The 92,158-nt window shown below is 53.0% G+C and carries 98 protein-coding genes, 7 tRNA genes and 3 rRNA genes (2 of these 108 running past the window's edge); 25 read left to right on the top strand and 83 right to left on the bottom strand.

Features of this window, described 5'->3' with window-relative positions; genetic code table 11:
* The 3 genes in view from nrfF to K0H79_RS01245 are tightly spaced (at most 14 nt apart) and all read right to left on the bottom strand, a layout consistent with a single transcriptional unit that may run on beyond the window.
* Positions 1 to 12, bottom strand: the start of a protein-coding gene (gene nrfF, locus K0H79_RS01255; RefSeq protein WP_220066385.1) for a heme lyase NrfEFG subunit NrfF. It extends 495 nt beyond the left edge of the window; the window shows 12 of its 507 coding nt (coding positions 1–12); its start codon is at positions 10 to 12; its stop codon lies beyond the left edge, outside the window.
* Positions 9 to 596 carry a DsbE family thiol:disulfide interchange protein gene (locus K0H79_RS01250; RefSeq protein WP_220066384.1) on the bottom strand — a complete coding sequence of 196 codons (588 nt, stop codon included), beginning with the start codon at positions 594 to 596 and terminating at the stop codon, positions 9 to 11. The genes nrfF and K0H79_RS01250 overlap by 4 nt, the downstream gene beginning before the upstream one ends.
* Before the next feature lie 14 nt (positions 597 to 610).
* A complete protein-coding gene (locus K0H79_RS01245; protein WP_220077041.1) occupies positions 611 to 2,587 on the bottom strand; it encodes a heme lyase CcmF/NrfE family subunit in 1,977 nt (658 codons plus the stop codon).
* 388 nt (positions 2,588 to 2,975) lie between these two features.
* Here K0H79_RS01245 and ccmI point away from each other — a divergent pair, with 388 nt between their 5' ends.
* Positions 2,976 to 4,229, top strand: a complete 1,254-nt coding sequence (gene ccmI / locus K0H79_RS01240; protein WP_220077040.1) for a c-type cytochrome biogenesis protein CcmI — start codon at positions 2,976 to 2,978, stop codon at positions 4,227 to 4,229.
* A 156-nt stretch (positions 4,230 to 4,385) separates the two neighbouring features.
* On the opposite strand, the gene K0H79_RS01235 is transcribed toward ccmI, so the two are convergent.
* Positions 4,386 to 4,679: a cytochrome c5 family protein gene (locus tag K0H79_RS01235; protein ID WP_011758367.1), complete on the bottom strand. Its 294-nt coding sequence runs from the start codon at positions 4,677 to 4,679 to the stop codon at positions 4,386 to 4,388.
* Between the two features lie 310 nt (positions 4,680 to 4,989).
* On the opposite strand from K0H79_RS01235, the gene ccmA reads away from it, so the two are divergent.
* The 6 genes from ccmA (at position 4,990) to K0H79_RS01205 (ending at position 8,826) form a co-directional block, all read left to right on the top strand.
* Positions 4,990 to 5,643: a cytochrome c biogenesis heme-transporting ATPase CcmA gene (gene ccmA / locus K0H79_RS01230; RefSeq protein WP_220077039.1), complete on the top strand. Its 654-nt coding sequence runs from the start codon at positions 4,990 to 4,992 to the stop codon at positions 5,641 to 5,643.
* 11 nt (positions 5,644 to 5,654) lie between these two features.
* Positions 5,655 to 6,341, top strand: a complete 687-nt coding sequence (ccmB, locus tag K0H79_RS01225; RefSeq protein WP_011758365.1) for a heme exporter protein CcmB — start codon at positions 5,655 to 5,657, stop codon at positions 6,339 to 6,341.
* A 1-nt stretch (position 6,342) separates the two neighbouring features.
* A complete protein-coding gene (locus K0H79_RS01220) occupies positions 6,343 to 7,089 on the top strand; it encodes a heme ABC transporter permease (RefSeq protein WP_220066380.1) in 747 nt (248 codons plus the stop codon).
* The gene (ccmD, locus tag K0H79_RS01215) at positions 7,089 to 7,289 is read left to right on the top strand and encodes a heme exporter protein CcmD (RefSeq protein WP_220066379.1); all 201 of its coding nucleotides are present in this window, start codon (positions 7,089 to 7,091) and stop codon (positions 7,287 to 7,289) included. The genes K0H79_RS01220 and ccmD overlap by 1 nt, the downstream gene beginning before the upstream one ends.
* Positions 7,286 to 7,774, top strand: a complete 489-nt coding sequence (ccmE, locus tag K0H79_RS01210) for a cytochrome c maturation protein CcmE (RefSeq protein WP_220066378.1) — start codon at positions 7,286 to 7,288, stop codon at positions 7,772 to 7,774. Before ccmD ends, ccmE begins: the two co-directional genes overlap by 4 nt.
* A gap of 209 nt (positions 7,775 to 7,983) precedes the next feature.
* Positions 7,984 to 8,826: an ABC transporter substrate-binding protein gene (locus tag K0H79_RS01205; protein ID WP_220077038.1), complete on the top strand. Its 843-nt coding sequence runs from the start codon at positions 7,984 to 7,986 to the stop codon at positions 8,824 to 8,826.
* 55 nt (positions 8,827 to 8,881) lie between these two features.
* On the opposite strand, the gene rplQ is transcribed toward K0H79_RS01205, so the two are convergent.
* The 45 genes from rplQ to K0H79_RS00980 all read right to left on the bottom strand — a co-directional run bounded on the left by rplQ (position 8,882) and on the right by K0H79_RS00980 (position 41,247).
* Positions 8,882 to 9,277 (bottom strand): 50S ribosomal protein L17, encoded by a 396-nt coding sequence (rplQ, locus tag K0H79_RS01200; protein WP_220066375.1) that lies wholly within the window; start codon positions 9,275 to 9,277, stop codon positions 8,882 to 8,884.
* Between the two features lie 39 nt (positions 9,278 to 9,316).
* Positions 9,317 to 10,306: a DNA-directed RNA polymerase subunit alpha gene (locus tag K0H79_RS01195; RefSeq protein ID WP_011758359.1), complete on the bottom strand. Its 990-nt coding sequence runs from the start codon at positions 10,304 to 10,306 to the stop codon at positions 9,317 to 9,319.
* Between the two features lie 24 nt (positions 10,307 to 10,330).
* Positions 10,331 to 10,951: a 30S ribosomal protein S4 gene (gene rpsD / locus K0H79_RS01190; protein WP_011758358.1), complete on the bottom strand. Its 621-nt coding sequence runs from the start codon at positions 10,949 to 10,951 to the stop codon at positions 10,331 to 10,333.
* A gap of 31 nt (positions 10,952 to 10,982) precedes the next feature.
* Positions 10,983 to 11,375, bottom strand: coding sequence for a 30S ribosomal protein S11 (rpsK, locus tag K0H79_RS01185; RefSeq protein ID WP_011758357.1), 393 nt, complete (start codon positions 11,373 to 11,375; stop codon positions 10,983 to 10,985).
* Between the two features lie 14 nt (positions 11,376 to 11,389).
* Complete coding sequence (gene rpsM, locus K0H79_RS01180; RefSeq protein ID WP_126169095.1) at positions 11,390 to 11,746, bottom strand: 30S ribosomal protein S13; 357 nt, start codon at positions 11,744 to 11,746, stop codon at positions 11,390 to 11,392.
* Between the two features lie 114 nt (positions 11,747 to 11,860).
* Positions 11,861 to 11,974: a 50S ribosomal protein L36 gene (rpmJ, locus tag K0H79_RS01175; protein ID WP_011758355.1), complete on the bottom strand. Its 114-nt coding sequence runs from the start codon at positions 11,972 to 11,974 to the stop codon at positions 11,861 to 11,863.
* Between the two features lie 21 nt (positions 11,975 to 11,995).
* Positions 11,996 to 13,336: a preprotein translocase subunit SecY gene (secY, locus tag K0H79_RS01170; RefSeq protein WP_011758354.1), complete on the bottom strand. Its 1,341-nt coding sequence runs from the start codon at positions 13,334 to 13,336 to the stop codon at positions 11,996 to 11,998.
* A gap of 7 nt (positions 13,337 to 13,343) precedes the next feature.
* Positions 13,344 to 13,778 carry a 50S ribosomal protein L15 gene (rplO, locus tag K0H79_RS01165; RefSeq protein WP_011758353.1) on the bottom strand — a complete coding sequence of 145 codons (435 nt, stop codon included), beginning with the start codon at positions 13,776 to 13,778 and terminating at the stop codon, positions 13,344 to 13,346.
* Positions 13,779 to 13,780: 2 nt separating this feature from the next.
* Positions 13,781 to 13,960 carry a 50S ribosomal protein L30 gene (gene rpmD, locus K0H79_RS01160; RefSeq protein WP_011758352.1) on the bottom strand — a complete coding sequence of 60 codons (180 nt, stop codon included), beginning with the start codon at positions 13,958 to 13,960 and terminating at the stop codon, positions 13,781 to 13,783.
* Between the two features lie 6 nt (positions 13,961 to 13,966).
* On the bottom strand, positions 13,967 to 14,473 hold the full coding sequence (gene rpsE / locus K0H79_RS01155; RefSeq protein ID WP_203325704.1) for a 30S ribosomal protein S5: 507 nt from the start codon (positions 14,471 to 14,473) through the stop codon (positions 13,967 to 13,969).
* A 13-nt stretch (positions 14,474 to 14,486) separates the two neighbouring features.
* Entirely contained in the window at positions 14,487 to 14,837 is a 351-nt protein-coding gene (rplR, locus tag K0H79_RS01150) for a 50S ribosomal protein L18 (protein ID WP_220066374.1), read from the bottom strand.
* Positions 14,838 to 14,846: 9 nt separating this feature from the next.
* Positions 14,847 to 15,380: a 50S ribosomal protein L6 gene (gene rplF, locus K0H79_RS01145; RefSeq protein WP_011758349.1), complete on the bottom strand. Its 534-nt coding sequence runs from the start codon at positions 15,378 to 15,380 to the stop codon at positions 14,847 to 14,849.
* Between the two features lie 10 nt (positions 15,381 to 15,390).
* Positions 15,391 to 15,786: a 30S ribosomal protein S8 gene (gene rpsH, locus K0H79_RS01140; RefSeq protein ID WP_011758348.1), complete on the bottom strand. Its 396-nt coding sequence runs from the start codon at positions 15,784 to 15,786 to the stop codon at positions 15,391 to 15,393.
* A 24-nt stretch (positions 15,787 to 15,810) separates the two neighbouring features.
* Entirely contained in the window at positions 15,811 to 16,116 is a 306-nt protein-coding gene (gene rpsN, locus K0H79_RS01135; protein WP_011758347.1) for a 30S ribosomal protein S14, read from the bottom strand.
* Positions 16,117 to 16,127: 11 nt separating this feature from the next.
* Positions 16,128 to 16,667, bottom strand: a complete 540-nt coding sequence (gene rplE, locus K0H79_RS01130) for a 50S ribosomal protein L5 (RefSeq protein ID WP_011758346.1) — start codon at positions 16,665 to 16,667, stop codon at positions 16,128 to 16,130.
* A gap of 12 nt (positions 16,668 to 16,679) precedes the next feature.
* A complete protein-coding gene (gene rplX / locus K0H79_RS01125) occupies positions 16,680 to 16,994 on the bottom strand; it encodes a 50S ribosomal protein L24 (RefSeq protein ID WP_011758345.1) in 315 nt (104 codons plus the stop codon).
* An 11-nt stretch (positions 16,995 to 17,005) separates the two neighbouring features.
* On the bottom strand, positions 17,006 to 17,374 hold the full coding sequence (rplN, locus tag K0H79_RS01120; protein WP_011758344.1) for a 50S ribosomal protein L14: 369 nt from the start codon (positions 17,372 to 17,374) through the stop codon (positions 17,006 to 17,008).
* Positions 17,375 to 17,544: 170 nt separating this feature from the next.
* The gene (gene rpsQ / locus K0H79_RS01115; RefSeq protein ID WP_011758343.1) at positions 17,545 to 17,793 is read right to left on the bottom strand and encodes a 30S ribosomal protein S17; all 249 of its coding nucleotides are present in this window, start codon (positions 17,791 to 17,793) and stop codon (positions 17,545 to 17,547) included.
* Positions 17,793 to 17,984 (bottom strand): 50S ribosomal protein L29, encoded by a 192-nt coding sequence (gene rpmC, locus K0H79_RS01110; RefSeq protein WP_011758342.1) that lies wholly within the window; start codon positions 17,982 to 17,984, stop codon positions 17,793 to 17,795. The genes rpsQ and rpmC overlap by 1 nt, the downstream gene beginning before the upstream one ends.
* A complete protein-coding gene (gene rplP / locus K0H79_RS01105) occupies positions 17,984 to 18,394 on the bottom strand; it encodes a 50S ribosomal protein L16 (RefSeq protein WP_011758341.1) in 411 nt (136 codons plus the stop codon). Before rplP ends, rpmC begins: the two co-directional genes overlap by 1 nt.
* A gap of 11 nt (positions 18,395 to 18,405) precedes the next feature.
* A complete protein-coding gene (gene rpsC, locus K0H79_RS01100; protein WP_011758340.1) occupies positions 18,406 to 19,098 on the bottom strand; it encodes a 30S ribosomal protein S3 in 693 nt (230 codons plus the stop codon).
* Positions 19,099 to 19,111: 13 nt separating this feature from the next.
* Positions 19,112 to 19,444 (bottom strand): 50S ribosomal protein L22, encoded by a 333-nt coding sequence (gene rplV / locus K0H79_RS01095; RefSeq protein ID WP_011758339.1) that lies wholly within the window; start codon positions 19,442 to 19,444, stop codon positions 19,112 to 19,114.
* Positions 19,445 to 19,459: 15 nt separating this feature from the next.
* A complete protein-coding gene (gene rpsS / locus K0H79_RS01090) occupies positions 19,460 to 19,738 on the bottom strand; it encodes a 30S ribosomal protein S19 (RefSeq protein ID WP_011758338.1) in 279 nt (92 codons plus the stop codon).
* A 15-nt stretch (positions 19,739 to 19,753) separates the two neighbouring features.
* The gene (gene rplB / locus K0H79_RS01085; RefSeq protein ID WP_220066372.1) at positions 19,754 to 20,578 is read right to left on the bottom strand and encodes a 50S ribosomal protein L2; all 825 of its coding nucleotides are present in this window, start codon (positions 20,576 to 20,578) and stop codon (positions 19,754 to 19,756) included.
* Positions 20,579 to 20,589: 11 nt separating this feature from the next.
* Entirely contained in the window at positions 20,590 to 20,892 is a 303-nt protein-coding gene (gene rplW, locus K0H79_RS01080) for a 50S ribosomal protein L23 (RefSeq protein WP_011758336.1), read from the bottom strand.
* Positions 20,889 to 21,494 carry a 50S ribosomal protein L4 gene (gene rplD / locus K0H79_RS01075; RefSeq protein ID WP_011758335.1) on the bottom strand — a complete coding sequence of 202 codons (606 nt, stop codon included), beginning with the start codon at positions 21,492 to 21,494 and terminating at the stop codon, positions 20,889 to 20,891. Before rplD ends, rplW begins: the two co-directional genes overlap by 4 nt.
* Positions 21,495 to 21,511: 17 nt before the next feature.
* Positions 21,512 to 22,150 carry a 50S ribosomal protein L3 gene (gene rplC, locus K0H79_RS01070; protein ID WP_011758334.1) on the bottom strand — a complete coding sequence of 213 codons (639 nt, stop codon included), beginning with the start codon at positions 22,148 to 22,150 and terminating at the stop codon, positions 21,512 to 21,514.
* 28 nt (positions 22,151 to 22,178) lie between these two features.
* Positions 22,179 to 22,490: a 30S ribosomal protein S10 gene (gene rpsJ, locus K0H79_RS01065; protein ID WP_011758333.1), complete on the bottom strand. Its 312-nt coding sequence runs from the start codon at positions 22,488 to 22,490 to the stop codon at positions 22,179 to 22,181.
* A 363-nt stretch (positions 22,491 to 22,853) separates the two neighbouring features.
* A complete protein-coding gene (tuf, locus tag K0H79_RS01060) occupies positions 22,854 to 24,038 on the bottom strand; it encodes an elongation factor Tu (RefSeq protein ID WP_011758321.1) in 1,185 nt (394 codons plus the stop codon).
* Between the two features lie 83 nt (positions 24,039 to 24,121).
* Positions 24,122 to 26,218, bottom strand: coding sequence for an elongation factor G (gene fusA / locus K0H79_RS01055; RefSeq protein WP_011758332.1), 2,097 nt, complete (start codon positions 26,216 to 26,218; stop codon positions 24,122 to 24,124).
* Positions 26,219 to 26,299: 81 nt separating this feature from the next.
* Positions 26,300 to 26,770, bottom strand: coding sequence for a 30S ribosomal protein S7 (gene rpsG / locus K0H79_RS01050; RefSeq protein ID WP_220066371.1), 471 nt, complete (start codon positions 26,768 to 26,770; stop codon positions 26,300 to 26,302).
* A 79-nt stretch (positions 26,771 to 26,849) separates the two neighbouring features.
* Positions 26,850 to 27,224 (bottom strand): 30S ribosomal protein S12, encoded by a 375-nt coding sequence (rpsL, locus tag K0H79_RS01045; RefSeq protein WP_126169079.1) that lies wholly within the window; start codon positions 27,222 to 27,224, stop codon positions 26,850 to 26,852.
* A gap of 175 nt (positions 27,225 to 27,399) precedes the next feature.
* On the bottom strand, positions 27,400 to 31,614 hold the full coding sequence (gene rpoC, locus K0H79_RS01040) for a DNA-directed RNA polymerase subunit beta' (protein WP_220066370.1): 4,215 nt from the start codon (positions 31,612 to 31,614) through the stop codon (positions 27,400 to 27,402).
* An 85-nt stretch (positions 31,615 to 31,699) separates the two neighbouring features.
* Positions 31,700 to 35,728 carry a DNA-directed RNA polymerase subunit beta gene (gene rpoB / locus K0H79_RS01035; RefSeq protein ID WP_220077037.1) on the bottom strand — a complete coding sequence of 1,343 codons (4,029 nt, stop codon included), beginning with the start codon at positions 35,726 to 35,728 and terminating at the stop codon, positions 31,700 to 31,702.
* A gap of 241 nt (positions 35,729 to 35,969) precedes the next feature.
* Entirely contained in the window at positions 35,970 to 36,341 is a 372-nt protein-coding gene (gene rplL / locus K0H79_RS01030; protein WP_011758327.1) for a 50S ribosomal protein L7/L12, read from the bottom strand.
* Between the two features lie 54 nt (positions 36,342 to 36,395).
* On the bottom strand, positions 36,396 to 36,896 hold the full coding sequence (rplJ, locus tag K0H79_RS01025) for a 50S ribosomal protein L10 (RefSeq protein WP_203325696.1): 501 nt from the start codon (positions 36,894 to 36,896) through the stop codon (positions 36,396 to 36,398).
* A 254-nt stretch (positions 36,897 to 37,150) separates the two neighbouring features.
* On the bottom strand, positions 37,151 to 37,852 hold the full coding sequence (gene rplA, locus K0H79_RS01020) for a 50S ribosomal protein L1 (RefSeq protein WP_220066368.1): 702 nt from the start codon (positions 37,850 to 37,852) through the stop codon (positions 37,151 to 37,153).
* Between the two features lie 4 nt (positions 37,853 to 37,856).
* The gene (gene rplK / locus K0H79_RS01015; protein ID WP_011758324.1) at positions 37,857 to 38,285 is read right to left on the bottom strand and encodes a 50S ribosomal protein L11; all 429 of its coding nucleotides are present in this window, start codon (positions 38,283 to 38,285) and stop codon (positions 37,857 to 37,859) included.
* A gap of 123 nt (positions 38,286 to 38,408) precedes the next feature.
* A complete protein-coding gene (nusG, locus tag K0H79_RS01010; protein WP_011758323.1) occupies positions 38,409 to 38,960 on the bottom strand; it encodes a transcription termination/antitermination protein NusG in 552 nt (183 codons plus the stop codon).
* 4 nt (positions 38,961 to 38,964) lie between these two features.
* A complete protein-coding gene (secE, locus tag K0H79_RS01005) occupies positions 38,965 to 39,336 on the bottom strand; it encodes a preprotein translocase subunit SecE (RefSeq protein WP_011758322.1) in 372 nt (123 codons plus the stop codon).
* A gap of 244 nt (positions 39,337 to 39,580) precedes the next feature.
* Positions 39,581 to 40,765 (bottom strand): elongation factor Tu, encoded by a 1,185-nt coding sequence (gene tuf / locus K0H79_RS01000; RefSeq protein WP_011758321.1) that lies wholly within the window; start codon positions 40,763 to 40,765, stop codon positions 39,581 to 39,583.
* Positions 40,766 to 40,881: 116 nt separating this feature from the next.
* A tRNA-Thr gene (locus tag K0H79_RS00995) sits at positions 40,882 to 40,957 on the bottom strand.
* A 13-nt stretch (positions 40,958 to 40,970) separates the two neighbouring features.
* Positions 40,971 to 41,044, bottom strand: a tRNA-Gly gene (locus K0H79_RS00990).
* A gap of 35 nt (positions 41,045 to 41,079) precedes the next feature.
* Positions 41,080 to 41,164, bottom strand: a tRNA-Tyr gene (locus K0H79_RS00985).
* Between the two features lie 7 nt (positions 41,165 to 41,171).
* Positions 41,172 to 41,247 (bottom strand) — tRNA-Thr (locus K0H79_RS00980).
* Between the two features lie 212 nt (positions 41,248 to 41,459).
* Here K0H79_RS00980 and coaA point away from each other — a divergent pair.
* Entirely contained in the window at positions 41,460 to 42,407 is a 948-nt protein-coding gene (gene coaA, locus K0H79_RS00975; RefSeq protein ID WP_220077036.1) for a type I pantothenate kinase, read from the top strand.
* 64 nt (positions 42,408 to 42,471) lie between these two features.
* On the opposite strand, the gene birA is transcribed toward coaA, so the two are convergent.
* The 8 genes from birA to K0H79_RS00935 all read right to left on the bottom strand — a co-directional run bounded on the left by birA (position 42,472) and on the right by K0H79_RS00935 (position 50,021).
* Positions 42,472 to 43,425: a bifunctional biotin--[acetyl-CoA-carboxylase] ligase/biotin operon repressor BirA gene (gene birA / locus K0H79_RS00970; RefSeq protein ID WP_220077035.1), complete on the bottom strand. Its 954-nt coding sequence runs from the start codon at positions 43,423 to 43,425 to the stop codon at positions 42,472 to 42,474.
* Positions 43,426 to 43,445: 20 nt separating this feature from the next.
* Positions 43,446 to 44,459, bottom strand: a complete 1,014-nt coding sequence (gene murB, locus K0H79_RS00965) for a UDP-N-acetylmuramate dehydrogenase (protein ID WP_220077034.1) — start codon at positions 44,457 to 44,459, stop codon at positions 43,446 to 43,448.
* A gap of 176 nt (positions 44,460 to 44,635) precedes the next feature.
* A 5S ribosomal RNA gene (gene rrf, locus K0H79_RS00960) occupies positions 44,636 to 44,751 on the bottom strand.
* Positions 44,752 to 44,792: 41 nt separating this feature from the next.
* A tRNA-Val gene (locus tag K0H79_RS00955) sits at positions 44,793 to 44,868 on the bottom strand.
* A gap of 85 nt (positions 44,869 to 44,953) precedes the next feature.
* Positions 44,954 to 47,847, bottom strand: a 23S ribosomal RNA gene (locus K0H79_RS00950).
* Between the two features lie 286 nt (positions 47,848 to 48,133).
* A tRNA-Ala gene (locus K0H79_RS00945) sits at positions 48,134 to 48,209 on the bottom strand.
* A gap of 121 nt (positions 48,210 to 48,330) precedes the next feature.
* Positions 48,331 to 48,407 (bottom strand) — tRNA-Ile (locus tag K0H79_RS00940).
* 69 nt (positions 48,408 to 48,476) lie between these two features.
* A 16S ribosomal RNA gene (locus tag K0H79_RS00935) occupies positions 48,477 to 50,021 on the bottom strand.
* Together the 16S, 23S and 5S rRNA genes with 3 tRNA genes alongside form the textbook arrangement of a ribosomal RNA operon.
* A gap of 551 nt (positions 50,022 to 50,572) precedes the next feature.
* On the opposite strand from K0H79_RS00935, the gene K0H79_RS00930 reads away from it, so the two are divergent.
* Positions 50,573 to 51,028, top strand: coding sequence for an RNA-binding protein (locus K0H79_RS00930; protein ID WP_220066364.1), 456 nt, complete (start codon positions 50,573 to 50,575; stop codon positions 51,026 to 51,028).
* Here K0H79_RS00930 and murI read toward each other — a convergent pair.
* A complete protein-coding gene (gene murI, locus K0H79_RS00925) occupies positions 51,025 to 51,825 on the bottom strand; it encodes a glutamate racemase (RefSeq protein WP_220077033.1) in 801 nt (266 codons plus the stop codon). The two genes, K0H79_RS00930 and murI, sit on opposite strands and share 4 nt — an antisense overlap.
* A 134-nt stretch (positions 51,826 to 51,959) precedes the next feature.
* On the opposite strand from murI, the gene trmA reads away from it, so the two are divergent.
* Complete coding sequence (gene trmA, locus K0H79_RS00920) at positions 51,960 to 53,057, top strand: tRNA (uridine(54)-C5)-methyltransferase TrmA (RefSeq protein ID WP_220077032.1); 1,098 nt, start codon at positions 51,960 to 51,962, stop codon at positions 53,055 to 53,057.
* 49 nt (positions 53,058 to 53,106) lie between these two features.
* On the opposite strand, the gene fabR is transcribed toward trmA, so the two are convergent.
* Entirely contained in the window at positions 53,107 to 53,721 is a 615-nt protein-coding gene (gene fabR / locus K0H79_RS00915) for an HTH-type transcriptional repressor FabR (RefSeq protein ID WP_011758314.1), read from the bottom strand.
* Between the two features lie 142 nt (positions 53,722 to 53,863).
* Here fabR and K0H79_RS00910 point away from each other — a divergent pair, with 142 nt between their 5' ends.
* The 3 genes from K0H79_RS00910 (at position 53,864) to mnmH (ending at position 57,217) form a co-directional block, all read left to right on the top strand.
* On the top strand, positions 53,864 to 54,970 hold the full coding sequence (locus tag K0H79_RS00910) for a fatty acid desaturase (RefSeq protein ID WP_220077031.1): 1,107 nt from the start codon (positions 53,864 to 53,866) through the stop codon (positions 54,968 to 54,970).
* An 88-nt stretch (positions 54,971 to 55,058) separates the two neighbouring features.
* The gene (gene selD / locus K0H79_RS00905) at positions 55,059 to 56,117 is read left to right on the top strand and encodes a selenide, water dikinase SelD (protein ID WP_220077030.1); all 1,059 of its coding nucleotides are present in this window, start codon (positions 55,059 to 55,061) and stop codon (positions 56,115 to 56,117) included.
* Positions 56,114 to 57,217: a tRNA 2-selenouridine(34) synthase MnmH gene (mnmH, locus tag K0H79_RS00900; protein WP_220077029.1), complete on the top strand. Its 1,104-nt coding sequence runs from the start codon at positions 56,114 to 56,116 to the stop codon at positions 57,215 to 57,217. The genes selD and mnmH overlap by 4 nt, the downstream gene beginning before the upstream one ends.
* Positions 57,218 to 57,278: 61 nt before the next feature.
* Here the strand turns inward: mnmH and K0H79_RS00895 are convergent, their stop codons facing one another.
* The gene (locus tag K0H79_RS00895; RefSeq protein WP_220077028.1) at positions 57,279 to 57,833 is read right to left on the bottom strand and encodes a TetR/AcrR family transcriptional regulator; all 555 of its coding nucleotides are present in this window, start codon (positions 57,831 to 57,833) and stop codon (positions 57,279 to 57,281) included.
* A 127-nt stretch (positions 57,834 to 57,960) separates the two neighbouring features.
* Between K0H79_RS00895 and K0H79_RS00890 the strand changes: the two genes are divergently transcribed.
* Positions 57,961 to 58,491, top strand: coding sequence for an HPP family protein (locus tag K0H79_RS00890; protein WP_220077027.1), 531 nt, complete (start codon positions 57,961 to 57,963; stop codon positions 58,489 to 58,491).
* Positions 58,492 to 58,535: 44 nt separating this feature from the next.
* On the opposite strand, the gene K0H79_RS00885 is transcribed toward K0H79_RS00890, so the two are convergent.
* From K0H79_RS00885 to nudE, 5 genes are all read right to left on the bottom strand, one after another.
* On the bottom strand, positions 58,536 to 60,410 hold the full coding sequence (locus K0H79_RS00885) for an MFS transporter (protein WP_220077026.1): 1,875 nt from the start codon (positions 60,408 to 60,410) through the stop codon (positions 58,536 to 58,538).
* Positions 60,407 to 61,072, bottom strand: coding sequence for a TetR/AcrR family transcriptional regulator (locus K0H79_RS00880; RefSeq protein WP_220077025.1), 666 nt, complete (start codon positions 61,070 to 61,072; stop codon positions 60,407 to 60,409). The genes K0H79_RS00885 and K0H79_RS00880 overlap by 4 nt, the downstream gene beginning before the upstream one ends.
* Positions 61,073 to 61,193: 121 nt before the next feature.
* Complete coding sequence (locus K0H79_RS00875; protein WP_258405448.1) at positions 61,194 to 61,613, bottom strand: GNAT family N-acetyltransferase; 420 nt, start codon at positions 61,611 to 61,613, stop codon at positions 61,194 to 61,196.
* Positions 61,614 to 61,617: 4 nt separating this feature from the next.
* The gene (gene cysQ / locus K0H79_RS00870; protein WP_220066354.1) at positions 61,618 to 62,430 is read right to left on the bottom strand and encodes a 3'(2'),5'-bisphosphate nucleotidase CysQ; all 813 of its coding nucleotides are present in this window, start codon (positions 62,428 to 62,430) and stop codon (positions 61,618 to 61,620) included.
* Positions 62,431 to 62,474: 44 nt separating this feature from the next.
* Positions 62,475 to 63,026 carry an ADP compounds hydrolase NudE gene (gene nudE / locus K0H79_RS00865; protein ID WP_220066353.1) on the bottom strand — a complete coding sequence of 184 codons (552 nt, stop codon included), beginning with the start codon at positions 63,024 to 63,026 and terminating at the stop codon, positions 62,475 to 62,477.
* Positions 63,027 to 63,111: 85 nt separating this feature from the next.
* Here nudE and yrfG point away from each other — a divergent pair, with 85 nt between their 5' ends.
* Genes yrfG through K0H79_RS00850 form a run of 3 tightly spaced genes read left to right on the top strand, consistent with a single transcriptional unit; the run spans position 63,112 to position 65,404 of the window.
* Entirely contained in the window at positions 63,112 to 63,786 is a 675-nt protein-coding gene (gene yrfG, locus K0H79_RS00860; protein WP_220066352.1) for a GMP/IMP nucleotidase, read from the top strand.
* 56 nt (positions 63,787 to 63,842) lie between these two features.
* The gene (locus K0H79_RS00855; protein WP_220077024.1) at positions 63,843 to 64,622 is read left to right on the top strand and encodes a hypothetical protein; all 780 of its coding nucleotides are present in this window, start codon (positions 63,843 to 63,845) and stop codon (positions 64,620 to 64,622) included.
* A 59-nt stretch (positions 64,623 to 64,681) separates the two neighbouring features.
* On the top strand, positions 64,682 to 65,404 hold the full coding sequence (locus K0H79_RS00850) for a hypothetical protein (protein ID WP_220077023.1): 723 nt from the start codon (positions 64,682 to 64,684) through the stop codon (positions 65,402 to 65,404).
* 41 nt (positions 65,405 to 65,445) lie between these two features.
* On the opposite strand, the gene K0H79_RS00845 is transcribed toward K0H79_RS00850, so the two are convergent.
* From K0H79_RS00845 to gspC, 12 genes are read right to left on the bottom strand one after another with little or no spacing between them, the layout of a single operon-like run.
* A complete protein-coding gene (locus K0H79_RS00845; protein WP_220077022.1) occupies positions 65,446 to 66,201 on the bottom strand; it encodes a type II secretion system protein N in 756 nt (251 codons plus the stop codon).
* A 19-nt stretch (positions 66,202 to 66,220) separates the two neighbouring features.
* Positions 66,221 to 66,697 carry a type II secretion system protein M gene (locus tag K0H79_RS00840; RefSeq protein WP_220066349.1) on the bottom strand — a complete coding sequence of 159 codons (477 nt, stop codon included), beginning with the start codon at positions 66,695 to 66,697 and terminating at the stop codon, positions 66,221 to 66,223.
* A gap of 1 nt (position 66,698) precedes the next feature.
* On the bottom strand, positions 66,699 to 67,889 hold the full coding sequence (gspL, locus tag K0H79_RS00835; RefSeq protein WP_220078054.1) for a type II secretion system protein GspL: 1,191 nt from the start codon (positions 67,887 to 67,889) through the stop codon (positions 66,699 to 66,701).
* Between the two features lie 58 nt (positions 67,890 to 67,947).
* Positions 67,948 to 68,922, bottom strand: a complete 975-nt coding sequence (gene gspK / locus K0H79_RS00830) for a type II secretion system minor pseudopilin GspK (protein WP_220077021.1) — start codon at positions 68,920 to 68,922, stop codon at positions 67,948 to 67,950.
* Positions 68,922 to 69,692: a type II secretion system minor pseudopilin GspJ gene (gene gspJ, locus K0H79_RS00825; RefSeq protein ID WP_220077020.1), complete on the bottom strand. Its 771-nt coding sequence runs from the start codon at positions 69,690 to 69,692 to the stop codon at positions 68,922 to 68,924. Before gspJ ends, gspK begins: the two co-directional genes overlap by 1 nt.
* Complete coding sequence (gspI, locus tag K0H79_RS00820; protein WP_258405447.1) at positions 69,673 to 70,077, bottom strand: type II secretion system minor pseudopilin GspI; 405 nt, start codon at positions 70,075 to 70,077, stop codon at positions 69,673 to 69,675. The genes gspJ and gspI overlap by 20 nt, the downstream gene beginning before the upstream one ends.
* The gene (gene gspH, locus K0H79_RS00815; protein WP_220066345.1) at positions 70,061 to 70,630 is read right to left on the bottom strand and encodes a type II secretion system minor pseudopilin GspH; all 570 of its coding nucleotides are present in this window, start codon (positions 70,628 to 70,630) and stop codon (positions 70,061 to 70,063) included. The genes gspI and gspH overlap by 17 nt, the downstream gene beginning before the upstream one ends.
* A gap of 12 nt (positions 70,631 to 70,642) precedes the next feature.
* The gene (gspG, locus tag K0H79_RS00810; protein WP_203325672.1) at positions 70,643 to 71,074 is read right to left on the bottom strand and encodes a type II secretion system major pseudopilin GspG; all 432 of its coding nucleotides are present in this window, start codon (positions 71,072 to 71,074) and stop codon (positions 70,643 to 70,645) included.
* A gap of 37 nt (positions 71,075 to 71,111) precedes the next feature.
* On the bottom strand, positions 71,112 to 72,335 hold the full coding sequence (gene gspF, locus K0H79_RS00805; RefSeq protein ID WP_220066344.1) for a type II secretion system inner membrane protein GspF: 1,224 nt from the start codon (positions 72,333 to 72,335) through the stop codon (positions 71,112 to 71,114).
* A 3-nt stretch (positions 72,336 to 72,338) separates the two neighbouring features.
* Positions 72,339 to 73,901, bottom strand: coding sequence for a type II secretion system ATPase GspE (gene gspE / locus K0H79_RS00800; protein WP_258405446.1), 1,563 nt, complete (start codon positions 73,899 to 73,901; stop codon positions 72,339 to 72,341).
* Between the two features lie 11 nt (positions 73,902 to 73,912).
* On the bottom strand, positions 73,913 to 76,024 hold the full coding sequence (gene gspD / locus K0H79_RS00795; RefSeq protein ID WP_220066343.1) for a type II secretion system secretin GspD: 2,112 nt from the start codon (positions 76,022 to 76,024) through the stop codon (positions 73,913 to 73,915).
* Between the two features lie 26 nt (positions 76,025 to 76,050).
* Positions 76,051 to 76,974 carry a type II secretion system protein GspC gene (gene gspC, locus K0H79_RS00790; protein ID WP_220077019.1) on the bottom strand — a complete coding sequence of 308 codons (924 nt, stop codon included), beginning with the start codon at positions 76,972 to 76,974 and terminating at the stop codon, positions 76,051 to 76,053.
* A gap of 270 nt (positions 76,975 to 77,244) precedes the next feature.
* Here gspC and hslR point away from each other — a divergent pair, with 270 nt between their 5' ends.
* The 6 genes from hslR (at position 77,245) to K0H79_RS00760 (ending at position 81,920) form a co-directional block, all read left to right on the top strand.
* Complete coding sequence (gene hslR, locus K0H79_RS00785) at positions 77,245 to 77,649, top strand: ribosome-associated heat shock protein Hsp15 (RefSeq protein ID WP_220077018.1); 405 nt, start codon at positions 77,245 to 77,247, stop codon at positions 77,647 to 77,649.
* A gap of 30 nt (positions 77,650 to 77,679) precedes the next feature.
* Positions 77,680 to 78,549, top strand: a complete 870-nt coding sequence (hslO, locus tag K0H79_RS00780; RefSeq protein WP_220077017.1) for an Hsp33 family molecular chaperone HslO — start codon at positions 77,680 to 77,682, stop codon at positions 78,547 to 78,549.
* A gap of 200 nt (positions 78,550 to 78,749) precedes the next feature.
* Positions 78,750 to 80,291, top strand: coding sequence for a phosphoenolpyruvate carboxykinase (locus tag K0H79_RS00775; protein ID WP_011758287.1), 1,542 nt, complete (start codon positions 78,750 to 78,752; stop codon positions 80,289 to 80,291).
* A gap of 214 nt (positions 80,292 to 80,505) precedes the next feature.
* Positions 80,506 to 80,727, top strand: a complete 222-nt coding sequence (locus K0H79_RS00770; RefSeq protein WP_220077016.1) for a hypothetical protein — start codon at positions 80,506 to 80,508, stop codon at positions 80,725 to 80,727.
* A 67-nt stretch (positions 80,728 to 80,794) separates the two neighbouring features.
* Positions 80,795 to 81,202, top strand: a complete 408-nt coding sequence (locus K0H79_RS00765; protein ID WP_220077015.1) for a GFA family protein — start codon at positions 80,795 to 80,797, stop codon at positions 81,200 to 81,202.
* 313 nt (positions 81,203 to 81,515) lie between these two features.
* On the top strand, positions 81,516 to 81,920 hold the full coding sequence (locus K0H79_RS00760) for a biopolymer transporter ExbD (RefSeq protein WP_220077014.1): 405 nt from the start codon (positions 81,516 to 81,518) through the stop codon (positions 81,918 to 81,920).
* Between the two features lie 60 nt (positions 81,921 to 81,980).
* On the opposite strand, the gene K0H79_RS00755 is transcribed toward K0H79_RS00760, so the two are convergent.
* Both K0H79_RS00755 and K0H79_RS00750 read right to left on the bottom strand, forming a co-directional pair.
* Positions 81,981 to 83,144 (bottom strand): ABC transporter permease, encoded by a 1,164-nt coding sequence (locus K0H79_RS00755; protein WP_220077013.1) that lies wholly within the window; start codon positions 83,142 to 83,144, stop codon positions 81,981 to 81,983.
* On the bottom strand, positions 83,141 to 84,076 hold the full coding sequence (locus K0H79_RS00750) for an ABC transporter ATP-binding protein (RefSeq protein ID WP_220077012.1): 936 nt from the start codon (positions 84,074 to 84,076) through the stop codon (positions 83,141 to 83,143). Before K0H79_RS00750 ends, K0H79_RS00755 begins: the two co-directional genes overlap by 4 nt.
* A gap of 212 nt (positions 84,077 to 84,288) precedes the next feature.
* Between K0H79_RS00750 and K0H79_RS00745 the strand changes: the two genes are divergently transcribed.
* Positions 84,289 to 86,121 (top strand): M14 family metallopeptidase, encoded by a 1,833-nt coding sequence (locus tag K0H79_RS00745; RefSeq protein ID WP_220077011.1) that lies wholly within the window; start codon positions 84,289 to 84,291, stop codon positions 86,119 to 86,121.
* Positions 86,122 to 86,171: 50 nt separating this feature from the next.
* Here K0H79_RS00745 and K0H79_RS00740 read toward each other — a convergent pair whose 3' ends face one another.
* The 3 genes from K0H79_RS00740 to K0H79_RS00730 form a co-directional block, all read right to left on the bottom strand.
* Positions 86,172 to 87,818: an FMN-binding glutamate synthase family protein gene (locus K0H79_RS00740; RefSeq protein WP_220077010.1), complete on the bottom strand. Its 1,647-nt coding sequence runs from the start codon at positions 87,816 to 87,818 to the stop codon at positions 86,172 to 86,174.
* A 137-nt stretch (positions 87,819 to 87,955) separates the two neighbouring features.
* Positions 87,956 to 88,471, bottom strand: a complete 516-nt coding sequence (locus K0H79_RS00735) for a DUF2087 domain-containing protein (RefSeq protein ID WP_220077009.1) — start codon at positions 88,469 to 88,471, stop codon at positions 87,956 to 87,958.
* Between the two features lie 227 nt (positions 88,472 to 88,698).
* Entirely contained in the window at positions 88,699 to 89,607 is a 909-nt protein-coding gene (locus tag K0H79_RS00730; RefSeq protein WP_220077008.1) for a LysR family transcriptional regulator, read from the bottom strand.
* Positions 89,608 to 89,722: 115 nt separating this feature from the next.
* On the opposite strand from K0H79_RS00730, the gene K0H79_RS00725 reads away from it, so the two are divergent.
* Positions 89,723 to 90,661 (top strand): MBL fold metallo-hydrolase, encoded by a 939-nt coding sequence (locus K0H79_RS00725; protein ID WP_220077007.1) that lies wholly within the window; start codon positions 89,723 to 89,725, stop codon positions 90,659 to 90,661.
* An 83-nt stretch (positions 90,662 to 90,744) separates the two neighbouring features.
* Here the strand turns inward: K0H79_RS00725 and K0H79_RS00720 are convergent, their stop codons facing one another.
* A protein-coding gene (locus K0H79_RS00720) for an NPCBM/NEW2 domain-containing protein (RefSeq protein ID WP_220077006.1) crosses the window boundary here: on the bottom strand, positions 90,745 to 92,158 show its 3' end. The gene runs 1,913 nt beyond the window's last position; the window shows 1,414 of its 3,327 coding nt (coding positions 1,914–3,327); its start codon lies off the right edge, out of view — the gene reads right to left on this strand; its stop codon occupies positions 90,745 to 90,747.

The following is a 92,158-nucleotide window of genomic DNA, read 5'->3' as shown; positions in this document are numbered from 1 at the left end:
CAATGGCTTCATGAGGCAGCTCCTGTCGCATTGGTTTTACCGGAAGCGGCCGCTTCCGCGGCGGCCTCCTGCTGCAACTGCTTAACCATGGGATAGAGGGTCTCACTCCACACACGCTGATCAACCGGACCGGCAAAACGGAAGCGAATAATACCCTTATGATCAACCAGGAAAGTTTCCGGCGCACCATATACCCCCAGGTCCAACCCAAGACGACCATCTTTATCGAAGATGTTCAGTGCATAGGGGTCACCCTGATGGCGAAGTTCACGAATGGCTTCTGCACGCTCATCGCGATAATTGATACCGTAAATAGGCACCAGTTTCTGACGGGTCAGCGTCATCAAAAACGGATGCTCATACTTACAGGATGGACACCAGGTGGCCCAGACGTTCAACAGGGACACCTGACCTTTCAGGTCTTCCTGAGTGATCATCTCACCGGGTGTTTCCAGTTTCTCTAACTGGAATGCCGGAATAGGCTTACCTTCGAGTGCCGACTCCAGTTTCTGAGGATTCAGGAACAAGCCCTTGTAGAGGAATATTCCCATCCCCAGAAACAGTGCCAATGGAATGAATAAGACCAGCTTCTTCATCGTTTCTCCAATTTTCAGGCTGTAGCCAGGTTACCTTTGGTCGCTTCTTTGGCTTTGTCGGAAGCCGTTGCCTTTACGCGGTAACGTTTATCCGAGGCTGCAAAGAAACCACCTACCATCATAAAGATACCGCCGAACCATAACCAACGAACGAATGGCTTGTAGTTCAAACGCACCGCGTACTCGGTGGCACTGATAGGGTCACCCATGGTGACATACAGGTCGCGGAACAGGCCCCAGTCGATACCGGCTTCGGTCATATCCATGGTACGCACGTTGTACTGACGACGATCGGGCTTGAGCAGAGTCAGGAACTTGTCTCCCTTATACACCTCAATCTGACCTTGTTGTGCGGTGTAGTTGGGACCTACCACGTTTTTGGTTTCAGTAAACTTGAAGGTATAACCGGCCAGCTCATGGCTGATACCCGGGCCCATACGCACACTCTTCTCGATGGAGTAATTGGACACCATGGTGCCACCCACGACCGAGACCGCAATACCCAGGTGAGCGATGATCATGCCCAACTGACTGCGTCCCATACGCGCAAGACTCAGGCCTTCGTTGGTCTTGATGATGTTATAGCCTGCACGAAGTGTGGCCAGAGTGATCCACACGGCTGCGCCGATACCCAAAGCCACCCAGGCGTTGAATGCGCCACCAGCGATGAAAGGCACTGCAATACCCACCACGGCAGATACGATTGCCGGGATCAGCAGCTGACGTTTCACTTCACCGTCTTTCGCCTTCTTCCAACGGATAATGGGGCCAATACCCATGAACACAAACATCACCAGGATGATGGGCACAAACACGGCGTTGAAGTATGGTGGGCCAACAGAAATCTTACCCATGCCCAGCGCATCAATCAGCAGTGGGTACAGGGTACCCAGCAGCACTGTGCCACAGGCAACGGTCAGCAGCAGGTTACATACCAGCAGCATGGTTTCTTTTGACCAGAGTTCAAACTTGGCCGGGCTGCTCATTTCACTGGCACGGAACGCGAACAGTGTGAGTGAGCCACCAATGGCAAGGCCAAGCAGCAAGAGAATGAACATACCGCGGCTTGGATCGGCAGCGAATGAGTGCACCGATGTCAGAACGCCGGAACGCACAATAAAGGTACCGAGCAAACTGAGCGAGAAAGCGAAGATAGACAGCAGTACCGTCCAGTTACGGAAGGTGCCGCGCTTCTCGGTCACAATCAGTGAGTGCACCAGTGCGGTACCAATCAGCCATGGCATAAAGGAGGCGTTTTCGACCGGATCCCAGAACCACCAGCCACCCCAGCCGAGCTCGTAGTAAGCCCACCAGGAACCCAGCGCGATACCGCCGGTCAGGAAAATCCAAGCCGCCAGTGTCCACGGACGGCTCCAGCGAGCCCAGGCAGAGTCGAGACGACCACTGAGCAATGCAGCAATCGCGAAGGCAAAGCTGACAGAGAAGCCCACATACCCCAGATACAGCATGGGTGGGTGGAAGATAAGGCCTACGTCCTGCAGCATGGGGTTAAGGTCACGACCTTCCATCGGCGCAGGGAACAGGCGCTCGAACGGGCTTGAAGTCAGCAGCATAAACAGGGTGAAGCCTACGGTAATCATACCGAGCACCGCCAGTACCCGGGCGGTAAAAACTTCTTCCAGTCCTTTGCTGAACTTGGCTACGGCTGCAGCCCATACAGACAAAGAAAATACCCAAAACAGCAGGGAGCCTTCGTGACCACCCCAAACGGCGGCTATTTTGAAGAAGCTCGGCAGCTGAGAATTGGAATGGTGTGCCACGTAAGCAACAGAAAAATCATCGACCGCGAAGCTGTACGCCAGAGTCACAACAGACAGTGCAATGAACAGAAACATACCGTAAGCCAATGGCCAGGCATAACGCACCAGATACTGATCTTTGCGCGCTACCCCGATGAGCGGCACGCAGCTGAGCAGTAAGGCAAACGCCAGTCCTGTTATCAGCGCAAAGTGTCCAAGTTCCGGGATCATGGGTACTCCTCAGTCTTATTAGTCCGGGTCGACAGCCTGACAACTACTATCGACGCACAACATGAATCACACATTAGTTTTTGCGAATTTGCGCCATTTTAGTAGTTGCTATAGTTCCTGTCTGCCATTTTCGCGCAAATCTGGGTGGCCAGTCTCATTCTTACAACATTGACGAATTTCGCACCCAACCACCCTTGGGCGTACATTCTGACCCCATTTTTGCCAATTGGTTGCGGTTAAATCAGCTTTCTGTGAACCAGTGCCCAACTCTGGCGTTTCGGCTTCGGGCTTAAGCTTATATTACTGTTCAATGAATATGCTTATCGTATAATCTGACCCGCAAACCCGGCGGTATCGCCATTCAAGGCAACCAAGGTAATATAAGATAATGACCACATTCTGGATTTTGATTGCATTTGTTGTGCTGATCGGCCTTATGCTGATCTGGGTGCCCCACTTCCGGCAGCAGCGTCTGTTAGAGGCTGAAGAAGCTGGCGTGCGTAAGCAAACCAACCTTGAACTCTTTAATGAACGTTTGGCAATTCTCGAAAAAGAACTGGCTGAAGATCTGTTGGATAATCAGGAATTCGAGGCGCTGAAGAAAGAACTCGAAATTAGCCTGCTGCAAGACATCAAGCAGGGCAGTGATGAGTCACTGGTCAACACAGTGAAACCCAAAGGGTTGCTGTGGCCTGTGATTATGTCCGTTACGCTGCTTGGGATTTCCGGCTACATGTATCAGCACCTTGGCCAATACGAGAATGTGGCTAACCCTCCCCGCGCCGCCAATCCCCATGAAGGTATGACCGCCGAACAAATAATGTCGCAGCGGGTACAAATGATGGAAATGGCAGTACAGGCCGAACCCGACAACAGCCAGGCCTGGTTTAACCTGGGTCATGCCTATATTTCCGCGAACCGTTTTGATGAAGCCGTCAGCGCTTTCGATAAGGTAATGGAACTGGTAGGTACCCATGCCGAGTTGCTGGGCCCTAAAGCCACCGCAATGTACTACAAGAACAATCAGCAGATGTCGGCCGAGATCCAGGCGTTAATCGATCAGTCTCTGGCGCTCGATCCTCAGGATCCATCTACTCTGCTGTTGGTGGGTATGGATTCTTTCTTTACCGCCAACTACCAAAAGGCTATCGACGCCTGGCAGAGTATACTGGCCACCCAGCGTACCGATATCGATAGAACTGCACTGATGAACGCCATCGAAACCGCCCGTATGAAGATGGCGGCCGAGACAGGCGAGATGCCGCAAGACAGCGTGCACCAGCCTGTCGCCAAGGCCGTGCAAACGGTAACGGTTCAAATTTCGGTATCACCGGAGTTGGCTGCCAATGTCAGCGATTCCGACATGCTGTTTATCTTTGCCCGTGCGACCGAAGGCCCGAAAGTGCCACTGGCCGCCACCAAGATCAGCGCCAAAGCACTGCCTGCCACTATAACTCTGGACGACAGCACCAATATGGGCGGCGATGTAAAGCTCAGCAGCGCCAGACAGGTTGAGATCATCGCTGTATTATCGAAGCACGGCAGCGTGAAGCCTCAGTCAGGTGATCTTAAGGGCAGTCTCAATGAGGTTGCTGTGGGTGGCGAATCTGTGAACCTGGTGCTGGATACTCTGGTGCAATAAGCCCTGGACGACAGATACACATCTTCAATTAAGCCGGCTTAACGCCGGCTTTTTATTTGCCTGAGGTCAGCCTTGCAATCTGCATCGCGGTCAAATTACAAAAAACGAGCAATAAAAAAACCGGCCAGAGGGCCGGTTCTTCGAACTACATTCCAATTACTTGGACATGAACTCGATGGCGTTCTTGTAGTCTTCATCGGTACAGTCGGTGCACATACCGCCTGGAGGCATTGCGTTCAGACCGCCTTTAACGCTGGTCAGCAGCGCATCGATACCTTTGGCCAGACGAGGTTCCCACTGGGCAGCATCGTGAGCCTTAGGGGCACCGGCTACGCCCATGCTGTGACATACCTGGCAAGCCTTGTTATATACAGCTTCACCTTCTTGGGCAGATACGCTGGCAGCCATAGTCAGAGCAGCTACTGCAGTCATTGCTAACAGTTTTTTCATGTTCAATGTTCCTAATGCAAATACTTACATGCTCAACGCTGCCCTCGAAGGCAGACTGGTTTTAGCGAGCTTAGGGTACTACAAACTTCAAAAGATCTCACCTTTTTGTGAGTTCTCTCCCAGCTTGTTTTAGAGGATGAGATTTACACCACAAATTCGGCAATATATTAGCAAATATTGAAAAAGTTCCGGCATCATTGCACTTATTGGAACTGCATCAAATTGCTGATACTTAGTCCACTTCATCGGTAAACCCCGGATTTCAAGTATGTTAGTATCTGCACAGGATTACGCGGTATTAGAGGTCTCAGTGACACTACCAACAAAAACAGCCCACTCACTGGTATCCGCCGAAAAGCTAACTTGTATTCGTGAAGAAAGGATCCTCTTTGACGAACTGAGTTTCAGCGTTAACGAAGGCGATATCATCCAAATTGAAGGCCCCAATGGCGCAGGCAAAACCAGCTTGCTGCGCATCCTTGCAGGCCTCTCCCGCCCTTACGCAGGCAATGTGTTTTACCGCAACGAAGAAATTGGCCGTTGCCGCGATGAATTTAACGAAGACCTGCTCTATTTGGGCCATTTGGCTGGTGTCAAAAGCGAGCTGACAGCCGAAGAGAACCTTAACTTCAATTTAAGGCTCAGTGGCTATGATGATTTCGACACTGGCGATATCCTCGCCAAAGTCAATCTGAAGGGATTTGAAGAAGCGCTGGCCGGGCATTTATCTGCGGGGCAGCACAGACGCACCGCACTTGCAAGGCTTTGGCACAGTAACTGTAAAGTGTGGATCCTGGATGAGCCTTTTACTGCCATCGACAAACGCGGTGTTGCAGAGCTTGAACAACTGTTTCTCAAGCATGCCGATAACGGCGGCTGTGTGATCCTGACCACTCACCAGGATATGGGACTCATCAAAGATGAGCGGCTTCGCAAACTCAAGCTTGAGTACAGGTTCGTATAAGGTTGGCAGGCATGAAAAGAGGCATTAGTTTTACCCAGGCATTTGGCACTGTACTTAAGCGGGATTTAAAAATTGCCATCCGTCACCGCGGTGATATCTTCAACCCCTTGTTGTTTTTTGTGATGGTAGTGACCCTGTTCCCATTGGGAATTGGCCCTGAACCCCAGGTATTGACCCGCATTGCCCCCGGCATTATTTGGGTAGCCGCGCTGCTGGCGTCCATGTTATCGCTGGAGCGTTTATTCAAAGCCGACTTTGTAGACGGCTCGCTGGAGCAGATGCTGCTGAGTCCTCAGCCACTGTACATCACAGTACTGGCCAAGGTGCTGGCCCACTGGCTGTTAACCGGCGTGCCGCTGATTTTGGTGTCGCCGTTGCTGGCGGTATTGCTGCACCTGGAAGACAACAGCTATGGAGCTCTGATGTCGACCCTGGCGCTGGGTACGCCTGTGCTCAGTCTGCTTGGTGCCATAGGTGTGGCACTGACAGTAGGATTACGTAAAGGCGGCGTGCTACTGAGTCTGTTAATACTGCCGCTCTATATTCCGGTACTGATTTTTGCGACCAGTGCCATTGATGCAGCGGGAATGAATTTACCCTACGATGGCCAGCTCGCTATAATAGGAGCCATGCTGGTTGGGTCTTTAACACTGGCGCCTTTTGCCGTTGGCGCCTCTTTGAGAGTGAGTACTAACTAATATGTGGAAGTGGTTACATCCTTACGCCGATCCCGAGCGTGCTTACAAGTTATCAGACAAACTCTTACCCTGGTTTGCCTTCCTGGCGTTAGCCTTTATCGCCACCGGCACCACCTGGGGACTGCTGTTTGCGCCGACGGACTATCAACAGGGCGACAGCTATCGCATCATCTTTATTCACGTGCCGGCGGCATCCATGTCGATGGCAGCATACATGGGGATGGCCACCGCCGCCTTTATTGGTCTGGTATGGCAAATCAAAGCGGCTGATTGGACCGCTGCGGCTATTGCGCCAATCGGTGCCGTAGTGACCTTTATTGCCCTCTTCACCGGCGCTACCTGGGGTAAACCCATGTGGGGCACCTGGTGGGTGTGGGACGCTCGCCTGACCTCTGAGTTGGTGCTGCTGTTCCTGTATTTGGGTGTGATTGCGCTTTACGCGTCTTTCGAAGATAAGGTACTGGCCGCCCGGGCCGCTGGCATCCTGGCGATTGTAGGTGTGATTAACATCCCCATCATTAAGTATTCAGTGGAATGGTGGAGCTCACTGCATCAGCCGTCCACGATTCGAATCACCGAAAAGTCCACCATGTCCAGCGACATGTTGTACCCTCTGCTCATTAACATTGTGGGCTTTGGCTTGATGATCGGTGCGTTGACCCTGATTCGATTCAAGGCCGAGATCCTGGCACGCAATGCAATGCGTCCCTGGGTGCGCGAGATGGCCCTGGCTCAAGGAGTTAAATAATGCAGTTTGAATCCTTTACTGACTTTATCAACATGGGAGGCTACGCCTTCTATGTGTGGCTGGCTTATGGGGTTACCTTCACCAGCCTCGCGACCCTCATCATTCTTAGCACGCGCCAAAAAAGCAAGGTGCTCACGGAAATCGCTAAGAAAATCGCTCGGGAAGAGCGCCTGAAAGAAAGCCGGAGCAACAAAGCATGAATCCAAGACGTAAGAAAAGACTGGCCCTTGTCGTGGGTCTGATTGGTGGCGTTGCGGCCGTGGCTTCTTTGCTGCTGTATGCACTGAACACCAACCTTAACCTGTTCTACACCCCAACCGAAATCGTCCACGGTAAAGCAGACACTGGTATCAGACCTGAAGTGGGCCAGCGTATTCGCGTGGGTGGTATGGTGACTGTTGGCTCCATGATACGTGACCCCGACAGCCTGCACGTTGAGTTTGCCGTGCACGATGCCGGCGGCGGTGAAGTGATTGTGACTTATGATGATCTGCTGCCGGATCTCTTCCGTGAAGGCCAGGGTATTGTAGCCCAGGGCGTACTGACCGAAGACGGTAAACTGCAGGCCAGTGAAGTGCTCGCCAAACACGATGAGAATTACATGCCGCCTGAAGTCGCTGAAGCCATGGGTAAAAACCATGAGAAGCTGGAATATACAGAGACACAGAAAGGCGGTTCACGCTAATCTCTTCGAAAGCCTCCACCCGGAGGCTTTCCTTTTAGTGGCACGACTATACTAGGAAGAGTCATTCACGGAGATGACATCATGTGCCGCTTCTTCATATTGCTCTGCAGCATTTTGCTCTCCCCGGCCTTTGCCGCTCGCGTCGCTATCATCGAAAGCTACCACGCCGACTACGCCTGGGACCAGCATACGTTCACGGAATTCAAGATGTGCTGGCCGGCCATCAGCTGGAACGTTTCCAGCTCGATACCAAACGCATGCAACGGGAAGACTATGAGAGGGCAGCAGACAGGGTCTGGTACGAGCTAAAGGCCTATGACCCTGAACTCATACTGATTGGTGACGATAACGCTTTCAGACTGCTATCAGCGCGGCTAAGCAACCAGAAAGTCCCGCTGGTATTCCTGGGACTTAACGGTGCACCAAGAGACTATGGACTCGAACAGTTCAGTGCCATCACCGGGGTGTTTGAGAGACCGTTACTGAAGCGGTCAGTGCTGTTTTTGAGCGCCGTGCTCAACAAAGAAGCACCACGGATATTAGTGCTATTTGACGCGTCCACTACCTCGACGGTGTCACACGAACACCTCAGTCAGCTGGAGCCTTATGTTAAGGTCGGCAATATTCATATCGATATACGTCTCGATAACCGCAGCGAAGTGTGGCGGGAACGGGTAAGCCAAGCGAAGGTGCAAGGCTACGATGCCGTTACCGTTGGCCTCTACCATACGCTCTCAGAACATGATGGCAGTTATACCGAGCCGGATGAAATGCTTGGCTGGATCCACGACAATACCTCTGTACCATCGTTTGGCTTCTGGGATTTCTCTATCGGCCCGAGGGGTAATGTAGGCGGCTTTGTGCTGGATGGATATGCCCACGGTAAAACCGCGGCCAGAATGGCTGAGCGGATTCTAAATGGCGAACCTGCATCGAGTATCTATCCTGTGATAGATGACAGTGGCCGTTGGCTGTTCAGCCGCAGTGGGATGAAAAAGTGGCAACTCAAAGTGCCTGAAGGGCTGGATGGGAAAATTGATTGGTTAGACTAGTTTGCAGACATAAAAAAACCGGACCCTAGGGTCCGGCTTTTTCGGTAACGCTCAATTACTCAGCAGCTTCAACTTCAACAGCTTGAGCAGTTTCTGGGCGACCAACCAGCTCGATGTAAGCCATAGGGGCTTTATCACCGGCACGCAGACCGCACTTCAGAATACGGGTGTAACCACCAGGACGCTCCTGGTAACGTGGACCCAATTCATTGAACAGTTTACCAACGACTTCTTGATCGCGGGTGCGAGCAAATGCCAAACGGCGATTTGCAACGCTATCACTCTTAGCGAGTGTAATCAGGGGCTCAACTACGCGACGCAGTTCTTTCGCCTTCACAGCGGTAGTCTTGATGATCTCGTGACGTACCAGTGAAGAAGCCATGTTGCGGAACATAGCCTGACGGTGGCTGCTGTTGCGGTTAAGTTGACGACCACTCTTACGATGGCGCATGACCTAATCCTTATAAACTATCTCTGTACCAATCCGGTATTACAGGTCGTCTGCCAAGCTGGCTGGAGGCCAGTTTTCCAGACGCATACCCAACGACAGACCGCGAGAAGCCAACACGTCCTTGATCTCGGTAAGAGATTTCTTACCCAGGTTAGGAGTCTTGAGCAGCTCAACTTCTGTGCGTTGAACCAGATCACCGATGTAATGAATCGCTTCGGCCTTCAAGCAGTTGGCCGAACGTACAGTAAGCTCTAAATCGTCGACAGGACGCAGCAGGATTGGATCGAACTCTGGCTTCTCTTCCTTCTGCTCTGGAACAGACACATCACGCAGTTCCACAAACGCATCCAGCTGTTCAGCCAGAATAGTTGCAGAGCGACGGATAGCCTCTTCAGGATCGATAGTACCGTTAGTGGTCATATCGATTACCAGCTTATCCAGGTCAGTACGCTGCTCAACACGGGCCGCTTCTACATTGTAGGCAATACGGGCAACCGGTGAGAAAGAAGCGTCAACCAGCAGGCGGCCGATTGGGCGATCGTCGTCTTCGTTCTGTGCACGGGCAGAAGCCGGCACATAACCACGACCACGCTCAACGCGGATACGCATGCTGATGTCATGATTACCGGTCAGATGACAGATAACATGATCAGGGTTGGCGATAGTAACATCACCATCATGGGTGATGTCTGCTGCAGTAACAGGGCCTGCGCCGGACTTGCTCAGAGTGAGCATAGCCTCGTCTTTGCCCTCAAGAATCACTGCCAAACCTTTCAGGTTCAACAAGATCTCGAGGATGTCTTCCTGAACGCCTTCCTTGCTGCTGTATTCGTGCAGTACACCGTCGATTTCAACTTCGGTGACCGCGCAGCCAGGCATGGACGACAGAAGGATGCGACGCAACGCGTTACCTAAAGTATGACCGAAACCACGCTCAAGCGGTTCCAGGGTAACTTTGGCACGAGTTGGGCTAACCTGCTCGATGTCCACGAGACGCGGTTTAAGAAATTCTGTAACAGAACCCTGCATTGTGTCCTCTCTTGTTTGTTAGCCTTACTTAGAGTAAAGCTCGACGATCAGCTGTTCGTTAATATCCGCAGACAAATCGCTACGCTCTGGCAGACGCTTGAAAGCACCTTCCATCTTAGCGGCGTCTACTTCAACCCAAGTAGGCTTCTCACGCTGGGCAGCCACTTCCAAAGCCGCTTTGATACGGGCTTGAGTGCGTGACTTCTCACGGATGCTTACTACATCATTCGCAGACACTTTGAATGAAGGGATGTTAACAACACGACCGTTTACCATAACAGACTTATGGCTAACCAGCTGACGTGCTTCGGCACGAGTTGAGCCAAAGCCCATACGATAAACTACGTTATCCAGACGGGTTTCCAAAAGTTGCAACAGGTTTTCACCGGTGTTGCCTTTCAGACGTGCAGCTTCCTTATAGTAGTTACGGAACTGCTTTTCCAGCACACCGTAAATACGACGAACTTTTTGCTTCTCACGCAGCTGAGTACCGTATTCAGACAGACGTGGCTTGCGCGCACCGTGCTGACCTGGAGCGGTTTCCAGCTTACACTTCGAATCAATTGCTCTCACACCGCTTTTCAGGAAAAGGTCAGTACCTTCCCGGCGGCTGAGCTTGAGCTTGGGACCCAAGTATCTTGCCATGTTCTTTCTCCAACTATCCTAACTAACGGCGTTACACGCGGCGCTTCTTAGGAGGGCGACAACCGTTGTGTGGGATCGGTGTCACGTCAGTGATGTTGGTGATTTTGTAACCAACAGCGTTCAGCGCACGAATGGCTGATTCACGACCTGGACCTGGACCCTTCACAAACACTTCAAGGTTTTTCAGACCGTAGTCCTGAGCGGCAACACCTGCACGCTCTGCTGCTACCTGAGCTGCGAATGGAGTAGACTTACGTGAACCACGGAAGCCTGAACCACCTGCAGTTGCCCAAGAAAGAGCATTACCCTGACGATCGGTGATAGTCACGATTGTGTTATTGAAAGATGCATGGATGTGAGCCATGCCATCGGCAACCTGTTTACGTACGCGCTTGCGCGGAGAACGTGATGGAACTTTAGCCATTTCTCACCTTCCCGTTACTTCTTGATAGGTTTACGTGGACCTTTGCGAGTACGCGCATTGGTCTTGGTACGTTGCCCACGCAGGGGCAGGCTGCGACGATGACGGAGGCCACGATAACAACCAAGGTCCATCAGACGCTTGATGTTCATGGAAACCTCACGACGCAAGTCACCTTCTACTGTGTATTTGGCAACTTCTTCGCGCAGGGTATCGATTTGAGCTTCGCTCAATTCCTTGATCTTGGCATCTTCAGCAATGGCAGTAGCGGCGCAAATGGCTTTTGCGCGAGTACGACCAACACCGTAGATTGCAGTCAAAGCGATGACTGCGTGCTTATGATCAGGAATGTTAATGCCAGCTATACGGGCCACTATGCACTCCTTAAGTTAAAGGCCACCTGTGAAAAGCCCGAAAGGATACTCGACAGGTGACAGTTTTGCAAACATTTTTTGGCCAGCCCTGTTACCAGGGACTGGCCAGATTTTTTAGCCTTGACGCTGTTTGTGTTTTGGTTCAACACAGATAACGCGTACAACGCCGCTACGCTTGATGATCTTGCAGTTACGGCAGATCTTCTTCACGGAAGCTCGAACTTTCATTTCACAACTCCGTAAACTAACTTATCGGCCAAAGCGATCGAGATTCGCTTTGTTGATAAGGTTAGCTTTCTTCATTACAGACTCATATTGATGAGACATCATATGGGTCTGAACCTGAGCCATGAAGTCCATGATCACTACCACCATAATCAGCAGGGAAGTACCGCCAAAATAGAACTGTACTTTCCAGGCGATGAGCATGAACTCCGGAATCAAACAGATAAAGGTAATGTATAACGCGCCTGCCAGAGTCAGTCGGGTCATCACTTTATCAATGTAACGCGAGGTCTGTTCGCCAGGACGGATCCCGGGAATGAACGCACCACTCTTCTTCAGGTTGTCTGCTGTCTCGCGTGGGTTAAACACCAGCGCGGTATAGAAGAAGCAGAAGAAGATGATCGCTGCTGCATAAAGCAGTGAGTACAGCGGCTGCCCAGGGCTAACGGCCAGCGAAATGTCGCTGAGCCAAGACAGGGCTTCATTCTGACCGAACCACTGAGCCAGGGTTCCAGGGAACAGAATAATGCTGGACGCAAAGATTGGGGGAATTACACCCGCCATGTTCACCTTCAGCGGCAAGTGAGTGGATTGGGCAGCAAAGATTTTATTCCCTTGCTGACGCTTGGCGTAGTTCACAACGATACGACGCTGGCCACGCTCCACAAACACCACGAAATAGGTGACGGCGAATACTATCACGCCAATCAACAACAATACCAATACGTTCAAATCACCTTGACGCGCCTGTTCGGCCGTTTGGCCGATAGCTGATGGCAGGCCGGCAACGATACCTGCGAAAATCAGGATCGAAATACCGTTACCAATGCCACGCTCGGTAATCTGTTCACCCAGCCACATCAGGAACATAGTCCCGGTAACCAAGCTTACGATCGCAACGAAATAGAACCCAAAACCTGGATTCACCACCAGACCTGGAACCAGGTTTGGCAGACCGGTTGCGATACCGACCGACTGGAATGTACCCAACACCAGGGTACCCCAACGTGTGTACTGACTGATTTTGCGACGTCCAGACTCACCTTCCTTTTTCAGTTCGGCAAGTGCGGGGTGCACTACAGTCAATAACTGCATGATGATCGATGCCGAAATGTACGGCATGATACCCAATGCGAATATTGAGGCACGCTCAAGGGCACCACCCGAGAACATGTTAAACATGCCCAGGATGGTTCCCTTCTGTTGAGCAAACAGCTCTGCTAATACAGCTGCGTCAATACCAGGAATTGGTACAAATGAACCGGCACGAAACACGATAATTGCACCAATCACGAACAGGAGACGGGCTTTCAGTTCTGACAGACCGCCCTTCGCGCTTTTTAAATCAAGTCCTGGTTTTGCCATCGACGTATTATTCCTCGATCTTTCCGCCAGCAGCTTCAATAGCTGCGCGTGCACCTTTGGTTACCTTCAGACCTTTAACGGTCACTGGGCGCTCAATGGTACCTGAAAGAACGACTTTCGCAAACTGGATGTTGCGAGTTACTACGTTCGCATCTTTCAGTGCGTTCAGGTCGATAACATCACCGTTAACTTTTGCCAGTTCGCCGAGGCGAACTTCAGCAGTTACCATAGAAACACGAGAGGTAAAGCCGAACTTAGGCAGACGGATCTTAAGTGGCATTTGACCACCCTCGAAGCCAGGGCGTACACCGCCACCGCTACGAGATTTTTGACCCTTGTGACCGCGACCAGCGGTCTTGCCCAAGCCAGAACCAATACCACGGCCTACACGCTTAGGAGCAGACTTCGCGCCTACGGCAGGAGAAAGTGTGTTCAGACGCATTATCAGTCCTCCACCTTAACCATGTAGTAGACCTTATTGATCATACCGCGAACAGCTGGAGTATCTTCCAGTTCAACGGTGTGACCAATGCGACGCAGACCCAGGCCAGTCAGAGTGGCCTTGTGCTTTGGCAGACGGCCAATGGCACTTTTGGTCTGAGTTACTTTGATAGTTTTAGCCATGATGCATTACCCCCGAATTTCTTCGACGCTCAGACCACGCTTGGCAGCAACCTGCGCTGGTGACTTCATGTGCGTCAGAGCATCAACAGTCGCGCGAACGATGTTGATCGGGTTAGTGGAACCGTAGGCTTTAGACAGTACGTTATGAACGCCTGCTACTTCCAATACGGCGCGCATCGCACCACCGGCAATAATACCGGTACCCTGAGACGCTGGCTGCATGTAAACACGCGAACCGGTGTGACGTCCCTTAACTGGGTGGTGCAGAGTGCCTGCGTTCAGTTCTACAGTCACCATGTTACGGCGAGCCTTTTCCATTGCCTTTTGAATGGCAGCTGGAACTTCACGGGCTTTGCCGTAGCCGTAGCCAACACGACCGTTACCATCACCCACTACAGTCAATGCAGTGAAGCTGAAGATACGACCGCCCTTAACTACTTTAGAAACACGGTTTACTGCAATCAGTTTCTCTTGCAGATCGTCTTTCTGCTGCTGAGCTTCTACTTTAGCCATTGTAATAAACCCCTTAGAACTGGAGGCCAGCTTCACGAGCGGCGTCTGCCAAGGCAGCAACACGACCGTGATACTTGAAGCCAGAACGATCGAACGCAACTACAGTTACGCCCTTCTCGACGGCGCGCTCGGCGATGGCTTTACCCACGGCCTTGGCGGCATCCACGTTACCGGTAGCCTTCAGAGCTTCCTTGATTGATTTCTCAACAGTAGAAGCCGCTGCAACAACCTGAGCTTCAGGATTGATCACCTGAGCGTAGATGTGACGGGGGGTACGATGTACCACCAAACGGTGCACGCCCAGCTCTTGGATCTTCTTGCGAGCGCGAGTAGCGCGGCGCAAGCGAGATGATTTCTTGTCCATAGCGTTACCTTACTTCTTCTTAGCCTCTTTACGGCGTACTTCTTCGTTAGCGTAGCGAACACCTTTGCCCTTGTAAGGCTCTGGTGGACGATAGCCACGAATCTCAGCAGCCACTTGACCAACCAGTTCTTTGTCGATAGAACGCAGAACGATTTCGGTTTGGCTTGGGCATTCAGCAGTAACGCCAGCAGGAAGTTTGTGTACCAGTGGGTGAGAGAAACCCAGAGACAGGTCGACGTCGCTACCGGCCACTTTGGCACGATAACCTACACCAACCAGCTGCAGCTTCTTCTCAAAACCCTGAGATACACCAACAACCATGTTGTTGATAAGAGCGCGGGCAGTACCAGCTTGAGCCCAGGCGTTAACAACGCCTTCTACGGGGGCAAACTTGATAGCGCCATCTTCAACAGTCACTGCAACAGCGCTGTTGATTACGCGAGTCAGAGTACCTTTGCCGCCTTTAACGGTGATTTCCTGACCATTTAAGGTCACCTCTACGCCGGCAGGAATAGATACAGGTGCTTTTGCTACACGAGACATTCCTAGCTCCTTATGCTACGTAGCAGATAACCTCACCACCCATGCCAGCGAGGCGGGCGGCACGATCAGTCATCAGGCCTTTAGAAGTGGAAACGATTGCGATACCCAGGCCACCCATCACTTTTGGCAGTTCGTCTTTACCTTTGTAAATACGAAGACCAGGACGGCTTACGCGCTGGATAGTCTCAACAACTGGACGGCCCTGGAAGTACTTCAGAGTAACTTCCAGCTCGGCTTTATTGCCTTCAGACGCAACAGCGTAGTCGGTGATGTAACCTTCGTCTTTCAGCAGCTTAGCGATAGCTACTTTCAGTTTAGCGGAAGGCATCTTCACAGATACTTTGTTAGCAGCCTGGCCGTTACGGATACGGGTCAGCATATCCGCAATAGGATCTTGCATGCTCATATTAGCTTTCTCCGTGACAAGTGCTTACCAGCTGGCCTTACGCAGACCAGGAACTTCACCACGCATGGTAGCTTCACGCAGCTTGATACGGCTCAGGCCGAACTTGCGCAGGAAACCATGTGGGCGACCAGTTTGATTACAACGGTTACGCTGACGCGCGGCGCTGGAATCACGTGGTAAAGCTTGCAGCTTCAGAACAGCGTCCCAACGAGCATCGTCGGAAGACTCTGGGCTGTTGATGATAGCTTTCAGAGCAGCACGCTTTTCAGCATACTTAGCCACGAGAGCTGCACGCTTGGCTTCGCGTGCCTTCATTGAAGTTTTTGCCATTACGCTACCCCTTATTTCTTGAATGGGAAGTTAAAAGCGTCCAGAAGAGCACGACCTTCCTCATCGTTCTTGGCGGTTGTGGTGATCACAATGTCCATACCACGAACGCGATCGATCTTGTCATAGTCGATCTCAGGGAAGATGATTTGCTCACGCACACCCATCGCGTAGTTACCACGGCCGTCGAACGACTTAGCGCTCAGACCACGGAAGTCACGGATACGAGGGATTGCGATATCCAGCAGACGCTCAAAGAATTCCCACATACGCTCACCGCGCAGGGTTACTTTGCAGCCAATAGGGTAGCCTTCACGGATTTTGAAACCAGCAACTGATTTGCGAGCAACAGTTACCACTGGCTTCTGACCAGCAATTGCAGTCATATCACGGACAGCATTTTCCATGATTTTTTTGTCTGCAACAGCTTCGCCAACACCCATGTTCAGGGTGATTTTCTCAATCCGAGGGACTTGCATGACACTGGTATAACCGAACTTTTTAGACAGTTCAGCGATAACAGTCTCTTTGTATTTATCATGCAGTTTCGCCATCGTTTACTCCAGTTACTTAACGAGTTCACCATTCGATTTGAAGAAACGTACTTTCTTACCGTCTTCAAATCGGAAACCTACACGATCCGCCTTGCCAGTAGCAGGGTTAAAGATCGCCACATTTGATACTTGAATCGCAGCTTCTTTCTCTACGATGCCACCAGTGATACCCAGTTGTGGGTTCGGCTTGGTGTGCTTCTTAACGAGATTGATGCCTTCAACAACTACCTTGCCGGTAACCAGTACGCGAGTCACTTTGCCACGCTTACCTTTGTCTTTACCGGTCAGTACAATCACTTCGTCTTCACGACGGATTTTTGCTGCCATTTTGAAGCTCCTTACAGTACTTCTGGTGCCAGCGACACAATCTTCATGAATTGCTCAGTACGCAGTTCACGTGTCACAGGTCCAAAGATACGAGTACCAATCGGCTGCAGGTTGTTGTTCAGAAGAACAGCTGCATTCCGATCGAAGCGAATGACAGAACCGTCTGGACGACGTACGCCTTTCTTAGTACGGACTACCACCGCGTTATACACATCACCTTTCTTCGCTTTAGCGCGAGGAATGGCTTCTTTAACAGAAACCTTGATGATGTCGCCGATACCGGCATAACGACGATGAGAGCCACCCAAGACCTTAATACACTGAACTCTGCGAGCGCCACTGTTACATGCGACGTCCAGAGTCGATTGCATTTGGATCATTTTAAGTGCTCCGCTATCGTTACTTCACAAACCCCTGTTCGGGGCATTAACTAACCATTTCGATCCGAAAACAGACAAAAATGGCGCGCAAGTATAACACCGTTAAATTTGAAAGAACAGTGCTAAAAACAAACGGCCCCGAAAAGGGGCCGTTTTTCTCCAGGCTAAAATTAAGCCTTAGAAACTACGTCTACCAGGGTCCAGGACTTGGTCTTGGACAGAGGACGACATTCGCGAATGGTCACGATATCGCCTTCGTTGCACTGGTTCAGCTCGTCGTGGGCGTGGATCTTGGTTGTACGCTTGATGAACTTACCATAGATTGGGTGTTTCACCAGACGCTCAACAGCCACAGTAATGGACTTGTCCATCTTGTTGCTGGTCACACGACCCTGCAAAGTACGGATTTTGTCAGACATTATGCACCCGCCTTAGAAGTAATAATGGTCTTAACACGCGCAATGTTACGGCGCACTTGCTTCAGCTGGTGAGTTTGAGCCAGCTGGCCAGTGGCGTGTTGCATACGCAGGTTAAACTGCTCACGCAGCAGACCAAGTAATTCAGCGTTCAGTTCTTCAACGCTTTTTTCTCTCAGTTCGCTCGCTTTCATTACATCACCGTCTTAATTACAAAGGTAGTCTTGATAGGCAGTTTGGCAGCGGCCAGACCGAAGGCCTCACGGGCCAACTCTTCGGACACGCCATCCATCTCATAGAGCACCTTACCAGGCTGAATCTGGCATACCCAGTATTCAACGTTACCTTTACCTTTACCCATACGCACTTCGAGAGGCTTAGCGGTAATTGGCTTGTCAGGGAAGACACGGATCCAGATCTTACCTTGACGCTTAACATGACGTGTCATTGCACGACGCGCAGACTCGATCTGACGGGCTGTCAGGCGACCACGGCCAACAGCTTTCAGACCAAAAGTACCGAAACTTACTTCAGTACCTGCAGCCAGACCACGGTTGCGGCCTTTGTGCATCTTGCGGAACTTCATACGTTTTGGTTGCAGCATTGCCGGCTCTCCTATTTACCACGAGGCTTGCGCTTAGGTTGCTGCTGTTTCGGCTCTTCTACCTGAGGCAGCATGCCGTCCAGAACTTCACCTTTGAAGACCCAAACTTTAATGCCGATCACACCGTAGGTGGTGTGACTCTCAGAAGTAGCGTAGTCGATATCAGCACGCAGTGTGTGCAGAGGCACACGACCTTCACGGTACCATTCGGTACGCGCAATCTCAGCGCCGCCGAGACGGCCACTAACTTCAACTTTGATACCTTGTGCACCGATGCGCATGGCGTTCTGTACAGCGCGCTTCATAGCACGACGGAACATTACGCGACGCTCCAGCTGTTGGGCGATAGAATCGGCAACCAGCTTAGCGTCCAGCTCAGGCTTACGGATCTCAGCGATGTTAATTTGGGCAGGAGTGCCAGAAATCTTGGCAACTTCAGCGCGCAGTACTTCAACATCTTCACCCTTCTTACCGATCACAACGCCTGGACGGGCAGTGTGGATGGTAACGCGGATGCTTTTCGCTGGGCGTTCAATCACGATCTTGGAAACTGATGCGGCTTCCAGTTTCTTTTCCAGAAACTTACGCACTTCCCAGTCGCTGTGCAGGTTATTTGCATAATCTGACTTATCGGCGTACCAGGTAGAGATCCAAGGCTTGGTGATACCCAGACGGATACCATTAGGATGTACTTTCTGTCCCATTGCTCTCTATCTCCTAGCGATCTGATACAACCACAGTGATGTGGCTGGTACGCTTGATGATACGATCAGCACGGCCTTTGGCACGTGGCATGATGCGCTTCATAGTTGGGCCTTCGTCAACGAAAACCTTGGCGATTTTCAGATCGTCAATGTCAGCGCCTTCGTTGTGCTCGGCGTTGGCGATAGCAGAATCAACGACTTTCTTAACCAGTACGGCGGCCTTTTTAGGGCTGAAAGTCAGAATCTCCAGGGCCTTGGCAACAGGCAGACCGCGGATCTGATCAGCGACCAGGCGAGCCTTCTGAGGCGACGTACGGGCAAAACGATGTTTAGCTAAAACTTCCATCTTAAGTCTCCCGTATTAGCGCTTCTTCGCTTTCTTATCAGCAGCGTGGCCGCGATAAGTGCGAGTTGGTGAAAACTCACCAAGCTTGTGACCAATCATTTCGTCAGTAACGAACACAGGTACGTGCTGACGCCCATTATGGACAGCGATGGTCAACCCAATCATTTGTGGGATGATCATAGAGCGGCGAGACCAAGTCTTGATAGGCTTTTTGTCACCGGCTTCCACCGCTTTCTCTACCTTCTTCAGCAAGTGCAGGTCGATAAATGGACCTTTCTTGAGAGAACGTGGCATGGCGAATCCTCTTAATTACTTAGTACGACGACGTACAATGTACTTGTCGGTGCGTTTGTTGCTGCGAGTCTTGTAACCCTTGGTTGGAACACCCCAAGGAGTTACTGGGTGACGGCCACCAGAAGTACGGCCTTCACCACCACCGTGTGGGTGATCTACTGGGTTCATGGCAACACCACGAACTGTTGGGCGTACACCTCTCCAACGCTTGGCACCAGCTTTACCCAGCTGACGCAGCATGTGTTCGGCATTACCCACTTCGCCCAGAGTAGCGCGGCAGTCTACAGGCACTTTACGCATTTCGCCGGAGCGCAGACGCAGAGTGGCGTATTCGCCGTCACGAGCTACTACCTGAACGTAAGCACCAGCAGAACGAGCGATCTGGGCGCCTTTGCCAGGCTTCATTTCCACAGCGTGAACAACAGAACCCACAGGGATGTTGCGCAGTGGCAGAGCGTTACCGGTCTTGATGTCTGCATCAACGCCAGAAACGACTTTGTCGCCAGCCTGCATGCCTTTGGCAGCCAGGATGTAACGGCGCTCACCGTCGGCATACAGCACCAGAGCGATGTTGGCGGTACGGTTTGGATCGTACTCCAGACGCTCAATCTTACCTGGGATACCGTCTTTGTTACGCTTGAAATCGATCAGACGGTAGTGTTGCTTGTGACCACCACCAACGTGACGGGTAGTGATACGACCAGTGTTGTTACGACCACCGCTCTTGGACTTCTTGGCCAGCAGGCCAGCGAAAGGCTTGCCCTTGTGCAGATCGCTGTTAACGATCTTAACAACGCCACGACGACCTGGAGAAGTAGGCTTACACTTAACAATTGCCATGGGTGTTCTCCTTACGCTTCAGCGCCAACGAAGTCGATGTCAGCACCGGCAGCCAGAGTCACATAGGCTTTTTTCCAATCGCTACGACGGCCTACACGGGCACCGTGACGCTTGGTTTTGCCTTTGTTGATCAGGGTGCGCACACCAGCAACTTCAACTTCGAACAGTTTCTCAACGGCAGCTTTGATTTCACTCTTGGTGGCATCGATAGCTACACGGAAAACTACAGTGTTGGTCTTCTCAGCAACCACGGTGCTCTTTTCAGAGATGTGTGGTGCCAGGATAACTTTCAGTAAACGCTCTTCGCGGATCATGCCAGCATCTCCTCGATTTGCTTCACAGCGTCAGCAGTTACCAGAACCTTGTTGAACGCGATCAGGCTTACTGGATCCAGACCTGCTACGTCACGCACGTCAACCTTGTACAGGTTGCGGGCAGCCAGGAACAGGTTCTCATCAACTTCTGCAGTCACAATCAGCACGTCTTCCAGGTCCATAGCTTTCAGCTTGGCCTTCAGCTCTTTAGTTTTAGGAGCTTCAACGGCGAACTGTTCAACTACAACCAGACGCTCTTGACGTACCAGCTCGGACAGAATGCTCATCAGAGCGCCGCGGTACATCTTCTTGTTTACTTTTTGGCTGTGATCTTGGGTTTTAGCAGCGAATGTTACGCCACCACCACGCCACAGTGGACCTTTGATACCGCCGGCACGAGCGCGACCGGTACCTTTCTGGCGCCATGGCTTTTTGCCAGTGCCAGTGATTTCAGCGCGAGTCTTCTGAGCACGAGTGCCCTGACGCGCGTTCGCAGCGTAAGCTACAACTACCTGATGAACCAGTGCTTCGTTAAAGTCACGGCCGAAGGTAGTCTCGGAAACTTCAAGAGCGCGAGAGGCGTCTTTCAATACCAATTCCATTACTATCTCCTCAGACCTTATGCTTTAACAGCTGGCTTGATGATCAGGTCGCCGTTAGTAGCGCCTGGAACGGCACCCTTAACCAGCAGCAGGTTACGCTCAACATCTACACGTACTACGTCCAGATTTTGAGTGGTAACGCGCTCAGCGCCCATATGACCTGACATCTTTTTGCCTTTGAATACACGACCTGGCGTCTGGTTCTGACCGATAGAACCGTTAGCGCGGTGTGACAAAGAGTTACCGTGAGTCATGTCCTGAGTACGGAAGTTCCAGCGCTTAACACCGCCCTGGAAGCCTTTACCTTTGGATTGACCAGTCACGTCAACTTTCTGAACGTCAGCGAAGATCTCTACATTCAGCTCAGCACCAACTTCAATGCCTTCGCCTTCACCTTCGCCCAGACGCATTTCCCACAGACCACGGCCGGCTTCAACGCCTGCCTTGGCAAAGTGGCCAGCTTCTGGCTTAGTAACGCGATGGGCTTTTTTGGCACCAGTTGTAACTTGAAGTGCGCGATAACCGTCGTTTTCCAGAGTCTTCACCTGGGTTACGCGGTTGGCTTCTACTTCGATTACAGTAACAGGGATAGACACGCCATCTTCGGTGAAGATGCGGGTCATGCCCACTTTACGACCAATAAGACCGATAGCCATCTCTACAAACCTCTTATAAGGATCTCTGTTAACCCAAGCTAATCTGGACATCAACGCCAGCAGCGAGATCCAGACGCATCAGTGCGTCAACGGTTTTCTCAGTTGGCTCAACGATGTCAACCAGACGCTTGTGAGTACGCAGTTCGTACTGGTCACGAGCATCTTTATTAACGTGCGGAGAGATCAAAACGGTGAAACGCTCTTTGCGAGTAGGCAGTGGGATAGGACCACGAACCTGAGCGCCAGTGCGCTTAGCAGTTTCAACGATTTCCGCAGTGGACTGATCGATCAAACGATGATCAAATCCTTTCAAGCGGATACGGATTCTTTGGTTCTGCATTGACCAGAGCTCCTAAAATGAACACATAAAAAATCACCCTCTAGCCATTTCCCATCCGGGAAAGACAGAGCGAGATGATTTAACCGTTCGACCCCCAATCGGGGTCGCTGTAGTAGTTACCATGGCTTAAAGCCCGGTCAACTATGTCGCTAACCTGAGTTTGCGAGCGGCTTATTATACACGGCCGGCAGGCAGGATCAAGTCAGTTGCGCAATTCGTCGACAGTTTTCTGTCGTAACGTAAGTAGCGGGGCATTATACGGACTTTTGCACAAATTACCAGCCTTTTATGCACAGCGCCAAACTCTGCTGAATCCCAATAAAAAAGGCGACCCTGAGGTCGCCTTCTTCCAAGTCTACGAGATTACTCGTGGATCTTGGCTACTACACCAGCACCTACTGTGCGGCCGCCTTCACGGATAGCGAAGCGCAGGCCTTCGTCCATCGCGATTGGGCAAATCAGGGTGACAACCATCTTGATGTTGTCGCCTGGCATTACCATCTCTACGCCTTCTGGCAGTTCGATGGTACCGGTCACGTCAGTTGTACGGAAGTAGAACTGTGGACGGTAGCCTTTGAAGAATGGAGTGTGACGACCACCTTCTTCTTTAGACAGTACGTATACTTCTGATTCGAACTTGGTGTGTGGCTTGATGGTGCCTGGCTTGGACAGAACCTGACCACGCTCAACTTCATCACGCTTGGTACCACGCAGCAGGATACCGCAGTTCTCACCGGCACGACCTTCGTCCAGCAGCTTACGGAACATCTCAACGCCGGTACAGGTAGTCTTGGTGGTATCTTTGATACCTACGATTTCTACTTCTTCACCAACTTTGATGATACCGCGCTCTACACGACCTGTTACTACAGTACCACGGCCAGAGATAGAGAATACGTCTTCGATTGGCATCAGGAATGCTTTGTCGATAGCACGCTCTGGCTCAGGGATGTAAGAATCCAGGGCCTCGGCCAGCTCGATGATCTTGCCTTCCCATGCAGCGTCGCCTTCCAGCGCTTTCAGAGCAGAACCCTGAATTACTGGCAGGTCATCACCTGGGAAGTCGTATTCAGACAGCAGTTCACGAACTTCCATCTCTACCAGTTCCAGCAGCTCTTCGTCATCTACCATGTCACACTTGTTCATGAACACGATGATGAAAGGTACACCTACCTGACGAGACAGCAGGATGTGCTCACGAGTCTGTGGCATTGGGCCGTCAGTCGCAGCTACTACCAGGATAGCGCCGTCCATCTGGGCAGCACCGGTGATCATGTTTTTAACATAGTCAGCGTGGCCTGGGCAGTCTACGTGGGCGTAGTGACGAGTAGGAGTGTCGTACTCGATGTGAGAGGTGTTGATGGTAATACCACGCTCACGCTCTTCTGGGGCGTTGTCGATCTGAGAGAAGTCCTTCGCCTCACCACCGTAGGTCTTAGCCAGTACGTGAGAGATAGCAGCGGTCAGAGTGGTTTTACCATGGTCAACGTGACCGATGGTGCCCACGTTTACGTGGGGTTTAGTACGTTCGAATTTAGCTTTAGCCACGATATATTCCTTTCTTTTCAGAAATACCCGTCAATACGAGCGGGCAATATCAGTTAATATAACAGTTACACCCTTGCTGGACATCAGCTGCGGGCTTCAATAACTGCCTTTGCTATGTTCTGCGGCGCGTCGGCGTACTTAAAGAACTCCATGGAGTATGACGCACGACCCTGAGTTGCAGAGCGCAAATCAGTCGCATAACCAAACATTTCAGACAGAGGCACAACGGCATGGACTATCTTAACGCCACCGACGCCATCGTCCATACCTTCAATCAGACCACGACGACGGTTCAGATCACCTACTACGTCACCCATGTAGTCTTCAGGGGTAGTTACCTCTACCTTCATGCAAGGCTCGAGCAACACAGGGTTCGCCTCGAGCGCGCCCTTTTTGAAGCCCATTGAACCTGCAACTTTGAAGGCCATTTCGTTCGAGTCCACATCGTGGTAGGAGCCATCGAACAGGGTGACCTTCACGTCCAGCACAGGGAAGCCGGCGAGTACACCGTTCTTCATCTGCTCCTGGATACCCTTGTCAACGGCAGGGATGTATTCCTTGGGAACCACACCACCCACGATTTCGTTGACAAATTCATAGCCGGCGCCATCTTCGTTGGGCTCGATACGCAACCAGACATGACCAAACTGGCCACGACCACCGGATTGACGTACGAACTTACCTTCGGCTTCGACTTTGGCACGGATAGTTTCGCGGTAGGCCACCTGAGGCTTACCCACGTTACACTCGACGTTAAATTCGCGACGCATACGGTCAACGATAATGTCCAAGTGTAGCTCACCCATACCAGAAATCAGAGTTTGACCAGACTCAGCGTCAGTCTCAACCCGGAAAGACGGATCTTCAGCAGCCAGCTTTTGCAGCGCGATACCCATCTTGTCCTGGTCGGCCTTGGAGCGCGGCTCCACGGCAATCGTGATCACAGGCTCTGGAAACTCCATACGTTCCAGGACCACCTTATTGTCTGAATCACACAGGGTATCACCCGTAGTAACTTCTTTCAGACCAATAGCGGCGGCAATATCACCGGCACGTACTTCTTTGAGTTCAGTACGATCGTTGGCGTGCATCTGCACGATACGACCAATACGCTCACGCTTTTGCTTGACCGAGTTGTACACGGAAGCGCCGGATTCCAGCACACCGGAGTACACACGGATAAAGGTCAAGGTACCCACGAATGGGTCAGTAGCAATCTTGAATGCCAGCGCGGAGAAAGGCGCGTTGTCGTCAGCGTGACGCTCAACTTCTTTCTCGTAATCATCGATACCCTTAATGGCGGGCACATCGACAGGAGCTGGCAAGTACTCAACAACGGCATCCAGCACTGCTTGCACGCCTTTATTCTTGAAGGCACTGCCACAGGTGGCCAGAACGATTTCGTTGTTGATAGTACGCTGGCGCAGTGCGGCCTTGATTTCAGCTTCGGTCAGCTCGCCTGTTTCCAGGTACTTTTCCATCAGCTCTTCAGTCGCTTCGGCGGCACTCTCTACCAGGTACTCGCGCATCTCAGTGGCTTTATCCAGGAGATCCGCAGGAATATCTTCATAGGTGAAGGTCATCCCCTGGTCCGCTTCGTTCCAGTTGATGGCTTTCATCTTGATAAGGTCAATCACGCCTTTAAAGTGTTCTTCCGCACCAATGTTCAATTGGATAGGGACACAGGTCGCCCCCAGACGCTTACGGATCTGGTTGCATACGCGATCGAAATCAGCACCGGCACGGTCCATCTTGTTAACGAACACCATGCGTGGCACGCCGTACTTGTTGGCCTGACGCCATACAGTCTCTGACTGAGGCTCAACGCCTGAGGCGCCACAGAAAACCACGACGGCACCGTCGAGTACGCGCAAAGAGCGCTCTACTTCAATGGTGAAGTCAACGTGTCCGGGGGTGTCGATGATGTTGATGCGGTGTTCGGTGAACTGAGCGTCCATACCGCGCCAGAAGGTGGTTACGGCAGCCGAGGTAATGGTAATACCACGTTCCTGCTCCTGAACCATCCAGTCAGTGGTCGCGGCACCATCGTGTACTTCACCGATTTTATGAGACAGGCCAGTGTAAAACAGCACACGCTCGGTGGTGGTAGTTTTGCCTGCATCAACATGAGCACAAATACCGATGTTACGGTAACGCTCAATGGGAGTTGTACGAGCCACGATAATAATCCTCTATACCGGAAAGACTTCCGGCAAAATCCGTAGTGGCGAGGACAGCCGAGGCTGTCCTCGCCATTTTTATTACCAGCGGTAATGAGCGAACGCTTTGTTCGCTTCGGCCATGCGGTGAACGTCTTCACGTTTCTTCACTGCAGTGCCTTTGTTGTCGGATGCATCCAGCATTTCGCCGGCCAGACGCAGAGCCATAGATTTTTCACCACGCTTACGAGCAGCTTCAACCAACCAGCGCATCGCCAGAGCGTTGCGACGTACTGGACGGACTTCACAAGGAACCTGGTAAGTAGAACCACCAACACGGCGGGACTTAACTTCAACAGAAGGACGAACGTTGTCCAGAGCAGCTTCCAGGATCACCAGGTGATCGGCGCCTTTCTTCTCGGCAACTACATCCAGAGCCTTGTAAATGATTTTTTCAGCGACGGACTTCTTACCGTCTTGCATAATGACGTTGATGAACTTAGCCAGCAACTCACTATTGAACTTTGGATCAGGCAGGATCTTGCGCTGACCTACTACGCGACGTCTTGGCATAACAATTCTCCGTATGCTTCAGGTATTTCCAAAACTGGAAGTATTAAAAAAAAGCTTGGCCTTACTTAACGGATAACCATTAAGACTTAGGACGCTTGGCACCGTACTTAGAACGAGCCTGGCGGCGAGCGTTCACACCAGCACAGTCCAGAGCGCCACGAATGGTGTGATAGCGAACACCTGGCAGGTCTTTAACACGACCGCCACGGATCAGGATCACACTGTGCTCCTGCAGGTTGTGGCCTTCACCGCCGATGTATGAAGTAACTTCAAAACCGTTGGTCAAACGCACACGAGCTACTTTACGCAGTGCAGAGTTTGGTTTCTTAGGGGTGGTGGTGTACACACGAGTACAAACACCACGCTTCTGTGGGCACGCTTCCAGCGCTGGCACGTTAGTCTTGTCGACTTTAGGTGCACGTGGCTTACGTACCAACTGATTTACAGTTGCCATTTATTGCTCCGTTTAGTTGAAAAAGCTCAACGTAAGGGTGTAAAAATCTAATCCCACAGTAGTGGGACGCGGAATTTTAGAAAGGTCGAGGCAAACTGTCAAGAAATAGCCAACTATTGAGGCCTTATGGACACAAAAAAGGCGCCCGAGGGCGCCTTTTTTACAGAGTGGTAACTTACTCCTGGCTTCCGGCCAGATTCAGCAGGTCCGCCAGGTTCTGCTCAGCTTCGCTGGCAGTAATGGTCGGAGCCGCAGTTTCTTCACCGGCAGCACGCGCCTTGGCGCGATTCTTGTGGTAAGCGAAACCGGTACCGGCTGGGATCAGACGGCCTACAATCACGTTCTCTTTCAGACCACGCAGGTTGTCAGACTTGCCGCCAACAGCTGCTTCGGTCAGAACGCGGGTGGTTTCCTGGAACGAGGCCGCAGAGATGAAGGACTCAGTCGCCAGAGACGCTTTGGTAATACCCAGCAGTTCGCGTTCGAACTTGGCTGGCAGCTTACCGGCAGCTTCCAGATCGCGGTTGGCAATCTTCACGCGGGCCACTTCTACCTGTTCACCTTCCAGGAACTCGGAATCACCGGCCTGGGTGATGATGCACTTACGCAGCATCTGGCGAATGATCACCTCGATGTGCTTGTCGTTGATCTTTACACCCTGCAGACGGTAAACGTCCTGTACTTCGTTCACGATGTAGTTGGCCACGTTGTGGATGCCACGCAGACGCAGAATATCATGGGCTGACTCTGGGCCGTCGGCGATAACTTCACCACGCTCAACCTTTTCACCTTCGAACACGTTCAGGTTACGCCACTTAGGAATCATTTCCTCGTAAGCATCGCCACCGTCATTCGGGGTGATAACCAGACGGCGCTTACCCTTGGTTTCTTTACCGAAGGAGATAGTACCGCTGATTTCGGCCAGGATCGCAGGCTCTTTCGGACGACGGGCTTCGAACAGGTCAGCAACCCGTGGCAGACCACCGGTGATGTCGCGGGTCTTGGACGATTCCTGAGGAATACGTGCCAGGGCGTCACCCACGCTGATCTTGGCGTTGTCGTCCAGGTTCACGATCGCGTTGCCAGGCAGGAAGTACTGCGCAGGAACGTCTGTGCCTGGGATAGTCAGGTCGTTGCCGTTGTCATCTACCAGACGAACTGCTGGACGCATTTCTTTACCGGCAGAGGTACGCTGACCCACGTCCAGTACCACGATTGAAGACAGACCGGTCAGTTCGTCGGTCTGACGGGTAATGGTTACACCGTCAATCATGTCTACGAACTTAATGCTACCCGCCACTTCAGTGATGATTGGGTGAGTGTGCGGATCCCAGTTCGCAATGATCTGGCCGGCATTCACCTCAGCACCTTCTTTGGTGTCGAGCACGGTACCGTATGGTACCTTGTAGCGCTCTTTCTCACGACCCAGCTCATCAATGATGGCCAGCTCAGAAGAGCGAGACACGATAACCAGTTTGCCGTCGCTGTTGGTAACGTACTTGGCGTTGTGCAGCTTCAGGGTACCGGCGTTCTTCACCTGTACGCTGTTTTCGGCAGACGCTCGAGACGCCGCACCACCGATGTGGAACGTACGCATCGTCAGCTGTGTACCTGGTTCACCAATTGACTGGGCGGCAACCACACCGATGGCCTCACCCATGTTGATGATGTGGCCACGGGCCAGGTCACGGCCGTAACACTTGGCACACACACCAAAGTCGGTTTCACAGGTAATTACAGAGCGAACCTGTACTTCGTCAACACTGTGCTGTTCGAGCTTGTCACACCAGGCTTCGTCCAGCAGGGTGTTGCGAGGTGCCAGCACTTCGTCAGTACCTGGGTACATCACGTCTTCGGCAACCACACGGCCCAGCACGCGCTCACGCAGCGGCTCAACCACGTCACCACCTTCAATCAGCGGCTTCATGGACAGACCTTCGGTCGCGCCACAGTCGTCTTCGATGATCACCAGATCCTGAGCCACGTCTACCAGACGACGAGTCAGGTAACCAGAGTTCGCTGTCTTCAGTGCGGTATCCGCCAGACCCTTACGGGCACCGTGGGTAGAGATAAAGTACTGGAGTACGTTCAGACCTTCACGGAAGTTCGCCACGATGGGCGTTTCGATGATGGAGCCGTCTGGCTTGGCCATCAGACCACGCATACCCGCCAACTGACGGATCTGAGCGGCACTACCCCGTGCGCCTGAGTCGGCCATCATATAGATGCTGTTGAACGACTTCTGCTTTTCTTCTTCGCCATGACGGTTGATCACTGTCTCGGAAGACAGGTTTTCCATCATCGCCTTGGACACCTTCTCGTTGGCACTTGCCCAGATGTCGATGACCTTGTTGTAACGCTCACCGGCGGTTACCAGACCAGACTGGAACTGCTCCTGGATCTCGATAACTTCGGCTTCGGCATCGGCCACCAGAGAGTATTTCTCTTCTGGGATCACCATGTCGTTGATACCCACAGAGGCACCGGAGATGGTGGCGTACTGGAAACCGGTGTACATCAGTTGGTCAGCGAAGATAACGGTATCTTTCAGACCCAGCTGACGGTAACAGGTGTTCAGCAGCTTGGAGATCTGCTTCTTGCCCATGTCCTGGTTAACCAGGTCGAAAGACAGACCGGCTGGCAGGATTTGAGACAGGATGGCACGACCGACAGTGGTGTCCACGATACGACGCTGCTTGGTACGCTCACCGTTTTCACCAATGATGGTTTCGGTAATACGTACTTTCACGCGGGCGTGCAGCTCGGCAGCACCTACGCGGTAAGCTTTTTCAGCTTCAGCAACAGACTCGAACGCCATGGCTTCACCGCGACCGTTTACACGCTCACGGCTGATGTAGTAGAGACCCAGTACCACGTCCTGAGAAGGAACGATGATTGGCTCACCGTTGGCTGGCGACAGGATGTTGTTGGTAGACATCATCAGCGCACGGGCTTCCAGCTGAGCTTCCAGAGTCAGAGGTACGTGTACCGCCATCTGGTCACCGTCGAAGTCGGCGTTGTATGCCGCACACACCAGTGGGTGCAGTTGGATTGCCTTACCTTCAATCAGTACAGGTTCGAACGCCTGAATACCCAGACGGTGCAGTGTTGGTGCACGGTTGAGCATCACTGGGTGTTCGCGGATCACTTCATCCAGTACGTCCCAAACCTCGGCAACTTCGCGCTCTACCATCTTCTTGGCGGCTTTGATGGTGGTGGCCAGGCCACGACCTTCCAGCTTGCCGTAGATGAAGGGCTTGAACAGCTCGAGAGCCATTTTCTTTGGCAGACCGCACTGATGCAGACGCAGAGTAGGACCTACGGTAATTACCGAACGGCCTGAGTAGTCAACGCGTTTACCCAGCAGGTTCTGACGGAAACGACCTTGCTTACCCTTGATCATGTCGGCCAGGGACTTCAGAGGACGCTTGTTAGAGCCGGTGATAGCACGGCCACGACGGCCGTTGTCCAGCAGCGCATCCACAGATTCCTGCAGCATACGCTTTTCGTTGCGTACGATGATGTCTGGCGCAGCGAGATCCAGCAGACGCTTCAGACGGTTGTTACGGTTGATCACGCGGCGATACAGATCGTTCAGATCCGAAGTCGCAAAACGACCGCCGTCCAGCGGAACCAACGGACGCAGATCCGGTGGCAGAACTGGCAGCACTTTCAGGATCATCCACTCTGGCTTGTTGCCAGAGGTGTAGAAAGCTTCAATCAGCTTCAGACGCTTGGTCACTTTCTTGCGACGGGTCTCTGAGTTGATAGAAGGCAGCTCTTCGCGCATCTGCTCGATTTCTTTCTCGAGGTCGATGGCACGCAGCAGATCCAGTACGGCTTCGGCGCCCATCTTGGCTTCGAATTCGTCACCGTATTCTTCCAGCGCATCCAGGTAGTTTTCTTCGGTCAGCATCTGACCGCGCTCCAGGCTGGTCATGCCTGGCTCGATTACTACGTAAGATTCAAAATACAGCACGCGCTCGATGTCACGCAGCGTCATATCCAGCATCAGACCGATACGGGACGGAAGTGACTTCAAGAACCAGATGTGGGCAACTGGGCTGGCCAGTTCGATGTGACCCATGCGCTCACGACGCACCTTGGTCTGGGTAACTTCAACGCCGCACTTCTCACAGATAACACCGCGGTGCTTCAGACGCTTGTACTTACCGCACAGACACTCGTAGTCCTTCACAGGACCAAAGATACGGGCACAGAACAGACCTTCACGCTCAGGCTTGAAGGTACGGTAGTTGATGGTTTCTGGCTTTTTCACTTCACCAAAAGACCATGAACGGATCAGGTCAGGCGAAGCCAGACCAATCTTGATACCTTCAAACTCTTCGGTCTTACCCTGCTGTTTCAGAAACTTTAATAAGTCTTTCACGTTTCTCTCCTGAAGGAGTTAAACCAGGTGCCCCGTCCCTGCAGACGGGACACCGTGTTAATTGCCAAACGCGCTTGGCGCCCTGTTACTCTTGATCCAGCTCGATGTTGATACCGAGCGAACGGATCTCCTTCAGCAGTACGTTGAAGGACTCAGGCATACCAGGTTGCATCTGGTGGTTTCCGTCCACGATGTTCTTATACATCTGTGTACGGCCGTTCACGTCATCGGACTTAACAGTGAGCATTTCCTGGAGGGTGTACGCAGCACCGTATGCTTCCAGGGCCCACACTTCCATCTCACCGAAACGCTGACCACCAAACTGGGCCTTACCGCCGAGTGGCTGCTGGGTAACCAGACTGTAAGAACCGGTAGAACGGGCGTGCATCTTGTCGTCGACCAAGTGGTTCAGCTTGAGCATGTACATGTAACCTACGGTTACTTCACGCTCGAAGGCATTACCGGTACGACCATCAAACAGACGCAGCTGACCAGAAGTCGGCAGGCCTGCGAGTTCGAGCATCTGCTTGATCTCTTTCTCTTTGGCGCCGTCGAACGCTGGAGTCGCAGTTGGCAGACCATCTTTCAGGTGCTTGGCCAGGCGGATAACTTCTTCGTCGGTAAAGGACTCGATATCCACTTTCTGCTGGGTTTCACCCAGATCGTAAGCCTGCTTGATATAGCCACGCAGCTCAGCCACTTCACGCTGCTCTTCGAGCATGGCTTGAATGCGGTTACCGATACCCTTGGCAGCAGCGCCCATGTGAACTTCCAGAACCTGACCGATGTTCATACGAGATGGTACACCGAGTGGGTTCAGTACGATGTCCACAGGGTTACCCTGCTCGTCGTATGGCATATCTTCGATAGGACAGATCTTGGAGATCACACCCTTGTTACCGTGACGACCGGCCATCTTGTCACCAGGCTGGATGGTACGCTTAACCGCCAGGTAAACCTTAACGATCTTCAGTACGCCTGGAGCCAGGTCATCGCCCTGGGTGATCTTGCGACGCTTGTGCTCAAACTTCTTGTCGAAGTCGGCTTTCAGCTCTTCATGCTGTTCGGCCAGTTGCTCAAGTTCAGTCTGCTTGGTCTCGTCATCGATAACCTGAGTCAGCAGTTCCTTGCGTGGAATGGCATCCAGCTGGGCCTGAGTGTAACCACCGGCAAGCAGCAGGTTACGGGCACGGCTCAGAACGCCTTCTTCGAGGATCTTGAACTCTTCGGACAGGTCCTTACGGGCCTGGGCGATGTGCATCTCTTCGATTTCGATGGCACGCTTGTCTTTCTCAACGCCGTCACGGGTAAATACCTGAACGTCGATTACGGTACCGGTCACTGAGTTAGGCACGCGCAGAGAGCTGTCCTTAACATCAGAGGCCTTTTCACCGAAGATGGCGCGCAGCAGTTTCTCTTCCGGCGTCAGCTGGGTTTCGCCTTTTGGCGTTACCTTACCAACCAGAATGTCGCCACCTTTAACTTCAGCACCGATGTAAACGATACCGGACTCATCGAGCTTAGACAGCGCAGACTCACCCACGTTTGGAATGTCAGCGGTGATCTCTTCGCTACCGAGCTTGGTATCACGGGCGATACAGGACAGTTCCTGAATGTGAATGGTGGTGAAACGGTCGTCTTGAACTACACGCTCAGAGATGAGGATGGAGTCTTCGAAGTTGTAACCGTTCCATGGCATGAACGCCACGCGCATGTTCTGACCCAGAGCCAGGTCGCCAAGGTCAGTAGAAGGACCGTCAGCCAGTACGTCACCACGTACGATTGGGTCGCCTACCTGACAGCATGGACGCTGGTTGATACAGGTGTTCTGGTTAGAACGGGTGTATTTGGTCAGGTTGTAGATGTCGATACCGGCTTCGCCTGGGCGCAGCTCGTCTTCGTTAACCTTCACCACGATGCGGCTGGCATCAACGTAGTCAATCACACCGCCACGCTTGGCAGCGACTACTACGCCTGAGTCCACAGCCAGAGCACGTTCAATACCTGTACCTACCAGCGGCTTTTCAGCGCGCAGGGTTGGAACGGCCTGACGTTGCATGTTCGCGCCCATGAGTGCGCGGTTGGCGTCGTCGTGTTCAAGGAACGGGATCAGAGACGCTGCAACAGAGATGATCTGTTGTGGCGATACGTCCATGTACTGGATGTCAGAGGCGCGCATAAAGGTAGATTCGCCCTTATGACGACAGGCAACCTGTTCTTCCAGGATGCGACCTTCGCCGTCCAGCTCGATGTTGGCCTGTGCAATCACATAGCGGCCTTCTTCGATGGCTGACAGGTATTCAACGTCGTCGGTTACAACGCCATCAACCACTTTACGGTATGGAGTTTCCAGGAAGCCGTAAGAGTTGGTGCGGGCGAAGGTAGCCAGCGAGTTAATCAGACCAATGTTTGGACCTTCAGGGGTCTCAATTGGACACAGACGACCGTAGTGAGTTGGGTGTACGTCACGGACTTCGAAGCCGGCGCGCTCACGGGTCAGACCGCCTGGACCCAGGGCCGAAATACGGCGCTTGTGGGTTACTTCAGACAGCGGGTTGTTCTGGTCCATAAACTGAGACAGCTGAGAAGAACCGAAGAACTCTTTCACTGCAGCAGAAATTGGCTTGGCGTTGATGAGGTCCTGAGGCATCAGCTCGTTCAGGTCGCCCAGCGACAGACGCTCACGTACAGCGCGCTCAACACGTACCAGACCTACACGGAACTGGTTCTCAGCCATTTCGCCCACAGAGCGGATACGACGGTTACCCAGGTGGTCGATATCATCCACTTCGTCGTTACCGTTACGGATTTCGATGATCTTCTTCATCACCGCAACGATATCGTCGTTAGACAGTACGCCGGTGCCCACGTCATCGGCAATTTCCAGACGACGGTTGAACTTCATACGACCTACTTTGGACAGGTCATAACGTTCTTCGCTGAAGAACAGGTTCTGGAACAGGGCTTCGGCAGCATCCTTGGTTGGTGGCTCGCCAGGACGCATCATGCGATAGATTTCAACCAATGCCTCGAGGCGGTTGGTGGTGGAATCGATACGCAGGGTGTCGGAGATGTAGGCACCGTGGTCCAGCTCGTTGATATAGAGCGTGGAGATATCCTTGATACCGGCCAGCGACAGCTGAGCCAGATCTTCCAGACGGATTTCGTTGTTGGCAGTCACCAACACTTCACCGGTATCCGGATCGATATAGTCCTGGGCAGCAATCTTACCAACGATGTACTCAACCGGTACTTCCAGTTCAGTGGTGTTGGTTTTTTCCAGCTGGCGGATATGACGGGCAGTGATACGACGGCCCTTTTCAACCACGATGTTGCCTTCGGCATCTTTGATGTCGTAGCTGGCGGTTTCACCGCGCAGACGCTCAGGCAGCAGCTTCATCACCAAAGAATCTTTCTTGATGGTGAAGTCTACGCGCTCAAAGAAGAGATCCAGGATGTCCTGGGTAGAAAACTCCAGGGCACGCAGGATAATGGTTGCCGGCAGTTTACGACGACGGTCGATACGAACGAACAAAGCATCCTTCGGATCGAATTCGAAGTCCAGCCAAGAACCACGGTAAGGGATAATACGCGCGTTATACAGCACCTTGCCTGAAGAGTGAGTCTTACCACGGTCGTGGTCGAAGAACACACCAGGAGAGCGGTGCAGCTGAGAAACGATAACACGCTCGGTACCGTTGATAACGAAAGTACCGTTTTCAGTCATCAGAGGGATATCCCCCATGTAGACTTCTTGTTCTTTAATGTCTTTAACCGTGCCGGGAGCGGCTTCACGGTCAAACAATACCATGCGCAGTTTTACGCGCAGGGGGGCAGAATAAGTAACGCCACGGATCTGGCATTCTTTCACATCAAATACAGGCTCACCCAGCTTATAGCTGACATATTGCAGCTCGGAGTTACCGGAAAAGCTCTTGATGGGGAAAACGCTGCGGAAGGCGGCTTCCAAACCGCGCTCACCGGTAGGATCTTGATCGGTGAACTTCTTGAAAGAATCTAACTGAATAGACAACAGGTAAGGAATGTCCAGTACTTGCGGACGCTTACCAAAGTCTTTGCGAATACGCTTCTTTTCAGAATAGGAGTAAACCATGGGTTTCCTCTTGCTTGCGAGATGTGACCAAGACTGAATTAACTCTTTGTTAATCCAGCACGTTTGCCCATCACCGTTGAAGGCAAGAACCTAACCAATAATCACTGCTAGGGACTGCAGACTTTGGCGATAAACGGTGAAAAAAAATCGCCGGCGCTTACAGCGCAAAAAAGGCCGACGGCTAAAAAACCGTCAGCCTCCATCCGGGGACTAACCCGAATGTTGTAAGCTAAAGAATAGCTTACTTGATCTCTACTTGAGCGCCAGCTTCTTCCAGCTCTTTCTTCAGAGCTTCGGCTTCTTCTTTAGAAACAGCTTCTTTAACGGCTACTGGAGCAGCTTCAGCCATAGCTTTGGCTTCTTTCAGACCCAGACCGGTAGCGCCACGGATGGCCTTGATCACGCCAACTTTGTTGTCGCCGTGAGAGGTCAGAACTACGTCGAACTCGGTCTTCTCTTCAGCAGCAGCGCCAGCATCAGCAGCACCACCGGCAACTACGGCAGCAGCGGCAGAAACACCGAACTTCTCTTCCATAGCTTCGATCAGTTCAACAACTTCCATTACAGACATAGCTGCAAAGGCTTCGAGGATTTGGTCTTTAGTGATAGACATAACAAAAATTTCCTAATGTTCTGAATTCAATTAATTCAAGCAACCAGCTTAAAATTAAGCGGCTTCTTGTTTTTGATCGCGCAGTGCAGCCAGTGTACGAACGAACTTGCCAGCAGATGCTTCCTTCATAGTCATCATCAGCTGTGCCAGTGCTTCTTCGTAAGTTGGCAGTTTTGCCAAACGATCAATGTCAGCTGCAGGGATGAAGTTCCCTTCGAAAGCTGCACCTTTAACTTCGAATTTGGCTTGCTCTTTCGCGAAGTCTTTCAGCAGACGTGCGGCGGCACCTGGGTGCTCGTTAGAGAAAGCAATCAAAGTTGGGCCAGTGAACACTTCGCTCAGGCACTCAAAAGCAGTACCTTCAACTGCGCGACGAGCCAGAGTGTTACGTACTACACGTACGTACACGCCGTTGGCGCGAGCAGTTTTACGCAGAGTGGTCATGGCGCCTACAGTAACACCGCGAGAATCGGCAACTACTGCAGACAGTGCACCTTTGGCAGCTTCGTTGACTTCAGCAACAATCGCTTTTTTGTCTTCGAGTCTTAATGCCATTGGCTATACTCCTGGATTCTACCCGGGAAAACCCGGAATTTACCTACCCACCCGAAGGTGAGTGACTTACGGTGCAGAGTATCCAGCAGAAAAAATCTAAACTGGGGACTGTCACCGTCTACGCAGGAAATTAAGTGAATCTAATGATTTACACCTGCGGTCTTGGACGGAAACCCGCGTTTGTCAGGGACGAAAAACGGGCTTCAACCCACAAAAGTGCGCGCATTATAGATTAATGCGCGCCCCTTGTAAAATTAAGCAGTGGCTTCCAGGGTGTTCTGGTCAACAGAAACACCGGCACCCATAGTGGTGGAAATGCTCACTTTCTTAACGTACTGGCCCTTGGCAGCAGCTGGCTTTTGCTTCTTCAGAGCAACCAGCAGAGCTTCCAGGTTTTCTTTCAGCTTAACAGAATCGAAATCAACCTTACCGATAGTGGTGTGGATAATACCGTTCTTGTCGTTGCGATAGCGAACCTGACCAGCTTTGGCATTCTTAACGGCTTCAGCAACGTTAGGAGTTACAGTGCCAGTCTTAGGGTTAGGCATCAGACCACGTGGGCCGAGGATTTGACCCAGCATACCAACAACGCGCATTGCATCTGGAGAAGCAATAACTACGTCGAAGTTCATTTCGCCGGCTTTCACCTGCTCAGCCAGATCTTCCATACCAACCAGCTCAGCACCAGCTTCTTTAGCGGCTTCAGCGTTGGCACCCTGGGTGAACACGGCTACACGTACGTCACGACCAGTACCGTGTGGCAGAACGATGGCGCCACGAACGTTTTGGTCAGATTTACGTGGGTCTACGCCCAGGTTTACAGCAACGTCTACGCTCTCAACGAACTTGGCAGTAGCCAGTTCTTTCAGCAGAGTGATAGCTTCGTTGATGTCGTAAGCTTTGGTAGCGTCCACTTTCTCGCGGATTACGCGCATGCGTTTAGTCAGCTTAGCCATTCTATTAGTCCTCTACTACCAAGCCCATTGAACGTGCAGTACCTTCGATTGAGCGAGTCATCGCTTCAACGTCAGCACCAGTCATGTCAGCTGCTTTCAGTTCAGCGATTTCCTGAACTTTTGCACGCTTGATAGTACCCACTTTCTGGGTGTTAGGACGGCTAGAACCTGATTTCAGGCCAGCAGCCTGCTTGAGCAGGAATGAAGCTGGAGGCGTCTTGGTTTCGAAAGTGAATGAGCGATCGCTGTACACAGTGATCACTACAGGGATAGGCATGCCCTTTTCCATTTTTTCTGTACGGGCGTTAAACGCTTTACAGAATTCCATGATGTTCACACCTTTTTGACCCAGAGCTGGACCAACTGGTGGTGAAGGGTTTGCAGATCCGGATTTTACTTGCAGCTTAATATAAGCTTCAATTTTCTTTGCCATCTGATTTTCCTCAGTTTGGGTTCAAACGCTCCAAGCAACATGCGAGGGGCTCCCCGAAAACAACGGGTGCGGATTATATAGAAATCCGCACCCGTTGCCAAACGGATTTTGTATTTTATTTAATCAGCTTTTTTCAACCTGATTAAAGTCCAATTCAACCGGTGTAGAACGACCGAAGATCATAACCGACACTTTTACGCGGCTCTTGTCATAATCCACTTCTTCTACGGTACCGTTGAAGTCAGCGAATGGGCCATCGACCACACGCACCACTTCACCGGGTTCGTACATAACGCGATGAGTCGGAGACTCGGTGGTTTCCTGCAGACGACGCAGGATGGCATCGGCTTCACGGTCAGTGATAGGCGCAGGACGGTCTGAAGTACCGCCGATAAAGCCCATCACACGTGGGATGCTCTTCACCAGATGCCAGGAATCATCGTTCATTTCCATTTGCACCAGTACGTAGCCGGGGAAAAACTTACGCTCGCTCTTGCGACGCTGACCGGCACGCATTTCAACTACTTCTTCGGTCGGCACCAGCACTTCACCGAAATATTGCTCCATGCCGTGCATCTTGATGTGCTCGACCAGAGACTTGGCTACACGCCCCTCATAACCAGAGAAAGCCTGTACCACATACCATCTTTTCTTTGCTTCTTTAGCTTCAGTCATCGAGTTATACACCGGTGATCAAATTAACGATTTTCAGCAGCAACGCATCCAGACCCCAAAGGATCAGTGCCAGTACGGCGGTTGCGGCCAGCACGATGAAGGTGGTGTTCAAGGCTTCCTGACGGGTAGGCCAAACCACTTTTTTCACTTCGATGTGAGACTCACGGGCAAATGCCAGTGCCTGCTTTCCTTTCACGGTTTGCAGAGCAATAAATCCGGCAATAGCAAAGGCCACGATCACACCCAGAGCACGTACGACCACGCTGGCCTCGCTGTACATCTGGTTACCCACTACGGCAGCTGCCAGCAGCAGTATGGCTATGCCCCACTTTACGATATCCAGAGAACTGCCCTGGTTTTCAGTATTTGTCGTCATCGGTTAATTCCGTTACTCACTACGGCCTGAGCTAGGTATCCCCTTTCGGGATCCGCCTGTCCGAATTTCCCCTTAAAAATACCTTTTCATCGGCTCGGGGCTCAAAAATCGGCCATAGATTGTATTCTTATTCAGCTTGCTTAGCAAGGCCACAACTCCCGGTTAAGCCGCTGTGAATCAAGTTTATTGTACTTTGAAAAAACAAAAGGCGACCCTGAGGTCGCCTTCTTCCAAGTCTACGAGATTACTCGTGGATCTTGGCTACTACACCAGCACCTACTGTGCGGCCGCCTTCACGGATAGCGAAGCGCAGGCCTTCGTCCATCGCGATTGGGCAAATCAGGGTGACAACCATCTTGATGTTGTCGCCTGGCATTACCATCTCTACGCCTTCTGGCAGTTCGATGGTACCGGTCACGTCAGTTGTACGGAAGTAGAACTGTGGACGGTAGCCTTTGAAGAATGGAGTGTGACGACCACCTTCTTCTTTAGACAGTACGTATACTTCTGATTCGAACTTGGTGTGTGGCTTGATGGTGCCTGGCTTGGACAGAACCTGACCACGCTCAACTTCATCACGCTTGGTACCACGCAGCAGGATACCGCAGTTCTCACCGGCACGACCTTCGTCCAGCAGCTTACGGAACATCTCAACGCCGGTACAGGTAGTCTTGGTGGTATCTTTGATACCTACGATTTCTACTTCTTCACCAACTTTGATGATACCGCGCTCTACACGACCTGTTACTACAGTACCACGGCCAGAGATAGAGAATACGTCTTCGATTGGCATCAGGAATGCTTTGTCGATAGCACGCTCTGGCTCAGGGATGTAAGAATCCAGGGCCTCGGCCAGCTCGATGATCTTGCCTTCCCATGCAGCGTCGCCTTCCAGCGCTTTCAGAGCAGAACCCTGAATTACTGGCAGGTCATCACCTGGGAAGTCGTATTCAGACAGCAGTTCACGAACTTCCATCTCTACCAGTTCCAGCAGCTCTTCGTCATCTACCATGTCACACTTGTTCATGAACACGATGATGAAAGGTACACCTACCTGACGAGACAGCAGGATGTGCTCACGAGTCTGTGGCATTGGGCCGTCAGTCGCAGCTACTACCAGGATAGCGCCGTCCATCTGGGCAGCACCGGTGATCATGTTTTTAACATAGTCAGCGTGGCCTGGGCAGTCTACGTGGGCGTAGTGACGAGTAGGAGTGTCGTACTCGATGTGAGAGGTGTTGATGGTAATACCACGCTCACGCTCTTCTGGGGCGTTGTCGATCTGAGAGAAGTCCTTCGCCTCACCACCGTAGGTCTTAGCCAGTACGTGAGAGATAGCAGCGGTCAGAGTGGTTTTACCATGGTCAACGTGACCGATGGTGCCCACGTTTACGTGGGGTTTAGTACGTTCGAATTTAGCTTTAGCCATGGTATTGCCTCAATCCAAGAGTCTTGGTGATGAAAACCTGCATATAGAAAAAATCCGATGCCATCAAATGACATCGAACCGTTTGTTTAGATAAAAGGCAGCATGTTAAGAGAGGCTGGTGCTGATAGGCAGAATCGAACTGCCGACCTCATCCTTACCAAGGATGCGCTCTACCGACTGAGCTATATCAGCATCTCTTACATTTTGGAGCGGGCAGCGGGAATCGAACCCGCGTTATCAGCTTGGAAGGCTGGAGTAATACCATTATACGATGCCCGCGCAACCTAACTGTAGGCTACCTAGTACCTAGAAAATGGTGGAGGGAGAAGGATTCGAACCTTCGAAGGCGGAGCCGTCAGATTTACAGTCTGATCCCTTTGGCCACTCGGGAACCCCTCCAAGAAAATGGTGCCGGCACCAAGAGTCGAACTCGGGACCTACTGATTACAAGTCAGTTGCTCTACCAACTGAGCTATGCCGGCATGTCATTTCGGTAGCGGATATTAGGTAAATGTGGCTTGGGTTGCAATAGAAAAATCGAATTTCAACCAAAAAAAATGCCAAGCGGCGCTTTTTTGCACGCCAATTTACACTGCCTATGACAAATTGCTTCTGTCAGGGCACAAAAGCCGTTGAACTATTGTTAAAGCACCATAGCTGTTGTACTGTGCGCAGCCTAAGGCGAGGAATTTGAATGATTAATAACCAGACGCAAGAAGCGCTTTATCTCGACTTCGACCGAGCGCGCTGGGCAGAGTTGAGAAACTCCGTTCCCCTGACACTGAGCGAAGCCGATCTGACACGGTTACGCGGTATTAACGAACGCATTTCTCTGTCTGAAGTAACCGACATCTATCTGCCCCTTAGCAGACTGCTTAATCTCATCGTCGGTGCGCGTCAGCAGCGCGGCCTGGTATTGAATCAGTTCCTGGGTAACAAGCAACCCGATAGCCCTTACGTCATCAGTATCGCCGGCAGTGTGGCCGTGGGTAAAAGCACCACCGCCCGTATTTTGCAGGCCTTGTTGAAGCAATGGCCCGAACATCCCAAAGTGGACCTGGTCACCACCGACGGTTTTCTGTATCCATTGACCGAGCTTAAGCGAAAGGGATTGCTGCAGCGTAAAGGTTTTCCCGAAAGCTATGACACCAAGATGCTGATTGACTTCGTGTCCGCGGTAAAATCCGGCGCGGAGCGTGTTGAAGTACCACTTTATTCTCACATCATCTATGACCGCCTGCCCTATGAGCGCCAAGTCATCCAAAAGCCAGATATCCTGATCCTCGAGGGCTTGAACGTACTGCAAACCGGGCTCGATTCGCCAGTGGATATCCGCAGGCCCTTTGTGTCCGACTTTGTCGACTTCTCTATTTATGTGGATGCCGATGAGTCTTTACTGAAGTCCTGGTATATCGAACGCTTCCTGCAATTCAGAAGCAGTGCCTTCGCCGATGAAAATTCTTACTTCCGCCATTACGCCAGTTTGAATGACATGCAAGCCACCGAAACGGCATCGCAAATTTGGGACGGTATCAACGGTCCTAACTTGCGCATGAATATCCAGCCTACCCGAGAACGTGCACACTTAATCCTGCGTAAGGGTGCCGATCATTTGATGAATCAGGTACTGCTGCGTAAATGAGCCTTAAAAAAATGCCGACCAATCTGTGTACAGACATGGTCGGCATTATGGGTCTGATTGCGGGTTATGCAGGCCGTAAACTGATTTCCCCACCGATATAGCTTTTCATCTCACCGGCGACCTCCAGCAGCAAGGCCCCCTGCTCATCAATACCCCGGCAAATACCGGCTTCCACCTTATCGGCCATCATCAAATTAACCGGCTTACCGATAAAGCTATCTGATGCTTGCCAACGTTCGACGAAGGCGTTGAGTCCTTCCCGCTCGAACAGGGAAAGGTCGGCCTGAAGTTGCCGTTGTAAGCGTACCGCAAACTCGGTTTTATCCGGCATGGCAAGACCCTGCAAGTCGGCCCAGGGCTGATCGATGGTTTCACCCTGTGCATCCGGCATGGCCATGTTCACGCCCATGCCAATAATCAGCTCACAATTGCTATCGGCCTGCCCTTTCATCTCCACCAGAATACCCGCAAGTTTGCGGCCATCCAGATAGACGTCATTGGGCCATTTAAGTCCAATACCCTCTACACCGAGGTCGCCAAGTACTTTGGCAAGAGAGCAACCAACAACCAGGCTCAACCCCATGGCTTTACTCATGCCATCGCTTAAACGCCAAAACAGGGAAAAGTACAAATGGCTCCCATAGGGAGACACCCAACGGCGTCCACGGCGCCCACGTCCAGCAGATTGGTATTCGGCAATGCATACATCCCCGCTCTCCAGCTCTTCTGAGTGGGACAACATAAAGGCATTGGTGCTGGGGATGTCATCAAAGTAAAAACACCTACGCTCGATACCTTGCTTGAGTCTGCTTTCATCAATCAGGGACACAGGTGTAGCCAACTTATAGCCACGGCCCTTCACGCTGTAGATACTCAGCCCCAAGGTCTCAAGCACATCGATATGCTTGCTGATAGCCGCGCGGGAGATACCAAGTCGTTCGGCAAGGGCCTCGCCGGAGACAAACTCCTGCGTAGACAGCATCGCAATGATGTCGCGTTTACGTTGCCACTGTTCCATTTGCAGCTCCCTGTTTAGCGTTATTCGTTTAAGAGTGAAAATCGGCCCACCACATTGGGCTCAGCTTCAAGCTGCACACCAAAGCGGTGATGCACCTCATCGATGACATGTTTCGCGAGGTTAAGGATATCTTCACCGCTGGCGCTGCCGAAATTAACCAGCACAAGCGCCTGTTTATCATGTACCCCAGCGTCTCCAAGGCGAAAGCCTTTTAAGCCAGCCTTATCAATCAGCCAGCCGGCCGCCAGTTTCATCCGGCCATCTTCCAGGGCATAAGCCACAGCGTCCGGATACTGTTTTACTATGTTCGCAAAGGTTACGGCATCCACAATAGGATTTTTGAAAAAGCTGCCGGCGTTACCTAATTTAGCCGGGTCGGGCAGCTTCTCTGAACGCACAGCAATCACGCGCTCGAAGATCATCTCCGGCGTCACCGTGTCTGTATTAAATTCTGCCAAGGGGCCGTAATTGAGCTTAGGCTGCCACATCTTGGGTAATTTTAAACCCACCCGGGTAATAATCGCCTTACCCTTAAGATCGTGTTTAAAAATGGAATCACGGTAGTCGAAGCGGCACTCGGAGGCCATCAGCCTGACAGTCACGCAATCTGGCAGCGACAAATACTCAACCCAATCGCAGACATCCATCAGCTCAACACCATAGGCGCCTATGTTCTGGATGGGCGCCGCACCAACAGTGCCCGGAATAAGCGCCAGATTCTCAAGTCCCGGCATCTGCTTTTCAAAGGTCCAGCTCACCAGCTGATGCCAGTTTTCTCCTGCGGCCACACTCAAATACCAGGCAACATCGTCCTCAAATACCTCAATTCCCTTATTTGCCATCTTAAGCACTGTGATATCTATATCCGATGTCAGAACCACGTTGCTGCCACCACCGAGAATAAAGTAAGACTGGTCGCGCTCATCCAGACTACGGATAAGAGCTGGCAACTCGGCTGCATCAGTTATTTCGATTAGCTCAGCGCACTGATGATCGATACCAAAGGTGTTGTAGGACTTGAGAGAAACAGGCATACCGCTTTCCGCCACGAATAAAAAGCCATTGTAACCAAGGGTGGTATTCAACGCATCAGCGAGAAACAGAAACTGCCAAACCCGAGGTAACTTCGGTTGAACCAGCAAACCGCAATGATGAAAAGCTGAAAAGCAAAAAGGCCACCCCATAGGGTGGCCTTTTCGACTTATTAGTCGTCTGGCAATGACCTACTCTCACATGGGGAGACCCCACACTACCATCGGCGCTGCTCCGTTTCACTACTGAGTTCGGAATGGGATCAGGTGGGACCAGAGCGCTATTGTCACCAGACAAATTTGTTAATTCGGAAAGCTGCATTACGCAGAAAATGATGGTGGTCGCTACTGGGATCGAACCAGTGACCCCCTCCTTGTAAGGGAGGTGCTCTCCCGGCTGAGCTAAGCGACCGGTATTCTGTGCTATTGAGTTATCACTTCAATCAAGTCTGGTTTCTTCAAGACTATCTACACCATCTGAAACCCATCTGGGTTGTATGGTTAAGCCGCACGAGTCATTAGTACAGGTTAGCTCAACGCCTCACAACGCTTACACACCCTGCCTATCAACGTCCTGGTCTCGGACGGCTCTTCAGTGGACTCAAGGTCCAAGGGAAGACTCATCTTGGGGCTCGCTTCCCGCTTAGATGCTTTCAGCGGTTATCGATTCCGAACGTAGCTACCGGGCAATGCCATTGGCATGACAACCCGAACACCAGCGGTTCGTTCACTCCGGTCCTCTCGTACTAGGAGCAACCCCCCTCAATCTTCCAACGCCCACGGCAGATAGGGACCGAACTGTCTCACGACGTTCTGAACCCAGCTCGCGTACCACTTTAAATGGCGAACAGCCATACCCTTGGGACCGACTTCAGCCCCAGGATGTGATGAGCCGACATCGAGGTGCCAAACACCGCCGTCGATATGAACTCTTGGGCGGTATCAGCCTGTTATCCCCGGAGTACCTTTTATCCGTTGAGCGATGGCCCTTCCATGCAGAACCACCGGATCACTATGACCTACTTTCGTACCTGCTCGACGTGTCTGTCTCGCAGTTAAGCTGGCTTGTGCCATTACACTAACCACACGATGTCCGACCGTGTTTAGCCAACCTTCGTGCTCCTCCGTTACTCTTTGGGAGGAGACCGCCCCAGTCAAACTACCCACCAGGCACTGTCCCTAGTCCAGATTCATGGACCGAGGTTAGAACACCAACACTACAAGGGTGGTATTTCAAGGTTGACTCCACGAGAACTGGCGTTCCCGCTTCAAAGTCTCCCACCTATCCTACACATGTAGGGTCAATGTTCAGTGCCAAGCTATAGTAAAGGTTCACGGGGTCTTTCCGTCTAGCCGCGGGTATACGGCATCTTCACCGCAATTTCAACTTCACTGAGTCTCGGCTGGAGACAGCGTGGCCATCATTACGCCATTCGTGCAGGTCGGAACTTACCCGACAAGGAATTTCGCTACCTTAGGACCGTTATAGTTACGGCCGCCGTTTACCGGGGCTTCGATCATGAGCTTCTCTTGCGATAACCCAATCAATTAACCTTCCGGCACCGGGCAGGCGTCACACCGTATACTTCCTCTTGCGAGTTTGCACAGTGCTGTGTTTTTGATAAACAGTTGCAGCCACCTGGTATCTGCGACTGCCGTCAGCTCGGGGAGCAAGTCCCGTCACCAACAGCAGCGTACCTTCTCCCGAAGTTACGGTACCATTTTGCCTAGTTCCTTCAGCCGAGTTCTCTCAAGCGCCTTGGTATTCTCTACCCGACCACCTGTGTCGGTTTGGGGTACGATTCCTGCTAACCTGAAGCTTAGAAGATTTTCCTGGAAGCATGGCATCAACCACTTCGTCACCGTAGTGACTCGTCATCAGCTCTCGGTATATATGTGCCCGGATTTGCCTAAGCACACTACCTACCACCTTAAACACGGACAACCAACGCCGTGCTGGCCTAGCCTTCTCCGTCTCTCCATCGCAGTTAGCAGAAGTACGGGAATATTAACCCGTTTCCCATCGACTACGCCTTTCGGCCTCGCCTTAGGGGTCGACTCACCCTGCCCCGATTAACGTTGGACAGGAACCCTTGGTCTTTCGGCGAGGGGGTTTTTCACCCCCTTTATCGTTACTCATGTCAGCATTCGCACTTCTGATACCTCCAGTGTGGGTTACCCCTTCACCTTCAACGGCTTACAGAACGCTCCTCTACCGCGTACACGTTATCGTGTACACCCGTAGCTTCGGTGAATTGCTTAGCCCCGTTACATCTTCCGCGCAGGCCGACTCGACTAGTGAGCTATTACGCTTTCTTTAAATGATGGCTGCTTCTAAGCCAACATCCTAGCTGTCTAAGCCTTCCCACATCGTTTCCCACTTAGCAATTACTTTGGGACCTTAGCTGACGGTCTGGGTTGTTTCCCTTTTGACGACGGACGTTAGCACCCGCCGTCTGTCTCCCGGATAGCACTCTTTGGTATTCGGAGTTTGCAAAGGGTTGGTAAGTCGGGATGACCCCCTAGCCTTAACAGTGCTCTACCCCCAAAGGTGTTCGTCCGAGGCGCTACCTAAATAGCTTTCGAGGAGAACCAGATATCTCCCGGTTTGATTGGCCTTTCACCCCCAGCCACAAGTCATCCGCTAATTTTTCAACATTAGTCGGTTCGGTCCTCCAGTTGATGTTACTCAACCTTCAACCTGCCCATGGCTAGATCACCGGGTTTCGGGTCTACGCCTTGCAACTAAACGCGCAGTTAACACTCGGTTTCCCTACGGCTCCGCTATTCGCTTAACCTCGCTACAAAACGTAAGTCGCTGACCCATTATACAAAAGGTACGCAGTCACGGTCTCAAGAACCGCTCCCACTGCTTGTACGTATACGGTTTCAGGTTCTATTTCACTCCCCTCACAGGGGTTCTTTTCGCCTTTCCCTCACGGTACTGGTTCACTATCGGTCAGTCAGGAGTATTTAGCCTTGGAGGATGGTCCCCCCATATTCAGACAACATATCACGTGTGCCGCCTTACTCGATTTCATCTTTGGTTAGTTGTCGTGTACGGGACTATCACCCTGTACCGTTGGACTTTCCAGACCATTCCACTAACACCCCGAAGACTTAAGGGCTAATCCCCGTTCGCTCGCCGCTACTGAGGGAATCTCGGTTGATTTCTTTTCCTGAGGGTACTTAGATGTTTCAGTTCCCCTCGTTCGCCTCACTAAGCTATGTATTCACTTAGTGATGACACCTTATGGTGCCGGGTTTCCCCATTCGGACATCGCTGGCTATAACGGTTGTTACTACCTCACCAACGCTTTTCGCAAGTTACTACGTCCTTCATCGCCTCTGACTGCCAAGGCATCCACCGTATACGCTTAGTCGCTTAACCATACAACCCGGATGAGTTTCCTCACCGTGCTGTATTGCAACCAGCTGGTTTTCGATAGTTCATTTTACTGAACTCGCCTTGAAGAATTTCCAAAACACTTGATTGAAGTGTTTGAGAACTCAATTTTTGTATTAACTGAATCCCATCTCAAAGAGAGGGTTCAGTTTCTACTATCAGCTTTCCAAATTGTTAAAGAGCGGGCTTAAAAAAGCCAAAGATAAATTCATCACTTATCTTTGGCGTCTCTATCCTTGGGACTTACGTCCTGAGACTCACATATTTACAGTGGTGGAGCTATGCGGGATCGAACCGCAGACCTCCTGCGTGCAAAGCAGGCGCTCTCCCAGCTGAGCTATAGCCCCGTTTCTGCAATATGCAGTCTGACACAAATGCATTGATTAAAAATCTCATTCAGGCGAGGCGGAAGCGGAGGACGTTTACTGGTGTAAACGACGACCTTTACAACGACGCATCAATGAGATTTGGTGGGTCTGAGTAGACTCGAACTACCGACCTTACGCTTATCAGGCGTACGCTCTAACCACCTGAGCTACAGACCCATCGCATTTGTCTCTATCGTCTATCAAGTAATCTGTGTGAACACTCAGCAGGATAATGTGTCGCTTAGGTAAGGAGGTGATCCAGCCCCAGGTTCCCCTAGGGCTACCTTGTTACGACTTCACCCCAGTCATGAACCACACCGTGGTAAACGCCCTCCCGAAGGTTAAGCTATCTACTTCTGGTGCAGCCCACTCCCATGGTGTGACGGGCGGTGTGTACAAGGCCCGGGAACGTATTCACCGTGGCATTCTGATCCACGATTACTAGCGATTCCGACTTCATGGAGTCGAGTTGCAGACTCCAATCCGGACTACGACCGGCTTTTTGGGATTAGCTTCACCTCGCGGCTTCGCAACCCTCTGTACCGACCATTGTAGCACGTGTGTAGCCCTACTCGTAAGGGCCATGATGACTTGACGTCGTCCCCACCTTCCTCCGGTTTATCACCGGCAGTCTCCCTAAAGTTCCCGGCATTACCCGCTGGCAAGTAAGGATAAGGGTTGCGCTCGTTGCGGGACTTAACCCAACATTTCACAACACGAGCTGACGACAGCCATGCAGCACCTGTCTCAGAGTTCCCGAAGGCACCAATCCATCTCTGGAAAGTTCTCTGGATGTCAAGAGTAGGTAAGGTTCTTCGCGTTGCATCGAATTAAACCACATGCTCCACCGCTTGTGCGGGCCCCCGTCAATTCATTTGAGTTTTAACCTTGCGGCCGTACTCCCCAGGCGGTCTACTTAATGCGTTAGCTTGAGAGCCCAGTGTTCAAGACACCAAACTCCGAGTAGACATCGTTTACGGCGTGGACTACCAGGGTATCTAATCCTGTTTGCTCCCCACGCTTTCGTGCCTGAGCGTCAGTCTTTGTCCAGGGGGCCGCCTTCGCCACCGGTATTCCTCCAGATCTCTACGCATTTCACCGCTACACCTGGAATTCTACCCCCCTCTACAAGACTCTAGTCTGCCAGTTCGAAATGCAGTTCCCAGGTTGAGCCCGGGGCTTTCACATCTCGCTTAACAGACCGCCTGCGCACGCTTTACGCCCAGTAATTCCGATTAACGCTTGCACCCTCCGTATTACCGCGGCTGCTGGCACGGAGTTAGCCGGTGCTTCTTCTGTGGGTAACGTCACAGCTGATGGGTATTAACCATCAACCTTTCCTCCCCACTGAAAGTGCTTTACAACCCGAAGGCCTTCTTCACACACGCGGCATGGCTGGATCAGGGTTTCCCCCATTGTCCAATATTCCCCACTGCTGCCTCCCGTAGGAGTCTGGGCCGTGTCTCAGTCCCAGTGTGGCTGTCCATCCTCTCAGAACAGCTAGGGATCGTCGCCTAGGTGAGCCATTACCTCACCTACTAGCTAATCCCGCCTGGGTTCATCCAATCGCGGAAGGTCCGAAGAGCCCCTCCTTTCCCCCGTAGGGCGTATGCGGTATTAGCAGTCGTTTCCAACTGTTATCCCCCTCGATTGGGCAGATCCCCAGGTATTACTCACCCGTCCGCCGCTCGCCGGCAAAGATAGCAAGCTATCTTCCCGCTGCCGCTCGACTTGCATGTGTTAGGCCTGCCGCCAGCGTTCAATCTGAGCCATGATCAAACTCTTCAATTAAAGTTTTGGTCTCAATGAATTTCTGCTGTCATGCTTCTGCATGAAAACTCTTTCATTGATAAAATCGTTTTGTCGACTTCATCAACCTGTGAGTATCCACACAGATTACTTGATAAATTTTTAAAGAGCGGGACCGACTTTCATCTGGTCAGGGCTGCGTATTCTACGCCATCCCTCTTTGACGTCAAGCGCTTTTTCAAGGCTTTTCATCGAGTGCCTATTTTTTGTTTAGACACTATTCTCAACCGGCTGAATCATCATGTCCGGCGGGAATGGGGCGCATTATAGGGAGCAGCCAGACATTCACAAGATCTTTTCGACACTCTTGCGATCGTTCGTCTGTAATTCAATCAATAAGGGCAAATACCCATCGCTTTTGGTACTTTGGGCGCACCTTGGCGGCGAAAACACCTTATTACCTGTGTTTCAAAGTGGCTTTTACGGTCATTTTTTCTACAGCGATCTGGTTTAATCTCAGATAATTCATTACTATATACCTGCTGTTAACAGTTATTTATCATTTCCTTATTTTCATCAGAGTACATTTGCTTATGCAGAAATCATTTCTTATTGCGCTGATAGCCGCCGCAGTGGGTGCCTTGGTCATTTTTCAGTTTCTGCCCACCTTCCCTGCTTATCTTGCCTTTATTCTCGGTGCTGTGCTGGCCATCGGTATTTTCGCCATTACGCCGTCCGGTAATGACGCTGCCACCGTAGAAACAGAATATACCGGCCCAACCATGACGCTTTATGTGGGTAACCTGCCATACCGGGTGCATGAAGGTGACGTAAAGTCGCTGTTTGCCGAGTATGGACCGGTCAATTCAGTGCGCCTGGTTCGCGATCGTAAGACCGGCAGACGCAAAGGCTTCGGTTTCGTTGAGATGTCTGAGAGTGGTGCCCAGAAGGCGATGGTCAAACTGAATGACTACACCTTCCAGGAAAGAACATTAAAAGTAAGAGAAGCCAAGAATCAGGACAATGAGTCAGAGAAGTCTGACGACTAAACCCGGGTTCTAGGGGTAAAGGGCGATATTTCGCTGAATCCATAGTCTGTCAGACTCTGGATTAGACCCTGTGTCAGTGAAGGCGTGGTATACCACGCCTTCATGCTATTTGGCGCAGGATGCTCGTGCTCACCCAAGCCCTCCAGTAAATGCTGCACCCGGCTGGCAATGGCAAAGCCCGAATCGAGCAGTTTAATCCCCTGCCCCAATACCTGGGATAATTCGTCCGCCAACATGGGGAAATGAGTACATCCCAATACCAGCACATCCACTGGCGTTGCCTGAATGGGCGCAAGAATTCCGGTTAACTTCTCCATGTCCACAGGCACTCCCGCCACCTTTTGCTCCGCCATCATCACCAGTTCAGAACTGCCGAACATATGCACCTGACAATGGCTGGCAAATTTAGCGACCAGCTCATGGGTATAAGAGCGCTTCACCGTGGCTGGGGTAGCCAAGAGACCGATATGGCCGGAGAGGGTGTCGCTTGCGGCGGGTTTGATCGCAGGAACGACCCCCACGACGGGTATCGTCAACTTACTCCGTAATACCGGCAGCACCAGCGTACTGGCCGTATTACAGGCGATAACCACCAGCGCGGCGTTGATTTTGGTAGCGGCTGACACAACAAGCTCAACACAGCCCTCCACCAGCACCTGTTCGGTAAGTTCTCCGTATGGCAGGCGTGCATTATCAAACAGGTAATAGAAGTCATGGGATGGCAATAGCTGCCGTATCTCAGACAACACCGACAAACCACCTATACCTGAATCGAAAACCAGAATGGGACGTGCCAAGCCAAACTCCACCTGAAAATGAAAACCCGTGAATTTTCCCACAGCCTAAAATAAAGGGCAAAGCCAGAAAGCTGGACATACGGTTTCGCTGGGGTAAAATTTGCGACCATTTTTTAAGCCGGACGAGATTGCAAATGAACGCACAAGCCATGGACCCTCAACAGTACGAGCTGCAGCTTGAACAAAAGTGCCAGGCACTGACTGAGGCATTTGCCCACTATAATCCCCCGGCTCTGGAAGTATTCCCATCTGCCCCAGCCCATTATCGGATGCGCTGTGAATTCCGCGTGTGGCACGACGGCGACGATCTCTACTACTGTATGTTCGACAATGTGGCCAAAGAAAAAGTGCGTACCGATCAGTTTTTGCCAGCCAGCGAACTCATCAACCGCATGATGCCTGCCCTTCTGGACGAACTTCGCCCCAATCGCGCCCTGCGCCATAAGCTGTTCCAGGTAGACTTCTTATCTACCCTGAGCGGTGAAATACTGGTCAGCCTCCTGTATCACCGCCAACTGGACGATCAATGGCTCACTGAAGCCCGTGCGCTCAAGGCTCGTTTGGGTGAGCACTTTAAGGTCGACATTATTGGCCGTGCCCGCAAACAAAAATTTGTGCTCGACCGCGACTTTGTCGTTGAGTCACTCAATGTGGGCGACAAGACCCTGCACTATAAGCAGGTAGAAAACAGCTTTACTCAGCCCAATGCAGGTGTGGCGGTTAAGATGTTGGAATGGGCACTGGATGCCACCAGGCAAAGCAGCGGTGACTTGCTGGAGCTGTACTGTGGTAACGGCAACTTTTCCATCGCCTTGGCGCCAAACTTTGGCAAGGTACTGGCGACTGAACTGGCCAAACCCTCGGTAGAGGCCGCTCAGTACAACATTCAAATCAATAAGGTGGCTAATCTCGACATCATCCGTATGTCGGCGGAAGAATTCACCGAAGCCATGAAGGGTGAAAAGCGTTTCAACCGCCTCGGCGACATCGATTTACAAAGCTACCAGTGCAACACCATCTTTGTGGATCCGCCCAGAGCGGGCCTGGATGATGAGACCGTTAAGCTGGTTCAGGGTTACGAGAACATCCTCTATATCTCCTGCAATCCCGATACCCTGAACGACAACCTCAAGGTACTCAGCGAAACTCATGATGTAGTACGCTTTGCGCTGTTCGATCAGTTCCCTTACACCCATCACACCGAAGCCGGCGTGATGCTTAAACGCCGCTGATACAGGCTGTTGTCACCCCATAAAAAACGGAGCCTTAGGCTCCGTTTTTTTATTTTGCATCGACCTTTTGCTGCAAAAACTCAGCACCCTTGGCCACCATCCGCAGCTGCAACACCAGCTGATCCGCCAGAATCTTGCGCTCAGACTTTTTCATATCCAGCGCCGCAGCACCTGCGTTAAACACCAGAGTGACCATGGATTCGGCCTGGGCTCGGGCCAATTCCGGACTGCGTTTGGCCTTTTCCTCGGTGTAATGGGCAAGCTCAGAAATGAAGTGCTCTATCTCTCTGGCCACAGCGGCACGGAACGGAGCAGAAGTGCCGGAACGCTCGTGCAGCAGAATACGGAACACGTTGGGGTTGGAGTCGAGCACTTCCATAAAGGTATCGACGGAAATGCGAATTACGCTGCCACCCGCTTCGGCACGCTGACGCCCTTTACGCATCATCTGCCGCAGCGCTAAGCCGCCTTCATCCACCATGGTAAGCCCCAACTCATTCATATCCTTGAAATGGCGGTAGAAAGAAGTGGGCGCAATGCTGGCCTCCCGGGCAACTTCCCGCAGGCTCAAGCTGGAAAAACTGCGCTCGGCACTGAGCTGATTGAAGGCCGCGTCCACCAAGGCGCGACGGGTCTTCTCTTTCTGCTGTGCTCTAACTCCCATGTGATATTCCGTTCATCTTACTGATTCACGGGATAATAACCCTTTTGCCCCTAAAACACAGCCCCGCCTTCCTTGACCTTGGTCATCAGCTCGTCTAAATTAGCTTACAGCTGTACGCTTAAAGCGATATATGGAAACAATAATGAATAAACCCCCCATCATTTGGCTTAACCTCTCTCTGTTCGTTTTAACCCTAGGCGGTGCTATCACTCTGGTTCCCTGGCGAGCCATCACCCATGGGTTTGATGCCGTTGAATGGGTTGCCTTTGTCGTGCTGGTGTTTTATAGCGGCCTCTCTATTACTGCGGGCTATCACAGGCTTTGGTCACATAAGGCATACAAGGCCAATGCCGTGGTGCGCTTCTTTTATGCACTCGGTGGCGCTCTGGCGTTGCAAAACAGCGCCTTACACTGGTCATCGGATCACAGGGTGCATCACAAGCATGTCGACAATAACGACAAAGACCCCTATTCAGCGAACATGGGTTTCTGGTACAGCCATATCGGCTGGATGCTGAGGGAATATCAGGCCCACAGATATCACGATTACAACAACGTACGCGATCTGCAAAACGACCCTATCGTGATGTGGCAACACAAGCACTATTTGTTGCTGACCATTTTGATGAATGTGGGTCTGCCGGCGCTGCTTGGCTGGATCCATGGTGATGTGCTGTCGATGTTACTGCTGGCAGGATTGGCGCGTTTGGTGCTGGTTCATCACTGCACCTTCTTTATCAACTCCCTGGCACACATCTGGGGCTCGCAGCCTTACACAGACAAAAACACCGCCCGTGATAATCCGCTGCTGGCGTTTTTGACCTACGGTGAGGGCTACCACAACTTCCACCATATTTTCGAAAACGACTACCGCAATGGCATCCATTGGTGGGACTACGACCCGACCAAGTGGCTTATCAAGGGCTTGTCCTGGTGTGGTATGGCGGGTGACTTACGTAAAGTACCGCAGGAGCGCATCGAAAGCGCCAAACTGCAGATGCAGCTCAAACGCAGCCAACACCGCATTGCCGGCCGTAAAGATGCCGATGAACTGCTGGAATCTCTGCAGCTGGAATACGAGCGTCTGAAGCAACAGTTAATGGCCTACTACGAGGCCAAAAAGGAACTGTTGGAAGCCCGTCGTGCCGAGCTTTGTGTAAAAGACCTCTTACCCAAGGTAGCGGAGCTTAAGGACCGCCTGCGTCTGGCGCAGCAAAACTGGGCGTCACTCACAGCCGCCTGCCGCTGATCCCGTTACAAGAATCAACACGGCCTCCTTGCATGGAGGCCGTATCTGACTATCATGGTTGCCATTCCATTCAGGCAGGCAAATCCGTATGTCATCGCAACTTTCACAGCTCATAAAACTGACCGAATACAGCCACGGAGCCGGTTGTGGCTGCAAAATCTCGCCCAAGGTACTGGGCACCATTCTCGAATCGCAGCTGCCGAGCTTTGTCGACCCCAATCTGCTGGTTGGCAATGCCAGCCGTGATGATGCCGCCGTTTACAAGCTGAATGAAACCACTGGCATTATCAGTACCACCGACTTTTTCATGCCCATTGTGGACGACCCCTTCACCTTCGGCCGTATCGCTGCCACCAATGCCATCAGCGATATCTACGCCATGGGCGGCACGCCGATCATGGCGATTGCCATTCTGGGGTGGCCTGTGAACAAGCTGCCCGCCGAAGTGGCTCAGCAGGTGGTGGATGGTGGCCGTCAGGCCTGTATGGATGCCGGTATTATGCTTGCCGGTGGCCACAGTATTGACGCGCCCGAGCCTATTTTCGGTTTGGCCGTGACTGGTCAGCTGCCGCTGGAGCGTCTGAAACAAAACAATACGGCCAAGGCGGGTGACAAGCTCTACCTCACCAAGCCCATTGGTATTGGTATTCTCACTACAGCGCAAAAGCAGAAAAAGCTTGAAGACGCCGATGCCCACATTGCCCCCGAAGCCATGTGCACCCTCAATAAAATTGGCGCCGATATAGCAACTCTGCCCGGCGTAAGTGCCATGACAGACGTAACAGGTTTTGGTTTGGCCGGGCATCTGTTGGAGATGTGTCAGGGCGCCACTGTGGATGCCGAACTGAATCTGGATGCAGTGCCGCTGCTGGAGCGCGCCGAGCATTATCTGAATCTTGGTTGCATCCCCGGTGGCACCCACAGAAATTTCGACAGCTACGGCGAGCACCTGCCAAGCGTCAGCGAGCGTGAAAAAGCACTGCTGTGCGACCCTCAAACCAGCGGCGGCCTCCTGGTGGCCGTTGGCACTGACGCCGAAGCGGCCTTATGCGAGCTCCTCAGCAGCCATGGTATAGCGCCTGTGTGCATTGGCGAGCTGAAGGCCGGCCCCGGCAAATTGCTGCTCAAATCCGGTGGTTTGGCATGAGCACGAATACCGTCCCCGCCAACCAATATCGGGAGATCTTCTTAAAAGGTCATCCCATTATGGATGTGCGCGCTCCCATCGAGTTCACCAAGGGGGCGTTTCCCAACGCGGTGAATCTGCCCCTGATGACCGACAGCGAACGGCAAAAGGTGGGCACCTGCTACAAAGAGCATGGCCAGGAAGCGGCGATTGAACTTGGCCACCAGCTGGTCTCTGGTAAGGTCAAAGCCAGCCGCATCGACGCCTGGAAGGCCTTTTTCAGCGAGCATCCTGAGGGCTTTCTCTACTGTTTTCGTGGCGGTTTAAGATCGCGCATCACCCAAAGTTGGCTCAAAGAAGCCGGACTCGATATTCCCTTTATCGAGGGCGGCTACAAGGCCATGCGCCAGTTTCTGATTGATGAGATTGAAACAGCGCCCGGCAAACGCGAAATGCTGATCCTCAGCGGCATTACCGGCAGCGGTAAAACTGACTTTGTACGCCTTCGCAGTGAGTCGGTCGATCTGGAAGGCATCGCCAACCATAGGGGCTCCAGCTTTGGTCGCCAGCACGAGGGGCAGCCAAGCCAGATTGATTTTGAAAACCGCCTCGCCATCGAGCTGATGCGCCATCAGGAGCGCGAGCAAGCAAGACTCCTGCTGGAGGATGAAAGCTTTCTCATTGGCCGCAATGCCATCCCCAAGGTCTTTTTCGAGAAGATGCAACAGGCGCCGGTATTGGTGCTGACTTCTACGCTCGAAGAACGTCTGCCCCGTCTGCTGGATGATTACGTCCACAAGATGCACGCAGGTTATGTGGAACGTCTGGGTGAAGAACAGGGCTTTATCGCTTATCGTGACTATCTGCTCGGCAGCCTTCAGGGTATCTATAAGCGCCTTGGCGGTAAACTGCACGCTGAAATGACAGAGCTGATGAACAAAGCGCTGGCCACTGAGCAGAGCCAAAGGGATACCAGTGCCCATCTGGAGTGGATATCACTGCTGCTGGAAAGTTATTACGACCCCATGTACCACTATCAATTGGGTAAAAAAGCCGCCCGGGTGCGCTTTACCGGTACTCACGCAGAGATGCACGACTACCTCAGCAGCCTCGACAAATAACAAAAAGCCCTCGAAAGAGGGCTTTTTTGCTTCTACCGCAGATTGTTACACCTATTCCAGTTCAGGCTGTTAGCAACGCTCTCGCCGCACGTCGATATGCCCCTTCAGCACCGACCAGTTCACCGAATTCAGCTCTGACGATCATCCCTTCAATCAGGGTCATCAGGCTCTCTGTGCGCCACTGGAGATCGGGCAACGTTGGATCTACAACATTCGCCAACATAGATTTGAGCCAGGCTTTGTGACGAATGGCCTTGCCGGATATGGCTTGGTCCGTTCCTTTAAACTCGGCCTGTGCATGCATGAACATACATCCATTGAAATCAGCTTGCTTAAACCAATCAAAGTGCCAGTTAAGCAGTATGTCCAGTCGTTCATCCGCAGCTGTCGCTGAAGCTTCCACGGCCGCCATAGCTGAAGTCAATGAATCTTCCCACCGCTGATGCCGCCGTTCAAGCACCGCCTCAATCAACAGATTTTTTGAGCCAAAATGACGATACATCGAGGTTTTTGAGACCAGTGCCGTATCACGAATAAGGTCGACGCCAACCGCCGTGTAACCATGTTCATTAAACAACGCTTCTGCCACATTCAATATGTGTTCTCTCTTGCTCATTTTTCTCGCCTTCCGGCTACTCGCCTCTATAGATTGCCTTAAGTGTACAGATCTGTATTGTTTTGTGAAGTACAGATCTGTACACTTCAGCGATTCACAAACATACAACTCACTTAAGGAAAGCTCGATGAGAAAACTCAAGGGTGGCGGAGCACTGCCTGCCAGGGCAACACCAAAACAACTGATAAAAGGCTTGGCTGGAGGATTCTTTGGCGTATTGCTTTTGGGATTGCTGGGGCAAACGACTGGTGCCACCTGGTTGATGGCTCCCTTTGGTGCTACTTGCGTGATTTTATTCGCCGCACCAGGATCACCGCTGGCCCAGCCCCGCAACGTGATAGGTGGGCATCTTATCGCCGCAACCATTGGCCTTGCGGCCTTGTACGGTCTGGGCGATTCCCTATGGGTGATGGCCCTGGCTGTAGGGCTCTCGATTCTGGTGATGCAGGTGTTTCGGGCCGTGCATCCACCGGCAGGAGCCAATCCCCTGGTCATTATCTTCGCCGGACAAGCCGTGGTCGGGTTTGACTTTCTGCTCTATCCCGTATTGCTTGGCAGCGTAGCTCTGGTGGCCATTGCAGCACTGCTCAATAACATCGCCGAAGAAACTAGCTGGCCCAATTATTGGCATGGAATTGGCCGAAACGAGCGAGAATAAGCCTCACAACTCAATCAGCTGATAGAGGATGGCCCAAGGCCCTCTCATGCATCTTTCATGAACTCAGGAGCCAATAGTTCAGCCACTTCCTTTTGCAATGCATGGCGAGTGGTGGCTACGCCATCCACAGGCGGTGCGATTTCAATCTCGACCCTGGACCAGAAGCGCTTCGGGCGGGTGGTCAGTGCATGCCCATCCTTATGACTGAAGAAAGAGCCCCACAAGCCTTTTAACGCCATGGGGATCACGGGCACGGGTCGGCGGGAGAGAATCTTCTCCACTCCCGGCCTGAACTCGCCCAACACCCCATCCGGCGACAGTCGACCCTCGGGGAAAATGCATACCAGCTCGCCATCCATCAGCGCCTCGTCGATACGCTCAAAGGCCGCATTATAGGTTGCCTCACATTGTTTGGGCGAGCAGATGGGAATGACACCGGCATGACGGAACAGGTACTTGAGCAGCGGCATTTCGCTGATACTCTTGTCCATTACAAAACGGACCGGCCGGGTTGAAGCCCCCAGCAGCAATAAGGCATCGACATAACTCACGTGATTGCACACCATCAGCGCCGTGCCTTCTTTGGGAATATGCTGCCTGCCGTTGATGGATACCCGATACATAAGGTGGCTGAGCAAATACGAGATAAAACGCTGAGCAAACTCAGGTACCTGACGATAAACATAGAAGGCCACCACGGCATTCATCAGTGCCAGCAGTAAAAAGAGTTCGGGTATGCCCAGCCCAACCGGGCCAAGCAGCAGCATGGAAAGCAGTGCCGATACCACCATAAAGAAGGCATTGACTATGTTGTTTGCCGCAATGGCGCGGGCACATTCACCTCTGGCGGCTCGGGTCTGGATAAAGGCATACAGGGGGACGATAAAAAGACCACCGCTGATGCCCACCATAAAGAGATCAAACATCAGACGCCAGTGGGCACTCAGCTGCACAAACTCGGCCGCGCCATAAAGCGACTGAGGTGCAGCAAGTCCCGGCAGGGCAAATAACATATCGACCCCAAACAGGGTTAAACCTGCAACACCAAAGGGCAATACGCCAAGCTCCACCCGGCCAAAGGAAATGCGCTCACATAGAAACGATCCCACGGCAATACCGATGGAAAAGAGCGCCAGCAAAACAGACACGACAGTGGCGTCGCCATGGAGATGTTCACGGGCAAAATTAGGGAATTGGGTCAGGTAAGTGGCCCCCAAAAACCAAAACCAACTGATGGCCAGTATCGCCATCCAGATGGTGGGGGTACGCCGTACCCGCTGTACGCTGCGCCAGGTACCGGACAGGGGAGCAAACTTTACTTTATGCACCTTATTCTGGGGAGGCAATGCCGGAATGGCACGGCTACTGAGATAGCCCGCCAGCGACAGGGTTGCCACTGTGATTGCCGCAAGCCAGGTAGCGCCTTCGTTTGCCACCAACAGACCAGCACTCAGGGTGCCCACCAGAATCGATAGAAAAGTGCCCATCTCGACCCAGGCATTGCCGCTGACCAACTCGTCTTCTTTCAGTGCCTGAGGCAACAGTGAATATTTCACAGGACCAAAATAGGCCGATTGGCTTCCGGTCATAAACAGCAGCAGGAGCATGGCAAGATAGTGCTCTGTCACCAAGGCGACGGCGGCGCAGGACATAATGCCCAGTTCCAGCAGTTTGAGCCGACGGATAAGCGTTGCCTTATCCATGTTATCGGCGATGCCACCGGCATGGGCTGAAAACAGGAAAAACGGCAGGATAAACACCCCGGCTGCGAGGTTTACAAACAAGTTGGGGTCCATGGGCAGCTTGTCCACCTGACTGTAAGCCACCAGCAGCAAGAGCACATTCTTGTATATGTTGTCGTTCAGCGCCCCCAGGCACTGAGTCAAAAAATAGGGTAAAAAGCGGCGACTGAATATCATGGTTTCACCTCCGTGTGCTGCGCATCAAGCACAGAAATCGCATGCAATTGGTTTCCAAGCTGAACCGTCAGGAGTTCGGCCAACGAATGTTCGAGTAAAAACAGCTTATCCTGAAGCGACAGCGCCACCAGGCCATGAAGCGCAGCCCACAGGAGGCGGGTTTGATATTTAAGTTGGGCGGGCCCCAGGGATGGAAACATGGCGCTTAAGCAAGCTTCAGGTCGGTGCAGCAGGGACTCAATCAGGGCGCTGTGATCTGACGGCAGTGGTGCTTCTTCGGGCAGCTTAAGCTCGAATACCAGAGAAAAACGCCCCGGCGAGCTAAGCGCAAATTGCCCATAACTCTGCGCCATGGCATTAAGCGCAGCTTTTGCCTGCAAGGCATCCAGAGGAGGATTCTTGATTGAGGGATTGTCATAAATGGCGCACAAATGCCCTGCAAAAGTGGTATCCAGGGCTTTGAGCGCGCGCCTTGCGACGGCCAGCAGTAAATAGGGATAACTGCCAAAGACCTTCACCAGAGTACTGGGAGCATAACCGATTTGCTGAGCCACTTTGCGAAGACTGAGATCCTGCAGTGGCTCTGTCTCCAACCAGCGCTCTACCTCAGTGATAGCCATCTCGCGGATTTGCTCATGGCTGTGTTCCTTTCGCCTTGCCATCCCTCACCCTATCTGCCGACTTGTTGATTGTTAGTGACAAGCTAACAGGAGAACAAATTAAAAACAATGTTCACAATAATAAAAAACACTGTTTATTAAGCAAAGGTTCAGTGAGTATCAATTAGCAAACGAGCAGTAATCTATCCTCGCCGGGGCCAAAATAATCCCGCTCTACAGCCTGTTGCTGAAATCCGAGTTTAAGGTAAAGGTGCCGGGCAGGGTTATCCGGTGCCACCGTAAGCTTGAGGCTGGCAAACCCCAGAGACAAGCATTGGTTCATCAGCGCCTTACCCACGCCGCAACCTCGATGGGTATCGAGCACTGCAACGGAAAGAATCCAGCCGATATGGGGCTCATTCCCGGGTACGCACAGGGCGTAACCCACCAATTCATTTTCGATAAAGGCACCAATCAAACCATCGGGCCAGGCATCCACGGCCTGGCGAAAGAAAAAGTCTGGGTAGGCATGAGTGCCGAAACAGGTACGTTCAACATGATAGGCATCCTGCCAGTTGGACGCAGAGAGAGGTTGAATTTGCAAAATATTATTCACCAACGAGAATTTTATCCCAGTCAAGATTGGGCGAACCTACTACCACAAAATTGGGATTTTCAAAGGTATCACGTTCGTTATAGCTGAGGGGTTGCAGTTCTATGTCCATCAGTTGACCACCGGCCTCTTCGATGATGATCTGCGCAGCCCCTGTGTCCCACTCGCCCGTTGGGCCTACCCGAACATAACAATCGGCGCGGCCTTCGGCCACCAAACAGCTTTTCAGCGCGGCGCCGCCCATTACCACCAACTCACAATGGCGGGGCTGATGAAAGAGCTTCAGTACAGACTGAGGGTCCTGACGACGGCTCACGGCCAGTCTCAGCGAGGGTTCAACACCGGAGGGCAGCTGACGACTGGTGATCCTGACTTCCATGCCGCCGCTGCGCTTGTATGCACCGAGGCCCGCTACGGCGTAATAACACACCCCTGTCATGGGCACGTACACAACTCCCATCACGGGACGGTTATGTTCAACCAGCGCGATAATGACTGAGAAATCACCACTGCCGGCAATGAATTCACCGGTTCCATCGAGAGGATCCACCAGCCAATAGCACGGCCAGTCTGCCCGCTCACTGAGGGGAATGTCGGCAGCTTCTTCCGATAAAATAGGAATATGGGGCGTCAGTTGCCTGAGTCCATCCATGATGATTTGATTCGCGGCAAGGTCGGCAGAAGTGACTGGGGTATTATCGGATTTCACGATCCGTTCGAAATCACCGGCAAGGTAAATTTCCCGGATCTTGTTTCCTGCCTGGGTCGCAATGGCAATTGCCTCATCGACCAATTGTTCTGGCTTCATAACCACTCCAGAAGGGGGCACTGCCTCACGCGGCCCGGAACTTTCTATTTAAGGTGTAGATGCTTTTGTGCCAAAAACAAAGCACTGACGCTGCGGGATTCTGAAAAATCATCAAGTTCAAGAAGCTGTTGCCAATCCACGAGGGGCCACTCTACAACTTCAATTGGTTCAGGCTCATCACCCTCAAGGCGGCTCTCGTAGAGATCTTCCGCCAGAAAAATCTGCATTTTGCTGGAAAAATACCCAGGCGCCAGGCTCAGCTCCTTCAGCAGGGTAAGCTTACGGGCCCCAAAGCCAATTTCCTCCTGCAACTCACGATTGGCGGCCTGGGCGGGTAGTTCCCCCGGATCCACCAAGCCCTTGGGAAAACCCAGTTCGTAGTTGTCGGTGCCAGCCGCATACTCCCGCGCAAGCAGGAGCTGCTCACCCAGCACAGGCACAACCATCACGGCGCCACGATTCGAGCCCTTCATGCGCTCATAGTAGCGTTCAACCTGATTGGCAAAGCGCAGATGTACTTGCTCTATCTGAAATAAACGGCTCTTGGCCACTACTTCAGTGTGCAGTATTTCCGGCTTTTGGCGCCGCTCTCCCATGCTCGCCCCTGACTCTTGAGTTTCATAAATCATGATGGGGTACAATCTTACTACCCCATTTTTAATCTACCAATGGAATTTTCCAATGTTTCCCTGGGACCAAATTGACACAGTACTGCTCGACATGGATGGCACCCTGCTGGACCTGCATTTTGATAACCACTTTTGGTTGTCACTGGTTCCGGGTACCCTCAGCCGCCTGCATGGTATCAGCACCGAGGCCGCAATCGCCAATGTGAGAGCGGCATACGACAACGTCGCAGGCACGTTGGAATGGTACTGTCTCGACTATTGGGAGCGGGAGCTGGGTTTGGATATCATGGCCCTGCATCGAACCCTGGTAGACAGAATACAACTGCGACAGGACAGCATGCCCTTTTTGACGGCCCTCGCCGATGCCGGAAAACGCCGAATCCTGCTCACCAATGCCCACCCGAACAGCCTGGCCTTGAAGCTTGAACATACCGAACTGGCTTCAGGCTTGGATGAGATGCTCTCCAGCCATCAAACCGGCTATCCGAAGGAATCGCCGCTATTCTGGCAGGCGGTATTTGCCCGCTTCGAACTCGACCCCAGGCGCTGTCTCTTTATCGACGACAGCGAGGCCATTCTGCTGGCTGCAAAGCATGCCGGAGTGGGATTTCAGCTTGGGATCAGCAATCCGGACAGCCGACAGCCCAATAAGGTGTTCCAGGACTTTCCTGCCATCCATGATTACCGTTTGCTGCTCAAAGAGTTAACCCGCGCAGTTAGTTTGTGAAGAACAAAGGATTGGTGTAACGTCGGGTTTTCATACAAGAACGATAAGGACATCGAATGAAAACCCTGATAACAACCATTTCAGCGTTGGCAATCGGCTTGATAGTCGGCGCCACCTTGTTTTCCAGAGACTCTACTTCACAGCCCCCAATACCAGAACTCTCTCAGTCGGCCCATGCGATTACGGCAGCAGCTGTGGCTTTTGATCACTCTGCACCAACGACAGACACGCCCGCCTTAGATTCAACCATGCAGACCTCACCAAGATCAGAAGCAGCGCTCAATCAAAGCGTCGAGGCTGCGGTTGAGCAACAAAACCAGCCTGAAGCGTCGTCTCAGCCTCAGACCCTGTCAATGGGGTTACGCGAACAGATTTGTGAAATACAGGCATCAGAGGATTACTGTGAACTCAGCAGCGCCACAGACTTTGAGGCGCTGCTGCTGAATAAAAATGATACTGTCAACGTTGGGGTAGTCAGCGTGTTGCTGGATGCCAACAACTTCGAGGTATTCAGCGAATGGCTGAGTTATGCAAATCGCACTGAACAAGCGTCGCAATTTGAGGAGGCCCTCAACAGCAATCTTACCGAGATGGCTGAAATACTGCCCGAACTCGACGTGGACAAGCCAGTCTGCTCCGACAGTATCTGTACCCTCACTGTGCGCTATCCGTCAGAAGCCGGGTGGGATAAGGCCAAGGACCTGCTCTTTCGCGACGCTGGCCTGAAAAACATCTTCGTATCTGCAACAGTAGACGGACAACGCAGATACATCGCCTTCAAAAGCAGCAAAGGCATTATCGTCAATTCAAACCAGACCAGTTCAAGTGGCCGATAAAATAGACTCGAGCCAAGACGCGACGACCCATATCACGCGATTAATAGATGGAGTGAATATTGAGAAGAGTCCTTCCACTACTCTTTGTGTTGATTGCAGGCATCGCAATCGGCCTGCTGCTGAGCGACAACGGCCAGTCAGCTAATGACATTATATCGCCAGCGTATTCACCCGCGACCGCCCCACAACATTCGGTAATCGGGCGAACGGACAAGGTTGAAGCCAAAATCGAAGCGCCCCACGGCATCTCAAACCCAACGGAAACTACCGAGACAGAGCTTCAAACTGCGAAAGTCGATAATCAATTGCAACTCGCCGCCAAGGCTCGGGTATGTGAAGCAGCGTATTCGGAAAGCCACTGTGAACTCAGTGGGGTAACAGACTTTGGCCCGCTTCTGCTGAATCACAACGGCCATGTGTATATTCACGAAGTCAGCGCCCTGCTGAGCGCCAACAATTATGATGTGTTCCTTAACTGGCTGGGTAGACATGATAAAAATGAACAAGGGATCAGCGTACAGAGTCAACTCGAACTCAATCAGGAAACTGTCTATCAACAGTTTCCTGATATCAATGTCGAGCCCATCGTCTGCGATTCGAGGCTATGCGCAGTCACAATCGCCTACAACGAGGTTGAGAGCCTACGCCAAGCCAGAACCCACTTACTCAAGGACGTAGATTTCAACTCCATGACTGGAAGTGAAAAGGAGCCCGGTAAGGCCAAGTACTTACTGTTTATCCATGCCGACACTTTTGTATCAGACAGTAATAGTTCTGATTAACAAAAAAGGCGCCACAGGCGCCATTTTTATTGCTGACTCCATCAGAGTCCAGGCACCTTGCCCTGCCACACGAGCGGGTAATAACCCTCGGCATCTTTGCGACCCAGGAACGCCAGCGCCTTTTTCATATCTTCTGTCTGAAAATCGGTTTCACGGATTTTAGCCTTCACGACCACTTTACCCTGGTCAGCCAGCAGCACAGTGCCAGTCAGACCCAACTGGTTTTTATCTTCCATGGCGAGCAGTTGCACCTGTCCGGCATCGCAAGCCAGATTCAGTTCAACGCTGCCCAGGGGATATTCGCCAAATTGGTTGTTGATATTGGCGTTTTGAATAAATAACTTGCCAGTGAGGCTGTCGCACAGGGGCTTACCCTGACGATACTCGCCGAGCATCAGGCTGACATCCCCCTGCACCTTGGCGCCAAACGGCAGCCTGGTATTACCCAGCAAAAAGCCGTGCCCGGTGTCGAGCTTAAGATTGGCAACACGAACGCCAGAGAATGACCAGCCAAGCTCGCCTTTCATCTGCAGAGCCGAAGCCCTGCCGCCTATCTGCACATCGGCCACCAGGGCACCTGTGAGCAACTTAAGGGCATGTATATCCCATTTAACCTGCTCAAGTTGCCTGTCTTTGATTTGAACCGTGGCCGCTTCACCCTGCCACAAGGTACCTGTTACGCCACCAATGTTGATGCCCTGTGGCAGAGGTGCAAGTGCAACCACCAGAGATGCCGGCAGCAGCACAATAAGAAATACCAGATACAGGAGTATGCCAATGACTATCTTTTTAAACACTCGCTAAACCCTTTTGCCCTTATTGGGCCAATTGAATACGACGGACTTTCACCATGCCGGGGGTGTCGGTTTCACCCACATCCAGCAACTCCAGCGACAGACCTTTTTGCTGCACCAGATCGCCCAGATAACTCAGCAGCGCATCGAAGGGCACATCATCCATCCACAACTGGATTTTATTTCCCTGAGGCTGCATGCGGGTAATGGTCAGCCCATAACGGCTGGCGGTTTGGTTCACCACGTTGGTGATGCTGCCGGTTAATGCCGGACGACTGCCACTTTGGCGCAAACCGGCAAGGCGATTGGCAGTGTCTTTCACATAGCTCAGGGTTTGCTGCTGCGCTTTGAGCCGCCCCAGCGCCGCCTCTTCTGCATTCGAGATTGGGCTCCAGATGCCAAAATAAAACACGGCGATAACGAGCATGAACCCACCGGCTCCAACCAGTTGCTGCTCGCGGGTTGCCAGGCCATCCCACCAGGCTTTCAGCTTGTCCATATTAGCGGCTCCTCAAGGTCAGGGTGCTGGTGACGGCCTCGTCACTGCTGTTCATGGCACCGGCTTCCAGTTCAAAGTCTTTGCCAACCAGTTCTTTGAATTTTTCTATCTGGGCATAGTCCTTTGCGGTTACCTGCATACGGATTTCACTGCGGGCACTGTCAAATCTGAGGCTGTTGGGTTTCAATTCAGGCACGGCCGCAAAAGACGTTTTCAAACGCTGCAGCATGCTGAAAAACTCGGCGCCACTGCCGCTGCCCGATAACTTGCGAACTTCGTTATCCAGCTGAGAGCGCAGGTTGACGATGCGGCTTGAACCGGGCACTACCTGACGGTAGATGGCCTCACTCTCGGCCTTGAGCACATCGGCCTGATTGCCAACCTGGTAAATGGTCAGCCCCTTGTTCACCAGCGCCAACAATAGGGCAACCGCCACGACTATAAGGGCACTCTTCCACTGCAACAGATGCTTGCTGAGCTCACGCTTTGGCTTATAGCTGCCGGTCAACAGATTCATCGGCGCCTGCAATACGCCACGGGCCAGAACCAGCATGGGCAGATCGAGGGTTTGCGGTTTAACATCGGCGCCGGGGATATTCATGTCGTTGTAAGTGGCCACTGAAGGCGCCGTCTCTTTATCGGCAAGCATCATGGGCAAGGCCACAGGCAACCAATCCTGTGGCAGATTAAGACCGGAGCCTTTACCGGTACGCACCAGCAGCTCCTGCCCCATCAACATGGCCGCCCACTCACAGCTTTCCAGCGGCAGTGCCAAACAGTCAGGCACCAGTCTGCGCGCCTTCAAGCCCGCATCGGCCAGCCAGCCAAGCCAGGTTTGCATCTGCTCGTGGGCAACAGCGGCCACAGACAGGCGCTCACCATCGCGGCTCCCCACCACAAAATGCATATCATCCACATCCTGGGCGATGTTTTCTTCCAGCATGAATGGCAACGCCTTGAGCGCCTGACGCTGGCCTTTTTCCGGCAAATGTATTTCGGTCAGGGTCATGCTGGACGCAGGCACCAGAATATCTACCGGACGGTTGCCCGCCCTTTCCGTCAGGCTGGCGAGGGACTCGGCACCCGGCAGTTCTCCCGAGGCGATAATCTCCTGTTCCTGCTCAGACCAAATCAGCCAGGAACAGCTGTCCTGAGCCTTGGTGCCCAGGCGGATAAATAGCCTTTCACTCACTGTCATTCTCCGGCCCCCGCTTTGGGGAGGCTGTGTTGTTATTCTGTATCACCATGCACTATTGCTGGCCGCCGTATTGGCGTGTCAGGGTGTCCATGTGGTTACCACTCGTGCGGGCCAGCACACTGTCGAGCCTGAAAATCCGGTCATCCAATTTTGAGCCCGCCTCCAGCAGAAAGAACTTGCTGTCGAGCACTATGCTGGACTTGAGCTTATCGTCCGGTTTTACGCTGGTCAGTTGCCAAAACTCATCCTGATTGTCGAATCCTTCCGATGGCCGCTGATTGATAATGCTTTCGGCCTCACCCACACTGAGCTGGCCGTCCAGCATTCCCACCAGGAGTGCGGCCTGCTCCACCTTGAGTGTGTTGATGTTCAGCAACTGTCTGTCATTGCCCGGAATGGCACACACATAAGGTGACAGATTGCGGTACACCTCTTCGGTAAATCCAATCACGGCCCGTAGTTCACTCTTGTGATTCATCAGGGTATTGGCCGCGCGGTAAGGCGCAGGCCTGGACTCGTACTCGGCATCCTCTGCACCAAAGGGGCTGGTGACCGTGTCTTCATCCAAATAATCTTTCAGGGTATGGGTCAGACGCTCGGCGCCAAAATCATCCACACCCAACGCCACCAGCAAGGCTTTGAACTGCTTGGCCGCCAGCGGCAACTGGGGTTGCCCATTTTCGACCTCTTTTGATGCCACTGACAGGGCGTTGAGATTGAAACAGGCCCGCATATCAGAAATCTTGCCGGCAATTTCCCCGCCCTGTACCGGAAACACCACATTGGCGAGTGCCCAGTACTGCTGCAGATGCACCTTGCCTTCGCTGTCGTCCAAATCCTGTTTAAGCACCTTACGGGCCAACTCCTCGGCAGACAGCGCGTACCAGTAACCCTGATCGTATTGGGCCAGATTCATGGTGCGGCGCATACTGATTTGGTTACGTGCCGTTACGTTGGTGGCTATCACAGCCACTATGGCAATAATCAGTAAGACCACTATGAGAGCTACACCTCGCTGCTTGCGCATCAGATGTCCTCCTGGCCGTTGTCGTCCTCTGACTCATCGGGATTGCCCTTGCCTTCGCCGGAGCCGTTACCTGGACTGTTGCCGCTGCCGTTTTGGTCGCCGTTACCTGAACCGTTATCACCCTTGTCTTTGCCCTCGTCATCATCTGACTTGGGCATACTGCCTTTGGGCAGCAGAAACTTACGCTGAATTTTGCCTATGCCCTCAAGTTCGACTTCCATGGCAATGGCCTCAGGCAGAGTGGTCGCCTCGATACGCTTTTCCCACTTATCACCCACAAAGAAGGCGTACTCCACCGACAACACCTTATCAAAGAGCACGGTTTTCAGCGGCTGCGCCCCAAACTCAGGTTCAGGATAAGGGTAGTACCAACGCTCCAACTTGCCCCCAATAACCACGTACGCCACCGACTGCACACTGCCCCTGGGCAACTTGCCATCGGGATTGAGCCAACCGATGCGAAAAAAGGACAAGGCCTCACTCTCGCTGTCCAGCATATCGCTGCCCGATTGCAGTACCGTCGTGCCGCGGCCGCCTTCCAGCAGTCTTGGCGTGCGGGCCACCATTTGCCCCAAATCACGCTCAATGGCACCAAAACCCTGCTGCAAATAACGCAGTCTGTTGCTGAAGTCCTGGGTTACTTCATCGTTTTTGAGCACAGTCCCCAGCACCGCATTTGCCGCCAGCCCGAGCAAGGCAAAGATGGCGATGGCCAGCAGCATCTCAATCAGGGTAAAACCCCGCTGAGGCTTATTCTCTCTTAAAGACATAAGTGCTTATCTCGGCCAGAGTCCGTGAATATCTGTCATCGTCGCTGACCTTGATACGGATCATGCGAAAATTATCGTCGGTGGTCTTTACCACTTCTTTGCGCCAGTACCAGGTGCGTCCGGCCAGTTCCACTTCACCGTCTTTTTTTCCTATGGAGGGGAAGCCTTTTTCCAGTTTGGCATCCACCATCTGATTGTCAGCGACCCACTGAGCCAGGGTGCGCTCTTCGAGAATGGGCAGATTGCCCATCATCTCACTCATACTCTTGGTCAGCGAGATGGCGGCAATGGAGAAGATGACCAGCGCCATCATGACTTCCAGCAGCGTCATGCCCCGCGAGTTGAGGTACCTATTGCGAGCCGGCGAGTTACAGGGTTTCATCATCCCCCCTCCCCAGCTTAAGTCGACCCAGTGCATCACCGCTTATCAACACGTCTACTTCCTGGCCCAAATCGTCTCTGCCAAGGAAGGTCAATTCAAAGGCGGTCATTTCGCCGCTGGGGAACACCAGGATCTGCGGCTCCGGGTTTTTGGCTTTTTGCTCGGCGGTGGGCTCATCGATAAAGGGTTCATCAAACCAGGACTCGTCTTCCTCTTCCTGATCCAGTGGCAGGCCTTCTACCACCAGGCTCATACGAACACCGGGTTCCATGGCTTTGGCGGCCAGTAACCTGTCATTCTCGAGCTTGTGCCACTTGCCTTCGTGATACACCACATACTGGTAGTTATCCTCATCGACAACCACCCCGAGAAACTGGCCGCTGAGTACGGCCTCATCCCGAATCAAATCGGTGGCCACGAGAAACTGGCTCGCGGCCTTATCCAGCACAGGTTTAACCCCGGAACCCGGCAAACTCAGGGTAACCGCAGCCGCAGCGATACCCATCAAGAGCACCACCAGCAAGACTTCTATCAGGGTAAAACCGCGTTGTCTCACATCACACCCGCATTACTGGTATTTTTGCAGGTTCCAGTTACCGATATCATCCTCGGTACCTGGCTGCATATCAGGGCCGGCGCTGAAGATATCAATTTTGCCGTTTTCACCTGGGCTGAGCAGCATGTAATCGCTGCGCCATGGATCCTGAGGCAAACGCTTCACATAGCCACCGTCGCGGTAGTTACGTGGTTCAGGGGACATGGTTGGTTTTTGCACCAGAGCATCCAAACCCTGCTCAGTGGTGGGGTAGACGCTGTTATCCAGCTTGTACATGTCCAGAGCATTTTCCAGAGCGACTATATCGGCCACCGCTTTTTTGATGTCGGCAGATTCTTTATTACCCAACACGTTTGGCAACACCATGGCGGCCAGAAGGCCCAGGATCACGATAACCACCATGATTTCCAGCAGGGTAAAACCTTGTTGCTTGCGCTTTTGCATTGACGCTTTCTCCTTGTAAAAACCGCTGAGGTGGTACTTAGCCACCAATCAAATTGTTCATTTCCAGAATAGGTTGCAGGATGGCGAGTACGATAAAAAGCACCACCGCAGCCATGCTGATCACCAGCGCGGGTTGAAACACCCCCAGCGCCAGATTTACATTGGCCTCAAATTCCCTGTCCTGGTTATCCGCAGCCCGCTCGAGCATGTTTTCGAGCTGACCGCTCTTTTCGCCCGAAGCAATCATATAGAGCATCATGGGCGGAAACAGCTTGGTGTTGGTCAGGGCCGCCCCCAGGCTGGTCCCCTCGCGCACTCGGGCCGTCGCTTCTTCGACCGCTTCGCGCACCCTTAAGTTCTGCATCACCTCACCGGCGATACGCATCCCGTCCAGCAGCGGCACGGCACTGGCGCTGAGAATACTCAGGGTGCGGGCAAAGCGGGCTGTATTGATACTGCGACTGACCCGGCCAACCACCGGCAGACGCAGCAGAAACTGATGGTACTTCATCTTGAAGTTGTCATTGGCGAGCAAACGCTGAAACACCACAAAGGCCACCACAACCAAGACCATAATCAACAAGCCATAGTCCTGCACAAAGGCAGACGACGCCATCAGGGCCTGGGTGGTCGCAGGCAACTCCTGCCCCAGATGTTCAAACTGAGACACCACCTTGGGCACCACGGCCGCAAGCAACACGGCAACCACGCCAATGGCGACCAGTGTCAGCATCACGGGGTAAATCATCGCCTGAGTCAGTTTGGACTTGAGCTGTTGACGCCGCTCGGTGTAATCGGCCAGACGATTGAGTACCACTTCCAGGTGACCGGATTTTTCACCCGATGCCACCATAGAGCGATACAAATCATCAAAAATATGAGGGAATTCCGCCATGGAGTCGGCAAGAGAGTAACCTTCCACCACCCGTGAGCGCACCGCCATCACCATGGAAGCGAGACGGTCTTTTTCACACTGCTGGCCAACAGCCTTGAGGGCTTCTTCCACCGGCAAGCCTGACGCCACCAGGGTGGCAATCTGACGGGTGATCAGTGCCAGCTCGGCCACACTGATGCCACGCTTGAAGGGACTGAAGCCGACGGACTTGGCCTTGGTTTCCTTTTCAACAACAGGCTCGATTTCCAGCGGCATCAGACGCATATCGCGCAGCTGACTGCGGGCATGACGGGCACTGTCTGCCTCAATCACCCCTTTTTGCTGTTTGCCCTTGCCATCGAGCGCCTTGTATTCAAAAGCCGGCATGCCTTACTCCTCGCGGGTCACCCGCAGTACTTCTTCGAGGGTGGTAATGCCCGCAAGGACCTTTTGCATACCATCGTGGCGAATGCTGGGAACCGATTGACGAATATACTTCTCAATCGCCAGCTCGCCTCTGCCACCGTGGATAAGCTCGCGTACTGTGTCATCCACCAGCAGCAGCTCGTGAATACCGGTACGACCACGATAACCATTGTGGCCACAGGCCTTACAGCCGGTGGCGCGGTAAATAATGGCATCACCGCCGCCAATACCCAGCAGTTCACGCTCTCGCTCATCGGGCACATGGGGTGCCTTACAGCTTGGGCACAGGGTCCGCACCAATCGCTGGGCCAATACCCCGAGCAAACTGGAGGAGACCAGGAAGGGCTCAACCCCCATGTCCTGCAGACGCGTGATGGCACCGGAGGCAGTGTTGGTGTGCAGAGTCGAAATCACCAGGTGACCCGTAAGGGACGCCTGCACCGCAATCTGGGCAGTTTCCAGGTCACGGATTTCCCCAATCATCACCACGTCAGGGTCCTGACGCAAAATGGCGCGCAGGCCGCGGGCAAACGTCATGTCGACCTTTGTGTTTACCTGGGTCTGACCTATACCTTCGAGCTCATATTCGATGGGGTCTTCCACCGTGAGGATATTGGTATCACGGGAATTGATTTCGGTAAGGCCTGCGTACAGGGTTGTACTCTTACCCGAACCCGTGGGACCGGTCACCAGCAGGATCCCGTGGGGCTTGCGGATAAGCTCGTCGAATTGCTCGCGAATGGTTTCTGTCATCCCAAGCTGAGCCAAATCCAGATTACCGGCGTTCTTGTCCAGCAGACGCAGTACCACTCGCTCACCGTGGCTCGATGGCATGGTCGACACCCGCACATCCACAGCACGGCCACCGATACGCAGCGAGATACGGCCATCCTGAGGTACCCGCTTTTCGGCGATGTCCAGACGGGCCATCACCTTGATACGGCTCACCAGCAGTGACGAAAGCTTACGGTTGGGTTTGAGCACTTCTTTGAGTACCCCATCCACCCGGAAACGCACCACGAGCTGCTTCTCGTACGTCTCGATATGGATATCCGAAGCCTCTTCTTTAATGGCTTCTGACAGGAGTGCGTTGATAAGCCGGATAATGGGCGCATCATCGTCGCCTTCCAGCAAGTCTTCTGTCTGTGGCAGCTCTTCGGCCAAAGTGAAGAGGTCCATCTCATTGCCAATGTCTTCCATCAGCTGCTGCGCTTCGGAAGAATTGGCCTGATAGGCCTGAGTCAGTTTGGCCTCGAAGGCTCCGGATTCCAGACGCTGCAACGGAACGGCTTCACCGGCGTAGCGGCGTACTTCCAACAGGGCCGCCAGCGGAGTTTTGTCTGTGTAATACAGCCCCAGCACACCCTGCTCGTCTTTGGCGAGCACCAAGCCAAAACGGTGGGCAAAGGCAAAGGGCAGCCGCTCGCGGCTATTGGAGCGAAACGCCTCGTCTACCTGGGTCTCGGCCTCTACGCCAAGTTCATCGGACAGGCGTTCCAGCACTTCGCCCTGATTGATGTCACTCATAGGCTCGCCCGTTATTTGTTTTCGTTGATGTAATTCAGTGCGGCGTCCTTTTCACGCATGTCGGTGTCCAACCCCTTGCCTTCTTTGTAACGGTCAAGGATATCGTTCACTTCCGGTGGCAGATGCTGCGACTGGTCCCACTCTTCAAGCACGGGCACATTGGTATTGGGCATCAGATTAACGCCACGTTCCTGTTGCTCGAGCTGCAGGGCACGGAAATAGTTGTACTTACGGCCGGCGATGCCTTCCATGGTAATGCCATCACGAATAATGGTGGGCTTGATAAACACCATCAGGTTTTTCTTTTTCTTGCCGCTGGAAGACGACTTGAACAGGTGGCCAAGCAGCGGAATGTCGCCCAGGATAGGCACTTTCTGCACACTCTCCTGCACCTCTTCGTTGATCAAACCACCCAGCACCACGATTTGACCTGAGTCGGCCATGACTGTGGTGGTCAAACGGCGGGTAGCAAAGGTCACGTCCACACCCGTTTTGCCGTTGATACCTGAGACTTCCTGCTCGATGGCAAGCTTCACCGCATTGCCTTCGTTGATTTGTGGCGTCACTTTCAGCTTCACACCCACTTCTTTACGTTCAACGGTCTGGAAGGGGTTGGAGTTACCGTTGCTGGAGTTTTGTGCACCCGTCAGAACCGGCACTTCATCACCCACAATAAAGGCGGCTTCCTGGTTATCCAGGGTGGTGATGGAAGGCGTAGCCAGCACGTTGGAGTTGGTATCGGAGGACACGGCCTGAATGAGGGCACCGAAGTCGCCCATGGCCACACCCCACGCCATGCCGTTCACCTTGCCCAGTGCCTGGGCCAGCAAAGTGATATCTCCGCGTTTTTCTGGGTTCTTGGAAACAATAGGGTTACCGTTGCCGTCGATGGTGGTGACTTCAGAGGCTTCTTCACCACGTGCCTGCCAGATACCGGCACCAATCTCACCAATGGTGGGACCCAGGTTATTGAACTGGGTACCGCCACCGGATTCAGTGGCCCACTGCACGCCAAAGCCCACATCATCACCTTCGGCCACTTCGACGATGATGGCTTCCACCAGCACCTGGGCACGGCGGATGTCGAGCTGATTGATGACGCTCTCGAGGGTGCGCATCTGGTCGGGTTCGGCGCTGATCACCAGGGCATTGGTATCAGTGTGCGCCATGATATTGATTTGGCTGCGACGCTTGCCCGAAGCTTGCTGAGCAGCCCCTTCCTTGCTCTCTTCCAGTTTCTGAGCAAAGCCGGTAAGCACTTCAACCAGGTCTTCGGCCTTGGCATAACGCAGGTAGCGCACCTTGGTGTTGCCCGTACTGGCCTGCTCTGCGTCCAGACGCTTCACCAATTCCACCACACGCTGGCGACTCTTTTCATCGCCACTGATCACCACGGCGTTAATTCGCTCGTCGGCTACCACCTTGGGCGCCTGACCGGGCAACTGTGCCTGGTTGGCAGAGGCGCGATAGAGGGTATCGATAATCCGTACCATTTCAGAGGCGGAGGCGTGCTGCAAAGGCACGACCAGCACTTCGGTATCGCCCTGTTTATCGACGCGTTTGACGATTTCCACCAGCTTGTTCACCACGGCTGCACGACCGGTGAGCATCAGCACGTTGGACGGGTCATAGTTAACCACGTTACCGCCACCGGCATTGTCGTTAAGCTGACGCAGAAGCGGTGCAAGCTGCTTGGCCTCTGAGTTGTACAGGGGCACGATGCGGGTTACCAGTTCATCGCCCAGACCCGGGGCACTGTCGTCGGCCACACGGATATTGGAGGTCTTGGCATCCTTGTCTTTGATGACCTTGAGTACGCCATTTTCCATTTCCACCACGGCATAGCCATACACCTGCAGAACGTTCAGGAAGAACTGGAAGTACTGGTCCTCGGTGAGGTTATCGTAACTTCTGACGTTGATTTTGCCGCGGATGGTCGGATCGACAATGATGGTCTTGTTCAGTCGTTTGCCAACGGTATTAATAAATTCCTGAATTTCGGCATTTTTAAAACTGGGTGCCAGCTGCTCATTGGAAGCAGACCATGCAATCGCAGGCGAAAGGAGTACTGTACCAGCCACCAGACTGGCGATCAGTTTGCGTCGGAATCCTTGATTGTTCATCTAATTATTGTCCCCTAAAACTTCGCTTATTGCGGCAAACTGAACATGATTTCAATCAGCTGACCTTCCCGCTCTACCATGACAGAGATTTCGGTCAGTTCAGTCAGCTGGCCCATCAGCTCCAGAGCCTGGGTGCTGACAGTCAAATCATAGCCGTTAATGGATTTGGCCAGATCTCCTGGTTTGAGACCTGCCTGGGAAAAAAGTCCGGGATCTTTGCCGGGCTGTAAGCGGTAACCCACCAACTCTTCACCCTGGGTAACCGGCGAAATCGAAATGTAATCGGTTATCTTGCTTGGGTCAGCGAGCAGTTCGTCCCGCGAGGATGACAGCTCTGCCGCGACATCTTCATCACGGCGCTTGTCGATGCGGCGTACCTCATCTTCAAAGCCGCGCTGGCGATTGTTGTTTACCGCGGGAGTGCTGGCGCCGCTGGTGTATGGCACACCGTCCAGCATCAGGGTTTCGTAGCGTCCCGCGTTGGTGATAATCACCCGGTCTGCATACACTTCCTTGAGAGAAGCCGAAGTGCCCTTGATTTTTTCACCCAGCTCGTAAGTTTCCTGACTGCCACCCGACTCGATGATAGCCAGGCCTTTTTGTTCGGCGGTGGAAGCCACGATACCGGTTAGCACAATCGACAAGGAGGTTTTGGGTGCATCGGTAATGACCTCCTGCACCGGCTGCTCTTTGGGTTTACTGGTATCAGCTTTACCAAAGAGAGACAGAGACTTAAGACCATCGACATCAACACCGCTGTTGCCGTTGGTACCGGAGGATGGGGGATTGGGACGCCAGGCCGCTGATTCAGTCTGGGCAGGAACCAAGCGCCAGCTGATCTGAGCTGCCAAATAGCAACAAACCGCGAAAGCCAGCCAAAAGACCAGCCGACTCAGAGGCTTGTGCGGGATGCTTCCTGCCCGGGCGATAACTTTATCCAATAAATCCATAATTTATGGACCCTCTTACAGGTCTCTGTTCTGATTAGAATAATTTAGGAAAACCTGCAACATGCTAACTCAGCCACTTGATGGCAACAACCCCATAACAGCGCAGGCTGTGGCGATTTTTCGCCATTTATGCTAACTTTGCGCGCCCAAAAAGGGTGTGAGGCAGGCCGCTAAAATGGCAATTCTGCGTAGGGATCAAGCGCATGAAACTGCACAACGTGATCCGGCCACTATCTATATGTAGCAATTGTTTGCAAAAGTGGAGCATTTATGGAATCCGGGAATCCAATACTGCAATCCGTCCGCCTCGATAAATGGCTCTGGGCCGCTCGTTTTTACAAGACCCGAGCACTGGCCAAGGAAATGATTAACGGCGGTAAAGTACATTACAACGGGGCCCGCACCAAATCCAGCAAGAATGCGGAAGTTGGCGCTGTGCTTAAGATACGTCAGGGATATGACGAAAAAGAGGTGGTCATTATAAAATTGTCGGAACAGCGACAAAATGCCACTCTGGCGCAAACCCTGTATGAAGAAACGGCGCAGAGCGTACAAAAACGTACCGCCAATGCCGAGGCTCGACGCCTGAATATCCTGAACAATCCGTCACCGGACACCAAGCCCGATAAGAAACAGCGCCGTGAGTTGCTGAGGGCCAAGTCCGGCGATTATTAACCCAGCGCCTGGCGCATGAAGATTAACGTGATGAACAAAGACACTTTATACCGCTATTTGTTTGAAAACGCCGACGTGCGCGGCGAACTGGTACAACTGGCCGATACTTACCAATCCGTGGTAAACGCCCATGAGTATCCCACCGTGCTGCGCCGCTTCCTCGGTGAGCTGATGGCCGCGACCTCACTGCTGACCGCCACCCTCAAGTTCAGCGGCGATATCGCCGTACAGGTACAGGGCAACGGTCCTGTGTCACTGGCCGTGATTAATGGCAATAACCACCAGCAACTGCGTGGTGTGGCGCGTTGGGAAGGTAATCTGGCCGATGACGCCAGCCTGAACGACCTGTTCGGTGATGGCTATATCGTTATCACACTGACACCGGATGACGGCGAGCGTTACCAGGGCGTAGTGGCACTGGATAAGCCAACGCTGGCCGAGTGTATCCAGGACTACTTTCAGCAGTCTGAACAACTGCCCACAGGCATTTGGCTGTTCGCCGATGGCGAGCGCGCTGCCGGTATCTTCCTGCAGGTATTGCCAAGCGAAGGCGATCACAACGCCGAGTACGAACACCTGACAACCCTCACTGCCACCATCAAGCAGGAAGAGTTGCTGGAGCTGCCAGCCGAAGAAGTGTTGCATCGCCTCTACCACGAAGAGCAGGTACGTCTGTTTGACCCCATCGACGTCAGCTTCAAGTGCACCTGCTCACGGGAACGCAGCGCCAGTGCCATTCGCAGCATAGACAAGGAAGAAATCCTGTCTTTACTGGCGGAGCAGGGTCAGGTGGAATTGGGCTGTGAATACTGTAATACCTTCTACCGATTTGATGCCATCGACATAGAAGCCCTCTATGCCAATGTGCCCCTGTCAGATGAGCCGGCTACCAAACAGTGAGCCAGATCACTGACTGATAACGGACGCCCGGGGGCGTCCGTTTTTTTTGACGTTTTTTCAGATCCGGCTCACACATTCAAGGCCGCTTAAGTTACAATCCGCCGCGGGCGCTCGACCCGATAAATCAAGGCGCACCACAAACCGGCAACACAGATCGGTACCCATAAAATAAAACCTCTTGATATTTGGAGACCTTACCTATGGCGGAAGGAATTAACCGCGTACACCGTAATCCCTCAACGGCCGAGCTGGTAGAACTGGCGCTGAGAAGAGGTGAAGGAGAATTGACCGCCAATGGCGCCCTGGTTGCCAAAACCGGAGCCCGTACAGGCCGTTCTCCCAATGACCGCTTCATCGTCAAAGAAGCCGGTTCTGAAGCCGATATCGAATGGGGCAACGTCAACAAGCCCTTCGCTCCAGAGGCCTTCAATGCCCTGTGGGATCGCGTAGCCGCTTACCTGGCTGACAAAGAAGTGTTCGTATCCGATCTGGAAGTTGGTGCCGACCCAGAACACTATCTGCCAGTGACAGTGACCACCGAATATGCGTGGCATCAGCTGTTCGCCCGCAACCTGTTTATTATCCCTGAGCACTTCAACCAGGCCGGCAAGCCCACCTGGCAAATCATGAATGCCCCAGGCTTCGTGTGTGAGCCAGAGCGCGATGGCACTGCCTCAGAAGCCACAGTTATCATCAACTTTGCCGAGCGCAAAGTGCTGCTCGCCGGTCTCAAGTACGCCGGTGAGATGAAAAAATCCATGTTCTCCGTGCAGAACTTCCTGCTGCCTGCCAAGGGCGTGCTGCCAATGCACTGCTCTGCCAACGTTGGCAAAGACGGCGACACCACCCTGTTCTTCGGCCTGTCCGGTACAGGTAAGACTACCCTGTCTGCCGATCCCAAGCGTTTCCTCATCGGTGACGACGAGCACGGCTGGGCACCAGGCAGCGTGTTCAACATTGAAGGCGGCTGCTACGCCAAGTGTATCGATCTGAGCCAGAAGAATGAGCCGGTAATTTGGGATGCCATCCGTTTCGGCACTGTGCTGGAAAACGTAGTACTGGACGACAAGCGCGTACCTGACTACAAAAACGCCAGCCTGACCGAAAACACCCGCGCCGCCTACCCTCTGGAGCACATTGCCCAGCGCCAGGAAGAAAACCGTGGCGGCGAGCCACGCGCCGTAGTGTTCCTGACCTGTGACGTATCCGGTGTACTGCCTCCTGTGTCCAAGCTAACCAAGGAACAGGCCGCTTACCACTTCCTGTCTGGCTACACCGCCAAAGTAGGTTCCACTGAGATGGGCTCAACAGCTGCCATCCAGTCAACCTTCTCTACCTGTTTCGGTGCCCCATTCTTCCCACGCCCAGCCGGTGTTTACGCAGAACTGCTGATGAAGCGTATCGAAGAATTCGGCAGCCAGGTATACCTGGTTAACACCGGCTGGACCGGTGGTCCTTACGGTGTGGGCAAGCGTTTCGACATCCCAACCACCCGCGCCATCGTTGATGCCATCGTGAGCGGCGAACTGGCCAGTGTTGAAACCGTACACCTGGAGAAGCTGAATCTGGAAGTGCCTGTGGCAGTTCCAGGTGTTGAAACAGCCCTGCTGAATCCGGTTAACACCTGGGCCGACAAGGCCAAATATCAGGAATACGCGCAGAAGCTGGCTGAAGAGTTCCAGGCCAACTTTGCCAAGTATCAGGTACCTGACTCCATCAAGAACGCCGGCCCAAAAGCCTGATAGCGTCTTGAAGTAAGAAAGACTAAAACGGCTCCTGCGGGGGCCGTTTTTTATTGTCTACACCTAAGGAAGGTGAGAACAAGTCGTCGCACAGCTCTGGCGTACCGCCAAGGGTATTCAATCGGCACACAATTGCTGTTGAAAGCACATCAAAGCTCATTCACTATCAATTCCTGCACACATGCCAGCACACAAACTATTACCGGGACCAACCATGACAGAAAGCTACCTCTTTGATGTATTTGGCAAACGTATGTCAGTACACCGTGAAAATGGCGTGTGGCGTTTATTTTTGGTGTCCGGCACGGGAATGAGACGCCCTGTTTATGACGTGATTATCCCCGCCGCATTGGAACCCGAGGAATTGGCCACCTATTTGGATGACATCTTCCATGAGCACGCGAGCGCAAGCCATCCGAAGGTGCACTTGCTTTAGGCAATCCTGATGAAGGGTTAAGATAACGAGCCCCCTGGCTCATACATATCAGATTTCAGAGGACCTTATGTACAAAGGGAGTTGTTTGTGCGGTGCTATCCAGTACAGCCTTAACGGGGCTATCAGCGACATTATTCACTGTCACTGTTCCCTGTGCCGAAAATCCACCGGCAGTGCCTATGCCACCAACGGTTTTATAGTGTCACAAGACTTAGAGCTGAGCGATCCCGAAAACAAACTGACCTTTTACGAGAGTGAACCGGGCAAGCGAAAGTATTTTTGTCAGGTCTGCGCCTCTCCCCTTTACAGCGCCAACGCCAAATACCCCGGCCGTTATCGTCTGCGAATTGGCTCCGTCGACTCCGATATCAGCGAGCGCCCCCTGTCCCACAATTTCGTCACCTCCAAGGCCAACTGGGACGAGCTGGATGCCAGCCTTCCCCGCTACGAGGCATTTGAGCCATCCCGCAAGTAACGGCTTGCGCATCCTGAGCAAGCTGACAAGGACTCAAAGGCCGGGGGAATACCCTGGCCTTTTCTCATTGCAGCCCTGACCGGCGCGGATTGAATCGACACATCTACGCTCCGTTCATTCGCACAACAATTCGCGCAAAAAGTGAACCACGTCACTGATTTAGCATTCACTCACTGATACATGGCGAAAAGCGATGGACATTAGATTAGGACAATGCGATGAATAAATTACCAGGTTCTTTTTCGCGCAAACCGTTAGCAATAACATCAACAGCTGCGCAGGAAAAGTGACCGCGCAATAGGGGGGAATTGATATGGCATTTAAAAAATACGCTGCCGAGCATGAGGAAGCCAAGGTCGATATGACTCCCATGCTGGATATCATTTTCATCATGTTGATTTTCTTTATCGTGACCACCTCATTCGTCAAGCCCATGGGGATTGACTACAACAAACCTGAATCCGCGCAAAAGTCCCGTGCCAAGGGGGACAACGTATTTATCACCGTCAGTAAAACCGGATTGGTGACAATGGAGGGGCGTCAGGTGGACGTAGAGAGGATCACAGCCAACATTGAGCGCAAGCTTGCTGAAACGCCGGGGGCGGCGGTACTGATTCAGGCCGACGGCGAGACCCTGCACGGCACTGTGGTAGAGGTGATGGATAAGGTCAAAGAGGCTGGTGTCCATAAAATCTCAGTGACCCAATCCGATGAATAAGCGCATCCATGAAACAGCAATAAAAATGGCTCCCGTGGGAGCCATTTTTTATATCTGAGATCAGCGTCGGTTAAACAGTGCTGCGGCAATATCGCTCCAGCGCGGCTCCTTCCCGTACATGCGGATCCCCAGCTCGAATACCCGGGCAGATGCCCGCGACAGCCACACCACAAACCCAATCAGCAGCGTCAGCGAGCCCAGCCACTCCCACCAGGGCACGTCGGAACTCATGACCCGCAGCGGCATGGCAGAGAAGGACGTTAACGGCAGCCAGCTCAGTAGCTGCATGGCCTGTCCCTCGGCATTGTCCATCACCATAAAGACAGCACCAAGCAACAGGCCCGGCAGCAACATCACCACGGTGCGTCCCGAATGATTGGGGTCGTCGATGGTGGCGGCAAAACCGGCCAGAAAGGTATTGAGCAGCAGTATGCCCACGATGAGAAAGCCCAGCATACACACCAGCTCCACAGCCCCCAACGGAATACTCAGGGATGTTCCGCCACTGATGAGGCTCGCGCCCTGAATGATCAGAACCGTAATAAGGCCATAGGTGGCTATGGTTTTCAGGGAGAACAGTGAAACGCCGATAATTTTGCCATCAATCCATTCCCGGGGTGCAACCAGCGTGAGCAGTTGCTCAGTCACTCGCTGCTGCTTTTCACCTGTGATGGCAGTAAACATCAAGCCAAAACTGGCAAAAAATCCCGTCACCAGCACACTCAAATACACAATACCGACAATGCGCTTCAGCTTGCGGGCCTTTTCATCCGCCAGACTCTCGCGGGTATAACTGATGTCGACAGTCGGCAAGTCATCGATGATTTTTTGCTGCTCCGCCGACAGCGGCAGGGCCGCAATCAACTGCTGTTGATGCCAGCGCTGCAACTGAGGTGTGAGCTTTTCAAGCCAGCTGGTAGATTTTTCCCCCACCAGTTTGAGCTCCCCCGGCCGGATTATCAGCAGCAAGTCCCAGTCCTTGCCGAGGTTGGCTTGTACCTCGTCAATCCTGTCATCCCCGACCCGGGTAAACTGGTAACCGGCAATGGCCGGCAAGGTGTCTCCCACCACGGCAACCCGGTAGTCTTTGTCTATCCAGCCTTTAATCTGCGGCCAGGCCGACATACTGGCAATGATAACCAACATGATGGCCAGGGTGGCCAGTTCCTGTTTCCACTTCAGAAATCGTTTGAATTCAAATACGGCTATCTTCCAGCGGATCATACGCCTTCCCCCACATCCCTGTTGTCACCGCCCACGGCCCGTAAATAGAGTTCATGCAAGTTAGGTTGCAAGGGAGCGAACGTCATCAGTTCGCCAAGGGCACCCAACTCATTCAACAACGCCTGCAGGCTGGCTCCCTTGGCCTTGGTCACCGACAGTTTATCGCCTTCGACCCGGACCGATTCCACCGTTTCCAGGGCGTCCACGGCATTAAGAGTCGGCACCGGATGCAACGCCACCTGATAACCTTCCCCCGGCGACAACTGTGCCATCACTTCGACCAAACTGCCTCCGGCAATGGGCTTGCCATGATTAATCAGCAGCATTTGGTCGGCTAAACGTTCGACCAGCGCCATCTGGTGGGCGCTGAGCACTATGCCCTTGCCCGCCGCCCTGAGTTCGGCCAGCACAGAAACCACCAGCTCCTGATTCACAGGATCCAGTCCGGAGAAGGGTTCATCGAGGATAAGCAGTTCGGGTTCATGGAGAAGGCAGGCAATCAACTGCACCTTTTGCTGGTTGCCCTTTGAGAGCTGGCTGAGTTTATCACTGCGTTTTTCGGCCAGACCAAAACGCTCGGTCCAAAGCGTTATCTGGCTGTCGATGCGCGCCCGAGGCAAACCGCGCAGCTCACCGATGTAAGTCAGGTTTTGAACAACAGTCCTGTCCTGATACAGGCCTCTGTCTTCCGGCAAATAACCATAGTGTTCCCGTGGCAATTGCGATAAGGGCCTGCCATCACGGCTGATATGCAGCTCGCCACCATCCGGCTCCGTCAGCCCCACCAACATGCGGATAAGTGATGACTTACCCGCGCCATTGGGCCCCAACAGAGCGAGGATCTTACCGCCCTGAATATCAAGGCTGGCGCCGTCCACCGCCTTGACCGTGCTGTAGCGCTTCTCAAGCCCCTTTGCCTGAATATGGATCATACCACCTCCCTATGTAGTCATCAGGATTCTAGAGGAGGCGCCAACCAACAAAAAGAGCCCAATTACAATTGATTACACTTAATCCCCTCAGAGTATCCATTAACAGTATCTGCTATTTATTCGCGCAAAAACGGCCAGAATGCCTCTTGCGAAGACCTGCCAATTACGAAAAGATAGGCCTTTGATTTTTATTGCCACTATAGGCCAGCTCCATGCCATTCTTGCCACTGAAATCGTCCCTCACCTTGCTTTCCGTCACCCTGCTGAGCACAGCTCCGGCTTGGGCCACACCCGTTGTTGCCAACCAATTCGTTAATGATGCGGTACTGCCACCCATAGAGGCATGGCAAGGTGCCAGTGAGGCCCTGATGCTGACCCGCGACAGTAAATGGGCCACGCCCTTTGAGCAGAGCGGTGGCCTTGAGAGCCCCGACTACGATGCCACCATGGCCTGGCTCGACAAGTTGGTAAAACGCAGCAAATACCTGTCTAAAGTGAGTCTTGGGAAGAGTCCACAGGGACGGGACATCTGGATGATTGTCGCCAGTAAAGAAGGCGCAGACACCCCGGGCAAGCTGGAAAAGCACGGCAAACCCAGTGTGCTGGTGCAGGCCGGGATCCACTCCGGTGAGATAGATGGTAAAGACGCGGGCATGATGCTGCTGCGGGATATCGAAATGGGCGGCAAGAGTGCCCTGCTCGACAAGGCCAACCTGTTGTTTGTGCCCATCTTCAGTGTGGATGCCCACGAACGCGCCAGCGAATATAACCGGGTAAACCAGCGCGGCCCCGTCACCATGGGGTGGCGTACCAACGCCCGCAACCTTAACCTCAACCGTGACTACGCCAAGGCCGATACCAAAGAGATGCAGTTGATGCTGACCGCCATCAACGACTGGAACCCCAGCCTCTATATCGATGTCCACGTCACCGACGGCATCGACTATCAATACGATGTGACCTTTGGTTACAACCTGAGTCAGGGACTGAGCCCGGCCGCCTTTGCCTGGCTTGACGGCGAATATCGCCCCGACGTTGAAGCTGCCCTCACCCAGGCTGGCCATATTCCCGGCCCACTGGTGTTTGCCCTGGATAACAGCGATATCACCAAGGGCATGTCGCTGTGGAGCGCATCGCCCCGCTACTCCAATGGCTACGGTGATGCCCGCCACTTGCCAACCATCCTGATAGAAAACCACAGTCTCAAGCCCTTCAAGCAAAGGGTGCTGGGCACTTACGTGATGCTGGAGCAAACCTTAAAGACCGTGGGCGAGCAGGCGACGGCGCTTAAGGCCGCCATCATGGCCGACAGCTTTGCCTTCCCTGAGCAGGTTACCCTGACCTGGAAAGAGACACTCCAGCCAAAGGGATGGGATTTTAAAGGAATAGGATACCGGGTTGAAAAAAGCCCCATTTCCGGTGCAGATGTGGTGCGCTGGACCGGTGAGCCCGTGCTGTATCAGCAGCTGCCTGTCATCGGTAATACAGTGCCCGACATCAGTGTCAGCCGCCCGGAGGCCTATTATGTACTGCCCCAATGGCAGGAAGTCATAGCCAAGCTGGAAACCCACGGTATTCGCTATGAGCGACTGCAGCAACCACAGCAACTGACGCTGGGGCAATACAGTTTCAGCAATCCCCAGTTTGGCGCCAAAGACTACGAAGGCCGCCAGCGGGTCAGTGCCGACGTCACCCTGAATAAGGTTGACACCACACTGCCGGCGGGCACCATCAAAATCAGCACAGAGCAGGCACTGGGCGACCTCGCCATTTTGCTGCTGGAGCCCCAGTCACCGGACTCACTGCTGCAATGGGGCCTGTTCAATCCCATCTTCACCCGTACCGAATACATGGAGCAGTACGCAGTAGAACCCATGGCGGCGCGTATGTTGGCCGAAGATCCTGAGCTGAAAAAGGCCTTTGATGCGGCCCTCAAAGACCCCGCATTCGCCGCCGATGCAAGCGCCCGCCTGCGCTGGTTCTATGAAAAGAGCCCCTACTACGACCGGGAATACCTCAAGTACCCCGTTTATCGCAGCTTCTGATGTAAAAAAGCCGGGCTAGCCCGGCTTTTTTGTCCCATGACATCCACTTGTTATCCCTGATGCCCTTGCCTGAGCTCAATGGGCGTAAGGATAAGATCGTCATAAACAAAGAAGCTGTCGCTGCTGGCGCTTTGCCACCAGGACTGCCACACGCCGGTCGCCCTGCCTTCGGCAAGCTCGCCATGGGAAAGCTGTTTTACCATGCTGCTGGCCGACATTGGCAAACCATAAGGTGTGCGGCGCTTTATCATTTGCGGCAACAACTTGGCAGGGCTGTCCAGCCCCATGCCGCCCAGCAGTTCATAAAAGGCATGCAGGGTGTTGTGGTGGAAATTCTTCACCCTGTCACTCTTTACTTCTACGTCCACCGCCTTGCCCCGTACAGGGTCCTGAGTGGCAATGCCCGTGGGGCAATTATTGGTGTTGCAGTGGCGGGACTGGATACAGCCAAGGGCCAGCATCATGGTGCGGGCCGCATTCACGGTATCGGCGCCCAGGGCAAGCTTGGAGAGCAAGTCAAAGGCCGAGGCGGTCTTGCCCGAGGCAATGATACGCACCTTGTCTCTGAGCCCCAGCCCAATCAAGGCATTGTGCACAAAGTACACACCCTCGAGACACACCATGCCCATGCGATTGGTAAACTCCACCGGCGCGGCGCCCGTGCCCCCTTCGGCGCCATCCACAGTGATGAAGTCAGGATAAATGCCGGTTTCCAACATGGCCTTGCCGATGGCCAAAAACTCCGCCGGATTGCCAATACACAGCTTAAAACCAACGGGTTTGCCGCCGGATAACAGCCTCAGCTCACGGATAAATCCAAGCAGCGCCTTGGGTGTGGCGCACATGGGGTGCACCGCAGGCGACACACAATCCCTGTCGGTGGGGATAAGGCGGATACGGGCAATCTCCGCCGTAATCTTGGCCTTGGGCAGGACACCACCATGGCCGGGCTTGGCACCTTGTGACAGCTTGATTTCAATCATCCGCACCTGGGGCTGGCAGGCCTGACGGCTGAATGCCGCAGGGTCGAACTCCCCTTCATGGGTGCGGCAACCAAAAAGGCCCGAGCCAATTTGCCACACCAGATCGCCGCCATGTTCGAGGTGGTGATCGCTTATGCCACCCTCGCCGGTGTTATGGTAAAAACCGCCTTTCTTCGCCCCCAGATTCAGCGCCTGAATGGCGTTGGATGAGAGGGAGCCAAAGCTCATGGCCGAAATATTCAGCCGCGAAGCACTGTAAGGCTTTAAACATTCATCGCCACCAAAGCGCACCCGCTTGCTCTCTTCTTTCACCTCACAGGGGTTTAATGAGTGCCACAAACTCAGGTAGTTATCGGCCAAAAGGTCGCGCTGAGTGCCGAAGGCGATGGTGTCGCGCTCATTTTTGGCACGCTGATATACCAAAGAGCGCTCTTCGCGGTTAAAGGGCTTTTCTTCGGTGTCGCTGGCGATGAAATACTGCTGGATCTCCACCCGAAAAGATTCAAGCCCATAACGGATATAGGCCACCACGGGGTAAAGCCTGTTCAGGCTATGGCGGGAAAGGAAGAGGTCGTAGGCACCAATCAGGGTGTAGCCCAGGGTAAAGGCCAGCAAGAGCCAAGCACCCAAACCGGGATGCCAGCTACACAGCCAGATTGCCAGGGCGTTGCCCAAGGTAGCCATCAGCCAATACAGCTTTTGCATGAGTGTCATAGTTCTATTCCTTGAGCATGCCGTCGCACTGCCGAAACGTCCTGTTTCACCGAAACGGCATCATTGATTTTAAAATCATGCTACTTGCTGGCGCGCCAACAAAAAAGCCCCGAATACAATTCGGGGCTAGCCTGGCCTCACCACACTTCGGCCAACCGCTCAAATCCGGCTGGCGGAATGGCGCTTTGGCGCCAATAACGACCACCGTCGTCGGTGCGTCCCAACAGGGACTTGTTGACCAACTCCCGCCGGATAAGGGGATGATCACCAAACCCGATAAAGGGTTTTAGCAGCGCATTCACCTCGGCCTCACTGTACTCCACCCCATACCGGAAACGGCACCAGAAAAACCACAGACTTTGCTGCTGCAAGGCGTAACGGCCAGGCCATTGCCTGAGCACATAGTCTTGGTCCATAAAGGGTTTCAGCTTGGCCGGAATATCCACGGCCAGGGGTTCCAACCCTGACTCGTCCGCCTCCAGCGGTAACTGCTGCGCCTTAAGCTGCTGAAAGTTTTGATGCCCACTGGCCTTGGCGAGCAGGTTCAGCATTTCTACATGGGTAGGGAATTGCTCGCAAGCCATCAACTGCTTGCGAAGGGACTTGGCCAATGCCGAGATATCGGCGGCCACAAATGGAATAACCTGTTTCATGACTATACCTCACACAGGCGCGCCCGCCCTGGGGTGTCAGTGATCGCCGACTTCCAACGGGGCACGCGAATGTACGGTACCGGATTCAGGTGTAAGGCAGGTTTAGCTCGGCTTGCGCCGCGGCGATGTCTGGGTGAACTGCAGACCCAGACGACATCATAACCAGAGGCGCAAAAAGCGCAAGTCGCTCGTCTGAACGAAGCCTATCCGGGCCCATAAGCGCAAACTCACACCTCCTCCGGCCCCTGATACTCCGCGATGCCGCGTCCAAAGCAGCCGAGCTCGTCCAGCACCGCCATAATCCTCGGCAATCCATGCAACCGCTTGTGCACCTGAATAAAAATTTCGCCGCGATAATCGCTGTTAAAGGACACCGGCAGCCGTACCAGCGAGCTCAGTATGGGATGGGACATCAGGGCATCGTAAAGTACCATGGCGCCGAGTCCCTGCACGCAGGCCCCCAACTGCACGTTGAAGTCGTCGCTGGCAAAGACGGGTTTAAACCCGGGTAACAGTCGATGCAATTCACGGTTTATCATGAAATGCCCCTGGTCTTCACTCCAACAGATGAGTGCAAGGTCAGCGAGGGTAGCCCCCGGTGGCAGTGACGCCGCATAGTCCCGGCTGCCATACAATCGGGGTTGACTCAGTATCTTGCCAACCGTCATCAGTCCGGGCTCCGCCACCTGCCGGGTGCGCAGGGCTATGTCTGCTTCGCCCCGGGACAAATCAAGCAGATGAGTTGAAGACAGCACTTCCAGAGTCAATGCCGGGAATCGTGCCCTCAGTCTCTGAGCCAACTGAGTCAGCAATGTCAGGGCAAGTCCCGGCGGCGCAGTAATACGCACCTTACCGGCCACACGTTCAGCGGGCCTGGCCAGGCTCACCTCGGCATCATGGGCCCATTGAGCCATTTGGGCCGCAGCGGGTAACAGCCGCAACCCCGCAGGCGCCAGTTCACAGCCCTGGGATCGGCGAATGAACAAGGGCTCACCCAACTGCCCCTCAAGTTCTGCGATGCGTCGGCTCAGGGTGGGTTGCCCCAGGCCCAGTTGCCGCGCCGCGGCGCTGAAGCTGCCAAGCTCTGCAACCGCCACAAACAAACGAATGTCTTCCCAGTTCAGCCCCTGCTTCATTCTATTGCCATCCAAATACGAATACCCACATACGATATTCGCCAATTGAGACCAATGTCCATCCATGAAAGCATAACCACAAGACAAAACAGTCAGAACACCGCAAGGATGAAATATGAACACCCGCAACCTTAGTGCCGCAATACTGCTTGGGCTGATGATGGCAAGCCCGCTTGTAACGGCCCAATCCGATGCCCAGCAAACCCAGCATGCCAGCCAGGCTGCCGTACTGGGCAAGCCCGTGAGCCTGGCCGAGATGGAAGCGAGCCTCGCCACACCAGGGCGCCTGGGCTTCAGCGTTCATACCAGCGCCAACTGGCAGGTACCGCTGAGGGGCTTGCTCAATCTTGAGGCTCCCGCCGCCAAAGCGGCCGGTAAAAAAGATGGGGATGAACCCATTCAGGTTTACCTGTATGAGTTCACGCACCCACAGCATGGCCGCTTTTTTATCGATACCGGCGTGGCACAGGGGTTACTGGAGGCGCCCACCCGGCATGGTGTACAAGCGGAACTCTTCCAGGCATTTGGCCTCGGAAAAATCCAGCTGCTGCAAAGCACCGGGGAAATTGCATCAGGCGGCAAGCCTCTGTGCGGCATCTTTCTGACCCACCTGCATCTGGACCATATCATCGGCCTGCCGGATCTGGCTGCGGATATCCCCCTCTACGTTGGCCGCAACGAGCATCTGAGCCTGAGTCCCCAAAATCACATGACCCAGGCGACAACAGATGCTCTGTTGTCGGGCAGGCCGCCGCTGAATGAATGGGGTTTCGATAAAGGCGAAGCCATAGACGTTTTTGGTGACGCCAGCGTATATGCATTGCACACCCCGGGGCATACCGAAGGCAGCACCGCCTATGTGCTCAATACCCTTGATGGGCCGGTGTTGATTGCAGGCGACACCTGCCATACGACATGGGGATGGCAACAGGGTGTGGAACCCGGCTATTTCACCCGGGATAAGTCACAAAACCGCATAAGCCTGTTGGCGCTGAAGGCCCTGAGTGACAGACACAGTCAACTGAAGGTGTATCTGGGCCATCAGCAGCTGTGACCCCGCGTTGTAGAGGCCGCCAAAGCGTGCTTCAAAAAAACAGACCCGGAAATCCCGGGTCTGTTTTACGCGAGTGCCAGACTTCAGCCCTTTGGCCAGCCCACCACTGAGGCATTGGCCCAGTTGCCGCAGACGCCCTTGGCTGTGCCTTCGGTTTGCAGGCTCAGGGTTTCAACGCCGCGGATATCCAATTCTGGCTTGACCACGGCGGGCGCCTCAATCAGGCCCGAGTCGTACATCAGCTTGCCGTCACCAAATATCTTAAAGTGCATGCCACCCTTGGTTTTGCAGCTGTCGTCGATACCAAGATCAGCCCGCAGCAGCTGCCAGTTACCTTCGAGACGATAGTCGACCCTACTGTTGGCAGCCATCCCCAGCCCCTTGCTGAACTTAAGGCCGTTCATGCTCATGGGTTTGCCACCGATAGCAGTGTTTAACGCCACACGGCTGCCAGCGGACTTATCCAGCTTTTGCGGCGAGAGTTCGGCGAGGAACTGCTGGGTTTTGGGCGCTTTGGGCTCGGGCGCGGTCAGTACCTTGAACTCGCTGATGGTGATTGGCGTGACGCTCTTTGGCAGCAGCGCATTGAAGGCGCCGCCCTGACTCTTGGCTGCCGTCACCATGGGGTCATTGCCAAGTTCATTCTGGGTGCTCAGTACCCTGAAGCGCAGCAGGCTGCCGGGCTTGGGCGCAAACGTCACCTTCTGCATGGTTTGGGATTTATCCAGCCTGCCCTTGGCCACCGGCTCGCCCCACTCGCCATTGTTTTCACCCAGGTAGACCTCGTAGTCGGCCACCTGACCATACTCCCAGTGCTTGTCGTTACGGGGCGCGATTTCAAACCCGGCAATAAAGCGGCGCTCGCCCAATGCCAGGGTAAACTCGTGTGCTCCGGTCTTTTGTGCCTGATCCCGCTTGGTTCTGAACCAGGTATCCGGATTGCCATCGAAGGCATTTTCCAGCGGATGCCCTGCTTCTTCGGCGGGACGGGCAAGCACCAGCAGGCTGTCGGCAGGGATTTCATTGCCAAGCTCGGGCGCCTGTGCATAACCTGCGGTGGCGGCAAGCTGCTGTGATTCATCAATTTCCAGCTTGAACTCCAGCGCCTCACGCACCGAGACTTTCTCGGTTTTCACCAACACAGTGCCGTACCTGGTATCGGAATAAGTCCAGCCACTCTTGGCCTTGGCGAGCGCCGCTTCATCCTTGAGGGCTTTAAGCTTTTTACCATCAAGCAGCACAGCCTGGGGCTTGATGCGGGTATGCAGCCACAGCTCGTAAACTCGCGCTTCATCCTGGCCATCAAACTTGCCCTCTGCCGCGCCAATGCTGACCTCAATGTCACCAGCCGTGCCTTCGGGCGCCTTCACCGCAAAGCGCTGGCGGGCAAACTCGCCCTTCTGATAACGGCGGGTGTTGCCATCGTCTTCATACATCAGGTATTCCGACTCGCCATGAGGGTAAATATCCAGAGTCAGCACATCCTTGGGCTTGTGG

Origin of the sequence: Shewanella sp. FJAT-52076 (assembly GCF_019457455.1) — a bacterium.
GTDB classification, from domain to species: Bacteria; Pseudomonadota; Gammaproteobacteria; order Enterobacterales; family Shewanellaceae; genus Shewanella; species Shewanella zhangzhouensis.
This window is presented reverse-complemented; position numbering and strand designations above follow the sequence as displayed.

Coding starts and splice junctions, on each gene's coding strand:
- rplC (WP_011758334.1), bottom strand. CDS start 22,150: ATGGCTATCGGTCTTATTGGTCGTAAAGTGGGCATGACCCGCATCTTC.
- rpmD (WP_011758352.1), bottom strand. CDS start 13,960: ATGGCTAAAACTATCAAAGTAACTCAGACCAAAAGTGCCATTGGCCGT.
- mnmH (WP_220077029.1), top strand. CDS start 56,114: ATGAGCACGAATACCGTCCCCGCCAACCAATATCGGGAGATCTTCTTA.
- gspE (WP_258405446.1), bottom strand. CDS start 73,901: ATGAGTGACATCAATCAGGGCGAAGTGCTGGAACGCCTGTCCGATGAA.
- rplF (WP_011758349.1), bottom strand. CDS start 15,380: ATGTCTCGTGTAGCAAAAGCACCTGTATCTATTCCTGCCGGCGTAGAG.
- K0H79_RS00885 (WP_220077026.1), bottom strand. CDS start 60,410: ATGATATTCAGTCGCCGCTTTTTACCCTATTTTTTGACTCAGTGCCTG.
- hslO (WP_220077017.1), top strand. CDS start 77,680: ATGAACAAAGACACTTTATACCGCTATTTGTTTGAAAACGCCGACGTG.
- rplO (WP_011758353.1), bottom strand. CDS start 13,778: ATGCGTCTGAACACACTTTCTCCTGCCGTAGGCGCGAAGTCTGCTCCT.
- hslR (WP_220077018.1), top strand. CDS start 77,245: ATGGAATCCGGGAATCCAATACTGCAATCCGTCCGCCTCGATAAATGG.
- K0H79_RS00840 (WP_220066349.1), bottom strand. CDS start 66,697: ATGGACAAGCTGAAAGCCTGGTGGGATGGCCTGGCAACCCGCGAGCAG.
- K0H79_RS00880 (WP_220077025.1), bottom strand. CDS start 61,072: ATGGCAAGGCGAAAGGAACACAGCCATGAGCAAATCCGCGAGATGGCT.
- selD (WP_220077030.1), top strand. CDS start 55,059: ATGTCATCGCAACTTTCACAGCTCATAAAACTGACCGAATACAGCCAC.
- murB (WP_220077034.1), bottom strand. CDS start 44,459: ATGCCTGTTTCTCTCAAGTCCTACAACACCTTTGGTATCGATCATCAG.
- rplQ (WP_220066375.1), bottom strand. CDS start 9,277: ATGCGCCATCGTAAGAGTGGTCGTCAACTTAACCGCAACAGCAGCCAC.
- K0H79_RS00755 (WP_220077013.1), bottom strand. CDS start 83,144: ATGATCCGCTGGAAGATAGCCGTATTTGAATTCAAACGATTTCTGAAG.
- rplL (WP_011758327.1), bottom strand. CDS start 36,341: ATGTCTATCACTAAAGACCAAATCCTCGAAGCCTTTGCAGCTATGTCT.
- trmA (WP_220077032.1), top strand. CDS start 51,960: ATGAACGCACAAGCCATGGACCCTCAACAGTACGAGCTGCAGCTTGAA.
- rpsC (WP_011758340.1), bottom strand. CDS start 19,098: ATGGGACAGAAAGTACATCCTAATGGTATCCGTCTGGGTATCACCAAG.
- K0H79_RS00725 (WP_220077007.1), top strand. CDS start 89,723: ATGAACACCCGCAACCTTAGTGCCGCAATACTGCTTGGGCTGATGATG.
- rplR (WP_220066374.1), bottom strand. CDS start 14,837: ATGGACAAGAAATCATCTCGCTTGCGCCGCGCTACTCGCGCTCGCAAG.
- rpsH (WP_011758348.1), bottom strand. CDS start 15,786: ATGAGCATGCAAGATCCTATTGCGGATATGCTGACCCGTATCCGTAAC.
- secE (WP_011758322.1), bottom strand. CDS start 39,336: ATGACGACAAATACTGAAAACCAGGGCAGTTCTCTGGATATCGTAAAG.
- rplN (WP_011758344.1), bottom strand. CDS start 17,374: ATGATCCAAATGCAATCGACTCTGGACGTCGCATGTAACAGTGGCGCT.
- gspF (WP_220066344.1), bottom strand. CDS start 72,335: ATGCCGGCTTTTGAATACAAGGCGCTCGATGGCAAGGGCAAACAGCAA.
- rplD (WP_011758335.1), bottom strand. CDS start 21,494: ATGGAATTGGTATTGAAAGACGCCTCTCGCGCTCTTGAAGTTTCCGAG.
- ccmE (WP_220066378.1), top strand. CDS start 7,286: ATGAATCCAAGACGTAAGAAAAGACTGGCCCTTGTCGTGGGTCTGATT.
- rplJ (WP_203325696.1), bottom strand. CDS start 36,896: ATGGCATTAAGACTCGAAGACAAAAAAGCGATTGTTGCTGAAGTCAAC.
- rpsE (WP_203325704.1), bottom strand. CDS start 14,473: ATGGCTAAAGTAGAAGCTCAGCAGCAGAAAGACGATCTGCAAGAGAAA.
- rpsD (WP_011758358.1), bottom strand. CDS start 10,951: ATGGCAAGATACTTGGGTCCCAAGCTCAAGCTCAGCCGCCGGGAAGGT.
- K0H79_RS00775 (WP_011758287.1), top strand. CDS start 78,750: ATGGCGGAAGGAATTAACCGCGTACACCGTAATCCCTCAACGGCCGAG.
- birA (WP_220077035.1), bottom strand. CDS start 43,425: ATGGAACAGTGGCAACGTAAACGCGACATCATTGCGATGCTGTCTACG.
- rplX (WP_011758345.1), bottom strand. CDS start 16,994: ATGGCAGCAAAAATCCGTCGTGAAGACGAAGTGATTGTACTGACCGGT.
- rpmJ (WP_011758355.1), bottom strand. CDS start 11,974: ATGAAAGTTCGAGCTTCCGTGAAGAAGATCTGCCGTAACTGCAAGATC.
- gspD (WP_220066343.1), bottom strand. CDS start 76,024: ATGAACAATCAAGGATTCCGACGCAAACTGATCGCCAGTCTGGTGGCT.
- ccmB (WP_011758365.1), top strand. CDS start 5,655: ATGAAAAGAGGCATTAGTTTTACCCAGGCATTTGGCACTGTACTTAAG.
- rpsN (WP_011758347.1), bottom strand. CDS start 16,116: ATGGCAAAAACTTCAATGAAGGCACGCGAAGCCAAGCGTGCAGCTCTC.
- ccmI (WP_220077040.1), top strand. CDS start 2,976: ATGACCACATTCTGGATTTTGATTGCATTTGTTGTGCTGATCGGCCTT.
- rpsS (WP_011758338.1), bottom strand. CDS start 19,738: ATGCCACGTTCTCTCAAGAAAGGTCCATTTATCGACCTGCACTTGCTG.
- K0H79_RS00890 (WP_220077027.1), top strand. CDS start 57,961: ATGAGAAAACTCAAGGGTGGCGGAGCACTGCCTGCCAGGGCAACACCA.
- rplP (WP_011758341.1), bottom strand. CDS start 18,394: ATGCTGCAACCAAAACGTATGAAGTTCCGCAAGATGCACAAAGGCCGC.
- gspC (WP_220077019.1), bottom strand. CDS start 76,974: ATGGATTTATTGGATAAAGTTATCGCCCGGGCAGGAAGCATCCCGCAC.
- K0H79_RS01195 (WP_011758359.1), bottom strand. CDS start 10,306: ATGCAGGGTTCTGTTACAGAATTTCTTAAACCGCGTCTCGTGGACATC.
- ccmD (WP_220066379.1), top strand. CDS start 7,089: ATGCAGTTTGAATCCTTTACTGACTTTATCAACATGGGAGGCTACGCC.
- K0H79_RS00910 (WP_220077031.1), top strand. CDS start 53,864: ATGAATAAACCCCCCATCATTTGGCTTAACCTCTCTCTGTTCGTTTTA.
- K0H79_RS00760 (WP_220077014.1), top strand. CDS start 81,516: ATGGCATTTAAAAAATACGCTGCCGAGCATGAGGAAGCCAAGGTCGAT.
- coaA (WP_220077036.1), top strand. CDS start 41,460: ATGATTAATAACCAGACGCAAGAAGCGCTTTATCTCGACTTCGACCGA.
- K0H79_RS00730 (WP_220077008.1), bottom strand. CDS start 89,607: ATGAAGCAGGGGCTGAACTGGGAAGACATTCGTTTGTTTGTGGCGGTT.
- yrfG (WP_220066352.1), top strand. CDS start 63,112: ATGTTTCCCTGGGACCAAATTGACACAGTACTGCTCGACATGGATGGC.
- secY (WP_011758354.1), bottom strand. CDS start 13,336: ATGGCAAAACCAGGACTTGATTTAAAAAGCGCGAAGGGCGGTCTGTCA.
- gspI (WP_258405447.1), bottom strand. CDS start 70,077: ATGATGAAACCCTGTAACTCGCCGGCTCGCAATAGGTACCTCAACTCG.
- K0H79_RS00930 (WP_220066364.1), top strand. CDS start 50,573: ATGCAGAAATCATTTCTTATTGCGCTGATAGCCGCCGCAGTGGGTGCC.
- K0H79_RS00745 (WP_220077011.1), top strand. CDS start 84,289: ATGCCATTCTTGCCACTGAAATCGTCCCTCACCTTGCTTTCCGTCACC.
- K0H79_RS00765 (WP_220077015.1), top strand. CDS start 80,795: ATGTACAAAGGGAGTTGTTTGTGCGGTGCTATCCAGTACAGCCTTAAC.
- K0H79_RS01245 (WP_220077041.1), bottom strand. CDS start 2,587: ATGATCCCGGAACTTGGACACTTTGCGCTGATAACAGGACTGGCGTTT.
- K0H79_RS00855 (WP_220077024.1), top strand. CDS start 63,843: ATGAAAACCCTGATAACAACCATTTCAGCGTTGGCAATCGGCTTGATA.
- K0H79_RS01235 (WP_011758367.1), bottom strand. CDS start 4,679: ATGAAAAAACTGTTAGCAATGACTGCAGTAGCTGCTCTGACTATGGCT.
- rpsK (WP_011758357.1), bottom strand. CDS start 11,375: ATGGCTAAAGTTCCATCACGTTCTCCGCGCAAGCGCGTACGTAAACAG.
- rpsQ (WP_011758343.1), bottom strand. CDS start 17,793: ATGTCTGACAAAATCCGTACTTTGCAGGGTCGTGTGACCAGCAACAAG.
- fabR (WP_011758314.1), bottom strand. CDS start 53,721: ATGGGAGTTAGAGCACAGCAGAAAGAGAAGACCCGTCGCGCCTTGGTG.
- rplK (WP_011758324.1), bottom strand. CDS start 38,285: ATGGCAAAGAAAATTGAAGCTTATATTAAGCTGCAAGTAAAATCCGGA.
- gspG (WP_203325672.1), bottom strand. CDS start 71,074: ATGCAAAAGCGCAAGCAACAAGGTTTTACCCTGCTGGAAATCATGGTG.
- K0H79_RS01250 (WP_220066384.1), bottom strand. CDS start 596: ATGAAGAAGCTGGTCTTATTCATTCCATTGGCACTGTTTCTGGGGATG.
- rpsG (WP_220066371.1), bottom strand. CDS start 26,770: ATGCCAAGACGTCGCGTAGTAGGTCAGCGCAAGATCCTGCCTGATCCA.
- rpsJ (WP_011758333.1), bottom strand. CDS start 22,490: ATGCAGAACCAAAGAATCCGTATCCGCTTGAAAGGATTTGATCATCGT.
- rplE (WP_011758346.1), bottom strand. CDS start 16,667: ATGGCGAAACTGCATGATAAATACAAAGAGACTGTTATCGCTGAACTG.
- K0H79_RS00895 (WP_220077028.1), bottom strand. CDS start 57,833: ATGAGCAAGAGAGAACACATATTGAATGTGGCAGAAGCGTTGTTTAAT.
- rpsL (WP_126169079.1), bottom strand. CDS start 27,224: ATGGCAACTGTAAATCAGTTGGTACGTAAGCCACGTGCACCTAAAGTC.
- gspK (WP_220077021.1), bottom strand. CDS start 68,922: ATGCGCAAGCAGCGAGGTGTAGCTCTCATAGTGGTCTTACTGATTATT.
- K0H79_RS01220 (WP_220066380.1), top strand. CDS start 6,343: ATGTGGAAGTGGTTACATCCTTACGCCGATCCCGAGCGTGCTTACAAG.
- rplB (WP_220066372.1), bottom strand. CDS start 20,578: ATGGCAATTGTTAAGTGTAAGCCTACTTCTCCAGGTCGTCGTGGCGTT.
- gspJ (WP_220077020.1), bottom strand. CDS start 69,692: ATGTCTTTAAGAGAGAATAAGCCTCAGCGGGGTTTTACCCTGATTGAG.
- K0H79_RS00770 (WP_220077016.1), top strand. CDS start 80,506: ATGACAGAAAGCTACCTCTTTGATGTATTTGGCAAACGTATGTCAGTA.
- rplW (WP_011758336.1), bottom strand. CDS start 20,892: ATGATCCGCGAAGAGCGTTTACTGAAAGTTATCCTGGCACCACACATC.
- rplV (WP_011758339.1), bottom strand. CDS start 19,444: ATGGAAGTTTTAGCTAAACATCGTTTTGCCCGTACGTCGCCTCAGAAG.
- nusG (WP_011758323.1), bottom strand. CDS start 38,960: ATGACTGAAGCTAAAGAAGCAAAGAAAAGATGGTATGTGGTACAGGCT.
- nudE (WP_220066353.1), bottom strand. CDS start 63,026: ATGGGAGAGCGGCGCCAAAAGCCGGAAATACTGCACACTGAAGTAGTG.
- rplA (WP_220066368.1), bottom strand. CDS start 37,852: ATGGCTAAGCTGACTAAACGCATGCGCGTAATCCGCGAGAAAGTGGAC.
- K0H79_RS00740 (WP_220077010.1), bottom strand. CDS start 87,818: ATGACACTCATGCAAAAGCTGTATTGGCTGATGGCTACCTTGGGCAAC.
- rpoB (WP_220077037.1), bottom strand. CDS start 35,728: ATGGTTTACTCCTATTCTGAAAAGAAGCGTATTCGCAAAGACTTTGGT.
- rpmC (WP_011758342.1), bottom strand. CDS start 17,984: ATGAAAGCGAGCGAACTGAGAGAAAAAAGCGTTGAAGAACTGAACGCT.
- K0H79_RS00750 (WP_220077012.1), bottom strand. CDS start 84,076: ATGATCCATATTCAGGCAAAGGGGCTTGAGAAGCGCTACAGCACGGTC.
- tuf (WP_011758321.1), bottom strand. CDS start 40,765: ATGGCTAAAGCTAAATTCGAACGTACTAAACCCCACGTAAACGTGGGC.
- K0H79_RS00735 (WP_220077009.1), bottom strand. CDS start 88,471: ATGAAACAGGTTATTCCATTTGTGGCCGCCGATATCTCGGCATTGGCC.
- cysQ (WP_220066354.1), bottom strand. CDS start 62,430: ATGAAGCCAGAACAATTGGTCGATGAGGCAATTGCCATTGCGACCCAG.